This is a genomic window from Streptomyces sp. NPDC058401 (assembly GCF_042722885.1).
GTDB lineage: Bacteria > Actinomycetota > Actinomycetes > Streptomycetales > Streptomycetaceae > Streptomyces.
Map to the genome: position 1 here is coordinate 1 of NZ_JBHXKA010000006.1, position 113,246 is coordinate 113,246.

Genomic DNA, 113,246 nt, shown 5'->3' on the forward strand with positions numbered 1-113,246 from the left:
GGGGGCCCTATCTTTACCTCCAGCGGCCCCCCACTCCCTTTTTCGCTTTCTTTTTCGCTGTTCCGCGTCCCCGCTAGTTGGGGAGGGTGAGCTTCATTCCCGGGTGGATCATGTCGGGGTTCGAGCCGATGACGCCCTTGTTCATGGCGTAGAGCTCGCGCCAGCGGCCCTCGTTGCCGAGCTCGCGGCGGGCGATCGCGGAGAGCGAGTCGCCCGAGCGGACGGTGTACGTGCGCTGCGGCTTGGGCGCGGGCTTCGGCATCGGAGCCGCGGGCACCGCCTTGTGCGCGGCGGAGGCCGGCGTCGGCGTGTGCGGGGCGGGCTTCGCGGCGGGCGGAGCCGCGGGTGCGGCCTTGGGCGGCATCGGCGCGGCCTTGGGCGGCGCCGATGCCGCCATGCGTTCGGCGGCCGCCTTGGTCGCCGCTGCCGAGTCGGTGTACTTGATGCCCGTGTCGGCGGGCATCGCGGACGGCGCCGCCGGAGCGGCCGCGGCCTGCTGTTGCACCTGCTCAGCCGCCTTTTCGGCGGCCTTCTCGGCTTGTTCCTTCTTCTTGTCGGACCTCATGAAGTCGAACAGTCCCATGTGCGTACGCCTCCGGCATGGTGGTGCCCCCCTGGGCTGAGTGCCTCGTCCCACTGTCTGCCAGAAGGCGCGGGACGGCCCTGTGACGGGGCCATCCGGGGGATGCCTCGCTGTTACTGGCGGGCCCTGCGGGCCGGCCTCGGGCTCTCCGACGGGGTCTCCAGATCGCCCTTGACCAGCAGGTTCAGCACCCGCAGCAGGGCCTCGCGGTCCGCGTCCACGAGGGAGGCGAGCGCGTCGGCGTGCACCTGGTCGACGATGCGGCTGCTCTCCTTCGCCAGGGCCGCGCCCTTCTCCGTGACGACGATGACGCGGGCCCGGCGGTCGGTGCCGGACTGCCGGCGCTCGGCCAGTCCGGCCTTCTCCAGGGCGTCGACGGTGACGACCATCGTCGTCTTGTCCATGCCCCCGATCTCGGCGAGCTGGATCTGCGTCCGCTCCTCGCCGATCGCGTGCACGAGCACGCAGTGCATCCGTGCCGTGAGCCCGATCCGGTCGAGGGCCGCTGCCATCCGGGTGCGCAGGACGTGGCTGCTGTGGTCCAGGAGGAAGGAGAGGTCGGGCTCGTTCTGTGCGGGTGCCATGGCTGTCATGTCCACCAGTCTAGCAATTCGATCCCCAATAGATCGTCTGCAACGGAACTATCTGATACGGTCTTACCAAGTCAGCCCGCCGAGCCCGCCGGGCCCGCCGATCACCAACTGGGGACACAGATGCCTGCCACCTCCGCTCCCACCGCTCCCGCCCCCGCTCCCACCACAGCCGCCCCGGCCGCCGCACCGCGCGGGCTGCGCTCCCGCTGGACCGCCCTCGGGGTGCTGTCCACCGGGGTCCTGATGACCGTCCTCGACGGCAGCATCGTCACCGTCGCGATGCCGGCCATCCAGAAGGACCTGGGCTTCACCCCCGCCGGCCTCAGCTGGGTCGTCAACGCCTACCTGATCGCCTTCGGCAGCCTGCTGCTGCTCGCCGGCCGGCTCGGCGACCTCATCGGCCGCAAGCGGATGTTCCTGGCCGGGACGGGCATCTTCACCGGAGCCTCCCTGCTCGCCGGATTCGCCGGTTCGCCCGAGGTGCTGATCGCCGCCCGGTTCCTGCAGGGACTCGGCAGCGCCGTGGCCGCCGCCGTCAGCCTGGGCATCCTGATCACGCTGTTCACCGAACCGCGCGAGCGGGCCAAGGCCATCGCCGTCTTCTCCTTCACCGGAGCGGCCGGAGCCTCCCTGGGTCAGGTGCTCGGCGGGGTCCTGACCGATGCCCTCGACTGGCACTGGATCTTCTTCATCAACCTGCCCATAGGACTGGCCGCCCTCGCCCTCGCCCTGCCCGCGCTCCCCGCGGATCGCGGACTGGGCCTGCGCGCCGGGGCCGACGTCATCGGCGCCCTCCTGGTCACCGCGGGCCTGATGCTCGGCATCTTCACCGTCGTCGAAGTGGAGCGCTACGGCTGGGTCTCCGTGCACACCCTCGGCCTGGGCGCGCTCTCGGTCGCCCTGCTCGCCGCCTTCACCGTCCGCCAGGCCCGGACCCGCACCCCGCTGGTACCGCTGCGGATCTTCCGCTCGCGGACCGTGGTCGGCGCGAACCTGGTCCAGATGCTGATGGTGGCCGCCCTGTTCTCCTTCCAGGTCCTGGTCGCGCTGTACCTGCAGAACGTGCTCGGCTACGGAGCCGCCGAGACCGGCCTGGCGATGCTCCCGGCGGCCGTGGTCATCGGCGGGGTCTCCCTCTTCGCCTCGGCCCCGCTGAACGCCCGCTTCGGCGAGCGGACCGTCCTGCTCGCCGGCCTCGGACTGCTCGTCGCCGCCCTGGGGCTGCTGACCCGGCTCCCGGTCCACGCCGACTACGTCACCGACCTGCTCCCCGTGATGCTGCTGGCCGCCGGCTTCGGCCTGGCCCTGCCCGCCCTCACCGCGCTCGGGATGTCCGGCGCCGACGAGCAGGACGCAGGCCTCGCCTCGGGTCTGTTCAACACCACCCAGCAGATCGGCATGGCCCTCGGCGTCGCCGTCCTCTCCACCCTGGCGGCCGCCCGCACCGACTCCCTGCTCGGCACGGGCCTCGACCGGTCCGCGGCCCTGACCTCCGGCTACCACCTGGCCTTCGGGATCGGCGCCGGGCTGATGCTCACGGCGCTCGTGGTGGCGGCGACCCTGCTGCGGACCGGCCGCCGCCGGTGAAGCCCGCCCGATGTTTCACGTGAAACATCGGGGCCGACGAGACCGACCGATACGACCGTCTCCCCGACTGTTCCCCGACTGTTCCCCGACCGTGGGCCGCTCCGCACACCGGAGCGGCCCACAGCCGTTTCACCGCTTCACCGCTTCACGAAGAGCCCGTTGAGCGTGCCGTAGTCGACCGCCCCTTCGAGCGCCCCGTACGTCCCCTGCTCCAGCACCTCCACCGCCGCGGCGCGGGCCGCCGTGTACGCCGCCTGCGCCACGCCGGTACCGACGCTGACCCGGCGCACCCCCGCCTTCGCCAGCTCCGCGACGGACGGACCGCCCGGCCCGGCCATGGCGTTGACCGGCAGCGGGCCCCGCGCGATCTCACACAGGGCGTCCAGGTCCAGCAGCCCCGGCACGAAGATCCCGTCGGCCCCGGCGGCCGCGTACGCCTCCACCCGCGCCAGTACGTCGGCGAGACGGCCGGCCTCCTCGCCGATCCCGAACAGGAAGACGTCGGTACGGGCGTTGATCACCAGCTCCGGCAGCCCGGCCGCGGTGGCCGCCGCGCGAGCGGCGCGGATCCGTTCCGCCTGCTCCGCGGCGGTGTGGAGCGTCCCGTCGGCCGCCTTGGAGTCCTCCAGGTTGATCCCGACGGCGCCCACCGCCACCACCTCGCGCACGGTGGCCGCGACGTCCTCGTAGCCGCCCTCGATGTCCACGGTGACCGGGACGTCCACGGCCGCCACGATCCGCGCGGCGGCCGCCAGCATCTCCGCCTTCGTCGCGTGCTGCCCGTCCCCGCGGCCGATCGACCAGGCCACGCCCCCGCTGGTGGTGGCGATGGCCGCCGCACCGGCGGACTCGATCACCGCCGCGCTGCCCGCGTCCCAGGCGTTGGGGAGGACGATCAGCGACGCACCCAACTCCCTCAGCCGCAGGGCCTTCCCGGTGGTCTTCGCATCCACGGTCATCCGAACTCTCCTCAGCCGTAGCGTTGCCGAGTGATCGTCACATCGGCTCACAGCCCGAGGACCTTAACCGCAGAACGCCCTCGTCATCCGGCAGTTTTCCGACCGGTTCGCTGTTACGCAGCCAGGACAGGAATCCCACGTTCCGGCCGATCAAGATCCGTAGATTTCTCATCAGCAGCCCCGCAGACCTGACCGGACGAAACCCCGACAGAGACACCGCGGCATGCGACTCTCCGCCCCTTCGTCGACCATGCTCCAAGGAGTCGTTATGCGTACCGCCCTCCGCACCTCGATCGTCACCGCCGCCCTCGCCGGAGCCCTCCTGGCCCCCGCCGCGACGGCCATTGCCGCGCCCTCCCAGGCCGCGACCTCGGTGTCGGCGGTGTCGGCAGTGGCCGCGGCGTCGGCGGACCCCTCGGGCGACGAGCGCTACGGCGGCGAGATCGTCGACCTGGGCGAGGGCAAGATCGGGGTGCTGCGCAACAAGTCCGAGGGCCCCGAGGTCTGGATCCGCGCCGGCGCCCCCGGCCACGGCTGGGCCGGCCGCGTGCTGGCGATGCTCGACACCACCCACAAGCGCGCCGTCATCGAGGGCGTCCAGTACGACCTCAAGAAGATCGAGGACGGACCGGACAAGGGCCGCTACGTGTTCAACGTCTACGTCCTGGGCGAGGGCGCCTTGAGGGCCTGGTACCTGCTCCCCAAGGCCGAGCCCGTCGCCAAGCCCTCCACCAAGCCGGCCGTGAAGCCCTCGGCCAAGCCGCCCGTGAAGCCCGCCGTGAAGCCCGCCACCGTGCCCGCCGCGAAGCCGGCCGCCACCCCCGCCGCCAAGCCGCAGACCGCCGTCGTCCCCAAGGGCCCCGTCGCCGCGGGCGCCGAACTCGCCGAGACCGCCCCGACCGCCGCCTCGGACACCGACCGCACCACCACCGCGGCCACCGGCGCCGCCCTCATCGCGATACTCGCCGGCCTCGGCACCGCCTTCGCCGTCCGCACCCGCAGGGCCCGCGCCCGCGCCTGATCCCGCACCGGGACTCCCGTAGCCCCCGAGAGCCCCCTCGATCCCGCCTCCGCGCGGGGCCGAGGGGGCTCTTCCCGTGCCGTCGCGGACCGGCCCGGGAGGCGTCCGGGACCGGCCATGGCCGGGCGCGGAAGGCCGGAATCCATTGTCCGGAAGTCCACCGCAGGGAAATCTCCTCTCTTGTGAACCGCGCCAAGCTTGGAGAGACCATGCAGTCCCCGTCCCCGCTCATACGTTCCTTCTCGCAGCTCGACGCCCTGGACCCGAACCGTCCCGTCGTCACCCTGTTCAGCGGTGGCCTCGACAGCTCGTACCTGCTGCTGCGGCTGCGCCGCATGGGCGTCCGCGACGTGCACGCCGTCAGCGTCGACATCGGCGAGGACGAGTCGAGCCAGTACAAGCGACAGGTGGCGGAGGCGCTCGGCGCGACCATCCACATCCTCGACCGGCGCGAGGAGTTCGCCGGCCAGTACGTCGCCCCCGCCATCGCCGCCCAGGCCGTCTACCTCGGCATCCACCCGGTCAGCTCCACCCTGAGCCGCCCGCTCATCGCCCGCAGCGCGGTCGACCTGGCACGCGCCCTCGGCGCCCAGACCCTCCTGCACACCGCGAACCGCTCGCAGAACACCCTGCGCCGGCTCAACGGCGCCCTGACCCTGCTCGGCTGGGAAGGCAGCTTCGGCAGCCCGTACGACCTCGACCCGGTCACCCGCGAGGAGAAGCTCGTCGAGCTGCGGTCCGCGGGGATCGACCTGCTGGCCGGCCGGATCGTCAGCGGTGACTCCAACCTGTGGTGCCGCGAGTTCGAGTCCGGGATCCTCGACGACCCGGAGCGCCACGCGGTCCCGGAGGACATGTACACCTGGAGCCGGCCCACCGCGCTGCCCGGCGACTCCGAGACCCTGACCGTCTCCATCGAGCGCGGGCTCCCGGTCGCCGTCGACGGGGTGCCGATGCCGCTCACCGACCTGATCGACCAGCTCAACCACCGCGTGGGCGCATACGGTCTCGGCCGCTACTCCGGCCTGGAGCACCTCGACCACGGCGAGAAGGTGCTGGAGATCCGCGAGATGCCCGGCGCCTACCTGCTGCTCAGCAGCTACCGGCACGTCGAGAGCGCCTGCCTGGACGCCGAACTCATCCGGGAGAAGCGCCACCTGGAGCAGGTCTGGGTGCGCGAGGCGCTGGAGGGCCGCTGGTTCGGCGACCTGCGGCTCACCGTCCAGGCCTTCATGGACACCTGCGCCGCCCGCACCACCGGCTCGGTGACCTGGCGGCTGCGGACCGGCGGGGCCGACACCAGGGCCATCAACGCCCTCAAGCCGCTCTACCTGCGGGACCGCGAGGCCTGGGAGGAGCGGGCGATCGAAGCCGAGTCCGCGCCGTTCGCCCGCGCCGACTCCCTGCTCACGGCCGTCTGAGCACGTCCCGTACCGACGGCTCTTCCCGTTCTTCTCGTCATCCACGGAGTAATTCCATGAGCGCCACCACCTCCACCGCCGCCTCCACCACGCATCCCGTCGCCCTCGACGCCACCATCGCCCTCGCCGGATCCGGCGGGCACCTGATGCCCTCCCGGGCCCTCTCCGACCTGGTCGACGCCGATGCCTCCGACTGGGCCCGGTTCGCCGCCCACTGGGACGAGCTGACGCTCGACACGCACATGGCCGACGGCGGTACCTACCGCTTCCGCCGCTACGGCCAGTTCGAGCTCGACGCGGACTCCGGCGAGCTGAGCCTGCTCCCCCACGGGCCCTACCGCCAGGAAACGGACGTCAACCCCCTCAACGGCGGTGTGGAGCGCGTCTTCGACCCGCTGACCGGCACTTTCGTGGGCGACCAGCTCCTGCGCTCGGTCCTGGTCGAACTGGGCCGCATCTTCACGGCGGTCGACGGTACGAAGACCTGGAACATCAAGCTCCACCCGTACCGGATCATCGCCTCCGCCGACCAGGAGGGGCAGCCGGCCCCCGAGGGCCGCCACCGTGACGGGGTCACCTTCATCACCTCGCTGATGATCGGCCGGACCAACGTCACCGGCGGCGAGAGCGGGGTCTACACCGACGCCGGCGAGCACCTGCTCACCACCACCCTGACCGAGCCCGGCGACCTCCTGCTCGGCGACGACCGCCGGACCCTGCACTCGGTGACCGGCCTGCAGCCCGTGGACCCGCAGGCCGCGGCCCACCGCGACGTCCTGGTGATCGCCTACTCCGCCCGCTGAGCCCGGGCTCAACCAGCCCGAGCAGACCCAGCCCGAGCAGACCCAGCCCGAGCAGACCCAGCCCGAGCACGCCCAGCCCGAGCACGCCCGGACCGCCCCGCGCTCCGCCCCTCCCCCACACCCGTAGGAGTAGTACCGATGACCGCCACCGCCACCGTCGCGGCCCGCCGCGCCTGGCTGACCGATCTGCCCGTCCTGCTGGTCGCCGTGGTGTGGGGATCGAGCTACCTGGCCGCCAAGGGCGTCACCACCACCCAGACCGTGCTGGCGGTGCTGGTGCTGCGGTTCGCGGTGGCCCTGCCCGTGCTGGTCATCGCCGGGTGGCGCAGGCTCCGCGCCCTCGGCCCGGCGCAGGTGCGCGGCGCGGGCGTCCTCGGGCTGATCCTCGCCGGCATCTTCCTGCTGGAGACCTACGGGGTGGTGCACACCTCGGCGACCAACGCCGGACTCATCATCAGCCTGACGATGATCTTCACCCCGATCGCGGAGAGCCGGATCCGCGGGACCGCGCTGCCGCGCCCGTTCATGGCGGCGGCCGGGCTGTCGGTGGCGGGCGTCCTGCTGCTCACCCAGGGGGCCGGCTTCACCGCGCCCTCCCTCGGCGACCTGCTGATGCTGGGCGCGGCCCTGGCCCGTACCGTCCACGTCCTCGCGATGTCGCGGATGAAGTCGGTCCAGGGCGCGGACTCGATGTCGATGACCACGCTCCAACTCGGCGGCGCGGTCACGGTGTTCGCCCTGCTGTCCTTCGCGCCGGGCACCGGCGCAGCCCCGTGGGCGGCCGCCGCCGCCTTCGACGTCTCCGACTGGCTCTGGCTGGTCTACCTGTCCGTGTTCTGCACGCTCTTCGCCTTCTTCACCCAGATGTGGGCCGTCCGCAGGACCTCGCCCTCGCGGGTCAGCCTCCTGCTGGGCACCGAGCCCGTGTGGGCCGCCGTGTTCGGCATCGCCCTGGCCGGGGACCGGCCCGGACTGCTCGGCCTGGCGGGCGCGCTGCTGGTCCTCGCGGGCACCGCCTGGGGCCGCACGGCCGCCGCGGTCCCGGCTCCCGAGGAGCCCGCCGCACCCGCGAAGCCCGAGGAGCCCGCTGTCACCGGGGCCTCAGTCGTCGAGCCAGCCGAGCCGGACCGCGCACACACCAGCCTGGAACCGGCTGGCCGCGCCTAGCCGTTCGGTCAGCTCGGAGACGAGACGGCGGACCGTGCGCTCGGAGACCCCGAGCTTGCGGGCCATCGTCTCGTCCGTCAGTCCGCCCTCCAGCATCCGCAGCAGCTCGCGGTGACGCCCGGTGGGCTGCCAGTCGCCCCCGCCCCCCGGGACCGCCGTGCCCTCCGCGGTGCCCGCCTCGCTCAGCACGCTCGCGGCCGCCCAGCAGTGCTCGAAGATCCCGCGCAGGACACCGACCAGCGTCGCCCCGCGCAGCACGACGGCGGCGATGTCCCCGTCCACCGGTTCGGGGGCGGGGACGATCGCCAGGGAGCGGTCCACCACGATCAGCCGCAGGGGCAGGGTGTGCGAGGTGCGCACCTGGGCCCCGGCGGCGTTCAGCCTGCGCAGGTAGGTGCTCATGTGCGGCACGGCCGCCGCGGAGCCGAGGTGGATGGTGCGGATCTGCACCCCGCGGCCGAGCGCCAGCCGGTCCCGCTCCAGGCCCGCTTCGATCATCTCCGCGGGCAGTGCCCGCCCCGGGTGCAGGGAGAGCACCTCGCGTTCGACCCGCTGCGAGGCGTCCTCCAGGGCCGCCGAGACGTTGGCGGCGCCGGTGACCACCTCCATCTGCACGGAGGACAGTTCCCGGGCGTGCACCGGCTGGAAGTCCGTGACGACCTGGGCGAGCGCGGCCCGGGTCTGCTGCACGGCCGACAGCAGGGCCCCCGTGTGCTGTTCCTCCTCCAGCAGGAGGTTGCGCAGCGCCGTGTCCGGGGCCAGCGCCGTCCACCCGTTGAGGGTCTCGGGCGAGGGGACGAACAGTCCCAGCCGGTTGAGCAGGCGCAGCGACTCGGCGAACTCCGGGTCCGTCCAGCCGCGTTCGGCGGTGACGAGCTCCGGCCGCCAGGACGCGTCGTCCAGTGCGATCCGGTACAGCTCCTGAGCCTTGGCCCGTACGTAGTCCACACCGCCCCCTCGGCTTGGCGAACCACCCCCCGCGGTTCGCACCCGCGATCCTAAGAAGGGGTCCGCACTACGGCCAGCGAGGTCCGCCATGCGGACATCCGCAGAGGTGGGAGCGGCTGCCGGACCGCCCGCCGTGTCCGCCCCTGGCCATGGCCGGTCCCGGAACTTCGCATCCGTAGCCACCGCCGAAGCCCCCGCAGCATGCTGGTTCCACACCACACCACACGTCTTCCGGGGGTTCTCCATGTCTCGTGTCCGCACCGCTCTGCTCGCCGTGATCGCCGCCGCCTTCGTCCTCGGCGGAGCCCCCGCGGCCCTCGCCGCGGAGCAGCCGGCGGCTGCCTCGACCGACTCCTTCATCTGGGGCTGACCATGACGAGGCGACCCGAAGTCGCGGTCGTCGCCCCGCTCACCGGCCCGCGGGCCGCCTGGGGGGCGGCGCTGCTCGGCGGGATCGAACGGGCGAAGGCCGAGCACCCCACGGCGGCCGACTGGCGCGTGCACGACGAAACCGCGGGGGTCGTGGACGACGTCGTGGCAGGGGATTACGCGGCGGTGGTCGGACACAGCGACCCGGCCCGCGGCAAGTCCGCGGCGGCGGCCTACGGGGCGGCGGGGCTGACCTGCCTGCTGCCCTTCCTGCCGCCCGGGGCCACCGCGCTCAGCTGGACCCCCGACCAGGACTCCCTGCCGGGCCTGATCGTCGAGGGAGCGGCCGCACTGGGGGCGGCCTCTCTCTCGACCCTGCACGACGGCAGTGCGCAGTGGGCGGACCTGGCCCGCCGGATCCGCGCGGAGGCCGCCGCGGCCGGCCTGGCCGCGGCCCCGTCCGCGGGCGCCGCCGCCCGGGACGTCCTCGCGGTACTGGCCCCCCAGGAGCTCTGCCTGCGCCTCGCCCGTGCGGTGGCGCCCAGGGGTCCGGTGCTGATCCCCGCCGACTGCGGGCTCGGCACCTTCGGCTCGCTCGTCCCGTACGCGGCGGGGCTCGAAGTGTGGGCCGTCCACGCGCACTCGTGCGCGGTGCAGCGGGCCGACAGCGCGGTCACGGCCCTCGCCCGGACCCTCACGGCCTCCCCGGAACTGCGCGGCCCGGCACTGACCGAAGCGGTACGGGCGAACTCGGGCGTCCTGCTGACCCCGCGGGGCGTACCCCTCGGCGAAGGCTGGCGCATCTCGCGCCTCCACGAACTGTGCCGCCGCCCGGTCCCCCGCTGACCCCCGACGGCCCCCTCCCACCCGCGCGGAACCTGCACGAAAAAACCCTGCCTGACCAGCGTTTCCGCTGGTCAGGCAGGGTTTTTGGATGTGGAGCCTAGGAGATTCGAACTCCTGACATCTGCCTTGCAAAGGCAGCGCTCTACCAACTGAGCTAAGGCCCCCGGTGCGGGCATGCCGGTCCCCCGCGAGCGAGTGACCGTTCCGTAGGACAGAGTACCGGGTGTACCCCCTCATCCCGCAAAATGATAGGGACTCCCGCCCCGCGACCACTCTCCGTAAGATGCTCGCGAGGTTCGCACCAGCGAAGGGGAGTAGTAAGAGTGGACGCAGTACAGCAAGAGGCGACCGCCAGAGCCAGGGAACTCCAGCGGAGTTGGTACGGGGAGCCGCTCGGCGCGCTCTTCCGCCGGCTCATAGATGACCTCGGTTTGAACCAGGCCCGCCTCGCTGCCGTCCTCGGGCTGTCGGCTCCGATGCTGTCCCAGCTGATGAGCGGTCAGCGGGCCAAGATCGGCAACCCCGCGGTGGTCCAGCGGGTCCAGGCTCTCCAGGACCTCGCCGGCCAGGTGGCCGACGGGAGCGTCAGCGCGGGAGAGGCGACCGACCGGATGGACGAGATCAAGAAGACCCAGGGAGGTTCCGTCCTCAGCAACAGCACCAGCCAGGCCGCCACCGGTTCCGGCGCACCCACCGTCAAGCGCGTCGTGCGCGAGATCCAGTCGCTGCTGCGCTCGGTCTCCGCGGCGGGCGACATCATCGACGCGGCGGACACCCTCGCCCCCACCCACCCGGAACTGGCAGAGTTCCTCCGGGTGTACGGAGCGGGCCGCACCTCCGACGCCGTCGCGCACTACGAGGCGCACCAGAACTGACACGCGACGCATGCGGCTGACGACGGGGGACGGGCGCAGCAATGGGTGAGATCTTCGCCGGCCGGTACGAACTGATCGACCCGATCGGGCGTGGCGGCGCTGGCGCCGTATGGCGTGCCTGGGACCACCGGCGCCGCCGGTACGTCGCAGCGAAGGTCCTCCTGCAGAGCGATGCCCACACCCTGCTGCGGTTCGTCCGCGAGCAGGCGCTGCGGATCGATCACCCGCACGTACTGGCCCCGGCCAGCTGGGCGGCGGACGACGACAAGGTCCTCTTCACCATGGACCTCGTCGCCGGCGGCTCCCTCGCCCATGTGATCGGGGACTACGGGGCCCTGCCGCCCCGGTTCGTGTGCACGCTGCTCGACCAGCTCCTGTCGGGGCTGGCGGCGGTGCATGCGGAGGGCGTCGTGCACCGCGACATCAAACCGGCCAACATCCTGATGGAGGCCACTGGAACCGGGCGGCCGCACCTGCGGCTGTCCGACTTCGGCATCGCCATGCGCAAGGGCGAGCCCCGGCTGACCGAGACCGCCTTCGTGGTCGGTACGCCGGGCTATCTGGCGCCCGAACAACTCCTCGGCTCCGAGCCGGACTTCACCGCCGACCTGTTCGCCGTGGGCCTCGTCGGCCTCTACCTCCTCCAGGGCGCCAAGCCCGACTCCCAGGCCCTCGTGGCGCAGTTCTTCGACCACGGCACCCCCGATGCCCCCGAGGGCGTTCCCGCGCCGCTGTGGGACGTCCTGGCCGCTCTGCTCCAGCCGGACCCCCGGAGCAGGTTCCAGACGGCCACCGGGGCGCGCAGGGCCCTCGCCGAGGCCGTGGAACTGCTGCCGCCGCCCGGCCCGGACGCGGACCCGGTCGAGGTGTTCGACCAACTGGGCCCGGTGCCGCCCGGTTTCACCCCCCGGACCCTCCGGGAACCCGCGTACGAGACCCCGCCGACGCCCTCGCCCGCCGTGCCCGCGCAGCCCGCCGCGGCGCCCACGCCCGTGACCGCTCCCGCCACCGCTCCCCTCGGCGTTCCTCTCGGCGTTCCTCTCGGCGTGTTCGGCCCCTCGGAGACGGGCAGCTTCCACCTCCCGCCGCCCCTGGCCGCCGCCACCCCCGCGCCGCAGACCGCGCAGACGGTACCGACGGCCCCGCATCCGCATCCGCAGCCGCATCCGTACGGGCAGCCGCAGCCCCAACCGCAGCCGGTCCCCCCGGCCGCACCCCGTACGACCGCCCTCGCGCCCCCGCCCGCGAAGGTCACCGCCGGGATCCTGCTCGCCGCGGTGCTGTGCTTCGCCGTCGGGATCTGGGCCCTGACCCAGCTCTAAGGGGTGCGCCGCCGGGCCAGCAGGATCCAGCCGCCCAGCACGAGCAGCAGCAGGGTCCCCGTACCGAAGCCGGCGCCCGCGACCACCCGCATCACCGACCGGGTCTCCGCGGCGGCATCGGCCTCCACCACCGTGGTGCCCTCCTTGGCGGCGGTGCGGTCCTCGGCCCCCACCCCGAACCCGGCGGCGGCGAGGTCCTCGGCGTAGGCCGGCGCCTTGACCGGGGTCCCGATGATCTGGGTGCGCAGGGTCAGCGGGACGGGTACCGCGTCCTGGACGAACTCCCCGACCTTGCCCGGCATGGTGACCGCGACGTAGTACCAGCCGGCCACCCGGACCGCCCCGACCTTCCGGTCGGAGGCGAAGCGGTTCTCGTAGGCCACCGGCGGTGTCCGCGGCAGGGTGAGCCCCGCCTGCTTCCCGTCGTACGAGGCGTCCTCCCCGTCGATCAGCGAGCGGTAGGGGCTGTAGAGCGAGACGGAGAGCCCGGGCGAGGCGTACCCGGAGTCCTTCGTCAGGGTGGCGGCGGAGAGTTCGGCCGCGAGCCCGAGCTGCTGCCCCCAGTCGAGCGGCACCCGGTAGAACCGGGTCTGCCCGGGCCGCAGCTCGTCGCTCCAGACCCCGCTGCCCAGGGCCCGCGCGTCGTTGAAGCCGGTCCCGCCGGCCCGCGGGGCCGCGTCGCTGCCCGGCAGGGTCGGGGAGGCCGAGGGCCAGACGCTGGGGGCGGTGGTGGGCGCGCCGGCGGCGCCGAGCTTCGGCTCGCGCTGGACCCGCAGTTCCAGCGGCCAGGCCGCCGGGTCCCCGTCCTTGGCCGCCTCGCGCGTGACCTTCGCGTAGTAGGGGGTGCCGCCCCCCTGGCACTCGGCGTCCTCCTTGATGATCCGGGCGCCCACGGCGCTGAGGGGGACCGGGTCGTAGCCGAAGGCCGCGCGCCCCGGGCTGCCCAGGCAGGCGCGGTTCTCGATGGTGAGGACCTCCACCTCCAGGCCGTCGCTGTAGCTGACCTTGGCGCCGCGCGGGGGCTGGAGCACCGCGGAGACGTACACGTTCGAGCGGTCGTCGAGGTTGAGGCGGTAGTAGCGCTCCCCCGGCGCGATCGAGTCCTTGTAGACGGACCCGGCCTTGATCTCCGGGGCGCCGGCCGTGGAGGGTTGGCCCGTCACCGCCACCGCACCGTCCGCACCCCGGTAGGACGGCACCGGCTGCGGGGCCACCGCCGCGCCCGCGGCCCCCGGCAGGACCGCGACCAGCCCGAGGGCGGCCAGCGTCACCGCGGCCGTCCGTACCCGACGTAGCCCACCCATCACACGCACCCACCCCGAGTTTGCCAACGCAAGCAAGTTCTTTGCATATTGCAACAATTCGTCACAGAGCAGCACAAAGCCCCGACCGCAGCGGCAGTCGGGGCTCTGGGATCAACCTCGGGTCTCACACACCGGAACCAGAAGGCACGGAGTCGGTTGCCTCCGTCCACAGGTCCTGCTCTGCGCGGTCCGCCTGGATCTGGCGGTACACGAGGAGCCCGCCGATGGCGGCCAGTGCGACCAGGAGCAGCTTCTTCACCGCGCGACCTCGTCTTTCGTTGACGTAGGGGACTTCTGGCGCCCAACAATACACACCGACCGATACCGATCGGTGACCTACCGGCCCATCAACCAGACCACCAACTGGCCCAACGACAAAGACCCCCAGGCCATGGGCCTGAGGGTCTTCGACACTGTGGGGCTAACAGGATTTGAACCTGTGGCCTCATCCTTATCAGGGATGCGCTCTAACCAACTGAGCTATAGCCCCATCCGCGCTGCGCGCTGACTTCTGAAGGTTAGCGCACAGACCCGGTGACTCCAAAATCGGTTCCCGTGACCCGTCTGCGCAGGTCACCAGCCCCGTTTCCGGAAGCTCTACTCGTCCTCGGCGAGCGTCAGCTCCACACCGCCGACGAAGCCCGCCGACAGGTTGTAGATGAACGCGCCCAGGGTCGCCAGCGCCGTCATGAGCACCACGTCGATGACCGAGATCACCGTCGTGAAGATCAGAACGCGCGGCAGCGACAGGAAGGTCTGGAGGTCGAAGCCGTTGCTCTCGTTCGAGCCGGTCGCCTCACTGATCGTGCCGCCGACGCTGGAGAAGATGCCCATGGCGTCCATGACCATCCACAGCACCACCGACGCGACGATCGTGCACACGCCCAGCGCGATCGACAGCAGGAAGCTGACCTTCATCACCGACCACGGGTCGGCCTTGGCCACCCGGAGCCGCGCCTTGCGCGTCCTGGGTGCCGTACGGGCCCCCGTGCGCGGCTTGCGCTGCGCTCCGGGGTCGCCCGCCCCCCGCGGCGCCCCGGGGCCCTGGGGCACCGAGTACGCCTGCGGCGGGTGGTAGGGCTGCTGAGGGCCGGCCCCCGCCTGAGTCTGAGGCGACTGAGGCGGCTGCGGTCCTCGGGTGTCCGTCACGGTTCCCCCCTGGGAGTCCGCGGCGGGGCCACGGGCACCGTTCGCTCCAGTGTTGGCCGGTCCGGCGCCCGTGGCTCCGCTCACGCTTACTCCTCGTGCTCCCCAGCCGAGGGCTCCGTGCCCTCGGCGGCCTCCACGGCCTGTCCTTCGACAGCCGTGTCGGTCCCGATCTCGTTCTCGCTGTCGTCGGCCTCGTCAGTTTCCTGACCGGCCTCCGCGTTGCGGGCGATGCCGACGACGGCATCGCGCTTACCCAGGTTGATCAGCTGGACGCCCATGGTGTCACGGCCGGTCTCCCGTACTTCGTTGACGCGCGTACGAATCACACCACCGCTGAGCGTGATGGCGAGGATTTCGTCCGTTTCGTCGACCACGAGCGCCCCGACGAGCGAGCCGCGGTCCTCCACGATCTTCGCCGCCTTGATGCCCAGGCCACCACGGCCCTGGACGCGGTACTCCTCCACCGGCGTCCGCTTGGCGTAGCCGCCGTCGGTCGCGGTGAAGACGAACGTACCGGGCCGGACCACGCTCATGGAGAGCAGTTCGTCCCCTCCGCGGAAACTCATGCCCTTCACGCCCGAGGTGGCGCGGCCCATCGGGCGCAGCGAGTCGTCGGTCGCCGTGAAGCGGATCGACTGCGCCTTCTTGCTGATGAGCAGCAGGTCGTCATCGGCGGACACCAGCTCGGCGCCGATCAGCTCGTCGTCGCTGCCGTCCTCCGTCTCCCGGAGGTTGATCGCGATGACGCCACCCGAACGGGGCGAGTCGTAGTCCTTGAGCGCCGTCTTCTTCACCAGGCCGCCCTTGGTGGCCAGGATCAGGTACGGGGCGGCCTCGTAGTCGCGGATCGCGAGGATCTGGGCGATCTTCTCGTCCGGCTGGAAGGCCAGCAGGTTCGCCACGTGCTGCCCGCGGGCGTCACGGCCTGCGTCCGGCAGCTCGTACGCCTTGGAGCGGTAGACGCGGCCCTTGTTCGTGAAGAACAGCAGCCAGTGGTGCGTGGTGGACACGAAGAAGTGGTCGACGAGGTCGTCCTGCTTCAGCTTCGTGCCGCGCACGCCCTTGCCGCCGCGCTTCTGCGAGCGGTAGTCCTCGGTCTTGGTGCGCTTGACGTACCCGCCGTGGGTGATCGTGACGACGATGTCCTCTTCGGCGATCAGGTCCTCCATGGACATGTCGCCGTCGAAGGGGACCAGCTTGGAACGCCGGTCGTCGCCGAACTTCTCGACGATCGCGGCCAGTTCCTCGCTGACGATCTGACGCTGGCGCTCCTCGGAGGCCAGGATCGCGTTGTACTCGTTGATCTTGGCCTGGAGCTCGTCGTGCTCGGCGACGATCTTCTGCCGCTCCAGGGCCGCCAGGCGGCGGAGCTGCATCTCCAGGATCGCGTTCGCCTGGATCTCGTCGATCGACAGCAGGCCCATCAGGCCCTCGCGGGCGATCTCGACCGTGTTGCTGCGCCGGATCAGCGCGATGACCTCGTCGATCGCGTCCAGCGCCTTGAGCAGACCGCGCAGGATGTGGGCGCGCTCCTCCGCCTTGCGCAGGCGGAACTTCGTGCGCCGGACGATGACCTCGATCTGGTGCGTCACCCAGTGGCGGATGAACGCGTCGATCGACAGCGTGCGCGGCACGCCGTCCACGAGCGCCAGCATGTTCGCGCCGAAGTTCGTCTGCAGGTCGGTGTGCTTGTACAGGTTGTTCAGCACGACCTTGGCGACGGCGTCGCGCTTGAGGACGATCACCAGGCGCTGGCCGGTACGGGACGAGGTCTCGTCGCGGACGTCGGCGATGCCGCCGACCTTTCCGTCCTTCACCAGGTCGGCGATCTTCTGCGCCAGGTTGTCGGGGTTGGTCTGGTACGGGAGCTCCGTGACCACCAGGCACTGGCGGTTCTGGATCTCCTCGACCTCGACCACCGCGCGCATCGTGATGGAGCCGCGACCGGTCCGGTACGCCTCCTCGATGCCCTTGCGGCCCACGACCAGGGCGCCCGACGGGAAGTCCGGGCCCTTGATCCGCTCGATGAGCGCGTCCTGGAGCTCCTCGTGCGAGGCCTCCGGGTGCTCCAGCGCCCACTGGGCGCCGGCCGCGACCTCGCGCAGGTTGTGCGGCGGGATGTTGGTGGCCATGCCGACCGCGATGCCGGCGGAGCCGTTGATCAGCAGGTTCGGGAAGCGCGCCGGCAGGACCGTCGGCTCCTGGTTGCGGCCGTCGTAGTTGTCCTTGAAGTCGACGGTCTCCTCGTCGATGTCCCGGAGCATCTCCATGGCCAGCGGCATGAGCTTGCACTCGGTGTAGCGCATCGCGGCCGCCGGGTCGTTGCCCGGGGAGCCGAAGTTGCCGTTGGAGTCCACCAGCGGCATGCGCAGCGACCACGGCTGGGCCAGGCGGACCAGGGCGTCGTAGATCGAGGAGTCACCGTGCGGGTGGTACGTGCCCATGACGTCGCCGACGACGCGGGCGCACTTGTAGAAGCCCTTCTCGGGCCGGTAGCCGCCGTCGTACATCGCGTACAGCACACGGCGGTGGACCGGCTTGAGGCCGTCCCGTACGTCGGGCAGGGCGCGGGAGACGATGACGGACATCGCGTAGTCGAGGTAGGAGCGCTGCATCTCCGTCTCGAGCCCGACGGGCTCGATGCGTACGACGGGCTGCTCCTCCGCGGATTCCGCGGCGGTGGGCGTGGTTTCGTCGGCCATTGCTGGTCAAAGGTCCTTTCAGGCGGTCAGCTGAGCCGACTCAGATGTCGAGGAAGCGAACGTCCTTGGCGTTGCGCTGGATGAAGGAGCGCCGGGCTTCGACGTCCTCACCCATCAGCACCGAGAACAGGTCGTCGGCCTGCGCGGCGTCGTCCAGGGTGACCTGGCCGAGCACGCGGTGGTCCACGTCCATCGTGGTGATGCGCAGTTCCTCGGCGTTCATCTCGCCCAGACCCTTGAAGCGCTGGATCGAGTCTTCCCTGATCCGCTTGCCGTTCTGCTTGCCGAGCTCCACCAGGGCGTCGCGCTCGCGGTCCGAGTACGCGTACTCGAAGTCCTCGCGGCCCCACTTGATCTTGTAGAGCGGCGGACGCGACAGGTACACGTGACCGGCCTCGACCAGCGGGCGCATGAAGCGGAACAGGAAGGTCAGCAGCAGGGTGTTGATGTGCTGGCCGTCGACGTCGGCGTCCGCCATCAGGATGATCTTGTGATAGCGGAGCTTCTCGATGTCGAAGTCCTCGTGCACACCCGTGCCGAAGGCGCTGATCAGCGCCTGGACCTCGGTGTTCTGGAGGATCTTGTCGATGCGGGCCTTCTCGACGTTCAGGATCTTGCCGCGGATCGGCAGGATGGCCTGGTACATCGGGTTGCGGCCGGACTTCGCCGAGCCGCCGGCCGAGTCGCCCTCGACGATGAAGATCTCGCACTTGGTCGGGTCGTTCGACTGGCAGTCCGACAGCTTGCCCGGCAGCGAGGCGCTCTCCAGCAGACCCTTGCGACGGGTGAGGTCACGGGCCTTGCGGGCCGCGACGCGCGCCGTGGCCGCCTGGATCGACTTGCGGATGATGTCCGCGGCCTCGTTCGGGTTCCGGTCGAACCAGTCGTTGAGGTGCTCGTGCACGACCTTCTGCACGAAGGTCTTCGCCTCCGTGTTGCCCAGCTTGGTCTTCGTCTGGCCCTCGAACTGCGGCTCGCCCAGCTTCACCGAGATGATCGCCGTCAGACCCTCGCGGATGTCCTCGCCGGCGAGGTTGTCGTCCTTCTCGCGGAGGAACTTCTTCTCGCGCGCGTAGCGGTTGACCAGGCCGGTCAGGGCCGCACGGAAGCCCTCCTCGTGCGTACCGCCCTCGTGCGTGTGGATCGTGTTCGCGAAGGAGTAGACCCCCTCCGTGTACTGCGAGTTCCACTGCATCGCGATCTCGACCGAGAGCATGCGCTCCTTGTCCTCGGCCTCGACGTCGATGACCGTCGGGTGGATCAGCTCGCCCTTGCGCGCGTTCAGGTGGTTCACGAAGTCGACGATGCCGCCTTCGTAGTAGTACTTGACCGTGCGCGCCTGCTGGTCGTCGGTCTCCTCGGCGGTGTCCGCGCCCATCGTGGCCTTCGCCGACTCGCGCTCGTCCGTCAGCGAGAGGGTCAGGCCCTTGTTGAGGAAGGCCATCTCCTGGAAGCGGCGCGACAGCGTCTCGAAGGAGTACTCGGTGGTCTCGAAGATGTCGCCGTCGGCCCAGAAGGTGACCGAGGTGCCCGTCTCGGACGTCTCCTCGTTCTTCAGGAGGGCCGCCGTCGGGACACCGAGCTTGTAGTCCTGGGTCCAGCGGAAGCCGTCGGTCCGCACCTCGACCGCGACCTTGGTCGACAGGGCGTTCACGACCGAGACGCCGACGCCGTGCAGACCGCCGGAGACGGCGTAACCGCCGCCGCCGAACTTGCCGCCCGCGTGCAGGACCGTCAGCACGACCTCGACGGCCGGCTTCCCCTCGGACGGCACGATGCCGACCGGGATGCCGCGGCCGTTGTCGATCACGCGCACGCCGCCGTCGGCGAGGATCGTCACGTCGATGGTGTCCGCGTGGCCGGCCAGGGCCTCGTCGACCGAGTTGTCGACGACCTCGTAGACGAGGTGGTGGAGCCCGCGCTCACCGGTCGAGCCGATGTACATGCCGGGACGCTTGCGGACCGCGTCCAGACCCTCGAGGACCTGGATGGCACTGGCGTCGTACGAGGACGTGACCTCGCCGTTCTGGCCGACTGTGGACTGGTTGTCGTTGGGGTTGCCGGAATCGGCCACGAAGCGCCCTTTCTGGCACAGCACAGGCCGTACTCCGGGCCGGCATGCATGCAAGCGGGAGCGGCTGCGTCGATCTGCGTTGTCAGCGGTGGTCAGCTTTACTCGACTGGATCCCGCGCATGCGCGGGATTCTCGTTCAGTCTACCGGTATCACCCCCGTGAATGGGCGTTTGCCGGTACCTGAGTCCGCATGTGCCGCCCGGAAACTCCTCTCTCCGACTCCCCATATCCAGGGAGGGGCTCAAAGAGGCTCACACGGGCATTGAGCGCTTCGGGCTGTCAACCTCCCGCTACCGTGAGGGACACCACCCGCGGAGCCGTCCGTACGGGTGGCCGCCGGACCCCTACTCACCCGTACGGGTGAGTAGGCGGGAGGGCGCGCGAAACCGCCCGCGCACGGTCGGACCGCGCCGGGTCGGGATCTGCCGATCACCCGTAGGTGTCCCCCGGGCCGGTGCTCCCCGGCGCCCGCAGGGGCCCGTACCGCTTCGGCCCGCCACCCGGACCGTGCACCTTGATCAGCCGTACGGTGCCCTGCCCCAGGTCCGCGTTGAGCCGCGCCACCAGCTGCGGGGCCAGCAGCTTCAGCTGCGCCGCCCACGCCGAGGAATCGCAGCGCACCACCAGCTCGCGGTCCTCGTACCGGTCCGGCACACAGTGCGCGGCGATGTCCTGGCCGACGATCTCGGGCCAGCGCTCCATCACGCCCGCCACCGCCATCGGCATCTCCCAGCCGCGCTCCGTGCGCAGCCGGTCCAGGGCCGCCATCAGCGGCATCGGGTCCCGGCCGTCGGCGCGGGCGCCCGAGCGCAGGCCCGGCCGGTAGCTGCCCTTCTTGTTCTGCGCCGCGTTGCCGCGGGCCCGCGCCTGCTCGCGCGCGGCCGCCAGCGCCTGGCGCGCCAGGTCCACGCCCGAGGGCTCGGCCGCCTTGCGCGGCACATCCTGGGGTTCCTGCGGCGAGCCCTGCTCCTTGCCGCTCACAGCCGGGTCACCTCCCCGCCGGACACCGCGAACCGGGTCCCGACCAGCACCCCGGGCACGTCGTCGTCGACCGCCGCCGTCACCAGCACCTGCTCGCCCGGCGCCACCAGCTCCGCCAGCCGCTCCCGGCGCCGGGAGTCCAGCTCCGCGAACACGTCGTCGAGGATCAGCACCGGCTCACTGCCCTCGGAACGCAGCAGCTCGTAGGAGGCCAGCCGCAGGGCCAGCGCGTAGGACCAGGACTCGCCGTGGCTCGCGTACCCCTTGGCCGGCAGCTCCCCGAGGCGCAGCACCACGTCGTCGCGGTGCGGGCCGACCAGGGTCACCCCGCGCTCGATCTCCTGCTTGCGCACCTCCGCCAGCGAGCCGAGGAGGACCTCGTACAGGGCCTCGCGGGTGCGGGCCCCGCCGCTGTCCACCTGCTCGCCCGCGGAGGACTTGTAGGCCGCGCCGAGCGGGCCGCCGCCGGGCGCGAGCTGCTCGTACGCCTTGTCCGCCAGCGGCAGCAGGGTCGCGATCAGGTCGAGCCGGTGGGCGAGCAGTTCCGCGCCCGTGCGCGCCAGGTGCTGGTCCCACACGTCGAGCGTGGACATGTCCATGGAGCGGCCGCCGTGCCGGCGGGCCATCGCCGCCGACTTCAGCAGGGTGTTGCGCTGCTTGAGCACCCGCTCGTAGTCCGAGCGGACGGCCGACATGCGCGGCGAGCGGGCCGTGACGAGCTCGTCGAGGAAGCGGCGCCGCTCCCCGGGGTCGCCCTTGACCAGGGCCAGGTCCTCGGGGGCGAACAGCACCGTGCGCACGATGCCCAGCACGTCCCGCGGCCTGACCTGCGAGGACCGGTTGATGCGGGCCCGGTTGGCGCGGCCCGGGTTCAGCTCCAGCTCCACGAGCTGCTGCCGCTCGCCCTGGATGACCGCGGCCCGGATGACGGCGCGCTCGGCGCCCATCCGCACGAGCGGGGCGTCCGCGGAGACGCGGTGGCTGCCGAGGGTCGCGAGGTAGCCGATCGCCTCGACGAGATTGGTCTTGCCCTGCCCGTTGGGGCCGACGAAAGCGGTGACGCCCGGGTCGAGAGGAACCTCGGCCCGGGCGTACGAGCGGAAGTCGGCCAACGAGAGATGCGAAACGTGCATACGGCGCCGACCTCCCCCGGCTTCCTGCTGCTCTGCCGTGCTCCGCTCCACAGGCTGTGCACCGGACTGTGCACTTCGGGACTGTGCACATGTGCACGGTGGACCTGTGGAGCGGTTGTGGATTACTTCTTCTCGACCGCGTGGCCGCCGAACTGGTTGCGCAGCGCGGCGATCATCTTCATCTGCGGGGAGTCGTCCTGGCGGGACGCGAAGCGCGCGAAGAGCGAGGCCGTGATCGCGGGCAGCGGCACGGCGTTGTCGATCGCGGCCTCGACCGTCCAGCGGCCCTCGCCGGAGTCCTGCGCGAAGCCGCGCAGCTGCTGCAGGTGCTCGTCCTCGTCCAGCGCGTTCACGGCCAGGTCCAGCAGCCAGGAACGGATGACCGTGCCCTCCTGCCAGGACCGGAACACCTCGCGGACGTCGGTGACCGAGTCGACCTTCTCCAGGAGCTCCCAGCCCTCGGCGTAGGCCTGCATCATGGCGTACTCGATGCCGTTGTGGACCATCTTCGCGAAGTGGCCGGCGCCGATCTTGCCGGCGTGCACGGCGCCGAACTCGCCCTCGGGCTTGAGGGCGTCGAAGATCGGCTGGACGGTCGCGACGTGGTCCTTGTCGCCGCCGTACATCAGCGCGTAGCCGTTCTCCAGGCCCCACACGCCGCCCGAGACTCCGCAGTCCACGAAGCCGATGCCCTTGGCGGCCAGCTCGGCGCCGTGCTTCTCGTCGTCGGTCCAGCGGGAGTTGCCGCCGTCCACGACGATGTCGCCGGGCGAGAGCAGGCCGGCGAGCTCGTCCACGGTGGACTGCGTCGCCGCACCCGCCGGGACCATGACCCACACCACGCGGGGGGCCTGCAGGCTGTCCACAAGTTCCGACAGGCTGTGGACATCGGCGAGGTCCGGGTTGCGGTCGTATCCGATGACGGTGTGGCCGGCGCGGCGGATGCGCTCGCGCATGTTGCCGCCCATCTTGCCGAGACCGACGAGACCAAGCTCCATCAGGTGGTTCCTTAACCGTTGTGGCCGTCTGTGCCGGGGTGCGCCCCGCCCGGGGACATCCCCCGTGCCGAGCCTACGCCGGGCCGTGCCGCCCGGCGCCACGGGCACTCCGGGTGTCGGCGCCGAGCGCCGGGGCGGGCCGCGCACGAGGCTCCGTACGGGCTCCCGCACGGCCCCCGAGGGGCCTCTGCCGGGCTGCTACGGGGCTGCGCCGGCGGGGAGGCGGAACGCCCTCGGGCCCGGTCCCGCGGGAAGCGGGGCCGGGCCCGAGGGGGCTTGCCGCGTCGTTTCCTGGGTCAGCCGGAGAGGCGGACCGGCATGATCAGGTACTTGTACGCCTCGTCGGCCTCGGCGTCGACCGCCGGGCGGCCGCTGAGCAGCGCCGGCTTGGTGGACGTGGTGAAGCTCAGCTGCGCGGCGGGCGAGTCGATCGCGCTCAGGCCGTCCAGCAGGAAGGTCGGGTTGAAGGCGATCGAGATGTCGTCGCCCTCCAGCTTCGCGTCGACGCGCTCCACAGCCTGTGCATCGTCGGAGGAGCCGGCCTCCAGGATCAGCACGCCCTGCTCGAAGCTGAGGCGGACCGGGGTGTTGCGCTCGGCGACGAGGGCCACGCGCTTGACGGCCTCGACGAACGGGGCGGTCTCGATCACGGCGACCGAGTTGAACTCCGTCGGGAAGAGCGTGCGGTACTTCGGCAGGTCGCCCTCGAGAAGGCGGGTCGTGGTGCGGCGGCCGGCGCCCTCGAAGCCGATGAGGCCCTCGCCCTGGCCGGAGCCCGACAGCGCGATGGTGACCGTGTCGCCGCTGGTGAGCGACTTGGCGGTGTCCAGGAGGGTCTTGGCGGGCACCAGGGCCACGGCCGAGGCCTCGGGGTCCTCGGGCTTCCACAGGAACTCGCGGACCGCGAAGCGGTAGCGGTCGGTGGAGGCCAGGGTGACCTTGTCGCCCTCGATCTCGATGCGGACACCGGTCAGCACGGGCAGCGTGTCGTCGCGGCCCGCGGCGATGGCGACCTGGGCGGCGGCGGAGGCGAAGACCTCGCCGGGCACGGTGCCGGTCGCGGTGGGCATCGTCGGCAGCGCCGGGTATTCCTCCACGGGCAGGGTGTGGAGTGTGAACCGCGAGGAGCCGCAGACCACGGTCGCCCGTACACCGTCTGTGGAAATCTCCACCGGTCGGTTGGGCAGGGCGCGGCAGATGTCGGCGAGCAGCCGGCCGGAGACCAGGACCGTGCCGTCCTCCTCGACGTCCGCCTCGACGGAGACGCGGGCCGAGACCTCGTAGTCGAAGCCGGAGAGGGACAGCTTGCCCTCCTCGGCCTTCAGCAGCAGGCCCGCGAGAACGGGCACCGGCGGCCGGGCCGGGAGGCTACGGGCAGCCCAGGCCACCGCCTCCGCGAGTACGTCGCGCTCCACCCGGATCTTCACCGGAAACCGCCTCCTGCTGTTGCTCGCTCGTCTGCCGGCCTTCGTCGTCGGCTCGTCGATGCCTCGACCGATGCCGGGGACCAGTCTGACGTACGGCGCCGACAGTCGTCGCTGCTGGCGGTCAAGTCGGGAGCGAGGTGTCGGGGAGGGCGATCCACCGAGTTGTGCACAGGACCTGCTTGAAAACCGAAACCGGGCTAACTCTCTATGGGGGTAGTAGTAGGGCCTGTGGAAACGGTGGATAACAGTGTTTCCACAGGTCAACCCCGGTTTTTTATGCACACACCCTGTGGGCGACACCGGTGGACAACCACGTGTCTCTGTGGAGAACGAAAACTTCTGCACAGGCCATCCCCAGATGACCCCGAGTACTCCACAGGTGCGTCCCCAGGTTTTCCCGAGTACTCCACAACCCAAACGTCGACTTCGGTGTGACCGCTTTCACTCGGGGCGGTGACGGGGGGTTCCCGGTTGCCGAACAGTGGACAACGGTGTGGGGAACTCGTCTGATCCTGTGCACAGCACCCGGGAAGCTGTGGACCGCCGGTGGACAACGCGGTGGACAGACCTGTGGATGAATATTTCGTCCACAGCCTGTGGATAGTCGTTGCGCACAATTCCACAGGGGTCTGACCAGCCCTGATGGTGCCTCACACCTGGGCCCTGTGGACAGTCTTGTGGGTTGTGGAACCCGTCCCCAGGCTGTGGACGGAAGAAAGTCGCCCAATCTGTGGATGAGTTGCCCCCGAGGGGGCGTATTCGAACAGGCAAGGGGCGCACGCATGAAGAAGGGCGCCCCCGAAGTGACCCGGAAGCGCCCTCTCACAGCGTTTGAAGGGGCCTCGGCGGCGCCCGAACGGCACGTACACAGAGCCCGCGTCAGCCGTTCTTGATGCGGTTGGTGAGCTCGGTCACCTGGTTGTAGATGGAGCGGCGCTCCGCCATCAGGGCGCGGATCTTGCGGTCCGCGTGCATGACGGTCGTGTGGTCGCGGCCGCCGAACTGCGCCCCGATCTTGGGCAGCGACAGGTCCGTGAGCTCCCGGCACAGGTACATGGAGATCTGCCGGGCGGTGACCAGGACCCGGCTGCGCGAGGAGCCGCACAGGTCGTCCACGGTCAGCCCGAAGTAGTCGGCGGTGGCCGCCATGATGTCGGTGGCGGTGATCTCGGGCGAGCTGTCCTCGCCGCCCGGGATCAGGTTCTTCAGGACGTCCTCGGTCAGGCCCAGGTCGACCGGCTGCCGGTTCAGGCTCGCGAAGGCCGTGACCCGGATCAGCGCCCCCTCCAGCTCGCGGATGTTGCGCGAGATGCGGGAGGCGATGAACTCCAGGACCTCCGGCGGGGCGTTGAGCTGCTCCTGGACGGCCTTCTTGCGCAGGATCGCGATGCGGGTCTCCAGCTCGGGCGGCTGGACGTCGGTGATCAGGCCCCACTCGAAGCGGTTGCGGAGCCGGTCCTCCAGGGTGGCGAGCTGCTTGGGCGGCCGGTCGGAGGAGAGCACGATCTGCTTGTTGGCGTTGTGGAGCGTGTTGAAGGTGTGGAAGAACTCCTCCTGCGTCGACTCCTTGCTCGCGAGGAACTGGATGTCGTCGACGAGCAGGATGTCCATCTCGCGGTAGCGCTTGCGGAACGCGTCGCCCTTGCCGTCGCGGATCGAGTTGATGAACTCGTTGGTGAACTCCTCGGAGCTCACGTACCGCACGCGGGTGCCGGGGTAGAGGCTCCGCGCGTAGTGCCCGATGGCGTGCAGGAGGTGCGTCTTGCCGAGGCCCGACTCCCCGTAGATGAAGAGGGGGTTGTACGCCTTCGCCGGCGCCTCGGCGACGGCCACCGCGGCGGCGTGCGCGAAGCGGTTGGAGGCGCCGATGACGAAGGTGTCGAAGAGGTACTTGGGGTTCAGCCGGGCGGTCGGCTCGAGCGGTCCCGAGGTGGAACCGCCGGACGGCGCCGAGGGCGCGGGCCGGCTGGGGGCCGGACGCGGGGCCGACTGCTGCTCGTACTGCTGCTGCTCGTACTGGCGGGAGGAGCGCTGCTGCTGCCCCTCGTACTGCTGCTGCTCGTACTTCTGCTGTTCGTAGGAGCCCTGGTCGTAGGAGGAGGGCTCGGACTGCTGCATGTAGCCCGGCTGCGGGGAGGCGTACGGGTCGCGCTCGGGGAAGCCGCCGAGGCGCGGCTGCTGCCAGCCGTAGTCGTCCTGCTGGCCGCCGCGGGGCCAGGCGCCGGGCTCGGAGCGCTGCTGCTGGTAGTCCGGGTAGGCGGGGCGGGCGTTGGGCAGCTGGTCGTCGGCGGGACCGGTGTGGCCGCCGGGGCCGGTGTGGCCCATCGGTCCGGTGTGCCCGCCGGGGCGCTGGCCGCCGTACGGTTCGTAGCCCTCGTGGGAGGAGGAAGCGGCCGGGGCCGGGGGCGAGGGCTCGCCGGCCGAGTCGTCGACGGTGATCGCGATCCGGATCGGGCGGCCGCACTCACGGCTGAGGGCGTCGCTGATCAGCGGGGCGAGCCGGCCTTCGAGGACGCGCTTGCCGTACTCGTTGGGGACGGCGAGCAGGGCGGTGTCCGCGACCAGGGCCAGGGGCTGACAGCGCTCGACCCACTGCTTGTCCTTGGGTTCGATGCTGTTCTGTCCCTCCCCGAGGAGCTTTTCGAGCACCCTTGGCCACACTGCGGCAAGATCGGCAGGTACGTCAGCCACAGAGCACGCTCTCTCAGAGGGGGTCCCACGAATGTGTGGTTCTTTGGGACGGTCGGGACAAAAAATCCAGGGTCAGGCAACGGTAGTCAGGCCAGCGGGTACGGTTCAAGTCGTTGTCCACAGCCTGTGCACAGTGTGGGGCACCGTCGGCTCGGTTTGACCGGATGGCGTAGCCGCGCGTACCGTAACGAGGTCGAGTTGTCGATGGCTGCTGCCGCCTGCCTACCGATGGGCGAAGATCACTGATCGTGATCGTTTTGCGGTGCCACTCGGGCGTACACGCGAGAGTTCTCCTCGTGGGCGCACGGTGACAGCCAGGCGAGCGATGTCCCGCCATAACGATTTATTCTCTGGAGCCCCCGAGTGAGCAAGCGCACCTTCCAGCCGAACAACCGCCGTCGTGCCAAGACCCACGGCTTCCGTCTCCGGATGCGTACCCGTGCCGGCCGCGCCATCCTCGCGAACCGTCGTGGCAAGGGCCGCGCCGAACTCTCCGCGTAACTGACGGGCGGATCGTGACGTCGTGCTGTCTCCCGAACATCGGCTGAGGCGGCGCGAGGACTTCGCGAGCGCGGTACGCCGAGGTCGCCGGGCTGGTCGCCCGCTCCTCGTCGTCCACCTACGTACAAGCGGTGCAACGGACCCGCACGCGTCGGGGGAGATCGATCCCTCGACGCGTGCGGGTTTCGTCGTCAGCAAGGCTGTCGGCATCGCTGTCGTACGCAACCGGGTCAAGCGCCGTTTGCGCCATCTCGTCCGCGAGCGGCTGTCTCAGCTGCCCGAAGGTAGCCTGATGGTGGTACGGGCTCTGCCCGGAGCGGGTGATGCCGGTCTCGACGAGCTGGCCCGGGACCTCGATGCCGCACTGCTGCGGCTCTTGGGAGGCGTGGCTCGATGAAGTACCCGCTGCTCGCATTGATCAAGCTGTACCAGTGGACGATCAGTCCGCTGCTCGGGCCGGTGTGCCGCTACTACCCCTCGTGTTCGCACTACGGGTACACGGCCATCGACCGGCATGGTGCGGTGAAGGGGACGGCTCTGACCGCCTGGCGGATCCTGCGGTGCAATCCGTGGTCCCCGGGTGGTGTGGACCACGTCCCACCCCGGAAACGCCCGCGTTGGCACGAGCAGCTGCGCAGTGCGTTGCGTAGATCTCGCAATGCTCAAGGAGCCTGATTAGTGGACACGATTGCCAGTCTGTTCAGCTTTATTACCACGCCTGTCTCGTGGATCATCGTCCAGTTCCACAAGGTGTACGGCGCCATGTTCGGCGCCGACAGTGGCTGGGCCTGGGGCCTGTCCATCGTCTCCCTGGTGATCTTGATCCGTATCTGCCTGATCCCGCTCTTCGTGAAGCAGATCAAGGCGACGCGCGGCATGCAGGCGATCCAGCCGAAGATGAAGGCGATCCAGGAGCGCTACAAGAACGACAAGCAGCGCCAGTCCGAAGAGATGATGAAGCTGTACAAGGAGACGGGTACCAACCCGCTCTCCTCGTGCCTTCCCATCCTGGCGCAGTCCCCGTTCTTCTTTGCGCTCTACCACGTGCTCGCCGGCATCGCCAACGGCAAGCCGATCGGCGAGATCGACGGCCCGCTGCTGGAGAGCGCGCGTAACGCGCACATCTTCGGCGCCCCGCTGGCGTCCAAGTTCACGGACAGCGCCGACAAGGTCGCCGCTCTGGGCGCCTCGATCACGGACGTGCGGATCGTCACCGCCATCATGATCGTGATGATGTCGCTGTCGCAGTTCTACACGCAGCGCCAGCTGATGCAGAAGAACGTCGACCTCTCGGTCAAGACGCCGTTCATGCAGCAGCAGAAGATGCTGATGTACGTCTTCCCCCTGATCTTCGCCTTCATGGGTATCAACTTCCCCGTCGGCGTCCTCGTCTACTGGCTGACCACGAACCTGTGGACCATGGGCCAGCAGATGTTCGTGATCAACCGGAACCCCACCCCCGGCAGCCTGGCCCAGGACCAGTACCTGACGCGCCTGCTGAAGCAGATCACCGCGCACGGCGAGCTCAAGGCCCGGGGCAAGAAGAAGATCGTCGCGGCGATCGTGGCCAAGGGCCCGGACCGCAACGACAACGAGCGCAAGTTCATCACCGGTCTGACCAAGCAGGGCCTGGCCGCGGAAGCGGACGGCTCCGTGGCGAAGAGCGTCGAGGCGACCGTCGACTCCGACGCGGCCGGCGGTGGTGGCCAGAAGCGGCAGCAGCCCAAGCGGCAGTCGAAGTCGCAGCGTCAGACGCCCCCCAGCAAGCCCTCTCCCAAGAAGTAAGAAGGAGTCCCTCCCGTGACGGAAGGCACCACCACCGCCGCCGCTGAGAGTGGCGACACCCTGACCCGCCTCGAGCAGGAGGGTGAGATCGCGGCCGACTACCTTGAGGGTCTGCTGGACATCGCCGACCTGGACGGCGACATCGACATGGACGTCGAGGCGGACCGCGCCTCGGTCTCCATCGTCAGCGAGTCCGCGCGCGACCTGCAGAAGCTCGTGGGCCGCGACGGCGAGGTGCTGGAGGCTCTGCAGGAGCTGACCCGCCTCGCCGTGCACCGCGAGACCGGGGACCGCAGCCGGCTGATGCTGGACATCGGCGGCTTCCGGGCGAAGAAGCGCGAGGAGCTGACTGCCCTCGGCATCAAGGCCGCGGAAGACGTGAAGTCGTCCGGAGAGCCCCTCAAGCTGGACCCGATGACCCCCTTCGAGCGGAAGGTCGTCCACGACGCCGTGGCCGCCGCCGGTCTGCGGAGCGAGTCCGAGGGCGAGGAGCCGCAGCGCTTCGTCGTCGTGCTTCCGGCCTGACCGGAAGCCTGTGTGTCCGGCCCCGCCTGTTTCGCAGGCGGGGCCGATCTTTGTCAGCCTGGCAGTGACGACAGTGACGATGTGGGTTCACCACCATGCGGTACGGAAGGACGGTCCCCGTGACGGAGGCAGCTGAGCTTCCCCCGATGCCCGAAGAAGCGCCCCAGGCACCCGAAGAGGCGCGTGCGGTGTTCGGCGAGCATTACCCGGAAGCTGTGCGGTACGCGGAGCTGCTGGCGGACGCGGGTGTCAAGCGGGGCCTGATCGGGCCGCGCGAGGTGCCGCGGCTCTGGGAGAGGCACCTGCTGAACTGCGCCGTGCTCTCGGAAGTGGTGCCCGAGGGCGTCACCGTGTGCGACGTGGGCTCGGGTGCCGGGCTCCCCGGTATTCCGCTGGCCCTGGTCCGCCGGGACCTGAAGATCACCCTGCTGGAGCCGCTGCTGCGCCGCACGAACTTCCTCCAGGAGGTCGTGGAGCTGCTGGGGCTCGACCACGTGACGGTGGTGCGCGGGCGGGCCGAGGAAGTCCTCGGCAAGCTCCAGCCGGTGCACGTGGTGACGGCCCGGGCGGTGGCCCCGCTCGACCGGCTCGCGGGATGGGGCGTGCCCTTGCTGCGCCCGTACGGCGAGATGCTGGCGCTGAAGGGCGACACCGCCGAGGAGGAGCTGGTGGCGGCGAAGGCCGCGCTGACCAAGCTCGGTGTGGTGAAGACCTCGGTGCTGCACGTGGGCGAGGGGATCGTGGACCCGCTGTCCACCGTGGTGCGGGTCGAGGTCGGGGAGAGCCCCGGCGGGGTGCGGTTCGCGGCGAAGCGGGCCAAGGCCGCCCGTACGAGCCGTACGCGCCGGCGTCGCTGAGCCCCCTGCGGGCAGCGCTCGCAGGCGTACCGCAGGGGTGTTGAGCCCTATAGGTATGGATTTCGGAGTGTCGTAGCGGCCGGATGACTCCGTCCGGGCATCGTGTTTCACGTGAAACGTCGCTCTCTGCTGCACGGAATCATCAGCCGCGGTCGTGCGGCCACGTCCCCCCGTCTCCGCAAGGGCGAAGGGGGGACGGAGTTGTCCACATCGGTGGATTCATCCACAGGAGTACGGGCCCCGCTGGTTCGCGACCCCGGTGACATGGCAGGCTCTGTTCATCGCGAGCCTGATGCCGAGGAGAGTGACACCGTGCGGTCAGACGCCAACCTTGCGGGGCCGATGGCCGATCCGGTCCCTGGTCCCCGCTCTGAATCCCCGGGCGCCGATGTTTCACGTGAAACATCGGTCCCGCCCCTCGTGGACAACGAGGACACGCCCATCGGCCGAGCCGCCCAGATCGCGGTCGAGGCGCTGGGCCGTGCGGGTGAAGGCCTGCCCAGGCCCCCGAAGACCCGGATCATGGTGGTGGCCAACCAGAAGGGCGGCGTGGGCAAGACCACGTCGACCGTGAACCTGGCCGCATCCCTGGCCCTGCACGGTGCACGGGTCCTGGTGGTCGACCTCGACCCGCAGGGCAATGCCTCTACGGCGCTGGGCATCGACCACCACGCGGACGTGCCGTCCGTCTACGACGTGCTCGTGGACAGCCGCCCGCTGATGGAGGTCGTCCAGCCGGTGGCCGATGTGGAGGGCCTCTTCTGTGCGCCGGCCACCATCGACCTGGCGGGTGCGGAGATCGAGCTGGTGTCCCTCGTGGCACGGGAAAGCCGTCTCCAGCGGGCCATCCAGGCGTACGAGCAGCCGCTCGACTACATCCTGATCGACTGCCCGCCCTCGCTGGGCCTGCTGACGGTGAACGCCCTGGTCGCGGGCGCCGAGGTGCTGATCCCGATCCAGTGCGAGTACTACGCGCTGGAGGGGCTCGGTCAGCTGCTGCGCAACGTGGACCTGGTGCGGGCCCACCTGAACCCGACGCTGCACGTGTCCACCATCCTGCTGACGATGTACGACGGCAGGACCCGGCTGGCCTCGCAGGTGGCGGAGGAGGTGCGCACCCACTTCGGCAAGGAGGTGCTGCGCACGAGCATCCCGCGGTCGGTCCGCATCTCCGAGGCTCCGAGCTACGGGCAGACGGTGCTGACGTATGACCCGGGTTCCAGCGGTTCCCTCTCCTATCTGGAGGCGGCGCGGGAGATCGCGCTGCGCGGGGCCGGATTCCAGTACGACCCCCAGCACCCCCATCAAGGTGCGGGCATGAACAACACGCAGAGCATGGCGGAGGGGATCCAGTGAGTGAGCGACGTAGGGGGCTGGGGCGGGGGCTCGGCGCGCTGATTCCCGCGGCTCCCCAGGAGAAGGTGCCGCCGGTGATCGGCTCCGGGTCGACGTCTCCGTCGGCGCTGCCGGTGCTGACCTCGGAGCGGGGCATCGCGGCGGCGAAGCTGGCTTCGCTGGCGCAGGCCGATGTTTCACGTGAAACATCGGCAGTGGGCGCGTCCGTGAGCGAGCCGGAGCCGGTCGCGGCTCCCGAGTCCGGTGAGGTGGCGGGGGCCACGTTCGCGGAGCTCCCGATGGACTCCATCACGCCGAACCCGCGGCAGCCGCGCGAGGTGTTCGACGAGGACGCGCTGGCCGAGCTGGTGACCTCCATTCAGGAGGTGGGTCTGCTCCAGCCGGTGGTGGTGCGCCAGTCCGGACCGGGCCGCTATGAGCTGATCATGGGCGAGCGTCGCTGGCGGGCGTGCCGGGAGGCCGGCCTGAACCGGATTCCGGCGATCATCCGGGCCACGGACGACGAGAAGCTGCTGCTGGACGCTCTCCTGGAGAACCTGCACCGGGCGCAGCTGAACCCCTTGGAGGAGGCGGCCGCGTACGACCAGCTGCTCCAGGACTTCAAGTGCACGCACGACCAGCTGGCGGACCGGATCGGGCGTTCCCGCCCGCAGGTTTCGAACACGCTGCGTCTGCTGAAGCTCTCCCCGCCCGTGCAGCGCCGGGTGGCGGCGGGCGTGCTCTCGGCGGGGCACGCGCGGGCCCTGCTGGCGGTGGACAACTCCGAGGAGCAGGACCGGCTGGCGCACCGGATCGTGGCCGAGGGGCTGTCGGTGCGTGCGATCGAGGAGATCGTGGCGCTGATGGGCTCGGAGTCGCCGAGTGCGGTGAAGCCGAAGGGCCCGCGGGCGGGTGCCCGGGTCGCTCCCGCGCTCAACGAGCTGGCGACGCGGCTGTCGGACCGGTTCGAGACGCGGGTGAAGGTGGATCTGGGCCAGAAGAAGGGCAAGATCACCGTCGAGTTCGCGTCGATGGAGGACCTGGAGCGGATTCTGGGGACCTTGGCGCCGGGCGAGGGCCGGGTGCTGGACCAGGGCGCCGGCGGGGAGTAACCCACCGCCTGGGGGCGGGTCGTGCCGGTGGGAGCCGGTGCGGTCCGCCCCTTTGCCTTGTTGCGGTTTCGGGTGATTCGAGCTGTGGATACGATGCGGTCATGGGTCGTCGGCTGGTACCGCTCACGCTGGACAACCTTCAAGACCTGCCCCGGCGTTGCCGGTCCTGCGTCTTCTGGGAGCTGGACCCCGTCAGCGGCGAGGCGGCCGTGAAGGCGGGGAACCCTGCCGAGGAGAAGGAGGCGTGGATCTCCGCCGTCCTGCTGGAGTGGGGCTCGTGCGGCCGGGTGGTCTACGTGGACGAGGTTCCCGTGGGCTTCGTCCTGTACGCGCCGCCGGCCTACGTGCCGCGTGCGACCGCGTTCCCGACCAGCCCGGTGTCACCGGACGCCGTGCAGCTCATCACCTCGTGGATCATGCCGGGGTATCAGGGCCAGGGGCTGGGGCGGGTGATGGTCCAGACGGTGGCGAAGGATCTGCTGGGCAGGGGGTTCCGGGCGATCGAGGCCTTCGGTGACGCCCGCTGGGACGGTCCGGCCTGTCTGCTGCCCGCGGACCATCTGCTGGCCGTGGGCTTCAAGACGGTGCGCCCGCATCCGACGCGTCCCCGGCTGCGGTTGGAGCTGCGGTCCACGCTGTCGTGGAAGGAAGACGTGGAGCTGGCCCTGGACCGGCTGCTGGGTGCGGCCCGTAAGGAACCGGCGCTGCGTCCGCTGTGAGACGGGAGCACCCTGCTCTCGGGCCGGCGGCCCGGCATGCGGACGGGGCCGCCCCTGGCAGGGGGCGGCCCCGTGTCACAACGTTCGCGTCCGGTCCCGGACGCCGGTGCGTCAGGCCTTGATGGTGACGAAGCCGTCCAGGTCGCGCAGGATGGCGGCCTTCGGCTTGGCGCCGACGATGGTCTTGACGACCTCGCCGCCCTGGTAGACGTTCAGGGTCGGGATGGACATGACGCCGTACTTGGCGGCCGTCTCCGGGTTCTCGTCGATGTTGAGCTTGACGATCTCGATCTCGTCGCCGTACTCGGAGGCGATGGCCTCGAGGGACGGGGCGATCTGGCGGCACGGACCGCACCAGGCGGCCCAGAAGTCCACCAGGACGGGCTTGTCGCTCTTGAGGACGTCGTCATCGAAGCTTGCGTCGGTGACGGTCTTGAGGGTGCCGGCCACAGCGGCCTCCTTCTTTTCCTGCGGGGAGTGGGGTGTGGTGCTGCTTGAGGGTGTCAGACCGCCGCGTGCGCCTTCTCGGCGTCCGCGAGGGCGGCGAGGAAGCGCTCGGCGTCGAGGGCCGCGGAGCAACCCGTGCCCGCGGCGGTGATGGCCTGACGGTAGGTGTGGTCGACCACGTCGCCCGCGCCGAACACACCGGTGACGCTGGTGCGGGTGGAGGGGGCGTCGACCTTGAGGTAGCCCTCGTCGTCGAGGTCGAGCTGGTCCTTGAACAGTTCCGTGCGGGGGTCGTGGCCGACGGCGATGAAGAGGCCGGTCACGGGCAGCGCGGAGGTCTCACCGGTCTTGGTGTTGCGCAGGGTGAGGCCGGTGAGCTTCTGCTCGCCGTGGATCTCGGCGACCTCGCTGTCCCAGGCGAACTTGATCTTCGGGTCGGCGAAGGCGCGGTCCTGCATGGCCTTGGAGGCGCGCAGGGAGTCGCGGCGGTGGACGATCGTGACGGACTTGGCGAACCGGGAGAGGAAGGTCGCTTCCTCGATCGCGGTGTCACCGCCGCCGATCACGGCGATGTCGTGGTCCTTGAAGAAGAATCCGTCGCAGGTCGCGCACCAGGAGACGCCGCGGCCCGAGAGGGCGTCCTCGTTGGGAAGGCCGAGCTTGCGGTGCTGCGAACCGGTGGTCACGATCACGGCCTTGGCGCGGTGCACGTTGCCGGCGGTGTCGGTGACGGTCTTGATGTCACCGGTGAGGTCCACGGCCACGACGTCGTCCGGAACCAGCTCGGCGCCGAAGCGCTCGGCCTGGCCACGCATGTTGTCCATGAGGTCCGGCCCCATGATGCCGTCCTGGAAACCGGGGAAGTTTTCGACCTCGGTGGTGTTCATCAGTGCGCCACCGGCGGTGACGGCGCCTTCGAAGACCAGGGGCTTGAGCGAAGCGCGTGCGGTGTACAGGGCGGCGGTGTAACCGGCCGGCCCGGAGCCGATGATGATCACGTTTCGTACGTCGCTCACGGGTTGATTCCTCGTCTCTGCGGACTGCCTGCTGCCTACCGGGGGGCCGGTGTGGACTCTCACCCCACCCAACGGATCCTACGGCGCCCGCATTCCCGAGTTGTCCCCCCGGGCTTTCCGGTCTTTCAGCTCCGCGGATAGGTCTGCGTGAGCAGCGGCTTTCCGGGGGCGGCCGAGGGGTCGCTGACGCACGCGGAGCCGATGAGATAGGCGTCCACGGAGGTGGGGTCGCCGGGGTGGGGCAGGACGAGGAGGAAGACGTCCTTGCCCTCGTAGGTGCCGGACTCGAAGCCCAGGGGGGTCTCGGTGCGGCCGGTGGCTTGCTGCACGCAGGCGGGTGCCGCGGGTGTCAGCCCGTCGGCCGGGGCGGCGCTCGGTGCGGTCGGGGGGGTGTTCTCCACGCCGAAGGTGTTGTTCCCCTCCCCCGTCGCCTTGTCTCCGGGGGCGGCGGACGCGAGGAGCTCGCGCACCGTGCCGGGGAGCCCTTGAGCGGTGTACTCGGGCGTGCCGGATCCGGACCGTGCGGCGGAGGCGTCGCTGCGCGCGGACATGTCCTGCGCGGGGTGGTCCCCGGACGTCAGGCCGAACACCAGGACGCCTGCGGCGCACGCCGCGAGCAGTCCGCCGGCGAGGGCGATCCGGCGGCGTGCGCGACGCCGTCCGGGGCCGGTTGCGCCGGTCGGGTGACCGGAGGGCCGCGGGGCGCCCGTCTCACCGAGCGGGGCGGGGCGTGTTTCACGTGAAACATCGGGACCGGAGGCCCCGTCGGCCACCGGGGCGGGCCGCTCGGCTCCGGGCTCCCCGTGCGGGGCGGTGGCGTCGAGGAGTGCTTCGGCGGCGAGGGCCGCGTCGATCCGGCCGGAGATGTCGGCGGGCATCCGGGCGGGCCCGGGCAGGGTGCCGAGCAGGGCCCGGATCTCCTCCAGGGAGGCACGGACGTCCGCGCACAGGAGGCAGCCGTCGAGATGACTGCGGACCTCCGCGGTGCGGGACGGGGAGAGGAGGCCTTCCGCCAGCTCGGAGATCTCCGAGACGTCGGGGTGCCCGATCGTGCCGGTCGCGCCGGTCGTGCCGGTTGTGGGGCTCACGCTCGTCCACCTCCGCCCTTCACTGCCTTGGGGTCCGGGGCCGGGTCCCCGCGGTCTGCCGCCGGTGGGACGGTTGTCCCCGGTGTCCGGTTCCTTCCCCGCTCGGTATCGGTGTTATCCCCGGTATGCGTGCGCAGATGAGTGAGGAGCGGGACGAGTTTGGCCCGTCCGCGGGCGCAGCGGCTCTTCACGGTGCCGGTGGGGACGTCGAGGATGCGGGCGGCCTCGGCGACGGGGTAGCCCTGCATGTCGACGAGGACCAGAGCGGCCCGCTGATCGGCCGGGAGGGTGCTCAGGGCGGCCAGTAGCTGCCGGTGGAGGTCCTGGCGCTCCGCGGGGGCCTCGGCGGACTCGTGGGGCTCCAGAAGGCGCTCCAAGCGGTCCGTGTCGTCGAGGGGGGAGGTCCTGCGGGAGGCGGCCTTGCGGGCCCGGTCCAGGCAGGCGTTCACGGTGATGCGGTGCAGCCAGGTCGTGACGGCGGATTCACCGCGGAAGGTGTGGGCGGCCCGGTAGGCGGAGACGAGGGCGTCCTGCACGGCGTCGGCGGCTTCCTCCCGGTCGCCGAGGGTGCGCAGGGCCACGGCCCACAGCCGGTCGCGGTGCCGGCGTACGAGCTCGCCGAAGGCGTCCGGGTCTCCGGCGGCGTGCAGCGACAGGAGCTCCTGGTCGCTGCGGCCACCGGGTGTGGCTTCGTCCAATGCCGGCCCCCTCCCCTGCTGTCCGTCAGCCCGTGCCCGTGAACTTCACGTCCGTGATGGCCTGCTTGTACCCGGCTCCGGTGTAGGTGTCGGCGGGTGCCCACGGCATCGCGGTGATCCAGAGGAGGACGTACCGGGTCTTGACCGGCTTCTCCGCGGTCAGGTTGAAGCTGGTGTCCGTGGTCTTGGCCGTGGCGATCCTCGGCATGCCGGAGATCTTGCCGGACGGGTTCAGGGAATCGACCTTGTAGAGCGTGGTGGTGGTGTGGTCCCCCGCGAACCGGAGCGCTATGGAGGCGCTGCTGACCTCGTGTTCGGCGCCGAGGTCGTAGACGATGCCGACTCCGGCCTTGTATTCCGTCTTCAGGTCGGGGCCGTCGAGGTAGAACCGGGTGCGCCAGTACGTCGAGGAGTCCCCGTCGAAGGTGTACTTGACGCCTCCGGGGTCCTGTTGCTTGTCGTCCACGGAGAACTCGCGGGCACCGGCGATGGCCAGGGGAACGGGTACCGGCTTCTCCGTGGTCTCCTCGGTCTTCTCGTGGCTGGTCTGGCTTCCGCTGGTGCTGCCCTGGTTGCTCCGGTTGAGCAGGGTGTCGGCGAGCTGCCAGCTGCCCAGACCGAGGGCGGCGATCAGCAGGGCGGCCACGCCCCACTTGAGGACGCGCCCGGTACGGCTCTGCAGGGGCGGCGGCGGGGGGACGACGGTGACCTGGGTGGTGGGCATGCCGGGGCCCTGGGGCCTGCCGTAGCTGCCCTGCTGGTACGTGGTGTGCTGGTACTCCGGAGGTGCGGTGAACGTGGGCTCCGGCGGCCGGATGCGGGGCATCGCGGCCACGGCCTTGGAGAGCTCTTCCGGGGTGGTGCAGGCGGGTTCCTGCCGCGAGGCGGTGGCCCCGTCGTTGGCGAGGGCGCGCATGGCCAGCTCGCCCAGACCCCGGTGCACGCCCGCGCGGACCTGGTCGGGGGCGATCAGGCCGACGCCCTTGGGCAGGCCGGTGAGGCCGTAGGCGTCGTTCTCGTACGGCCAGCGCTGGGTCAGGGAGGCGTACAGGAGGGCGCCGATGGCCTCGGTGTCCGAGCGCTGCGGGGTTTCGCTGGTGATGCCGCGCAGGGCGGCGTTCACGGCGAGGCCGCGGATGCGGTACTGGCCGGTGGAGGTGCGCAGTATCGCGCTGGGGGTCAGTCGCAGGTGCGCCAGGCCCTCGCGGTGTGCGGCGGCCATGGCCTGGGAGACCTGGCTGACGAGCTGGTAGGCCTCGTGCGGCTCCATGGGGCCCGCCGCGAGGACCGCGGTGAGCTCCGTGGCGTCGGGGAGCCACTCGTGGACGACGTAGACGAGGTCGTTCTCCTCCACGGCGTCGAGGACCTGGACGAACCGGGGGTCGCCGAGCAGGGCGGAGGAGCGGGCGGCGGCCAGGACGGCGCGGGCCCGCGCGTGGTCGGCGGGCAGCAGGTGGACGCCCACGGCCCGGCGCAGCTTCTCGTCCATCGCGCGCCAGCTGCTGAATCCGTCCAGACGGGTGACGCATTCTTCGAGCCGGTAGCGTCTGGCCAGCTTGTGGCCGCTGTGCAGTTCGGGCGCGGCAGCGGGTGCCGGGTTCCTGCGTTCGCCGTCCTTCTCGGGCATGGTTCCGTCCGCGGCTTGTCCGTTCTGGGTGTCCACCCCGTCGGCCGTGGCCTGGGCCGTCTCCGCGGCCAGCGGCTCGTCGCCGCTGTTGTCGGCCACGTCGACGGCAGCCGTGCTACGTTCCGCCACCGTCGTCCCCGCCTCCCCATCCGTTGCGCGCTGTCGGCCAGTCTGCGAAGCCATGCCAATTGTGCCCACAGTCCACCGATCTGCACGACACGCCAGAGGGCAGGAAGGTTGTACGCATCAGCGTCCCAGGCGTCCGCGGACCATCCCGACCATGGCGTTGAGTTCTTCGACCCGCATCCGCTTGGCGGCGATGAGGAACACCGCCGCCAGGGCGATGCCGCCGGCCACCAGGGCGGTGAGGGAACCGAGGGCCCCGCTGCCGATGAAGTGCAGGACGGCGAAGGCGACGGCGCCGGCCACGGCGGCGGCGGGGACGCAGGCGCCGATGAGCCGGGTGTAGGTGCGCATCACGTGCGCCCCGTCGAGGTCGCCGCCGAGGCGGGTGCGCAGTCGGCGCCAGGCGACACCGACGCCCACCGCGTAGCCGAGGCCGTAGGCGGCGGCCATGCCGACGACGGCCCAGCGGGCGGGGAGCACCAGGAAGGCGACGACGGACATGCCCGCGTTGACGGCGGCCACGATGACCGTGTTGTAGAAGGGCGTCCGGGTGTCCTCGTAGGCGTAGAAGCCGCGCAGGACGACGTACTGGACGGAGTAGGGGATCAGTCCGAGGCCGAAGGCCATCAGGATGAAGCCGATGTTCTGGGCGCTCTGGGTGCCGGAACCGGCGTACAGCAGGCCGGCCATGGGGACGCCGAGGGCGAGGAACGCGAAGGCGCAGGGCACGATCGCGACGGCCGAGGTGCGCAGTCCGTAGGAGATGTCGTCGCGGACGGCGGCGGCGTCGCCGTCGTGGGCGGACCGGGAGATGCGCGGCAGGACGGCGGTCATGACGGAGACGGTGATGATGGCCTGCGGCATCTGCCAGAGCAGCAGGGCGTAGTTGTAGCCGGTGATGCCGGTACCGCCGTGGCCCTGCTTGTCGGCCACCTCGCCCGCCCAGGTGGCGAGCTGGGTGACGACGATGAGGCCGAGCTGGTTGGCGAGGACGAAGAAGAACGTCCACTTGGCCAGGCCGGCGGCCTTTCCGAGGCCGTGGCCCTTCCAGTCGAACCGCAGGCGCGGCTTGAAGCCGGCGTCGCGCAGGTACGGGAGCATCGCCAGGGACTGGACGACGAGGCCGAGCAGGGTGCCCAGGCCCAGGAGCCGGACGCCTTCGGGGGTGATGCCGGCCTCGGTGACGCCCGTGGTGGTGAAGCCGCCGAAGGCCCAGATGAAGGCGCCGAAGGTGGCGATGACGACGATGTTGTTGAGGACCGGGGTCCACATCATCGCGCCGAACCGGCCGCGGGCGTTGAGGATCTGACCGAGGACCACGTGCACGCCCATGAAGAACATGGTGGGCAGGCAGTAGTGGGCGAAGGCGACGGCGACGTCCAGGCGCTGCGGGTTGTCGGCGATTCCCTGCGACATCATGCCGATGAACAGCGGGGCGGCGAGCACGCAGACCACGGTGACGGCGCCGAGCAGGACCATGACGAGGGTCAGCAGCCGGTTGGCGTACGCCTCTCCCCCGTCCTCGTCGTTCTTCATCGCGCGCACCAGCTGCGGGATGAAGACGGCGTTGAGGGCGCCGCCGCCGACCAGGACGTAGATCATCGTCGGCAGGGTGTTGGCGACCTGGTAGCTGTCGTTGAGGGTGGCGACGCCGATCGCCCCGGCGATCACCAGGGTCCGCATGAAGCCGGTGATGCGGGAGACGATCGTGCCGGCGGCCATCAGGGCGCTGGACTTGAGCAGGCTGGAGGCGCGTCCGGCGGGCTTGCTCGGCGCCGGGGCGGCCACGGGCGCGTCCTCGGCGGGCGTGCGGGGCGCCGCGTCCTGGTCCCGGTAGAGGTGCGCGAAGGCGTCGGGGCGGGGGTCCTGGTCGGCGGCCTTGGTCACGAGGGAGTCCACGCCGACGAACTGGGTGGTCGTGGCGTGGTCGCCGTAGGGAAGGTGCCGGGAGGGGCCGTCCGGCTCGGGCGGCGGGGTCTGCGCCCACACCCGCGGGTCCGGGGCGTAGGAGGGGGTCGGCGGGGCCGCGTAGAGCGGACCGGGCTCCTGGAAGGTGCCGGGCGGGGGCGGCGGGTGCGAGGCCCGGTCGTAGAGGACCTCCGCCACCGGGTCCTGGGCTGAGAGGTCCTGTGCCCGGTACGGATCGTAGGCGTAGGCGTCCTGGACATAGGGGTCGTGGTCCGGCGCTTGCGCGGGCGCGGGAACCTGACCCGGCACCGGGGCACCGGGGGCAGTGCCCTGGGAGGGCGCGGGCCCGCCAGTGCCCTGCGCGCGGTCACCTTCGTACGGCGCGTTCATCGAAACCCCACCTCATCGTCCCCAGGCCGACCGGCCACGGCATCGCTCAACGGTCCACTGTCTCACCCGTGCCGGACGGGTCCGCGCTTTGCGGTCCGGTGTCCGGGGACTCGTCACTCTGCTGCGTGCTCTCCTCACCGGCGGCGCGTGCCGCGACGCGCTTGCGGCTGGCGTACATCTTGATGCCGGCCAGCACGAGGAGGAGGACACCGCCCGCGATGACGAGCATGACGGTCGGGGTCACCTCGGTGGCTTCGACGGTGAACTTGCGGGCCTTCCCGTAGGGCACGCCGTCGGTGGTGAAGAGCTGCGCCGTCACCGAGACCGGGCCGCTCGCGGTGGCGTTGGCGGGGAACTTCACGGTCTGGCTGTGCCCGCCCTGGATCGCGACTTCCTGCTGGGCCTCGCCGCTGTCGCCGAACATCAGCCGGGTCGGGTTGGCGGACTGGAGCCGCAGGACCAGGTTGTGGGTGTCCTGGACGAGGCTGTTCTGGACGGTGACCGGGATGGTCGCGCTGTGCCCGGAGAGCGTCGCGTCGGACTTGGGGATGATCTTGACCTTCTCGGTGAGCCGGATCAGGTACTGCTGCACCTGGTCCCGGTAGGCCCGGGCCTCGTCGGGCCGGCCGCGCCAAGAGGAGGACATCTCCCGGTTGGTGGTGTTGCCGAAGGGGATCTCCACGCGGTCGGGCGCGGTCAGGATCACCTTGAAGTGGTCGAGGGTGTTCTCGGTGGTGCGGATCTTCTCGAAGGCGGAGACCGGCAGTTCCTGCTTGCTCAGCGCCGCGGGGTACTGGCCGGCTCCCGGGACCTGGGTGGCGGCGCGCGGGTCGGGCGTCGCGGCGGCGGCCGCCTCCAGGTCCACGCCCTGGCTCCAGCGGCCCGACTGCAGACCGCGGATGGCGGCGGCCATCGTCTGGGCCTGGCTGGCGCTGGGCGTCCGCTGCGGAGCGACGACGAAGCTGCGCTGGTTGCCGGTCTTCTGCAGGTTCAGGGCGAGGGTCTGGGCGAGGAACTGCTGCACGGCGAGCGTGGAGTTCCCGGCGTGGAGCATGTCGCCCTGGAAGGCGGTGGAGAGATCGGCGTCGGCGACGACGGCCGTGGTGCCCGCGCCGATGGGCCGCGCGGCCGACGGGGTGTAGCCGAGGGCGCCGGTCTCCTGGAGGCTGTCGCTGCGGGTGAGGACGTTGTGGGCACCGGCCGAGGTGGCGACGTTGACGATGGACGGGTCGATCGCGCCGTCCACGGGCCAGGAGAAGTCGGTGCTCGCGGGGACGTGCAGGACGGTCTCGACGGCCTGCTTCGCCTTGTCCGTGGCCGGCCTCAGCTGTCCCAGGGTGCCGGAGACGTCCTTGCCGCGGTGGGCGAGCGAGGCGATGTCCGGATCGGCGAAGGGAAGTGCGACGACCTTCTTGCCCTGGACGGCGGCTTCCAGCGAGTTCAGCCACTGCTCGGCGATGGCCTTGTTCTTGCCCGGGACGGTGCGGCCCTCGGGGGTGCGGACCCGGTAGCCCTTGGTCATGGCGTCGACGGTGTAGAGCAGGTCCGGGTCGATGACCCAGGTGATGGGAAGGTCCTTGCCGAGGGTGACCATCTGTTCCAGGCGGCCGCCGGTCCGCAGCTCGTCGGCGAGGCTGTCGTCGAGGAAGACGGGGGTCTGCAGCTCGTCGGAGCCGGTTTCCGAGGTCAGGTGCGTGGTGGAGATCAACGGCCACACGTACGCGAGCTGGGAGCGCTTGGCGGCCGGCTCGGGCTGCCAGGGCAGGAAGGTCCGCTTGATGCCGAGGACCTGCTCGTACTGGCGGCTCTCGGTCTCCCCGGAGACGGAGACGCCGAGCTGGTAGACGCCGTCCTCGTCCAGGTCCAGCTTGTTCACCGGGACCTTGAGGGTGAAGGGCTGGCTGACCTTCGAGGGCAGCGAATCGATCTTCACGGCGAACTCGGGGCCGACCTCCGCCGGGTCGGTGCCCGCCCGGAACCCGCCGCGCTCGGCGGCCTCGTCGATGGAGCTGCGGTCACCCAGCGCCGGTCCGACCCGCAGACCCACGTGTGCGTCGGTGATCTTCTCGGAGCCCTTGTTGATCACGGTGCCCGAGATGGTGAGGGTGTCGCCCTTGACCGGCGCGCTCGGCATCAGGCCGTCGAGCTGGATGTCGACCGCGGTGGCCGCCGTGTCGGCGGCCTGGGCTTCGGGAGCGTGCGAGTAGACCAGGCCGGCGAGTACCGGCGTCCCGGCGAGCAGGACGACTGCGCGGCGCAGCCAGCGTCGCCGGGCAGGAGCGAGGGGCGCCCCCTGGATGTCTGCCGCCTCGGCCAACGCGCTCGCCCGTCCCTCGGAGTGTCAGTGGTCGTCGTTTGTGCGTCCACGCATGGTAACGAGGCCCGCTGTGCGCGAGTGCCGCGCCTTGCTCCACATGATCGGGCCCGCCCCGGAGCGGCCGTGGGCCGGGGTGGCCGCAAAACACGGGAGCTCGCGGCGGGCCGGGCACGTACCCTTTTCTGTTGTGCCGAACGCCAACGAAGACAACCCCAGTGTCCTGAATCACGGGCAGGCCCGCGCAGTGAGCGAACTGCTGCGGATCGCCCCTGTCGCCGACGAGCTCGGCCGCCGTTTCCAGGAGGCGGGTTTCCGCCTCGCCCTGGTCGGCGGGTCCGTCCGCGACGCGCTGCTCGGGCGCCTCGGCAACGATCTCGACTTCACCACCGATGCCCGGCCCGAGGACGTTCTCAAGATCGTCAGGCCCTGGGCCGACTCGGTCTGGGACGTCGGCATCGCCTTCGGCACGGTCGGTGCGCAGAAGGAGGCCCGCGTCGGAGACGCTGACAGAAGCTTCCAGATCGAGGTGACCACGTACCGTTCGGAGTCCTACGACCGGACCTCGCGCAAGCCGGAGGTCTCCTACGGCGATTCCATCGAGGAAGACCTCGTCCGTCGCGACTTCACGGTGAACGCGATGGCCGTCGCGCTGCCCGAGAAGGTGTTCGTGGACCCGCACGGCGGTCTGGAGGACCTCCGGGCGGGCGTGCTGCGCACCCCGGGCACTGCCGAGGACTCCTTCTCCGACGACCCGCTGCGGATGCTGCGGGCGGCGCGGTTCGCCGCTCAGCTCGACTTCGAGGTCGCCCCGGACGTGGTGGCGGCGATGACGGAGATGTCCGGTCGCATCGAGATCGTCTCGGCCGAGCGGATCCAGGGCGAGCTGAACAAGCTGCTGCTGTCCGCGCACCCGCGCAAGGGCCTGGGCCTCCTCGTGGACACGGGGCTGGCCGAGTACGTGCTGCCCGAGCTGCCGGCGCTGCGGCTGGAGAGCGACGAGCACCACCGGCACAAGGACGTCTACGACCACTCCCTGATCGTGCTGGAACAGGCGATCGCGCTGGAGGAGAACGGCCCGGACCTGGTGCTGCGGCTCGCGGCCCTGCTGCACGACATCGGCAAGCCCCGGACCCGCAAGTTCGAGAGCGACGGACGGGTCTCCTTCCACCACCACGAGATGGTGGGCGCGAAGATGACCAAGAAGCGCATGACCGCGCTCAAGTACTCCAACGACATGGTCAAGGACGTGTCCCGGCTGGTGGAGCTGCACCTGCGCTTCCACGGCTACGGGGACGGGGAGTGGACCGACTCGGCCGTGCGGCGCTACGTCCGCGACGCAGGGCCCCTGCTGGACCGCCTGCACAAGCTGACCCGTTCCGACTGCACGACGCGCAACAAGCGCAAGGCGAACGCGCTCTCCCGCACCTACGACGGGCTGGAGGAGCGCATCGCCCAGCTGCAGGAGAGGGAGGAGCTGGACGCGATCCGGCCCGACCTCGACGGCAACGAGATCATGCGGGTCCTCGATGTGGGCCCCGGCCCGGCGATCGGCAAGGCGTACGCGTTCCTGCTGGAGCTGCGGCTGGAGAACGGCCCCATGGAGCACGACGCCGCGGTGGCCGCCCTCAAGGAGTGGTGGGCCGCTCAGGCCTGAGGGTCCGGGCGGCTCGATGTTTCACGTGAAACATCGGGGCGGAGCGGCGGTGGTGGGGCGGTCAGGGCGATGTTTCACGTGAAACATCGCCCTGACGCACGAGGAGCGCCGCGGTCGCGGCGTAGAGCATCGCCACCCCGAGGATCAGGGGGACGGAGTGGCCGTCGAGGGGCAGCACGAGGGCGGCCACCCCGGCGGCACCGACGAAGGCGGCGTTGAAGAGCACGTCGTAGACGGAGAAGACGCGGCCGCGGAAGGTGTCGTCCACCTGGGACTGGACGATGGTGTCGGTGGAGATCTTGGCCCCCTGGGTGGCCAGACCCAGCACGAAGGCGGCCGCCAGCATCGGTCCCGGTGCGAAGAACAGGCCGAGCACCGGCACCAGCACGGCGGCGCCCGCCGCGCACAGGGTGATGGAGCCGAGGGCGCCCAGCCGGCCCACCAGCCAGGGCGTGACGACGGCGGCGGCGAAGAACCCTGCTCCCGAGACGCCGACCGTGATGCCCAGCAGGGCCAGTCCGTCGGCCTCGTTGTCCGACCAGGAGTAGCGGCAGAGCATGAGCAGCGTGACGAACAGGGCCCCGTAGCAGAACCGCATGACGGTCATGGCGGTGAGCGCCCGGGCCGCCTCGCGCCGGGAGGCCAGGTGGCGCAGGCCCTCGGCCAGGCCCCGCAGGGTGAGGGCGACCCCCTCGCGGACCGTCGGGTTGACCCGCCCGGGAGGGTGGTCAGGCCCGAGGAGCTCCAGGGCCAGCCGCAGGGAGACCAGGGCCGCGCACAGGTAGAGACCGGCTCCGAGGAGCACGACCAGGGCGTCGGAGTCGTCGGCCAGCACGCGGACGAGGAAGGCCAGGCCCCCGCCGGCGACGGCGGCGAGCGTTCCCGCGGTGGGTGAGAGTGCGTTCGCGGTGACCAGCTGGCCGGGCGCGACGACCCGCGGCAGGGCGGCGGCGAGCCCGGCCAGGACGAAGCGGTTGACCGCGGTCACGGACAGGGCCGAGGCGTAGAAGAGCCAGTCGGGAACGTGCGCGACGATCAGCATTCCGGTGACGCAGGCGAGGAAGGCCCGCAGCAGGTTGCCGTAGAGGAAGACCTGGCGGCGGCGCCAGCGGTCCAGCAGGACTCCCGCGAAGGGGCCGATCACCGAATAGGGCAGCAGGAGCACCGCCATGGCCGAGGCGATGGCCGCGGGCGAGGCCTGTTTCTCCGGGGAGAAGACGACATAGGCGGCCAGTGCGACCTGGTAGACCCCGTCGGCGGCCTGGGAGAGCAGCCGTACGGCGAGCAGGTTGCGGAAGTCCCGCAGACGCAGGAGTACGCGCAGATCACGTACGACAGCCATGAGGGAAAGGGTCACATACGCGGAGGGTCCCCGGGCACATTGCCCGGGGACCCTCCGCGGAAGAACTGCCGAAGTCCAGGTGTCCTTGCGGACGCCGGGTTCGACTAGCGCTCGACCTCACCCTTGATGAACTTCTCGACGTTCGCGTAGGCCTCGTCGTCGAAGTACTGCACCGGCGGGGACTTCATGAAGTAGCTCGAGGCCGACAGGATCGGGCCACCGATGCCGCGGTCCTTGGCGATCTTCGCAGCGCGCAGCGCGTCGATGATGACACCGGCGGAGTTCGGGGAGTCCCACACCTCGAGCTTGTACTCGAGGTTCAGCGGGACGTCGCCGAAGGCGCGGCCTTCGAGGCGGACGTAGGCCCACTTGCGGTCGTCGAGCCACGCCACGTAGTCGGACGGGCCGATGTGGACGTTCTTCTCGCCGAGCTCGCGGTCGGGGATCTGCGAGGTGACGGCCTGAGTCTTGGAGATCTTCTTCGACTCGAGGCGGTCGCGCTCCAGCATGTTCTTGAAGTCCATGTTGCCGCCGACGTTGAGCTGCATGGTGCGCTCAAGACGGACACCGCGGTCTTCGAACAGCTTCGCCATCACGCGGTGCGTGATGGTGGCGCCGACCTGCGACTTGATGTCGTCGCCGACGATCGGGACACCGGCCTCGGTGAACTTGTCCGCCCACTCCTTGGTGCCGGCGATGAAGACCGGGAGGGCGTTGACGAAGGCGACCTTGGCGTCGATGGCGCACTGGGCGTAGAACTTCGCCGCAGCCTCGGAACCGACCGGCAGGTAGCAGATCAGGACGTCGACCTGACGGTCCAGAAGGGTCTGGACGATGTCGACCGGGGTCTCGGCCGACTCCTCGATCGTCTCGCGGTAGTACTTGCCCAGACCGTCCAGGGTGTGGCCGCGCTGAACGGTCACGCCCGCACTCGGGACGTCACAGATCTTGATGGTGTTGTTCTCGCTGGCGCCGATGGCGTCCGAAAGGTCGAGGCCGACCTTCTTCGCGTCGACGTCGAACGCGGCGACGAACTCGATGTCGCTCACGTGGTAGTCGCCGAACTGGACGTGCATCAGACCGGGGACCTTGGCCGCCGGGTCGGCGTCCTTGTAGTACTCGACGCCCTGCACCAGCGAGGCGGCGCAGTTGCCTACGCCGACGATGGCTACGCGAACCGAACCCATTCCGGTTGCTCCCTGTTTGTTCTCGGACGAGGCCTGCGAGATGCAGACCTCACTTTGCAGTTTCGTCGGACGGACCGGGTCGTCTCTGATCCCGTCCCGCCCGCTCACTCTCGATGAGCTCGTTCAGCCAGCGCACTTCGCGCTCCACGGATTCCATGCCGTGGCGTTGCAGCTCGAGCGTGTAGTCGTCGAGCCGCTCGCGTGTGCGAGCCAGCGAGGCGCTCATCTTCTCCAGGCGCTCCTCAAGGCGGCTGCGACGGCCTTCCAGTACCCGCATCCGCACTTCTCTTTCGGTCTGGCCGAAAAAAGCGAAGCGGGCGGCGAAGGATTCGTCCTCCCAGGCATCGGGGCCCGTGTGGGAGAGGAGCTCCTCGAAGTGCTCCTTGCCTGCTGCCGTCAACCGGTAGACGATCTTGGCGCGGCGCCCTGCGAGTGAAGCGGCGAGAGCGTCTTCCGGGGCATTGCCCGGTTCTTCGATCAACCAGCCGTTGGTGACGAGCGTCTTGAGGCAGGGGTAGAGCGTCCCGTAGCTGAACGCTCTGAACACCCCCAGCGAGGTGTTGAGCCGCTTGCGCAGCTCGTAACCGTGCATGGGGGATTCGCGAAGGAGGCCGAGAACAGCGAACTCGAGGATGCCTGAGCGCCTGCTCATCCGCCTGCCCTTTCCCCCGCCTCGGAGTCTTTATGTCGAGCTGATGTATCGGCTCGATACATCCAGACGATAGAACGGGTGGCCCTCAGCTACAAGTGGTGACACGGTGACCGGCGTCACATCACCGATTTGCCTGAGGCAAGTTGCCTGATTTGGGGTGAACTTCGGCACTGATTGGCTTTTGCGCGTGCGTAGTCTGTGCGCCATGACACCGGGGGGACCGGAACTCACCTGCCGCTTCCAGGCCACTCGCCTGCCCGAGGAGTAGTCGTTCGATGAGCGAGCACCGCCGCAAACCGCAACAGCCCCAGGGCGGCGGCCGCGCCGCCGCCCGCAAGGCCGCCCAGCAGCGCCCCGCCAGGGGCGCCGGGTCCGGGCGTGACGTCCCCACCGCGTCATCCAGCGGGCCGTACGGACAGCAGCCGGGTCCCGGCAGCCGGTCGGACGCCCGGAGATCCGCCGGCCGCGCCCCGGCGGGACGGGGCAGGGGCGCCACGGGCGCCGGCCGCCCCAAGCGGTTCATCAACTACCCGCGCGGCGAGAAGACCGGCTGGAAGCGCTTCGTCCCCTCCTGGAAGCTCGTCTGCGGTACGACCCTGGGCTTCTTCGCGATCATCACGGCCGGCGCCGGCATCGGCATCGCCATGGTGAACAAGCCCGACGCGAACAAGACGGCCGATGCGCAGAACAACGTCTTCTACTGGTCCGACGACACCCAGATGGTCGCGACCGGCGGATCGGTGAACCGCCAGATCGTCCCCATCGGGAAGATCCCCCGCTCGATGCAGAACGCCGTGATCGCGGCGGAGAACGAGTCCTTCGATTCGGACAAGGGCGTCGACCCGATGGGCATCGCCCGCGCCGTGTGGAACATGGCCAAGGGCGGATCGACCCAGGGCGGCTCGACGATCACCCAGCAGTACGTGAAGAACACGTACCTGGACTCCGACCAGACGCTCAAGCGGAAGGTCACCGAGCTCTTCATCTCGATAAAGCTGGGTGTGAGCGAGGAGAAGAACACGATCCTCGCCGGCTATCTGAACACCGCCTACTACGGCCGTGACGCCTACGGGATCCAGGCTGCCGCACGCGCCTACTTCGGCAAGGACTGCGACCACCTGACCCCCTCCGAGAGCGCCTTCCTGGCCGCCGTGCTCAAGGGCCCGAACCTCTACAACCCCGACGGCGGCATCGGCTCCGCGGCCACGCCCGACGCGAACAAGGCGCGGGCCGAGGAGCGCTGGGCCTGGGTGCTGGACCGCGAGGTCAAGGTCGGCCGCATGGAGCAGGCCGAGCGGGACCAGTTCAAGAAGTTCCCCACCCTGATCGACGCTCCCGAGGCCGCCGGCATGTCCGGCCAGATCGGCTACCTGGTCGAGACGGCCAAGCTGTACATGCTGAAGACCAACGGCATCAAGGTCGAGGACCTGGCCAAGGGCGGCTACCGGATCCACACCACCTTCGACAAGACGAAGGTGGACGCGCTGGTCAAGGCCGTCGAGGGCACCCGCGACGGGCTGATCGACGAGAAGAAGCGGCCCGACACCGACACCTTCGTGCAGTTCGGCGCGGCCTCGGTGGACGTGAAGACCGGAGCCCTCGTCGCCCTGTACGGCGGTCCCGGCATCGACAAGAAGCACTTCAACAACAACGCCAACACCTCGGGCGTCCAGGTCGGCTCGACCTGGAAGCCCTTCGTGCTGGCGGCGGCCATGCAGTACGGCACCCAGAACTCCAAGGGCAAGGGGATCTCGGCCGAGAGCAAGTACCAGGCGAACGACCTCACGGTCATCAACAACCGTGCGGGCCAGCCGCTGCGCGACGGCTCCGGCAAGCCGTTCAAGCAGAAGAACGAGAACCCGGCCCCGTACGGCTACGTGACCCTGAACGAGGCGATGGAGAAGTCCATCAACGTCCCCTTCGCCCAGCTCGTGTTCGACGTGGGCCACGACAAGGTGAAGCAGGTCGCCGAGTCCACCGGCATCCTGAAGGAGTCCTTCGACCCGAACGACAACGCCTCCTTCGCGCTGGGCACCTCGACCCCCAGCGCCATCCGGATGGCCGACTCCTACGCCACCTTCGCCGCCTCCGGCACCCACCACGACCCGTACTCCGTGCGAAGCGTCCAGAAGAACGGCAAGGACGTCCCCGGCTTCGAGGCGCCCAAGGCCGAGCGGGCCATGGACAACTCCGTCGCGGACAACATCACCAAGGTCCTGCAGAACGTCGTCGAGAACGGCACCGGCACGAAGGCCAAGAAGCTCGGCCGGCCCGCCGCGGGCAAGACCGGTACCACCGACAAGAACATGTCGGCCTGGTTCGTCGGATACACACCCGAGCTGTCCACCTCCGTGGCGCTGTTCCGCTCGGACCCGAGCGCGGCGAAGAAGGAACTGATCTCCATGCGGGGCGTGGCGGGCATCCCCTCCCTCCACGGTGGTGACATCCCGGCCGAGATCTGGACCAAGTACATGAAGGAGGCGCTGAACGGCGTCCCGGAGTCGAAGTTCCCGGAGCCCGACGAGCTCGGTGTGGTCGCGGACGCCTCCGGCGCCCCCTCGCCCTCTCCCTCGCCGTCCCCCTCCCCCTCGCCGTCCCCTTCGCCGTCCCCGTCGAACTCCCCGTCCCCCAGCCCGAGTCCTTCGCGCAGCGGCGGCAAGCCGACCTGCAAGCCGTGGGCGATCTGCGACCCGGACCCGAGCCCGAGCGCGTCCCGCTCGCCCTCGCCCTCGGCCAGCAAGTCGGGCGGTGGCCGGCCGGGCGGCGTGACGAACGGCGGCAACGGCGGAGGCTTCCCGATAGGGGGCTCCACGGGCGGCTGACCGGGCGCCCCGGGACACCACAGGAGAGGGCCGTCGCACCGAGTGCGGCGGCCCTCTCCCGTGGGCGGCGCCGTACGGCAGGATGTGCGCATGACGAAGGTGCACGAGGACAGCCCCGTACTGCCCACTCAGCAGGACGAGGTGGCCGCCGCGGGGAGCGAGCTCATCGGCGGCCCGCTGGGCCGCTACGCCCGGCTGGGCGGCCACTGGCTGACCCCGGTGCGGGTCGTCGTGCTCGTCGCCCTGGGGATGTTCGCGCTCGGCATGGTGCAGAAGCTGCCCTGCTACGACTGGGCGTGGTTCCGCGGGGCCGGCTCCCAGTACACCCACGCCTGCTACTCGGACATCCCGCACCTCTACGTGGTCCGCGGCTTCGCCGACGGCCTCACCCCGTACTTCGACCGGATCCCGGGCGACATGCAGTTCCTGGAGTACCCGGTGCTCACCGGGCTCTTCATGGAGATCGCCTCCTGGATGACCCCCGGCAGCGGCTCCATGCATCACCGGGAGCAGATGTACTGGATGGTCAACGCGGGCATGCTGATGGTCTGCGCCGCCGTGATCGCGGTGTGCGTGGCCCGTACCCACCGCCGGCGGCCGTGGGACGCGCTGCTCTTCGCCCTCGCCCCCGCCTTCGCCCTCACCGCGACCATCAACTGGGACCTGCTGGCCATCGCCCTGACCGCCGCGGCGATGCTCATGTGGTCGCGGGGCCGGACGGTGTCCTTCGGCGTCCTGATCGGCCTGGCCACCGCGGCCAAGCTGTATCCCGTCCTGCTGCTCGGGGCCGTGTTCGTGCTCTGCTGGCGGGCCGGGAAGTGGCGGGCGTTCGGCGAGGCCGTCGGCGGCGCCGTGGTCGCCTGGCTCGTGGTGAACCTGCCCGTGATGCTCTTCGCCTGGGAGGGCTGGCAGAAGTTCTACACCTTCAGCCAGGAACGGCCCATCGACTTCGGATCCGTCTGGCTGCTGATCTCCCAGCGCTCCGGGAACCCCCTCGAAGGCGCCAACACCTACGCGACGGGCCTGACGCTGCTGCTGTGCGCGGGCGTCGCGCTGCTCACGCTCACCGCGCCCCGCCGCCCCCGCTTCGCCCAGCTGGCCTTCCTGCTGGTGGCCGCCTTCATCCTCGTCAACAAGGTCTACTCGCCCCAGTACGTGCTCTGGCTCATCCCGCTCGCCGCACTGGCCCGGCCGCGCTGGCGGGACTTCCTGATCTGGCAGGCCGGCGAGGTCGTCTACTTCCTGGGGATCTGGTTCTACCTCGCCTACACGACCAGCGGGGACAAGCACCAGGGCCTGCCGCTGGAGGGGTACCAGCTGGCGATCACGGCCCACCTGCTGTGCACGCTCTACCTGTGCGCGGTGGTCGTACGCGACATCCTGCTGCCCGAGCGGGACGTGGTGCGGCGCGACGGCTCGGACGACCCCTCCGGGGGCGTCCTGGACGGGGCCGAGGACGTCTTCACGCTCCCGCGGACGCCGGAGGCGCCGCAGGAAGCGGCGCCTTCGGAGGGTCAGCGGGTGGACTGGGGCGTACGCCCCGGGGAGTGACTCAGGCGTCGAGCACCCGGTCGAACTGCGTGGTGGTGTGGCGCAGGTGCGCCACCAGCTCGTCGCCGACCTTCGGCTCGGGAGAGTCGGACGGCACGAACAGGATGGACACCTGCATGTGCGGCGGCTCGGCGAACCAGCGCTGCTTGCCCGCCCACACGAACGGCGACAGGTTCCGGTTGACGGTGGCGAGTCCGGCGCGGGCGACGCCCTTGGCACGGGGCATCACCCCGTGCAGGGCCTTGGGGGCCTCCAGGCCGACTCCGTGGGACGTACCGCCGGCGACGACGACCAGCCAGCCGTCGGAGGCGGCCTTCTGCTGCCGGTAGCCGAACCGGTCGCCCTTGGAGACGTGGGTGACGTCGAGCACCGCGCCGCGGTACTCGGTCGCCTCGTGGTCGCCCAGCCACAGCCGGGTGCCGATGCGGGCCCGGAAGCGCGTCTGCGGGAACTGCTGCTGCAGCCGCGCCAGCTCCGAGGCCTTCAAGTGGCTGACGAACATGGTGTGCAGCGGCAGCCGGGCCGCGCGGAGCCGGTCCATCCAGCCGATGACCTCCTCGACGGCGTCCGAGCCGTCCGGCCGGTCCAGCGGCAGGTGCAGGGCGAAGCCCTCCAGCCGGACGTCCTCGATCGCCGCGTGCAGCTGGCCGAGCTCCTGCTCGGAGATGCCGTGGCGGCGCATCGAGCTCATGCACTCGATGACCACGCGGGCGCCGACCAGGCCGTGCACCCCGTCCAGCGAGGAGACCGAGCGGATGACCCGGTCCGGCAGCGGCACCGGGTCCTCGCCGCGCCGGAACGGGGTGAGGACGAGCAGGTCACCGCCGAACCAGTCCTTGATGCTGGCGGCCTCGTAGGTCGTGCCGACGGCGAGGACGTCGGCGCCCATCCGGGTCGCCTCCTCGCAGAGCCGCTCGTGACCGAAGCCGTAGCCGTTGCCCTTGCAGACGGGGATCATCCCCGGGAACTGGTCCTGGATCTGCTTCTGGTGCGCACGCCAGCGCGCGGTGTCGACGTAGAGCGTGAGCGCCATGCCCGTCCGGAGCCTCTCTCGAAAAGCTGCGTGGTGCAGCGGTGCGGTGTGTGTGGATGCGGTGGGGTCAGCGACGCGACATGTAGATGTCGAGCGCCTTGTGCAGCAGCTTGTTGAGCGGGAAGTCCCACTCGCCGACGTACTCGACGGCCTCGCCGCCCGTGCCGACCTTGAACTGGATCAGCCCGAACAGGTGGTCGTTCTCGTCCAGGGTGTCACTGATGCCGCGCAGGTCGTAGACGCTTGCACCGAGCGCGTAGGAATCGCGCAGCATGCGCCACTGCATCGCGTTCGAGGGACGGACCTCGCGCTTGTGGTTGGCGGAGGCGCCGTACGAGTACCAGACGTGCTGGCCGACGGTGAGCATCGTGGCCGCGGCCAGCGGCTCCCCCTCGTGCGTGGCGATGTAGAGCCGCATGCGATTGGGGTCCTCGGAGTTGAGGGCCGTCCACTGGCGCTGGAAGTAGCTGAGCGGGCGCGGGCGGAACTTGTCGCGCTCGGCCGTGACCTCGTACAGCTTCTGCCAGGTCGGCAGGTCCTCGTAGCCGCCCTGGACGACCTCGACGCCGGCCTTCTCGGCCTTCTTGATGTTGCGGCGCCACAGCTGGTTGAAGCCCTTGAGGACGTCGTCCAGCGAGCGGTTGGCCAGCGGTACCTGGAAGACGTACCGGGGCTGGACGTCGCCGAAGCCGGCGCCGCCGTCCTCGGCCTGCTGCCAGCCCATCCGGCGCAGCTTGTCGGAGACTTCGAAGGCGCGGGGCTCGATGACGGAGGCCTCCACGTCGCGCAGGCGCTTGACCTCCGGGTCCTGGATCCCGGCCTTGATGGCGGTCGAGTTCCAGCGGCGGATGACGACGGGCGGGCCCATCTTCACGGTGAAGGCGCCCTGCTGCTTGAGGTGCGCCAGCATCGGCTGGAGCCACTCTTCGAGGTTGGGGGCGTACCAGTTGATGACCGGGCCCTCGGGGAGGTACGCGAGGTACCGCTTCACCTTGGGCAGCTGTCGGTACAACACGAGTGCGGCGCCGACGAGTTCGCCGGACTGGTCGAACCATCCGAGGTTCTCGGAGCGCCACTCGTTCTTCACGTCGGCCCACGCCGGGACCTGGCAGTGGCTAGCCGAGGGCAGGCTCTGGAGGTAGCCCAAGTGCTGCTCTCGGCTGATGGTCCTCAGGGACAGGCTCATGCGGGGCGTCTCCTCGGCGGCTTCGCTGGCTATGGCGCGAAGCCTACTGCGACGGGGGCGCCACCCATCTGGGGGACAGGCCGTGCCTGGGCCGGTGGGAGGCCGGCGCCCCGTCGCGGAGACACCCGGTCAGCCCAGCCAGCCGCCGAAGAGACCGCCGTGCGCCATGCCGAGGAAGAACCCGATGGCCGAGGCCCCGAGGCCGATGATCAGCGCTGTGCGCTCGCGTGTCGTGACGGAGATGAACTGGCCGTAGAGCCCGGTGACGATCCCGATCAGCCCGGTCCACGAGCTGAGCAGGTGCAGGTGGTGGAAGAAGCCCGTGACGAACGCCACGGCGCCGAGGACCAGGGTGACGGCCACCAGGGTGTCCTGGAGCGGATGGGGCTTGCCGTCGGTAGCGAAGAGCGAGATGGAGGACTGAGGACGCATTGCCTGTGCCATCGGAAGGCACCTCCTGGCTGCAGCAGAGCGGTGCTGCGGGCTTCCCGCGGCAGGAGCCGAAGGCATAGCACCGAGCACACCCGATGCATACAGATTGTGGCCTCCTCCTGCCGGATTTCAACCGGAAGGAGTGGAGGAGGTAGTCTGTACAGCTGCGCGGTGTCTGCTCTGCAGATGCCGTGCGCACGCATCACGACCCTCCTGCCACGGAACGACCGTGGCCGCTGAGTCCAAAGGAGGTGGGTTCCACATGCGTCACTACGAAGTGATGGTCATCCTCGACCCCGATCTCGAGGAGCGCGCTGTCTCCCCGCTGATCGAGAACTTCCTTTCTGTCGTCCGTGAGGGCAACGGAAAGGTCGAGAAGGTCGACACCTGGGGCCGTCGTCGTCTCGCTTACGAGATCAAGAAGAAGCCCGAGGGCATCTACTCGGTCATCGACCTCCAGGCCGAGCCTGCGGTCGTCAAGGAGCTTGACCGACAGCTGAACCTGAACGAGTCGGTTCTCCGGACCAAGGTCCTTCGCCCCGAGACCCACTGAACTTCGGTTCAGCGGTAATCGGGACCGAGTAGCACAGCAGCCCAGCAGCAATCCCCGCCGAGAGGTTCATCCATGGCAGGCGAGACCGTCATCACGGTCGTCGGCAATCTCGTCGACGACCCCGAGCTGCGCTTCACCCCCTCGGGTGCGGCGGTCGCGAAGTTCCGTGTCGCGTCCACTCCCCGCACCTTCGACAAGCAGACCAATGAGTGGAAGGACGGCGAAAGCCTGTTCCTGACCTGCTCGGTCTGGCGCCAGGCGGCTGAGAACGTCGCCGAGTCCCTTCAGCGGGGCATGCGCGTCATCGTGCAGGGCCGGCTGAAGCAGCGGTCGTACGAGGACCGTGAGGGTGTCAAGCGCACGGTCTACGAGCTGGACGTCGAGGAAGTCGGCCCCAGCCTGAAGAACGCCACGTCCAAGGTCACCAAGACCACTGGTCGCGGTGGCCAGGGTGGATACGGCGGCGGCGGTGGCGGCGGTCAGCAGCAGGGCGGCGGCGGTGGCAACTGGGGCGGAGCCCCCAGTGGCGGCGCCCCCCAGGGCGGCGGAGCTCCCTCCGACGACCCCTGGGCGTCCAGTGCGCCGGCCGGCGGCCAGCAGCAGGGCGGCGGCGGTGGCGGTTGGGGCGGAAGCTCCGGCGGCTCCGGCGGTGGCTACTCGGACGAGCCGCCCTTCTAGGGCAGCTCGCACCCCCACTTCTTGATTTCACAGGAGAGACACAATGGCGAAGCCGCCTGTGCGCAAGCCTAAGAAGAAGGTCTGCGCGTTCTGCAAGGACAAGACCGTGTACGTGGACTACAAGGACACGAACATGCTGCGGAAGTTCATTTCCGACCGTGGCAAGATCCGTGCCCGCCGCGTCACCGGCAACTGCACGCAGCACCAGCGTGACGTCGCCACGGCTGTGAAGAACAGCCGTGAGATGGCACTGCTGCCCTACACGTCCACCGCGCGATAAGGAAAGGGTGACCGAATAATGAAGATCATCCTGACCCACGAGGTCTCTGGCCTCGGCACCGCCGGCGACGTCGTCGACGTCAAGGACGGCTACGCCCGCAACTACCTGGTCCCGCGTGGTTTCGCGATCCGCTGGACCAAGGGTGGCGAGAAGGACGTGGCGCAGATCCGCCGCGCCCGCAAGATCCACGAGATCGCGACGATCGAGCAGGCCAACGAGTTCAAGGCCAAGCTCGAGAACGTCAAGGTCCGTCTGGCCACCCGCGCGGGTGACGCCGGTCGTCTCTTCGGTTCCGTCACGCCCTCCGACATCGCCACGGCGATCGAGGCGTCCGGTGGCCCGAAGGTCGACAAGCGCCGCGTGGAGCTGGGCTCCCCGATCAAGACCCTCGGCTCGTACCAGGTCTCCGTGCGTCTGCACGCTGACGTGGCCGCGACCGTCGGCATCGAGGTCGTCGCCGCCTAAGGGCTGCGCATGAAGGGCCGCACCCCCTGTGGGGGTGCGGCCCTTCTTCGTTGGTGCGGCCGTTGTTCCGGCTGTCGTTCCAGCCGTTGTCTCGGCCGTTGTCCCGGCCGTTGTTTCACGTGAAACAACGCCCCCGGGTACGGCCCGGGGGCTGCTGCGTCCTACCGGGTGGCTCCGGCGACCAGCCAGCGGCCCGAGCGGGCCCGCAGCTGGAGGGTGACCATCCGGACCAGCATCATCAGGGTCATGGCGCACCAGAGGGCCGTCAGCCCGCCTCCCAGGGCCGGTACGAGCAGGGCGGCCGGGGTGAAGACGGCGAGGGTCAGCAGCATGGCCCAGGCCAGGTAGCGGCCGTCGCCCGCGCCCATCAGGACGCCGTCGAGGACGAAGACGATGCCGGAGACGGGCTGCGAGAGGGCCACCACGAGCAGGGCCGGCAGGAGGGCGTCTTCCACGGCCGGGTCGCTCGTGAAGAGCGGGACGAACACCGGACGGGCCGCGATCACCAGGAGGCCCAGGACGATGCCTGAGCCGATCCCCCACTGCACCATGCGGCGGCAGACGGCCTTGGCCCCGTCGGTGTCGCCCGAGCCGAGGTAGCGGCCGATGATGGCCTGCCCGGCGATCGCGATCGCGTCGAGCGCGAAGGCGAGCAGGCTCCACAGGGAGAGCAGGATCTGGTGGGCGGCGATATCGGCGTCCCCGAGCCGTGCGGCCACCGCGGTCGCGATCAGCAGGACGGCCCGCAGGGACAGGGTGCGGACCAGGAGGGGCGCGCCGGCCTGCGCGCAGGCCCGGATGCCCTCGGCGTCGGGCTTCAGGGAGGCGCCGTGCCTGCGGGCGCCCCGGACGACCACCACGAGGTAGGCGGCGGCCATGGCGCACTGGGCGATCACCGTGCCCCAGGCGGAGCCGGCGATGCCGAGGCCGGCCCCGTAGACGAGGGCGACGTTCAGGGCTCCGTTGAGGGCGAAGCCGCCGATCGCGACGTAGAGCGGGGTCCGGGTGTCCTGGAGGCCGCGGATGACGCCGGTGGCGGCGAGCACCATGAGCATCGCGGGGATGCCGAGGGCCGAGATCCGCAGGTAGGTGACCGCGTACGGGGCGACGGTGTCGGAGGCCCCGAAGAAGGAGATCAGGGTGGGCGCCGTGGGCAGTACGACGGCGACGACGACCGCGCCGAGGAGCAGGGCGAGCCAGATGCCGTCCATGCCCTGCCGGATGGCGGCCTGGAGGTCGCCCGCGCCGACGCGGCGGGCGACGGCCGCGGTGGTGGCGTAGGCGAGGAAGACGAAGATGCTCACGGCCGTGGTGAGGAGTGCGGCGGCGATGCCGAGACCGGCGAGCTGGGGTGTGCCGAGGTGGCCCACGATGGCGCTGTCGGCCATCACGAAGAGGGGTTCGGCGACGAGGGCGCCGAAGGCGGGGACGGCGAGTGCGAGGATCTCGCGGTCGTGTCGTCTCGGGGCAGCCTTCGGTGCGGTGGGGGCCAGTCTCATGTGCTCAATCTAATCTTCCACAGGTAATAGACGCAAGGTCTTTGGAGTCCTTACCGATACGCCGATTCGAGCGTTCGTCCCACCTCATTGGAGGCGATCTTGAGACAGTGGCGAAGAATTTTCTCCCCCACAGCCCGTGGAGGGAGAAAGGCCAGGTCAGATCGGGTAAGTGGGTAGGCCAGGTGATTTTGTCCACAGCGCCGTCCCCCGGTCCGTGCACAGCTTCCGGGGAGTTACCCACAGCATTGGCGCCGTCATCCACACCTCATCCACACAGCCTGTGGATAACAAGATTGGCTGACGTCGCTCCCGGCTCTACCGTGGTGCGTTGGTCCGACTCGCCGAGAGCCGATTCGGGTGCCCCAAATGTCAGAGCCGTGTCGTAGAAAGAGTGACACGGCAAGGTCCGCGTTGCGGACGGGAGGAGGCGGCCCGGTGAGCATGTCCGAGCCCATGGACGACCCCTGGGCCGACAGCGGTCCTGGTGACCGTCTGCCCGCCCGTCCGCGCCGGGGCGGCGAAGGCCGTGGCCGCGGGGACGAACAGAGCGACCGGGGCCGCGAGGGCGGCTCCTGGGACGGCGGGGGCGGCGGCTTCGAGCGCGTCCCGCCCCAGGACCTCGACGCCGAGCAGTCCGTCCTGGGCGGCATGCTGCTGTCCAAGGACGCCATTGCCGACGTGGTCGAGGTGCTGAAGGGGCACGACTTCTACCGTCCGTCGCACGAGACGATCTACCAGGCCATCCTCGACCTGTACGCCAAGGGAGAGCCGGCCGACCCGATCACCGTCAGCGCCGAGCTGACCCGGCGCGGTGAGATCAGCAAGGTCGGCGGAGCCCCCTACCTGCACACCCTGGTCCAGTCGGTCCCCACGGCGGCCAACGCCGAGTACTACGCGGAGATCGTCCACGAGCGGGCGGTCCTCCGGCGGCTGGTCGCCGCCGGTACGAAGATCACGCAGATGGGCTACGCCGCCGACGGGGACGTCGACGAGATCGTCAACAGCGCCCAGGCCGAGATCTACGCCGTCACCGAGCAGCGGACCTCCGAGGACTACCTGCCGCTCGGCGACATCATGGAAGGCGCCCTCGACGAGATCGAGGCGATCGGTTCGCGCAGCGGCCAGATGTCGGGAGTCCCGACCGGCTTCACGGACCTCGACTCGCTGACCAACGGCCTGCACCCGGGCCAGATGATCGTCATCGCGGCCCGCCCGGCCATGGGAAAGTCCACCCTCGCGCTGGACTTCGCCCGTGCCTGTTCCATCAAGGCCAACCTGCCCAGCGTCATCTTCTCCCTCGAAATGGGGCGCAACGAGATCGCGATGCGCCTGCTCTCGGCGGAGGCCCGGGTGGCCCTGCACCACATGCGCTCCGGCACGATGACGGACGACGACTGGACCCGGCTGGCCCGCCGGATGCCGGACGTCTCCGCCGCCCCGCTCTACATCGACGACTCCCCGAACCTGTCGATGATGGAGATCCGGGCCAAGTGCCGCCGCCTCAAGCAGCGCAGCGACCTGTCGCTCGTCGTCATCGACTACCTCCAGCTGATGCAGTCGGGCGGCTCGCGCCGGCCCGAGAGCCGCCAGCAGGAGGTCTCGGACATGTCCCGAAACCTCAAGCTCCTGGCGAAGGAGCTGGAGGTCCCGGTGATCGCGCTGTCGCAGCTGAACCGTGGTCCCGAGCAGCGCACCGACAAGAAGCCGATGGTCTCCGACCTGCGTGAGTCCGGCTCGATCGAGCAGGACGCCGACATGGTGATCCTGCTGCACCGCGAGGACGCGTACGAGAAGGAGTCCCCCCGAGCGGGCGAGGCGGACCTGATCGTGGCGAAGCACCGTAACGGCCCGACGGCCACCATCACCGTGGCCTTCCAGGGCCACTATTCGCGGTTCGTGGACATGGCCAACACGTAGCATCCGCCCCATGGATGCCGTATCTGAAGATCTTGTCCTGCTGCCCGCGACCCGGCGTGCGCTGAGCCACCGGATCGCGGTCGCTCAGCGCGAAGGCCGTGCTCCCTCCCTGGTGGCCGCCGTGGTGCGGGGCGGAGAGGTGGTCTGGGAAGGGTCCCGGACCATGGTCGAGGGACACGGTCCCGACGGAAACGTGCAGTACCGGATCGGGTCGATCACCAAGACGTTCACCGCCGTGCTGGTGATGCGGCTGCGGGACGAGGGCCTGCTCGAACTGGGCGATCCGATCGAGAAGTTCCTCCCGGGAACGGGGGTCGGCGAGGTGACGGTGGGCCAACTGCTGGCCCACACCTCCGGACTGGCGGCGGAGACGCCCGGCGAGTGGTGGGAGCGCACGGCGGGCACGCTGCGGCCGGAGCTCGCGGACGTCCTGGGCGAGCGCCCCTTCCGCTTCGAGCCCGGCCGGCGCCACCACTACTCCAACCCCGGCTACACCCTGCTCGGTTCGCTCGTGGAGGCCGTCCGTGCAAGGCCGTGGGAGGAAGCGCTCCGGGCCGAGGTGCTGGAGCCGCTGGGGCTGGAGCGCACGACGGCGCAGCCGGTGGCCCCGCACGCGGGCGGCTGGGCGGTGCACCCCTGGGCGGACGTGATGATGCCGGAGCCCACGGAAGACCTCGGGCTGATGGCCCCGGCCGGCCAGCTGTGGTCCACCACCGGTGATCTGGCGAAGTTCGCCGCCTTCCTCGTACGGGGCGACGCGCGCGTGCTGAGCGCCGAGTCCGTACGGGAGATGCGGACGTCGGCCACTCCCCCGGAGCCCGGCTTCGCCGACCTCGGCTACGGGCTCGGGATGCAGCTGACGCCGAGCGGCGGGCGCCGGCTCGCCGGCCACAGCGGCTCGCTGCCCGGCTTCGTCGCCGGGCTGTGGCTGAGCGAAGCGGACGACGTGGCCGCGGTGGTGCTGGCCAACTGCACCTCGGGGCTGCCCGCTTCGACACTGGCGGCGGACCTCCTGGGCATCGTCGCGGACGCCGAACCGCGGATCCCCGAGCCGTGGCGGCCGCTGCGGGAGGCCGATCCGGTCGCGCTGGAGCTGTGCGGCCCCTGGTACTGGGGTACGTCGGCCCAAGCCGTGCGGCTGACCTACGACGGGTTCCTGGATCTCGGCCCGGTGGGCGGGAACGGCCGGTCGGCGCGCTTCCGGCCGGAGCCGGACGGCAGCTGGACCGGGCTGGGCGGCTACTACGCGGGTGAGTCGCTGCGGGTCGTACGGCGGCCGGACGGATCGGTGAGCCACCTCGACCTCGGCTCGTTCGTGTTCACCCGCGAGCCCTACGACCCGCAGGCGCCGGTACCCGGCGGGGTCGACCCGCAGGGCTGGCGGGGCATCGGCTGACGGACCGCCTCACCCCGCTACGAGTTGGCGCTCCAGCGGGGTGCGGAAGCGCGGGGTGACGCGGGCTTCTCCCAGCCAGCCGGCGAGCCGGACAGCCTCGGCGGCGACCGCTCTCTCGGCTTCGCCGCCCGGGTCGCCCAGCAGCCGGTGGACGATCTCCCCGTCGGCGCGCTGCGCCCAGCCGCCGACGATCTCGCCGTTCCACCACACGGTGGGGCCGATGTTGCCGGAGTGGTCGAAGAGCATCGGGCGGTGGGCGAGGTCGAGCTGGAACCCCCGGTCCGCCCAGCCCATCGCGCTCGGGTCGAGGGACGGCAGCAGGGCGGCCCATGGCTCCTGGTCGGGCTCGGGCCCGGTGTCCCCGGGGCAGACGAGCGCGGTGGCGCCGTCCCCGACCCGGACCTCGTCGGGGCCGACGGCCGCGAGGGCCTTGCGGACCTCGGTGAGGGTCCAGCCCGTCCACCACTTCAGGTCGGCCTCGGTGGCCGGGCCGTAGGCGTGGAGCCAGCGGCGGGCGATCTCGGCGCGGGCCTCGGCCGCGGGCACGGCGGGCCAGGGCTCGGTGTGGACCCATCGGTACTGGCTGGAGGTCCACGAGCCCCGGGGCCGGTCCCGGCGGATCCGGCCGTCGGCGGCCAGCAGGCGGATGACACGGGTGGCGACACCGGTCTCGGTCTCGTACTTCTTGCCGCGGCCGTAGACGAACTTCAGGCGCAGGGCGGGTACGGCCGTGGAGAGCTGGCTGCCGGTGGCGGGGCCGTGGGCGTCGAGCGCGTCGAGCACGGCACTCTCCACCTGGGCCAGCCAGCCGGCATCGAGGCCCTGACCGTCCTCGTCGAGGTGCTTGAGGAAGGTGCGGCGCTCCTTCGCGGCGATCCCGCGGGCGGTGGAGGCGTCGACGTACGGGGCGAGCTCGGTGGAGACCGCGAAGAGGGTGTTGCGCATGCTGAGCAGCCGTACGAGGCTCACGTCCTCGTACAGGGCCCGTTCGATCGTGGCGGGCGCGCCTTCGCTCAGCCGGGCTCGGGCGGAGAGGAAGACGGTCGCGGCATCGGTGGCGTGCAGGGCGACGACGGAGTCCGCGGCCCCGGACACGGTGGCGGCGTGCGCCGACGGGGCCAGGCGGTGCCGGCGGCCGAGTCGGCGGCGGCGCTCCGCGGTGGTGACGAGGGGAAGGCTGCTCATCCTCCCGATCGTAGGCCGGGCCGCCGACGGCGACCCGGCCCACGCGGGGGCTCAGAGCTGGAGCTTGAACCCGACGTGGGAAGCGGTGAAGCCGAGCCGCTCGTAGAAGCGGTGGGCGTCGGTGCGGGTCACGTCCGAGGTGAGCTGGACGAGCGCGCAGTTCTCCGTACGGGACTTCTCGATCGCCCATTCGATGAACCGGGTTCCCAGTCCGCTGCCGCGCTCTTCGGCGTGGACGCGTACACCCTCGATGATCGAACGGGTGGTCCCCTTGCGGGAGAGGCCGGGGACGATCGTCAGCTGGAGGGTGCCGACGACCCGACCGGCGCGGACGGCGACGACCACGTGCTGGTGCGGGTCCTCCGTCAGCCGCTTGAGGGCCGCTGCGTACGGGGTGAGGTCGTCGGGGGACTCCCGGGTGGCGCCGAGGGGGTCGTCCGCGAGCATGGCGACGATCGCGGGCAGGTCCTCCTCGGTGGCCGGACGGATGAGCAGGTCGGAGCTGGTGTCGGTCATGGGCGGATCCTCCTGGCTCAGCCGGCCGCCACGGTGAGCGGGGCCCACCGGCGGGTCCAGTCACCGGGCAGACCGGGGATGTCCCGGGTCATGACGGTGTTGAAGGCCACGGAGCCGAGACCGCGCTCCTGGAGCCAGCCGAGCAGCTCCTCGTGGCGGACGTCGACATCGGTGCGCAGGGGCCGGTCGGTGGCCGCCGCGAGGGCGGTGACCAGGGCGCGGGCCGCGCCGGTGTCGCGGGCCACCAGCGGTCCGATGACATGGGTCTCCATGTTCGGCCAGATGGCTCCGTAGCCGATCAGCTCGCCGGAGGCGTCCTCGGCGACGAGCAGCCGGTCCGTGAAGGCGGGCAGCCGGGTGACCACATGGGTCCGGTCGGCGCCGAAGACCTCGGTGTCCAGCAGCAGGATCCGTGGGATGTCCTCGCCGCCGGCGGGCCGGACGCGGACGGTGTCCTGCGCGGGACCGGTGGCATCCGGGCTGAAGGAGCCCCGGAGCATCTCGGCGCGGCCGGTGGTCTCGAAGCCGAGTTCCTCGTAGAGGGGGCGCCCGTACGGGGTGGCGTGCAGGGTGAGCGGAACGCCTTTGAGCACGTCGTCGCAGATGTACGTCATCAGACGCCGGCCCAGACCCTGGCGGGCGTAGCGCTCGGCGACCAGGACCATGCCGATGGCGGCGAGTTCGGGATCGGCCAGCGGAGGTCCGTAGCGGGTGACCACGCAGGCCGTGGCGAGACCCGCGCCGTCCGGGGCGTCGATGCCGTAGCCGTGCCCGGCGGCGAGCAGCAGCCCCCACTTGTGGTCCTCGCGGGGCCAGCCGCGGTCTTCGGAGAGATCGGCGCAGTGGCGGAGGTCGTCCACGGTCAGTGCGCGGATGGGGAGGGCGGTGAGATGGGGTGGTGTCACGGGCTCAGAGTGGTTCATCGGACCGGGCGTGGTCCAGAGGATTTGGGTGGATGTTTCACGTGAAACATGGCGGCGGAGGCAACTCACTGTTTCACGTGAAACCAAGGCATTAACCTCGATGGTTATGACACGCCTCCACCTGTTCGACCTTGACGGGACGCTGATGTACGGCTCGGCCTCCCCGGTCGAGATCTCCCGGCAGCTCGGGCTGTCCAACGAGATCGCCCTGCTGGAGCGGGCCTTCGTCGCGCGGGAGCTTCAGCCGCACCAGTTCGCCCTGGCGGTGCAGGAGCTCTGGGCGGAACTGACTCCGGCACACGTCCGGGCGGCCTTCGACGGGGCTCCGTGGCTGGCGGGGATCCGGGAGGTCTGGCAGGAGATCCGGGAGCTCGGGGACTACTGCGCGGTGATCTCGCTGTCGCCGTCGTTCTTCGTGGAGCTCCTGCTGGAGTGGGGCGCGCACGCCGCGCACGGCTCGGTCTTCCCGGAAGTGCCCTTCACCCGGCTGGTGGACGTGGCCGGGATCCTGACGCCGGCGGCGAAGGTCACGGTCGCCGACCGGCTGTGTGCGCAGTTCGGTGTCACGCGGGCCGACTGTGTCGCGTACGGCGACTCCAGTACCGACGTGGAGCTCTTCAAGGTGGTCCCGCTCTCGGTCGCGGTGAACGCCCGGCCCTACCTGCTGGAGCAGGCGACGCACGTCTACGAGGGCCGGGACCTGCGCGAGGCATACCAGCTGACAGGGGTGGCACGCACGGGAGTTGAGGCATCTTAAGGGGAAAGTGGGTTCGAAACGCGGATTTCCCGCATTTCCCCGCAGGCTCTGGGGCGGACTGGCACGCTGTGAAACCCGGAACCACGGATTCGAAGGCCGTGGCGCGTGCAGACCTACCGAGATGCTCGAAGCGAGGCACCGCATGGACGCTCCGCCCACCAGATCGGCAAGACCGGGGCCGTCCCGGATACCGTCCGGGGACGGTGCGCCCGAGCCCTCCCCCGATGCCGTTCTCATCCGCCGGACCCTCGCGGAGATCGCACCCGTCGCCGACAGGGTGACCTCCTACTTCTACGCCGTCGTGTTCACGGGATACCCCGATCTCCGGGGGCTGTTCCCCGCCGCGATGGACGTGCAGCGCGACAGGCTGCTGAAGGCGCTGCTGACGGCCGCCGAGCACATGGACAACCCCGAGGTGCTCACCGCCTACCTGCGCCGGCTGGGCACGGGGCACCGCAAGTACGGCACCCGGCCCGAGCACTATCCGCCGGTGGGCGAGGCTCTGATCGGGGCGCTGGCCAAGTACGCGCAGGACACCTGGGGGCCGGAGACCGAGGCCGCCTGGGTGCGGGCGTACACCGCGATCTCCCAGATCATGATCGACGCGGCGGCCGAGGACGAGCCCAAGGCGCCGCCCTGGTGGCACGCGGAGGTGGTCTCCCACGATCTGCGCACCTCCGACATCGCGGTGATCACCGTCCGCCCCGACCAGCCCTACCCCTTCCTCGCGGGCCAGTACACGACTCTGGAGACCCCGTGGTGGCCGCGGATCTGGCGGCACTACTCCTTCGCCTCGGCGCCGCGTGGGGACGGACTGCTGTCCTTCCACGTCAAGGCCGTACCGGCGGGCTGGGTCTCCAACGCGCTCGTGCGGCACGCCCGGCCCGGCGACGTGCTGCGGCTCGGCCCCCCGGCGGGATCGATGGTCGTCGACCACAGCACCGACAACGGAATGCTGTGCCTGGGCGGCGGCACGGGCATCGCCCCGATCAAGGCACTGATCGAGGACGTGGCCGAACACGGAGAGCGGCGCCCGGTGGAGGTGTTCTTCGGGGCCCGCAGCGACGACGACCTGTACGACAAGGACACGCTGCTGGGGCTGCAGCGCTCGCACCCCTGGCTGTCGGTGCGCCCGGTGGTCTGCGACGAGGGGCTCGCCGGACAACTGCCGCAGGCCGTCGGCACCCACGGGCCCTGGAGCTCGTACGACGCGTTCGTCTCGGGACCGGCCGCGATGATCCGCAGCGGGGTGGACGCGCTGAAGAGGATCGGGATCCCCGGTGAGCGGATCCGGCACGACGAGGTGGAGGAGCTGGCGGGCGTCGCCGGCTGATTCCGGCGGCGGCGCCCGCGTGCGGTGGGTCAGCCCAGGTCGGGGGCGTGCATCGCGCGCACGCCCTCGATGTTGCCGTCGAGGTAGTGGCGCAGGGACAGCGGGACGAGGTGCACCGCGGCGATGCCGACGCGGCTGAAGGGCACGCGGACGATCTCGTACTCGCCCTCCGGCTCGTCGATCTCGGGGCCGTGCCGCTGGCTGGGGTCCATGGATTCGAGGTGGCAGACGAAGAAGTGCTGCACCTTGACGCCGGTCACTCCCCCGTCGGCGATGTGCTCGATGGTGTCGACGAAGCAGGGCACGACATCGGTGATTTTCGCGCCGAGTTCCTCGTGGAGCTCTCGGTGGAGGGCGTCGACGACGGTCAGGTCCGAGGACTCCACGCCCCCGCCGGGGGTGAGCCAGTACGGGTCGACGCCGGGCTTGGTCCGCTTGATGAGGATCAGGTCGCCACCGTCGAGCAGGATCGCGCGGGCGGTGCGTTTGACCACTGGACGTTCGGTCATGGGAGAAGAGTGGCCCAGACTTCCGCTTCTGAAACGCGTCCCGGTGAAACCCGCCGGGCGGGGACCCGGGCGGTCCGAGCCGCCGGACGGCGTGCTCGGACCGTCTCCGGACGGCCGGTCAGCTCTTCGCGGCAGCCAGGTCGAGTGCCCGCAGCACGTCCGTGACCAGGTCCTCGGTGTCCTCGGCCCCCGCGGAGAAGCGGATGAAGCCGTCCGGAACGGCGTCGCCGCCCCACCGCCGGCGCCGCTCCGCGGTGGACCGCACGCCGCCGAAACTGGTGGCGTCCTCGACGAGCCGCAGCGCGGCCATGAAGCGTTCCGCGTGCGCGCGGTCGGCCAGGGTGAAGGAGACCACGGAGCCGAAGCCGCGCATCTGACGCGCGGCCGTCTTGTGGGACGGGTCCGAGGGCAGGCCCGGGTAGCGCAGCCCGGTGACGTCACCGCGGTCGGCGAGGGCCTCGGCGACGGCGAGCGCGTTGGCCCACTGGCGCTGGGCGCGCAACTGGATGGTGGACAGGGACCGGTGGGCGAGCCAGGCTTCCATGGGACCGGGGATCGCGCCGACCACCTTGCGCCAGCGGCGGATTCCCGCGGCGAGTTCGGCGTTGCGGCAGACGACGTAGCCGAGCAGCAGGTCGCCGTGGCCGGTCAGCCCCTTGGTGCCGCTGGCCACCGAGAAGTCGGCGCCCAGTTCGAGGGGGCGCTGGCCGAGCGGGGTCGCGAGCGTGTTGTCGACGGCGACGAGGGTTCCGCCGGCGTGCGCCGCGTCCACGAGGCGGCGTACGTCGCAGACGTCGAGCCCCGGGTTGGACGGGGTTTCCAGCCACAGCAGGCGGGCCCCGTCGAGCATCGTGAGCTGGGCGTCTTCGCCGGTGGGCGCGGTGCGTACGTGGACTCCGTACGCCTCCAGCTGTTCCCGCACGAGGGGCAGGACCTGGTAGCCGTCGTCGGGCAGGACGACGGTCTCGCCGGCGCGTGCCTGGGAGAGCAGGACGGCGGAGACCGCGGCCATGCCGGAGGCGAAGACGACCGTGTCGGCCCCGTCCAGGCCGGGGGCCTCCAGCTCACCGATGGCCCGCTCCAGCAGGGTCCAGGTGGGGTTGGTGTCCCGGCCGTAGGTGTACGGGCCCTCGACGTCGCCGGGAAGGTGGAAGTGGGCGGCGAAGACGGGACCGGGCAGCGGGGGCTCGTTCTTGACGGGCTCCGGCAGACCGGCACGGACGGCGACGGTGCCGTCGCCGAGCCGCTGCGCCTTCGGCGGCACGGGTTCGGGGGCGCTCATGGGGTGTGCTCCTTCACGGCTTCGCTGACGGCGGCCAGCAGGCCGGGGCTCGCCGCCTCGACCAGCTGCAGGCACTCCTCGAATCCGTCGAGGGGGCCGTAGTAGGGATCCGGTACGTCGGTCCGATCGGCGGAGGCTGCCGGGTCGTAGGACCGCAGCAGCCGCACCTTGGCCGCGTCCTCGGGGGTGGGGGCGAGCGCCCTCAGGTCCCGCAGGTGACCGGAGTCGAGGGCGATGACGAGGTCGAGTCCGGCGAACCAGGAGGCCCGGAACCGGCGGGCCCGGTGGCCGGGCTCGTACCCGGCGGCCTCCAGGACCGCCATGGTGCGCGGGTCGGCCCCGTCCCCCTCGTGCCAGCCGCCGGTGCCGGCGCTGTCGACCTCGACCAGGCCCGAGAGCCCGGCGTCGGCCACGTGGGAACGGAAGACCGACTCGGCCATGGGCGAGCGGCAGATGTTGCCGGTGCAGACGAAGCACACGCGGTACATGGGCGCCCGGCTTCAGTTCTTGTCGGGCAGGACCATGTTCAGGGCCCAGGAGACGATGGAGATGATCAGGGCCCCGACGATCGCCGACCAGAAGAAGTCGTCGACGTGGAAGCTGAGGTCGAACTGCTTCGCCAGCCACGAGGTCAGCAGCAGCATCGCCGCGTTCACCACGATGGTGAAGAGACCGAGGGTGAGGACGAACAGCGGCAGCGAGAGCAGCTTCACCACGGGCTTGACGATGAGGTTGACCAGGCCGAAGATCAGCGCGACCAGGATCAGGGAGAGCACGCGGTGGCCCATGCTGCTGCCGTCGTTCAGCGTGATGCCCGCGACGAGCCAGATGGCGACGCCCAGGGCTGCCGCGTTGGCGAGGGTCTTGACTACGAAATTCGTCATGTGTCTGATCGTTGCAGAGATGGTCGCGGTGGAACATCAGCTGATCTGCGGATGCTCGCCGGACGCAAGAGCACAAGGGGTACAAAGACGATGAAGGCCTTCCGGCTGGACGAGCTCGAGGCCGAGCGGGCCGCGAACCAGGGCGCCTACCTGCAGTTCCTGCGCGAGCGGAACATGTCGGTGGGGCTGTACGCGCTGGACGCCGGGCAGACCGATCCCCAACAGCCGCACGGCCAGGACGAGGTGTACTTCGTGGTGAGCGGCCGGGCCTCGATCACCGTCGGGGAGGAGACCTCGACGGTGGCCAACGGGAGCGTGGTCTACGTGCCGGCAGGGGTGCCGCACAAGTTCCACCACATCACCGAGAACCTGAAGGTCATGGTCGTCTTCTCTCCGCCGGAAGGGTGAACGGACCCCGGTTCTGAGGGTCCGGAGCCCCGTCCCCCTAGGGGTCGGATCAGGGGACTACGGGGGCTCGCGGGCCCCCGCCGGGAGCCGCGGCCTCCTAGCATCGAGAGCAGGAAGTCACGGACAGACGGACGAGGAAGAAGAGGTCGAGGACATGGAAGGCATCCGAGGGATATTCGAGGGCATGCCCTGGTGGGTCAAGTGGGTCGCGGTCCCGCTGCTGGTGCTGTTCGTCTTCGGTGGTGCGATCACCAGCGTCATCGGTGCGCTGATCGGCTTCCTCTTCAAGGCGCTGCTCCTCGCGGCCCTCGTCGGCGGCCTGATCTTCGTCGTCAGGAAGTTCAGGGGCACCGCGTCGAAGTCCTCCGCCGGAGAGTGGTAGAACTGGCGCAACCTGGGCACACCGGGATTAACCCAGCTGAGGGAACGTGAAGCGCTAAACCGCTCACAGCCCGGGAATCGGCGGATAGAGTGGCAATCTGTGCCGTTTCCTGGGCACCGAACGCCGGTACCACCGCTCTGACCTGCGGTTCTCTGATACAGACACCGAGCACGACCCCCAGGAGTCACGGCACACGCGGGGGCGGCCCCCGCAGGGCGGGCCCCCCCAAGGCCCGCCGCCACGCCTGGGGGTGAGCTTTGTCTTCGGTTCACAACGCCGGTGTGCCGACTCTGATCGGTTCGGTGCAGCGGGCGCTGAGGCTGCTCGAAGCGGTGGGTTCCCATAGTGAGGGAGCCCCGGCGAAACAACTGGCGCGCGAGGCCGGGCTCCCGCTTCCCACCGCGTACCACCTGCTGCGCACCCTGACGCACGAGGGCTATCTGCGCCGGGAGAGCGGGGTCTTCGTCCTGGGGGACGCCGCGGGCCGACTGGCCGGTGGCGGGCTTCAGCAGAAACGTCGCAGCATGATCCTCGACTCCCTCGCGCACTTCCGCGATGCCGTCGGGGCCCCCGTCTACTTCGCCGTCTACCGCGAGGGTGAAATCGAGGTCGTGGGTGTCTCGGACACCCCGGCCAGCCCGGCCTGCGAGGAGTGGGCCGATTTCCGCGAGACCGGCCACGCGCACGCCATCGGGCAGTGCCTGCTCGGCCAGCTCGACGAGAAGACGCGCAAGGACTACTACGACCGTCACCCGGTCGAGGCCATCACCGCCCACACCGTGCGGGATCTACGGACTCTGGAGCAGCGGATCGGCTCCATGGAGCGGATGCAGCCGGTGACGGAGCGGCAGGAATACGCCCTCGGCACGGTGTGCGCGGCCATCCCCATCACGGCCGGCGACACCGCCGCGACGATGGCGATTTCTCTCCCTCTGCACCAGGAAAGTCGATTGCTGTATGCGGTCGATCGGCTACGGAGTGAAGTAGGCGCGCTGTTGAGCACCCTCTCGTTCTCTATCAGTATCTGAAAACTCACTCCTTGTGATCTGCTAGCGCTTCCACCACTCTTGTCAAGAGGGCCTTGGGGGATCATTCCTGGCCACTTCCACTACAGCGGGGTAGGCAATGCGCGAGTCGGTACAGGCAGAGGTCATGATGAGTTTCCTCGTTTCCGAGGAGCTCTCGTTCCGGATTCCGGTGGAACTCCGGTACGACGCTCGTGACCCCTACGCAGTCCGCCTGACCTTCCACCTTCCCGGAGATGCGCCCGTGACCTGGGCGTTCGGCCGGGAGCTCCTTCTGGACGGCATCAACAAGCCGTGCGGTGACGGCGATGTCCACATCGCCCCGACCGATCCGGAGGAACTGTCCGATGTCCACATCCGGCTGCAAGTGGGTGCAGACCGGGCTCTCTTCCGCGCGAGCGCGGCGCCACTCGTGGCATTCCTCGACCGCACCGACCGGATCGTTCCGCTCGGCCAGGAGCGCAACCTCGGGGACTTCGAGGAGAACCTCGACGAGGCGCTCGACAAGATCCTCGCGGAGTCGCAGCAGAACGAGCAGAACGCGGGCTGACGCCGGCCCGGCCGGACGCCCGCTGACCAGGGTGAGCCGGCGAACGCCAACGCACCATCCGGATCAACCTGCATGACGGATCAACCTGTATGACGGCACGACCTGTATGACGGCACGACCTGCATGACTGGCATGACGGCACCACCTGCATGACGGCACCACCCGCACCACCGAAGCTACGCACCACGGCTCAGCGTGCCGACGCGCTGAGCGCTCCACCTTGCCCTTCCTCACGACCGGCCGTGTGCGCGAACTGACCCGTCACGCCCGCCGGTCCGCATATTTCAGCGCTTGCGCCGCCGACCCCGGCCGCCGCGGAGCGGCCCCGAGGCCGCTGTGGCCGCCGGGGATTCCGCGCGGTCCGCGGACACCACCAGTGCGGCCAGGGCCGTCGTCACGGGGACCGAGGCGACCAGTCCGATCGAGCCCACGAGGGTCCGTACGATCTCCTCCGCGACCAGCTCGCTGTTGGCCACCGACCCCATGCTGCTGTTCGCGATGGAGAACAGCAGGAGCAGCGGCAACGCCGCGCCCGCGTACGCCAGTACCAGGGTGTTCACCACCGAGGCGATGTGGTCGCGCCCGATCCGGATGCCCGCCCGGTAGAGCCCGCGCGGGCCCATCGACGGGTCGGCCTGGTGGAGTTCCCAGACCGCGGAGGTCTGGGTGACGGTCACGTCGTCGAGCACGCCGAGCGATCCGATGATGACACCAGCAAGCAGCAAACCGCTCATGTCGATGTTCGGGTAGAGCCCGTGGATCAGCCCGGTGTTGTCGTCCGTGTTGCCGCTGAGGAACGCCCAGTCGATGAACAGCGAGCCCAGCAGGCCGATCAGCAGCAGCGAGATGATGGTGCCGAGGACCGCCACCGAGGTCCGGGCCGTCAGTCCGTGGCACATGTAGAGCGCGATCAGCATGATCGCGCTGGCTCCGACCACGGCCACGACCAGCGGATTCGACCCCTGCAGGATCGCCGGGAGGATGAAGAGGGTCAGCACCGCGAAGCTGACGACGAGGGCGATGAGCGCGAACAGTCCGCGCATCCGCCCGACGATGACGACCGAGAGGGCGAAGATGCCGGCGAGCAGGGCCATCGGCAGCTTGCGGTTCACGTCGATCACGGAGTACTGGAGGTCCCGGGGCGCGTCCGGCGCGTAGGCGACCACCACGTCCTGGCCGTCCGTCAACTGCCGTGGTGCGCCCGGCTGGATGATCTCGATGAACTCGCGGCCCTTGTCGGGGCCGCTGCCGACCTTGACCGTGGCCTTCTTGCACTCGCCGTTCTGCGCGGCGATGGCCTCGCGCCCCTCGGGAGTGGAGGCGTCGCCGGTCGGCGGTACCTGTGCGGCGTTCACGGATTTGCAGTCGACGTGCTGGAGCGCGACGACCGTGCCCTGCTGGGTCTGCCGGTCGAAGCCGACGCCGGTGCGCTCGTGACCCGGCGCACCACCGGGCCAGAGCACCACCATGCCGATCACGACGGCCGTGGCGAAGGGGATCAGCACGGCCGCGATCACCTTGCGCAGGTGCTTCGAGACGGGGGCCGCCGGGCCGTGGCTGTGCGCATGGCCGTGGGAGTGGCCGGAAGGGGCGGCGGGCGAGTGACCGGGGTCCGCGTGCGCGTGGTCAGCGTGGCTGGAGTGACCTGCGTGACCAGCGGGATCCGTGGGTTCGGTGGGGGGCTGCGGCGAGGACGTCACTGGCTGATCATCGCAACAGATGAGGGGGCCCACTGTTCAGCACGCCACACATGACGCTAGCGTGGGGGCTACTTTGCACAACGCGGGAGCTCGGAGCACCGGGCTGAGAGGGCGCTGATCACCGTTCGCATTCGAATATGCGTACGGGAAGAGGCTGCGTCGACCGCCGAACCTGTTACCGGGTAATGCCGGCGTAGGGAGATTAGGTCTCATGACCATTCAGGACGCACGCACGCCTGCCGTCAGCCAGGACGCCGACGGCCAGACCGAGCGCCAGCCCGGCTGGCACAAGGGGTACGTGGCGGGCTCCCGCCCCGACATCCGGGTGCCGGTTCGTCAGGTCCACCTCACCAACGGCAAGGACGTGACGCTCTACGACACGTCCGGGCCGTACACCGACCCGCAGATCGAGACGGACGTGCGCCGGGGCCTGCCGCCGCTGCGCGAGAACTGGATCATCAGCCGCGGCGACACCGAGGAGTACTCGGGCCGCCCCGTGCGCCCCGAGGACGACGGCATCAAGCACACCTCGCCGCGCGGTGGCCTCAAGAACCTCGACGCGGTCTTCCCGGGCCGTCCGCGCCAGCCCCGCCGGGGCCGTGGCGGCGCCGCGGTCACGCAGCTCGCGTACGCCCGCCGGGGCGAGATCACCCCGGAGATGGAGTACGTCGCGATCCGCGAGAACGTCTCCCCCGAGGTCGTCCGCGAGGAGATCGCCGCAGGCCGCGCGGTCATGCCGGTCAACGTGAACCACCCCGAGATCGAGCCGATGATCATCGGCAAGCGGTTCCTGGTGAAGGTCAACGCCAACATCGGCAACTCCGCGGTCACCTCCTCGATCGAGGAGGAGGTGGACAAGATGACCTGGGCGACCAAGTGGGGCGCCGACACGGTCATGGACCTCTCCACCGGCCGCAACATCCACACCACCCGCGAGTGGGTGCTGCGCAATTCTCCCGTGCCGATCGGCACCGTGCCGCTGTACCAGGCGCTGGAGAAGGTCGACGGCCGCGCCGAGGACCTGACCTGGGAGATCTACAAGGACACGGTCATCGAGCAGGCCGAGCAGGGCGTCGACTACATGACGGTCCACGCCGGCGTGCTGCTGTCGTACGTGCCGCTCACCGCGCGCCGCAAGACCGGCATCGTCTCGCGCGGCGGCTCGATCATGGCCGCCTGGTGCCTGGCGCACCACAAGGAGAACTTCCTCTACACGAACTTCGAGGAGCTCTGCGAGATCCTCGCGGCGTACGACGTCACGTACTCCCTGGGTGACGGCCTGCGCCCCGGTTCCATCGCGGACGCCAACGACGCGGCGCAGTTCGCGGAGCTGAAGACGCTGGGCGAGCTCAACACCATCGCCAAGCGCCACAACGTGCAGACGATGATCGAGGGCCCCGGGCACGTCCCGATGCACAAGATCAAGGAGAACATCGACCTTCAGCAGGAGATCTGCGAAGAGGCGCCGTTCTACACGCTCGGCCCGCTGACCACCGACGTCGCGCCCGCGTACGACCACATCACCTCGGGCATCGGCGCCGCGATGATCGCCTGGTGGGGCACCGCGATGCTCTGCTACGTCACGCCCAAGGAGCACCTGGGCCTGCCGAACCGCGATGACGTGAAGACCGGTGTCATCACGTACAAGATCGCGGCCCACGCGGCGGACCTGGCCAAGGGCCACCCGGGCGCCCAGGAGTGGGACGACGCCCTGTCGGACGCGCGGTTCGAGTTCCGCTGGGAGGACCAGTTCAACCTGGCCCTCGACCCGGTCACGGCCCGTGAGTTCCACGACGAGACCCTCCCGGCCGAGCCGGCCAAGACCGCGCACTTCTGCTCCATGTGCGGTCCGAAGTTCTGCTCGATGAAGATCTCCCAGGACATCCGCCGCCAGCACGGCGGCGACCTGGGCGCCGAGGAGATCGAGGCGGGCATGGCGGAGAAGTCCGCCGAGTTCGCGGCCGCGGGCAACCGCGTGTACCTGCCGCTGGCGGACTGACCTCCCGCTGAGGCACATACGGACGGCCCGCGACACCGAGGGGGGAGTCGCGGGCCGCCGTTGCGTACGTCAGGCGAAGGCCGGGGAGCCCACGCCCAGCTTGCGCCGCGCGAACTCGAGGTTGGCGAGGACCCGGTCCTGCTGGTCGGCGGGCAGTTTGCCGCCCTGGAGCAGGAGTTGGCAGCAGTCCAACGACTCCTCGTACTCCCCGGTCCAGTAGGCGGCCACCGCGAGTTCGTCGAGTGCGCGCCAGTCGTGCCAGGCGAACTCGACGAAGAGGATGTCCTCCGGGTGGGGCACCCGAACCGCCTGCCGGGCGAACAGGTAGGCGAGGGGCCAGCGGCTTTCGAGGCGGCAGAGCCGGGCGAGGTCGCCGAGGGCCTCGGCGCGCGAGGGGCGGCTCTCGTGCGCCCGCAGGTAGCGGTCCGTCACCTCGGCCGGCGGCCTCTCGAGGGTGACCGCGAGCCGTGCGGCGTAGAGCTGCGCGCAGTAGGTCTCCTCGGCCCAGCCGCCCATGGCCACCCGGTGGTCGTAGGCGGCGAGCGCCTTCTCGGGCTCTCCGGCGTCGCGCCAGCTCTGGGCCAGGTAGAAGGCGTACCGGGAGTTGTCGGGCTCCTTCGCGAGGCCTTCGGTGAGTACCTCCGCATCGCGCAGGTACTTCGCCCGCTGCCCTTCTTCGCGGAAGCGGGCCCCGCCGCCGACGGAGAGGATGTTGAAGCCCTCGATCACGTCGCGGCCGTACTCGGCGCCGCAGTCGATGTACTCGTGGAGCACGCCGACGTACCTCCAGGGCAGCCGGGTGGAGACCAGCGCCGGCCGCCAGTGGACGATCGGGCCGTCGTGCAGCGCCACCTGGTACGCGTCGAGGGTCAGCTCCGGCATGCGGAATCCGGACTGGATCTGCATCTCGTCGTCGCCGTCGATGAAGAGCAGGTAGTCGGCGCTGGAGCGCGCGAGCTCGATCGCCTCGGTGCGGCTGCCGTCGAAGCCCTTCCACGGCCGCTCGTGGAGCGCGCCGGGCAGGTCGGCGAAGCAGTCCCGGATGACGTCCTGGGTGCCGTCGGTGGAGCCCGTGTCCACGATCACCCAGGTGTCGATCAGGGGGCGCACCGACTCCAGGCACTTCCGGATCGTCGGCGCCTCGTTCTTGACGATCATGTTCAGACAGATGGTCGGCCTCACCGCAGCACCCTCTCGTCGGACGGATCGCGGGCGACGTTAGGGAGTGGGGCCGCCGATGGGTCGGCGGCACGCCGGTGGCGCGGTGGCGCTACCACCCGGTGGGCGTCGACGCATCCGTTCGGGGGCGGCCGATAAGCCGTTCTGCTGATAAACGCCCCGCCGGCTCAAGATCCGGGCGGCGCGGTCCGTAAGTCCCAGGGACGTTCGAACCCGCAGCCGGGGCGCCACCCGTTCCGGCTCGCATTCCGTTCCGAAGGAGCGCCGCAGATGAGTCGTGAGCACCAGACCAAGCTTCGCCTTGGTCCCGTCCCCCGCAACCGTGCCTGGATCGCGGGAGGTGCCCTGGCCTCCCTTTCCCTCGTACTCGTGGGCATGGCCACCCCCGTCGTCGCGGTGGCCAGACCGGCGGTCACCGCGGTGAGAGCCACCGCCCCGTCGGCCGGCGGCGGAGGCGAGGACTGCGAGCCGCACGGCGGACCGCCGCAGGACAGGTACCGGGGCGGCGGCGGGGACGACGACGGTCACGGCAACTGGGGCGACGACGAGGGACGCGAGCACCACGACGGACACGACCACGGATGCCCCCCTGTAGGCCCTACGGGTCCGACCGGGCCTACGGGGCCTACGGGGCCTACGGGTCCTAGCGGCGCGACGGGTGCGACGGGTGCGACGGGCGCGACCGGTGCGACCGGTGCCGGCGGTGCCACGGGCGCGACCGGCCAGACGGGGCCGATCGGGGCTACGGGTCCCACCGGCGCGACGGGTGCGACGGGTGCGACGGGTGCGACGGGTGCGACTGGTCCCGACGGCGCGACGGGACCGACGGGCCCGACGGGTGCTGACGGTGCGACCGGTGCCACGGGTGCGACTGGTCCCGACGGTGCGACGGGCCCGACGGGTCCCACGGGTGCTGACGGTGCGACCGGTGCCACGGGGGCGACCGGTCCCGATGGCGCGACGGGCCCGACGGGTCCGACGGGCCCGACGGGTCCGACCGGTGCTCTGGGCGCCACAGGTGCGACCGGTGCCACGGGTGCGACCGGTGCCACGGGTGCGACCGGTGCTACCGGCGCTTGTTCCGACATCGACGCCTACACGCCCTCGAACACCGAGGACTTCCAGGCCGTACTCACCGGCGGCAGGACGTACGTGGGGAAGGCCTCCACCGTGGGCGGGGCGATCGCCTGGCAGGACCTCACCAACTCGACCGCGACGATGACCGATCCCGCGAACCCCGGCTACCCGGCCAACGTCTGCGGCGTCGCGATCGAGTCCCGGGGCAACAACGCGTTCGTCAAGGTGGTGACGGCGACCGGGACCGTGTGGCAGACGCATGGCGACATCAATGGCAACACCTTCGTCTGGAACGAGCCGTGGCTCCAGCAGACGACGCCCACACCGGCCGTGCTCGTCAGAGGCGCGTTCAAGGGCGAGTTCAAGGCCGGTCCCGCCCGCCCGGCCAAGCCGCGCAAGTGATCCGGCATGCCTGACCTGACGTAGTACAGACAGCACCGACGCGGCCCGGGCCGCCCCGGACATCTTCCGGAGGCGGTCCGGGCCGTCGTGGTCCCGTGCGGTCGCGGGGGCTTGCGCTGGAGCGCGCTCCAACTTTTACAGTGCGGCCCATGAGCATGCGATACCGAATTCTGGGTGGGACCGGCATCGAGGTCAGCACGCACTGCCTCGGCACGATGATGTTCGGCGCGGTGGGAAATCCGGATCACGAGGAGTGCGTGCGGATCATCCACGCCGCGCTCGACCACGGGATCAACTTCGTGGACACCGCGGACATGTACTCCGCCGGGGAGTCCGAGACGATCGTGGGCAAGGCCCTCAAGGGCCGGCGGGACGAGGTCGTGCTCGCGACCAAGGTGCACTTCCAGATGGGCGAGGGCCGCAACCGCAGCGGGAACTCCCGCCGCTGGATCGTGCGTGCCGTCGAGGACAGCCTGCGCCGGCTGGACACGGACTGGATCGACCTCTACCAGGTGCACCGTCCCGACCACGGTACGGACGTCGAGGAGACCCTCTCCGTCCTCGGCGACCTGGTCCGGGCCGGCAAGATACGAGCCTTCGGCTGCTCCACCTTCCCGGCCGAGGAGATCGTCGAGGCGCACCACGTCGCCGAACGGTGGGCCCTGCCGAGGTTCCGGACCGAGCAGCCGCCGTACTCGATCCTCGCGCGCGGCATCGAGAGCAGCGTGCTGCCGGTGGCCCGGAGGTACGGGATGGGCGTCCTGACCTGGAGCCCGCTCGCGTCCGGTTTCCTGAGCGGGAAGTACCGGCTCGGCAGGACCATCGACATGACCTCGGGGCGCGCCGCGCTGACCCCGGCCCGCTTCGACCCCGCGGTTCCGGGAAATATCGCGAAGCTGGAGGCCGTGGAGCAGCTGGTGGAGCTCGCCGACTCCATCGGCTGCACGCTGCCCGAGCTGGCAGTGGCCTTCCCGCTGGCCCATCCCGCCGTCACCTCGGTGATCACCGGGCCGCGGACCATGGAGCAGCTGGAAGCGCTGCTGAAGGGCGCCGGCCTGGTCCTCGACGACGCGACCCTCGACCGGATCGACGAGATCGTGGAGCCGGGCCGGAACCTGTACCACCCGGACGGTGCCTGGCGCTCCCCGGCCCTGACGGATGTCGGGCAACGGCGACGGGTGCTGGGAGACCGGTCCGCCGACTAGGGGGCGAGTGCTCCGATGTTTCACGTGAAACAGAGCCGGCTGTTTCACGTGAAACATGGCGCATGCGCAGACCCGTGTGGCCGTGCTCCAGGCCGCCAAGTGGCCGTGCGCACTGCACCGTTCCGCTGACGGATGGGCGTGCCGATCGGACGGGAAGGGGCTGGGTCCCCAGGATGGCCCGCGGAGACCGGTCGTACGTCCGGACTTCGCAGGTCGATTCGATCCGGTGTGTGCGAGGAGCGGTACATGAGTTCTGAGAACAAGACCCGTACCTACTTGGGGCCGTTGCCCCGACGGGCCGGCTGGCTGACGGGCAGCACGCTCGCCTCGGTGGCGCTGGTGCTGGCGGGCCTGGCGACTCCGGCGGTCGCGCTGGCGGAGGCGTCGGGCGGTCCGGACCACTGCAAGGCGCAGCAACACAGAGCGGGTGCGCCGGCGGCGGCTCACGGTGACGACTGCAAGGTGGGCCCGCGGGGCCCGCGCGGACCGAAGGGGCAGAAGGGCGCGACGGGTCCCACCGGGCCCAGGGGCGTCACTGGCGCGACGGGCCCGACCGGGCCGCGCGGCTACCCCGGGGCGACGGGCGCCACCGGGGCGACGGGCGCCACCGGTCCGACGGGTGCGACCGGCGCCTCGGGTACCAACGGTGCGACGGGTGCGACCGGTCCTACCGGCCCCACCGGTGCCACGGGCTCCACCGGTGCCACGGGCGCCACCGGCCCCTGCAACGACATCGACAGTTACTCGCCCTCGAACACCGAGGACTTCCACGCCGCCCTCTCGGGCGGGATCGCCTACGCGGGACGGGCGTCCACGCCGGGCGGCGTGCCGGTCTGGCAGAACATCAGCGACGCCGACGACAACCCGGGCTTCCCCGTGGGTATCGCCTGCGGCATCTCCATCGCGTCCCGGGGCAATGACGCGTTCATCAAGGTGCTGACCACGACCGGCCAGGTGTTCCAGACCCACGGCGACGTGAACGGCATGAACTTCATCTGGGACGAGGCCTGGACCCAGCTCCTGCCGGCTCCGAACCCCGCGATCGGACTCCGCGGCAAGGGCATCGAGTGGAAGGGTGACCTGGCCCACTCCGGCTCGCCGAACGGCCAGTAGCGCTCACTGCGGCTCGGACTCCGGGCCTCCGAAGTCCGGACTGGTGAAGTCCGGAGACGAGTATCCGGGACGGGGCCCCTCAGCCGGGGCTCCCGGACTGGTGAAGTCGGGCCGGGTGTATCCCAGGTTGGGGATGCGCCCGGTTCCCGGTTTCCGGGGTGCCGGGAAGCCGGCCCCCGCGCTGGGATCGGCCAGCGCGTCCCGGAGGAACGGCACGATGCCCCGCTCCAGCAGGGCGTTGCGCCAGGCCTCCCGCGCCCGCGCCACCTCGTCGGGTACGGCCTCGGTCTCGTCCTCCGCCACCTCGGTGGAACTGTTGCGGACGGCCGTCACGAGCAGCCCGATCACGGCGAAGAGCAGGGCGGCGGCGGTGAGCCCGCCGAAGAGCCAACCCGCCGTCAGCATCGTGTCGGCGAAGGCCGGTTCGGGTTCGATCATCTTCAGGATGTAGCCCACCAGCAGGAAGATCAGCATGGCGGTGCCGGCCAGGACCGGTGCGAGGACCGCGACCACGGCGCTGACGCCCGCGCCGCCGCCCTGCCCGTCGCCCTCCTCCCCCGTCGTGCCGGGGGTGGACAGGATCTCGTCCTGACGTTCTTTGCGGACCTTCACGTAGTGGTCGTACTCGGCTGCGGCCGCGGCCGTCAGCAGCCCGGTGGCCCCCATGGCCATGGTGCGCAGCTGTTCGGCGTTCAGCCGTTCGCCCAGGGCGGCGAGCTCGGGCCTGGCGTTCGCCGTGCGCAACACCTCGTCGAGGAGCCGATCGAACTCCGGTCGGTCTTCGGTGAGCAGGTGCGGAGCGCTGGTCATGTGCATCCCCCGATGCTCCGTGGGGACCGGTATGTCCGTGTAGAACGGGGCGCCGGCACAAACGGAGGAGAGCCTGCTACGGATAGAGCGATGGTAGAGCGCCCACGCCGTACGTCGACAGGGGCTTTCCGGAAATACCCAGCTCCGGGAAGCCTCAGTCGTTCAGCGGGAGTTGCACGACGAGCAGTTTGCCCGCCATCGTCACGCCACCGTCCATCGCGATGGCCAGGCCTTCCGCATAAACGTGCGGGCCGACCACGGCCTCGGGGCCGTGGGCACCGTCACCGTCCTCGGTGCCCACCTCGCCCAGCAGGTAGGGGATGGGGCTGTGCCCGTGCACGACGCGGCTGCCGCCGTAGGTGCCGATGAGCTCGCGCACGGCCTGGGGGCCGGTCTCCTCGTCGCGGAAGGCGAAGCGCTTGGTGAACTTGCGGAACAGGTCCCAGGTGATGTCGGCGTCGTTGCGGTTGAGCAGCTCGTGGATGGTGTCGTTGACGTCCTCGACCGAGTCGCCGTAGTCGAGGTAGGCGGTGGTGTCCGAGTGGAGGAGCAGGTGGTCGTCCACCAGGACCGCGGCGTCCAGCCGGGACATCCACTGGATGTGGACGTCCTGCAGGCGGTCCATGTCGGTGCGCTGGCCGCCGTTGAGGAGCCAGGCGGCCTGGAAGGTGGCGGTGCCGGCGCCGGAGACGACGGGGGTGTCCCCGAACCGCTTGGCGCCGATGAGCAGCAGCTCGTGGTTGCCCATGAGGGCCTTGCAGTAGCCGCCCGCGGCGGCGGCCTCGGCGGAGAGCCGCATGACGAGGTCGATGACCCCGATGCCGTCGGGTCCGCGGTCGGTGAAGTCGCCGAGGAACCAGAGCCGTGCGTTGCCGGCGGACCAGTTGCGTTCGGCGTCGATGAGTCCCTGGAACTGCAGTTCCGCGACGAGTTCGTCGATGTACCCGTGGACGTCGCCGACTACGTAGAGAGGGCCGGGGCCCTCGCCCGGGGTCTCCTGGGGGACGTACTGGATCTGCACGGTGTCGCCGGGGCCGCCGAGGGCGCCGCGCCCGATGACGGGGAGGTCGCGCTGCGTCGGGGTGTACCCGTCGGGGTCGCTCTCCTCGGCGGCGTGGCCCATCGGCCCACCGACGGGCTCGTCGGGGCCGAGGCCGAGCCCGAGCCCGAGATCGAGGGTGGCGGCGTACGGGGCTTCGTGGCCGTACCCGTGCTGCGCGGGCACGGGAGCCGGGCCCGCGTCGTAGTACGCGGGGTACTCGCCGTAGACCGGGGCGTCCGCCCCGAACCCCGTGGAGCCGCCCGATCCGGCTGCTGCGGCCCCCGGGTGAACGGGATGCGAGGCGGGTTCGGCGACCGGCAACCGGAACTCCCGCTCGGTGTCCGTCCGCACCGCGGGTCCCTGACCGGCCCCCTGAGTCATCGACCCCTCCACCACCGTCGCGCTGCCGTACACCTGCGGACCTCCCGCCCGGGGGCGGAGGGTCCGTGATGTCGTGCGCCCATCATAGGAATGCAGCTCGCGCTCTGTGACGCACCAGGGGTGGTGAATCCTGGTCGGAGCTGGACCTTCCTACCGGTTTATCCCGATATGGGTGTTGCTGAAATCCTCGGCGGGGCCGGCGGCCCCGCCGTTGGGTGGAGTGGTGGTCAGTCCTGTGCCGGGGATCGGGGCGGACTGACGGTCGTACGGGGCTGCCTGCGCTGCGACGAGGTACGGATGATCAGCTCGGTCGGGATGACCTGTTCGACGGGTCCGCCCGTGTCGACGCCCTCGATGGCGTCGATGAGCAGCTGGACGACGGCGGTGCCGATGCGGCGCGGTTTGAGGGACAGGGTGGTGATGGGCGGTTCGGTGTTGGCGTACACGGTGGATTCGCTGCAGCACACGAGCAGCAGATCCTCGGGAACGCGCAGGCCGTAGCGCCGGGCGGCGGCGAGCAGGTCGGTGCCGTTGGGGTCGAACAGACCGTAGACGGCGTCGGGCCGGTCGGGCCGGGCGAGCAGCCGGTCGGCGGCGACGGCGCCGGCGCACGGATCGTGGGCGGGGTAGGACTCGTAGACGGGATCTTGGCCCACGCGCTCGCACCAGCGCAGGTAGGCGGTGGTGGAGAGCCGGGTGTAGGTGTCGGTGGTGGTGCCGGTCAGGAGTCCGATGCGACGGGCTCCGGCGGCGGCGAGGTGGTCGAGGAGGCCCAGGACGGCGGCCTCGTGGTCGTTGTCGACCCAGGCGGTGACGGGGAGTGAGCCGGCCGGGCGTCCGTCGGAGACGACGGGCAGACCCTGGCGGACCAGTTCGGTGACGACGGGATCGTGGTCGGAGGGATCGATGACGACGGTGCCGTCGAGGGCCACGTTGGACCAGACGTCGTGTCGGGAGGTGGCGGGGAGGATGACGAGGGCGTAGCCGCGAGCGAGCGCGGCGGAGGTGGCGGCCCTGGCCATCTCGGCGAAGTACGCGAATTCGGTGAAGGTGAAAGGTTCATCCCCGTACGTCGTCACGGTCAGGCCGATGAGGCCCGACTTGCCGGTACGGAGGGTGCGGGCCGCCGCGGAAGGGCGGTAGCCCAGCCGGTCTGCGACCTCGCGAACGTGGCGGCGGGTGGCGTCCGGCAGCCGTCCCTTCCCGTTGAGGGCGTCGGAGACGGTCGTGATCGAGACGCCCGCCGCGGCGGCCACGTCCCTGATGCCGGCCCGGCCTTGTCGGCCGGCGGCCCGCCGGGTGGTCTCGGTCCGGCTCACCTGATGCTTCCCTGCTGCTGTCATGGCGAGCCGATAGTAGGGCTCGGTGGGCAGGGCGGTCCGGATGCATATGCACGCGTTGACAGGCACGATTCTGCATGGTTCGCCACCCCCAATGACCTTGGAAATGAAGGCGTTTGGTCACGAAGAGTGTCTGGTGCCCTTGCCGACGGGACCGTGCATGCCAAAACGGAGCGCTCTCGTGCTCTGCTCAACTCACCTGTACGAGGGACGCGCGCCACGGCGCAGGCCACCGGCGCACGCATATATGCGTGCGCTCTCCCGCATTCCAGGCGCCTGCCGTTCTCGGATGGACGGAATCCTCATAAGGTGAGGAGTATTGAGTCGACGGCGACGTCGTACGGGACGGTCGAGGAGGACCTGCGGTGAGCGAGAAGAGCCCGAAGCTGCGCGCCGAGCTGGACGGCATTCCCACCTACAAGCCCGGAAAGCCCGCGGCCGCGGGCGGTCCGGTCGCGTTCAAGCTGTCCTCGAACGAGAACCCGTACCCGCCCCTGCCTGGGGTGCTGGAGAGTGCGGTCGCGGCGGCCGGCCACTTCAACCGGTACCCGGACATGGCGTGCACGGGCCTGGTGAACGAGCTCGCCGAGCGCTTCGGGGTTCCGGTCGAGCACATCGCCACCGGTACCGGCTCGGTCGGGGTCGCCCAGTCGCTGATCCAGTCGACGGCGGGTCCGGGCGACGAGGTCATCTACGCCTGGCGGTCTTTCGAGGCTTATCCGATCATCGTTCAGATCTCGGGTGCGACCTCGGTCCAGGTACCGCTTGCCGAGGGGGACGTGCACGACCTGGACGCGATGTTCGAGGCGATCACCGAACGGACCCGCCTGATCTTCGTCTGCAACCCCAACAACCCCACCGGCACCGCCGTGCGCCGTGCCGAGCTGGAGCGGTTCCTGGACCGGGTGCCCTCCGACGTCCTCGTCGTCCTCGACGAGGCGTACAAGGAGTTCGTCCGCGACGTCGAGGTCCCGGACGGCATCGAGCTCTACCGCAGCCGCCCCAACGTGGCCGTGCTGCGCACGTTCTCCAAGGCGTACGGCCTCGCCGGCCTGCGCGTCGGCTTCGCGGTCGCGCACGAGCCGGTGGCCGCGGCGCTGCGCAAGACCGCGGTGCCCTTCGGTGTCAGCCAGCTCGCCCAGGACGCGGCGGTCGCCTCGCTGCGCGCCGAGGACGAGCTGATGGGCCGGGTCGGGTCGCTGGTGAGCGAGCGCGCCCGGGTCTACGGGACGCTGCTGGCCCAGGGCTGGACCGTGGTGCCCGAGACGCAGGCCAACTTCGTGTGGATGCGGCTCGGTGAGCGCACGGCCGACTTCGCGGCGGCCTGCGAGAAGGCCGGCGTGGTGGTCCGGCCCTTCGCGGGCGAGGGCCTGCGGGTCACGATCGGTGAGCCCGAGGCGAACGATCTCTTCCTGCACACGGCGGAGGCGTTCTTCAAGGAGCTGTAAGGCTTCAAGGAGCCGTAGGGCTTTCCGGAGCCGTAGGGCTCCCGGACTGGCGTCAGGCCAGTTCCACGCGGATGGGGTCGCCGTCGCGGACGGTGGCCAGCAGGCGGGGGTCGCCGTCGAACGAGCCGAGGACGTTGCACGGGCTCGCCAGGCGGCTCTCGCCCCCGCGGGAGATCGGGGTGGGGCCGTAGGGCAGCGCGAGCGCGTCGCCCTCGGTCCAGAACGCGACCGTGCCGGGCTCGACGACCTGCCGGGCGTCGTGCTCCAGCGCCACGGAGACGCCGGTGTCGAAGTAGACCTCCTCGCCCCAGGTGTTGGCGGAGGCGGAAATGGGGAGCGCGTCGGCGAGCGCCTTGGCGGTGGGGGTCTCGTCGAGCGTTGCGGTGAGCTGGCCGGCGGGCCAGAGGAATCGAATCTTCATGGTTCGCATTCAACAATCTGTTGAATTTATTCGCTAGGGGGGACCCCCCTCAAAGATGCCGACAGCAGTACGACATAATGCTTGTGAATGTGAACGCGTTCACAAGCGTGTCCTGCTTCCTCCCGGATTGAGTGGGATACACGAGGCAAACTGCGGCTGTGACCACGGCGAAACGAAGGAGACGACGACGTGGACCTAGCTTTGGCGCCAGAGACCCTGGCGCGATGGCAGTTCGGTATTACCACCGTCTATCACTTCCTCTTCGTTCCCTTGACGATCTCCCTGGCCGCGCTCGTCGCGATCTTGCAGACCGCCTGGGTGCGTTCGGAAAAGGAGAAGTACCTCAAGGCCACCAAGTTCTGGGGCAAGCTCTTCCTGATCAACATCGCGATGGGCGTCGTCACCGGCATCGTCCAGGAGTTCCAGTTCGGCATGAACTGGTCCGACTACTCGCGGTTCGTCGGTGACATCTTCGGAGCCCCGCTGGCCTTCGAGGCGCTCATCGCCTTCTTCTTCGAGTCCACCTTCATCGGCCTGTGGATCTTCGGCTGGGACAAGCTGCCGAAGAAGATCCACCTGGCCTGCATCTGGATGGTCTCGATCGGCACCATCCTGTCCGCGTACTTCATCCTCGCGGCCAACTCCTGGATGCAGCACCCGGTCGGCTACCGGATCAACGCCGAGCGCGGCCGGGCCGAGCTCACGGACTTCTGGCTGGTGCTCACGCAGAACACCGCGCTGACCCAGTTCTTCCACACGATGACGGCGGCCTTCCTGGTCGGCGGCGCGTTCATGGTCGGCATCGCGGCCTTCCACCTGGCCCGCAAGAGGCACATCCCCGTCATGCGGACCTCGCTGCGGCTCGGCCTGGTCGTCATGATCATCGCCGGTCTGGGGACCGCCATCAGCGGAGACCTCCTCGGCAAGGTGATGTTCAAGCAGCAGCCGATGAAGATGGCCGCCGCCGAGGCGCTCTGGGACGGCGAGGCGCCGGCGCCCTTCTCCGTCTTCGCCTACGGCGACGTCGAAAAGGGCCACAACACGGTGGCCATAGAGATCCCGGGCCTGCTGTCCTTCCTGGCCAACGACGACTTCACCTCCTTCGTCCCGGGCATCAACGACGTCAACAAGTCCGAGCAGGAGAAGTACGGGCCCGGCGACTACCGGCCCAACATCCCCGTCGCCTACTGGGGCTTCCGCTGGATGATCGGCTTCGGCATGGCCTCGCTCGGCGTCGGCATGCTGGGGCTCTGGCTGACCCGCAAGAAGTTCATGCTGCCGCCGGGGCTGCGCACCGGTGAGGAAGAGGTGCCGCACCTGGTCCTCTTCAAGAAGGCACTGAGCCCGAAGTTCACGAACTGGTACTGGATCATCGCGCTCTGGACCATGGGCTTCCCGCTGATCGCCAACTCCTGGGGCTGGATCTTCACCGAGATGGGCCGTCAGCCCTGGGTGGTCTACGGGGTCCTGCGCACCAGGGACGCGGTCTCGCCGCACGTCTCCCAGGGTGAGGTGCTCACCTCGATGATCGGCTTCACGAGCCTCTACGCCGTGCTCGCCGTGATCGAGGTCAAGCTCCTCGTGAAGTACGTCAAGGCCGGCCCGCCCGAGCTCACCGAGGCCGACCTCAACCCGCCGACCAAGATCGGCGGGGACGACAAGAACCCCGACCGGCCGATGGCCTTCTCGTACTGAGGCTGAGGAGACCACACCATGCAACTCCACGACGTCTGGTTCGTGCTCATCGCCGTTCTGTGGATCGGCTACTTCTTCCTGGAGGGCTTCGACTTCGGGGTCGGCGTCCTCACCAAGCTGCTGGCCCGCAACCGCACGGAGAAGCGGGTCCTGATCAACACGATCGGGCCCGTGTGGGACGGCAACGAGGTCTGGCTGCTCACGGCCGGCGGTGCGACCTTCGCCGCCTTCCCCGAGTGGTACGCCACCCTCTTCTCCGGGTTCTACCTGCCGCTCCTGATCATCCTGATCTGCCTGATCATCCGCGGGGTCGCCTTCGAGTACCGGCACAAGCGGCCCGAGGACAAGTGGCAGACCAACTGGGAACACGCGATCTTCTGGACCTCGCTGATCCCCGCGTTCCTGTGGGGCGTGGCCTTCGCCAACATCGTGCGCGGCGTGAAGATCGACCAGGACATGGAGTACGTCGGCAACTTCTTCGACCTGCTCAACGTCTACTCGATCCTCGGCGGCCTGGTCACCCTGACCCTGTTCACCTTCCACGGCGCGGTGTTCACCTCGCTCAAGACGGTCGGTGACATCCGGGACCGCTCGCGCAAGCTGGCCACGCGGCTCGGGGCGGTGACCGCCGTCCTGGCGCTCGCCTTCCTGATCTGGACCCAGGTCTCGCGCGGTGACGGCTGGAGCCTGATCGCCATGATCGTGGCGGTAGTGGCCCTGGTAGGGGCGCTCGGCTTCAACCTCGCGGGCCGGGAGGGCTGGTCGTTCGGCCTGTCGGGGGTCACCATCGCGGCGGCCGTCGCGATGCTCTTCCTGACGCTGTTCCCGAACGTCATGCCGTCCTCGCTGAACGACGCCTGGAGCCTCACGGTCACCAACGCCTCGTCCAGCCCGTACACCCTGAAGATCATGACCTGGTGCGCCGGCGTGGCGACCCCGGTCGTCCTGCTCTACCAGGCGTGGACGTACTGGGTGTTCCGCAAGCGCATCGGCACGCAGCACATCGTCGACGTGCACTGAACCGTGCACTGAGTCCGCTCCGCTCCGCTCCGCCTGCTCCTGCCTGGGGGATGTTTCACGTGAAACCGATCGACCCGCGCCTGCTCCGGTACGCCCGGTCCACCCGCCTCTTCCTGGGGGCGGTGGTGGCCCTCGGGCTCGCCGGGGCGGGGCTGGTCGTCGGCCAGGCGATGCTCATCGCCGAGATCGTGGTCGGCGCCTTCGAGGACGGACTGGACGGCGCAGCCCTGCGGACGCCGCTGCTGCTGCTCGCGGCGGTGGCGCTCGGCCGGGGCCTGGTCGCCTGGCTGACCGAACTGGCCGCACACCGGGCGAGCGCAGCGGTCAAGTCCGAACTGCGCGGCAGGCTGCTGGAGCGCGCGGCGGACCTCGGACCCGGCTGGCTGAGCGGGCAGCGCACGGGCTCCCTGGTGGCCCTGGCCACCCGGGGAGTGGACGCCCTCGACGACTACTTCTCGAAGTACCTGCCCCAGCTGGGGCTCGCGATCGTCGTCCCCGTGGCGGTGCTCGCGCGGATCGTCACCGAGGACTGGGTGTCGGCGGCGATCATCGTGGTCACGCTCCCGCTGATCCCCCTGTTCATGATCCTGATCGGCATGGCCACCCAGTCCCGGATGGACCGCCAGTGGCGGATGCTGTCCCGGCTCTCGGGGCACTTCCTTGACGTGGTGGCCGGCCTGCCGACCCTCAAGGTCTTCGGTCGCGCGAAGGCGCAGGCGGAGTCCATCCGCAAGATCACCGATGACTACCGGCAGGCGACGATGCGCACGCTGCGCATCGCGTTCCTGTCCTCGCTCGCCCTCGAACTGCTGGCGACCCTGTCGGTGGCTCTGGTCGCCGTGACCATCGGCATGCGCCTCGTCCACGGGGAGCTGGACCTCTACACCGGCCTGGTCATCCTGGTCCTGGCGCCCGAGGCGTACCTGCCCCTGCGTCAGGTCGGGGCGCAGTACCACGCGGCGGCGGAAGGCCTGGCCGCCGCGGAAGAGATCTTCGAGGTGCTGGAGACCCCGGTCCCCGCATCGCCGGGGACGGCCTCCGTTCCGGCCGCGGATCTGCGGATCGAGCTAGACGGGGTGGCCGTCCGGTACGAGGGCCGGGGCGAGGACTCCCCCGGACCCGTCTCGCTGACAGTGGAACCGGGCGAATGCGTGGCCCTCACCGGGCCGAGCGGCGCGGGCAAGTCCACGCTGCTCCAGGTGCTGCTGGGCTTCGTGACGCCGACCGCGGGCCGGGTCCTGGTCGGGGGCACGGACCTGGCGGGTCTGGCGCCCGAGCAGTGGCGGGAGCGGATCGCGTGGGTTCCGCAGCGTCCGCACCTGTTCGCGGGGACGATCGCGGAGAACGTACGGCTGGCGCGGCCCGGTGCCGCCGATGCCGAGGTGACCGCCGCGCTGGTGGACGCCGGGGCGTGGGAGTTCGTACGGGCCCTGCCGCGGGGGGCGGACACCCTCCTCGGCGAGGGCGGGGTCGGACTGTCCGCCGGCCAGCGCCAGCGCCTCGCGCTGGCCCGGGCCTTCCTGGCCGACCGGCCGGTGCTCCTGCTCGACGAGCCGACGGCGGCCCTGGACGGCGAGACCGAGGCGGCCGTCGTGGAAGCGGTACGCCGCCTCGCGGTCGGCCGGACCGTCCTGCTGGTGGTGCACCGGCCGGCGCTGCTGGCGCTGGCCGACCGGGTCGTGCGGGTGGGGACGGGCCCCGCCGGCTCCTCCTCGGCCGGCCCCTCCACCGCCGCACTGCTTCCCGCCGTGCGGGCGGGGCAGCCGGAGCCGGGACGGGCGCCGCGCGATCCCGGCGAGTGGATCCTCGGGGACGCCCCGGACCGGGCGGCCCGCACGGGCGGCAGCGATGCCGGCGGGGGCGATCCGCTCCGCCGGGTACGGGGCGTGGCCAAGGCCTGGCAGGGACGGTTCAGGCTCGGGCTGTTCCTCGGGGCACTGGCCGTCGGGTGCAGCGTCGGGCTGATGGCCACCTCCGGATGGCTGATCTCGCGCGCCTCCGAACAGCCGCCCGTGCTGTACCTGATGGTGGCCGTCACCGCGACGCGGGCCTTCGGCATGGGACGGGCCGTCTTCCGCTACGCGGAGCGGCTCGTGTCCCACGACGCGGTCCTGCGGATGCTCGCCGACCTGCGCGTTTCGGTGTTCCAGCGGCTGGAGCGCATCGCGCCCGCGGGGCTGCGCACCCAGCGCCGCGGGGATCTGCTGACCCGGCTGGTGGCCGACGCCGACGCCCTGCAGGACTACTGGCTGCGCTGGCTGCTGCCCGTCGGCACCGCCCTGCTCGTGGGCACGGGCTCGGTGGCGTTCACCGCCTGGCTGCTGCCCGGGGCCGGGGTGGTGCTCGCCGTCGGGCTGCTGGCCGCCGGAGTCGGCGTACCGCTCGTCAGCGCGGTCTGCGCCCGCCGGACGGAGCGCCGGCTCGCGCCCGCCCGGGGGGAGCTCGCCACCCGTGTGGCGGATCTGCTCACCGGAACCGCGGAGCTCACCGTCGCCGGAGCGCTCGGCGGGCGCAAGGCCGCCGCGAAGGAGAGCGACCGCACCCTGACCGGGATCGCGGCCCGCGCGGCCGCCGTCACCGGGCTCGGCAGCGGGCTGTCGGCCCTCGTGTGCGGGCTGACCGTCGTGTGTGCGGCCGCAGTCGGGGCGGACGCCGTCGCCGGGGGCCGGCTGTCCGGGGTGGCCATGGCCGTGGTCGTGCTGACCCCGCTGGCCGCCTTCGAGGCCGTCAGCGGGCTTCCCCAGGCCGTCCAGTACCGCCAGCGGGTCCGGCGCAGCGCCGAGCGCGTCTACGAGGTCATCGACGCGCCCGTCCCGGTCGCCGAGCCGGAGCGGCCCGAAGCCCTGCCCGCCTCGCCCTTCCCGCTGCGGCTGAGCGGGCTCGCCGCCCGCCACCCCGGTCAGGAGAGGGACGCGCTGAGCGGGCTCGACCTGACCCTGGAAGCGGGCCGCCGGATCGCGGTCGTCGGGCCCTCGGGAGCAGGCAAGACCACGCTGGCTCAGGTCCTGCTGCGCTTCCTGGACCAGCACGAAGGCTCGTACACCCTGGGCGGGACCGACGTGCGCGCCCTCGACGGGGACGACGTGCGCCGCGTCGTGGGCCTGTGCGCCCAGGACGCGCACATCTTCGACAGCTCCGTACGGGAGAACCTGCGCCTGGCCGCCCCGGGGGCCGGCGAGGAGCGGCTGCGCGAGGCCCTCGCCGCGGCCCGGCTGCTGGAGTGGGCCGAGGGGCTCCCGGACGGGCTGGACACGCTGGTCGGCGAGCACGGCGAGCGGATCTCCGGCGGTCAGCGCCAGCGCCTCGCCCTGGCGCGGGCGCTGCTCGCGGACTTCCCGGTCCTCGTCCTGGACGAGCCGGCCGAGCACCTGGACCTGGCCACCGCCGACGCACTGACCGCGGACCTGCTGGCCGCGACCGAGGGCCGTGCCACCGTGCTGATCACGCACCGGCTGGCCGGTCTGGAAGAGGTCGACGAGGTCCTCGTCCTGGACGGCGGCGCCGTGGTCCAGCGCGGTGCGTACGCGGAGCTGGCGGCGGTCCCCGGTCCGCTGCGCGGGCTGGTGGAGCGGGAGCGGGAAGCGGACGGGACGGGCGTCACCGTACAGGCTCGACTTTCCTCACCAAACGGGACTAACTAGTCTCAAGGGTATGTCAGCGCAGGAGTCCCAGGAATCACCCGAGTACCCGCCGGAGTCCTCACCGGAATCGCCCGACCCGCTGGAGGCCGCGACCGCCGCCACCCGGAGTCTGCAGGGGCTGTCCACCGAGCTCACGGCCCGGGTACCGCAGTTGCTGGAGGCCATGCGGTCGGTCGGCACCGGCCTTGAACTGCACTCCACGCTGGACCGGATCTGCGAGACGGCCGCCGAGCTCGCGGACGCCCGCTACGCCGCCATCGGCGTGGTCGACACCGAGGGCCGGGGGCTCTCGGACTTCGTGACCTTCGGGATCAGCGACGCGGTGGCGAAGAAGATCGGGCACCGCCCCGACGGGAAGCGCGGCCTGCTCGGCGCGCTCATCTCGCACCCCGACACGGTGCAGCTCGCCGACCTGACCAAGGACCCGCGCTCCGCGGGCTTCCCCGCCCATCACCCGCCGATGAAGACCTTCCTCGGGGTTCCGATCCGGGTCCAGGGAGAGATCTTCGGGAACCTCTACCTCGCGGAGAAGAACGGCGGGGGCGCCTTCAACGACTACGACGTCCACATGGTCCGGGTGCTGGCCACCGAGGCGGGCATCGCCATCGGCAACGCCCGGCTCTACGAGGCCGCCACCCAGCGCGAGCGCTGGATCGACGGCTCGGTGGCCGTCACCACGGCCCTGCTGTCGGGCGGGGACGCGGACGACGCGCTCGCCGTCGTCGCCGAACAGGCCCGCAGGCTCGCCGATTCGGCCGCCGGGATCGTGATGCTGCCGGCCGAGGAGGGCGGCATGGAGATCGTCGCCGTCTCCGCGGAGAACCCGGCGACCTCGCTCGGCATCGTCATCCCCGCCGAGAGCCCGGTGGTGGCCAGGCTGCTGGAGGGCGAGCCGGTCTTCGTGGACGACGCCGCCTCCGACCCGCGCATGATCAGCCGCCTGACCAGCCAGTACGGGGCCTGCATGATGCTTCCGCTGCAGAGTGGGGGCCGGGTGCTGGGGGCCCTCGTCACACCGCGGGCGCGCGGAAAGCGGCCGTTCACCGAGGCGGAGCGGACCCTGGCCACGCAGTTCGCCTCGCAGGCGGCGCTGGCACTGATGATGGCGGAGGCGCAGCGGGACCGGGAGCGCCTCGCGGTGTTCGAAGACCGCGACCGGATCGCCCGCGACCTGCACGACCTGGTCATCCAGCGGCTCTTCGCCACCGGGATGATGCTGGAGGGCGCCCAGCGCCGCTCCATCGTCCCGGAGGTCCGCGAGGGCGTCGGCAAGGCCGTGGACGAGCTCGACGTGACGATCCAGGAGATCCGCACCGCGATCTTCGCGCTCCAGCAGGGACCCGCGGAGGCCCCCTCGGGCCTGCGCACGCGGGTGCTGCGGGAGATCAACATGGCTGCCGTGCCGCTGGGCTTCAAGCCCGCGCACCGCTTCCTCGGACCGATCGACGCGGTCGTGGGCGAGCTCGTCGGCAAGAACCTGATCGCGGCACTGCGCGAGGCGCTGTCGAACGCGTTCCGGCACTCCGAGGCGTCCCGGATCGAAGTGGTACTGGATTCCACGGTCAGCCTGCCCGACGGGCGGCCCGGGGTCCGGCTGGAAGTGTCCGACGACGGGGTGGGCATCCCGGAGGGCGGGCGGCGCAGCGGGCTGCGGAACCTGCGCCGGCGGGCCGAATCGCTCGGCGGCTCCAGCTCGTACGGCCCCGGCCTCGGTGAGGACGGCGGCGGGACCACCCTGGTGTGGGAGGCCCCGCTCTAGCCACGCCTCGTAGCCACGCCTCGTAGCCGCGCCTCGTAGCCGCGCCTCGTAGCCGCGCTTCGTAGGCGTGCCGCGTGGCTACGCCTCGGTGCGGGCGGTCCGTTCGGCCAGGATGCGCTCGATGACCAGGGCGACGCCGTCCTCGTTGTTGGCGACCGTACGGCCCGAGGCGGCCGCGATCACATCCGGATGGGCATTGCCCATCGCGTACGAGGTGCCGGCCCAGCCGAGCATCTCCACGTCGTTCGGCATGTCGCCGAAGGCGACCACCTCGGCCGGCGAGATGCCGCGCTCCTCGCAGCACAGCGCCAGGGTGCTCGCCTTGGAGACCCCCGGACCGCTGATCTCCAGCAGGGACGTCGGGCTGGAGCGGGTGATCGAGGCGTACGCACCGGCGGCGGAGCGGGCCAGGGCCAGGAACTCGTCCGGGGCCAGCTCGGAGTGGTGCGCGAGGACCTTGAGCACCGGCGCCGAATCGTCGTCCGTGGCCTCGTACAGCAGGGTCTCTGCGGTGGCCACATTGGCGCCCGGGTCCTGGAAGAACGGCGGGTACTGCGGTTCGTAGTTGATGCCGGTGGTCAGCTCGACGGCGAAGGAAGTGCCGGGGGCGGCGGCCCGCAAGGCCTCCACCACCTTGAGCGCGGTGATCCGGGGAAGCGGCCTGACCTGCACGAACTCCCGGCCGGAGGGCTGTAGGCCGGTCGCGTGCCCTTCGTCGGCGTGCCGGTCGATGGCATGCAGATCGACGACGGCGGCGCCGTTCGCGCAGATGGCCAGGCCGTGGCCCTGGACGTGGTCGCTGACCACCCCCATCCAGCGGGCCGGGCGCCCGGTCACGAAGAACACCGCGATGCCGGCCTCCTCGGCTGCGGCGAGTGCGGCGACGGTGCGCTCCGAGACGGATTTGTCGTCGCGCAGCAGGGTGCCGTCGAGGTCGGTGGCGATGAGCCGGGTCGCGGGGGTTGGCCCGTCCGGGCGCTGGGGAGCCGAGGTCACGGCTCCATCTTCGCCCATGCCGGAGGCCGCCGATGTTTCACGTGAAACATCGCCACATGGTTGTCAGTGCGTGGTGGAAGGATCTCCTCGCCGGTTGCGCTGCCGTTCGCGCCGCCGGCCCGGTGCCGGTTCGGACGACATCACACGGGGGCGACGTGCTCATCCCTTCATCCCGCGCGTCGCACTACGACGACACCCGCGGCGGCTGCCACGCCTGTGGTGGCCCGCGCGCCAGATGGGTCGTGAGCCTGGCGAGGGTCCTGTGCGCGGAGTGCGAACGGGCGAGCACCCACCACCCGGAGCGCGAACCCGTCCTGGTGGGCAAGGTCCTGGCCGACGCGGCCGACGCCCTGGCCCACACCACCCCCACCACGACTCCGGCCCACCCCTACTCCGCCGTCCTCCTCGCCCTGTGGCGAGCCAAGGCCCAGCGCGGGACATGACGCCGTCCGGGGTGGCGGTCGTAGGCTCTGGTCATGACTCTTCGCCTGAGCACCGTGATCCTTCCTGTCCACCGGTGGCACGAAGGGGGCCGCGAACGCTGGCAGCGGGCCGAGGAGCTGGGGTTCCACGCGGCCTACACCTACGACCACCTGTCCTGGCGGACCTTCCGGAACGGGCCCTGGTTCGGCGCTCTGCCGACGCTCACGGCCGCCGCGACGGCGACCGAGCGGCTGCGCCTCGGGACGCTCGTCACCTCGCCGAACTTCCGTCACCCGGTGACGCTCGCCAAGGAACTGATCTCCCTCGACGACATCTCGGGCGGGCGGATCACGCTCGGCATCGGCGCCGGCGGCAACGGGTTCGACGCCACCGTTCTCGGGCAGGGGCAGCCGTGGACCCCCAAGGAGCGCGCCGACCGGTTCGGGGAGTTCCTGCCGCTGCTCGACCGGCTGCTCACCGAGGACTCCGTCTCGCAGCGGGGCACGTTCTACTCGGCGGAGGAGGCCTTCAACATTCCCGGGTGCGTCCAGCGGCCCCGGCTGCCCTTCGCCGTCGCCGCGACCGGCCCGCGCGGCCTGAAGCTCGCCGCGCGGTACGGGCAGGCATGGGTCACGACCGGTGACCCGAAGATCTTCGACGAGGGCACCCCGGAGCAGTCGGTACAGGCCCTGCGCGGCCAGGTCGAGAAGCTCGGCAAGGCGTGTGCGGAGAGCGGCCGGGACGTGGCCGAGCTGGACAAGATCCTGCTCACGGGCTTCACCCCGGACCGGGGGCGACCGCTGGAGTCGGTGGCGGCCTTCGTCGACTTCGCGGGCCGCCACCAGGAGCTCGGCTTCACCGAGCTCGTGATCCACTGGCCGATCCCCGACTCCGACTTCACCGCCGACCAGGGCGTCTTCGAGCAGATCGCCACCGAGGCGCTCGCCCAGCTGAGCTGAGCCGAGCGGACCGGAGCGGACCGTACCGGACCGGACCGGAGCGGACCCGAGCTGGACCGCTGCCGTCTCCCCGGGCTTCCGGGGGGACGGCAGCGTGCCGCCTCAGGACGAGGTGCGCAGCAGGTGCTCCGTTGTCCGTTCGGCGCTTTCCAGGAGCCACTCCGGGGCCACGCCCTCGGGCAGCGTGCGCACCTCGTCCGCCAGTGCCGAGACCCGGGCGGCGCCGGCTTCGGGGCGGCCCAGCTCGTGCTCGGTCCAGGCGGCGTTGTTCACGCACTGGAACCGGGCCTGCAGATGGTCCGGGCCGAGCTCCGCATGGAGGGCCGCGGCCCGTTCCCAGAGCCGGATCTCCTCCAGCCGCAGCGCCTCCAGCTCCGCCGCGCCCAGCGGTTCCGCGGCCCCCGAGCCCCGGCCCCCTTCTTCCTGCTCGTCTTCCTCGTGCGCCTCCTCGTCGGCGCGGACCCGGCGGTCGAGGACCTGGGCGAGCTGGTTCCAGGTCTCGGCCAGCTCGGCCCGTGCTTCGCGGTCATCGGGGGCGTCCGCCAGCGCGGCGGTCAGCACTGCGGCCGCCTCGTCCATCCGGGCCCGGGCCCGCGCCACCGCCGCGTCGGTGACCTCGTCGCGCAGCCCCAGCCAGGCCAGCGACCGCAGGATCCGTACCTCGGCGACCGGTGCGTCCTTCGACCGCCTGCGCAGTTCGAGAGCCCGCTCGTACGCGGCGACCGCCTCCGGCACCAGCCGCGCCTCGGAGAGCTGATCGGCGGCGGCCTGGGCGAAGTTGGCCTGCGGACGCGGGTCCTCCCAGTCCTCGGCGAGCTCCGCCGCCAGCAGGTACTGCTCGGCCGCGCCCCGGGGGTCGTGCAGTTCGCGCAGCAGGTCGCCCAGGAACTCCCGTACGGACACGGCCTGGCCCGCACCGTGCTCCAGCAGGTCCGGCAGCGTCGACTGCAGCACCTCGGCCGCCTCGGCGGTGTGGCCCTCGCGGGCGTGGCACCGGGCGAGCAGCAGCCGTGCCTGTGCCCCGCCGTCGGCACTGAGCCCCGCCTGGTCGAACCAGTGCGCCGCCTCCAGGGCGAGCCGCGCGGCCTCCGCGTCGGCCTCGCCGCGCCCCAGCAGGATGTCGGCGAGGGTGAGCCGTACGACGCCCTGCGCCTCGGTGTCGGTCACCTCGGCGGCATGGGCCAGACCGGCTCGGGCCGACTCCTCCGCCTCCTCCGTGCGGTCCAGCGATACGAGCACTCCGGCCCGCAGCACGAGCGGGTCCACGGCGAGCCACGGCCGCCCGGCGGCCACCGAACGCTCGGCGGAGTCGGCGAGCAGGGCCACGGCACGTTCCGGGTCGCCCTGCGAGAGGGCGAGCCGGCCCAGCATCTCCTCGGCCTCCGCCACCACGTCGGGCAGGGCCGCGGCGTAGGCATCGGCGAAGGCGGCGAGTTCGGCGGCCAGCTCGCCGTGCCCCTGCCCGTGCTCCTGGCCGTGGTCATGCCCGTGGCCGGCGCCGTGGTCGTGCCCGTCGCCGTGCCCGTGTCCGGGGTCCTCGGTGGCCTCGACCGAGCGCAGGTACGACTCCACCCGGATCCCGGTCAGTTCCGCGAGGGCGATCCGCCGGGTGCGCAGCGGCTCGTCCGCGTCCAGCGCCTCGGCGGCGCGCAGGGCGACGGCCAGCAGCGCGCGCAGCTCCCCCGGCTCGGTGCCCGACTGCGCGGCCACGGTCGCCAGCCGCAGCTCGGACAGGGCGGCCCGCTCCGCGTTCCCCAGCTCCCGGTAGCGCTCGCGTACGCCGGTCAGCCGGTCCACGGCGTCCGCGGAGCCGGCCCGCGCGGCCGTCAGGGCCCGGTGGTCCGCCACATCGGCGGCGGTCAGCGGATCGGATCCGGCCGCCGCTTCGGGGTGCAGGGCCACCTGCTCCCAGAGGGCGTCCGAACCGGGGTGCCCGAGGTCGCGTGCCTCGCGGGCCCGTTCCACGAGTTCCACGAGTTCCGCGAAGCCCCCGGCCGGCGCCGGCGCCGCCTTGGGCAGCGGCGCGGGGCCCGGCTGCGGGAGCGCCGCGAGCGCGGAGCTTCGTACGCCCAGCGGCAGGACCGCGGTCAGCGGGGCCGCACCGATCCGCGCGAGGAACCGCTCCGAGAACCGGGTGGAGCCGTTGCGGGCGTCGAACCGCCGGGTGATGTCGAGCGTGCCCGAGCGCAGGGCCTCGTACAGCTCGGACACGGTGCGCGGGCTGCCCTCGTAGGGGACGGCGGTGCTCTGTCCGTGGCCCAGTTCCGTCAGCCGGCGCAGCAGGACGAGGATGCCGCCGTGGAAGGCGAGCTGGTCGGAGAGGTTGGCGAGCGGGGCCACGTGCACCGCGTGCTCGGCCAGGATCTCCAGGCCCCGGGACTCGTTCCCGGTGAGCGCGCAGAACTCGATGTGCCGTCCCACCGAGGGCAGCAGGCTCTCCTTGTCCCGGGCCAGCCGGTAGCCGCGCAGATGGGCCGAGCGGGCCTCGTCGAACCGGCCGAGCCGCACCAGCGGCAACAGCGAGGTGGCCAGGATCCGGTGGGGCTCCTCCGCGCAGGTCTGCTCGCCGGACAGCACCGGCTGCCAGACCTCCAGGGCCTCGGCGTCGTCACCGCGCAGCATGGCGTACTGGCCCTGGCTGTTGAGTTCGCAGGCGTGGCAATCGCTCATGTCATCGCGGTCGGCGGCCTGCCAGCGCGAGTACGCGCGTCCGGCCCGCTCGTCGTCGCCGGTCGCGTCGGCGAGCCACAGCTCGGCCTCGCGCACGGGACGCTCGCTGTAGCCGGCGATCCGGTAGCGGCGCTCCATCTCGTCCAGCCAGCCGGCGGCCGACTCCAGCGGGATCTCGGGCGAGTGGCCGATGGCGCTCGCGATCCACTTGAACTGCCAGAACAGCGAGTGGGCGTCCCACTCGTCGAAGGCGCCGGGGTCCTTGTCGTACTCCTGGAGCAGCCGCGCGAAGGGCACGAGCATCTTCGGCGACTCGGAGCTGTAGAGGTAGGCGTTGATCAGATTGTCCAGTGCCGCACGGAACAGCGGGCGGTCCCCGGTCGCTTCGGCGGCGGCGGACAGGGCCTCGGCGTGCGCGTTGCGCGCGGCCCCGCCCGGGGCCTGGCGGTTCTCGGCCAGTCCGCGCTCGATCTCCTCGCGCGTCATCGTGCTCACTTCTGCTCCCCCTGGGTGTCGTTGCCGTCGTTGTCGTCCGTGCTGCCCGTGCTGCCCGTGCTGCCGACGGGATGGGTCGCCCATTCCAGGAGCCCTAGGAAGGCCCGGTTGAGCAGGGTGGTGTCGGCCGCCCGCAGGGGCCGCTGCGACCTCAGCAGGGCCTGGCCGTACAGCGATTCGACGGCCGTGGCGGTCAGGGCCTCGTCGGGGAGGGCGGCGATCCGGCGGATGAGCGGGTTGTTGTGGTTGAGCACGAGGCGGGCGCGCGGGGCGGAGCCGCGCAGCGAACCGAGGATGCCGCTCCACAGCGAGTCGGCGGTCTCGAGGGCGGCGGTGCGGTCGCGCTCCTGCCGGGCCTGGCGGTCGTCGAGGTAGAGCGCGGGGACGGCGGCGGGCTGGAAGGCGCGCAGGACGACGTCGCAGCTCTGGGGTTCCAGCCGGGTGCGGGCGGTGGCCAGGAAGGGGGCCAGCGCGAGTTCGGCGGAGGTCGGTACCGGATCGAGGCGTTCGGTGACGGCTCCCGCGTCGAGCTCGGTGACCTTGAGTTCCGGCCGTACGGACGGCAGCAGGGCCAGCAGGTCGGCGTCGTAGGTGTAGCCGGCGTTGACGACTCCGAGGCCGTGGGCCGCCGCGATCGGGGCGATCTGGCGGAACTCCTCCACGGTCCGGGTGAAGTGGATCTCGGTGTGCGCGGCGGCGAACTCCTCCAGGTTCATCGAACCGTCGCTGGTCTCGAACGGCAGCCAGGGCAGCATCAGCGCGAGCAGCTCGGCGTCGTGCCGGGCGAGCGACTTCACTCCGAGGTGGTGCACGCCCAGGAAGGCGGCCAGCCGCTCGGGTTCGCTGGTGGCGAGCTCGGCGAGCCAGGCGCGGACGCGGGCGCCGAGGGCCTCGCGCACGGCGGCCAGGGTTTCGTCGTCGTACAGGTTCTCGCGGGAGGCGGTGGGCCGCAGGGTGTCGGTGTCGAGGACGGCGCGGACGAAGAAGGCCCAGTCGGGCAGCAGGTTGTCGGCCTTGTCGGTCAGCAGCATGCCCTTGAGGTGGACCCGGTGTCCGGACCGGTGGGCGGGACTGGTCGGCTCGGGCAGGACGTACGCGACCCCGCGCACTCCGGCCACGGGAAGGTCCAGGTCGATGCTGTCGAGCGGGGTGAAACCGAAGAGCTGCGCGCAGTGCCCGGCGAGCGCGACGCGGCGGGCCGCGGGGGTGGGGAAGGGCCGGTCCCAGACGGCGGGCCGGTCGGTGACCGGGCGGGGTCCGGCGGCGGAGCCGTCGTCGAAGGTGATGTCGTAGGGCAGCAGGGAGCCGTAGTCGCGGGCCAGCTGCTCGACCCTGGCGGGGACGGTCCACTCCTCGGCGCCGGGCCGGGCCTCCAGGACGACGGTGGTTCCGGGCTCCAGGCGGGCATCGGCGGGCAGTTCGCGGACGGTGTACGAGCCGTCGTCCGTGGCCAGCCATTCGACGGGCGCCGCCAGCGGATCACGGGCGGAGCGGGTGACCACGCGGATCTCGCGGGCGACGACGAAGCAGGCGAGCAGCCCGATGCCGAACTGGCCGAGGAACTCCTGCCGGGTGGTCTCCAGGCCGTGCGGGCCGCCGCGCTTGGAGCTGCGTCCGATGGTGGCGAGGAGGGAGTGGGCCTCGTCGGCGGTCAGGCCGATGCCGCTGTCCTCGATGGTCACCCGGTTGCCCGTCGCCGACAGGCGGATGCGGATCTCGGCTTCCGGGTCCAGGGCATGGCGGGCGGTGACGGCGTCGACGGCGTTCTGGAGGAGCTCGCGGACGTATACGCGGGGGCTGGAGTAGAGGTGGTGGGAGAGCAGGTCGACCAGACCGCGGAGATCGACCTGGAAGGTGTTCGGATGGGGGTCTTCGGGGGTCATGGAGCGTCACCTCGCGCGCTGGTACGGGTTGTTCGGCGACCGCGAGGTACCCCCCTCACAGATCCCGGAGTGAGGAACAGAGTAGGGGGATGATCTGACAATCCCTCCGTGAATTCCTGGGCCTCCGGGGCTTCTAGGGGGCTTCTCCGGGGCTTCTCCTGGTGGTCCCCGGTTTATTGGAACCGCAGGAATTGCGGCGGCACGGAGTCCGCCAGCCACACCCCATTGGCGCTGATCCGAAACACGTGCCCCGCGGCGCGCATCGCCCCCGCGTCCACGGCGAGGACGACCGGCCGGCCGCGCCGTGCGCCGACGCGGGTCGCGGTCTCCCGGTCCGGGGAGAGGTGGACGTGGTGGCGGGCCATCGGGCGCAGTCCCTCGGCGCGGATCGCGTCCAGGGCGGGCGCGACGGTGCCGTGGTAGAGGTACGCGGGCGGTTCGGCCTCCGGCAGGTTCAGGTCCACGGGGACGGTGTGCCCCTGGCTGGCGCGGATCCGGCTGCCGTCGACGGCGAACCGCTGCTTGTCGTTGGCGGCGACCACGTGGTCGAGCTCGGCCCGGCTGATGGGGAAGCCGTGGGCGGCCGTGGCATTCAGAAGATCGTCGATCTCCACCCAGCCGTGCGGATCGAGCACCAGTCCGATGCGTTCCGGCTGATGGCGGAGGTGTTTCGAGACGTATTTGGACACCTTGACGGTGCGCTTGTCATCCATTCGCCCAGCGTGACGGCTCGGCAGGGTCCGGCGCAGCGATTTTTCGCCGCTCTCTCGAACCTGGACTCCCCCTATCGCGTTTCCAAGATACGGAATAGATTTTCCGCTGAACTGCCACTCAAGGGGAAGAAAAGTATGACAAATAGTGCGTCTCTGTCACGGCGTGCGACCGCCGAGCTCGTCGGCACCGCCGCCCTCCTCGTGGTCGTCATCGGATCCGGAATCCAGGCCGCAGCACTCACCTCCGATACGGGGGTGGCCCTGGTCGCCAACTCGCTCGCCTCGGCCATCGGGCTCGGGCTGATCATCACTCTCTTCGGGCCGCTCTCGGGCGCCCACCTCAACCCGGTCGTCACCCTCACGGCCTGGTGGGGGCGGCGCACCGGCGGCGAAGGGCTCGAAGGCCGGGAGGCCCTCGTCTACGTCGCGGCCCAGACCGCCGGCGCGATAGCCGGCGCCGTCCTCGCGGAAGCGATGTTCGGCCGCCTCCCCGGAGCCTTCTCCACCCAGGTCCGCGACGGCGGACACCTGCTCGTCGGCGAGGTGGTGGCCACCGCCGGACTGGTCCTGGTGATCCAGGGGCTCGGCCGCATCGGCCGGGCGAAGCTGATCCCGGCCGCGGTCGCCGCCTACATCGCCGCCGCGATCTGGTTCACCTCCTCCGGGTCCTTCGCGAACCCGGCCGGCACCATCGGGCGCAGCTTCAGCGACTCCTTCACCGGCATCGCCCCGCAGTCGCTGCCGGGGTTCGTCGCCGCCCAGCTCGTCGGCGGGATCCTCGGCCTGGTCCTCGCGGCCATCCTCTACGGGAACACCCGCCGGGCAGCCGCCGAAACGGCCGGGGCGACGGACGCCACCGGCCCGGCCACCACCACGGCCACCACCACCGCCACCCCCGTCACCGCCACCGCAGGCCCGGCCACCCTCACCGCCACTATCAGCCCGGTGGCCGAAACCACCACGCCCGGACCGGCCTACCAGGCCGTCGGCTGACCCTTCGGGACGGGTTCCCCACAGGTCGGCCTGAGTTGTCCACAGCCCTTTGCGCCGGTTTCGGCGGCAAAAGCGTGATCCGGCCTGTGGACTACTGAGCGAGCACTACCGGCCGCCGCGGGTGGCCAGATCGTTCATCGTCCGAGCCTGCAACTCCCGTTCCGTGGCGGCCCGGACGAACTCCGCCACATGGTCGGGCCCCACCAGCTCCTGCACCGCCCGCACGGTTTCCGCGGGCAGCGCCACCGGGGCCGGCCCGGACGGCTGAGGGGTCCCGACGGCCCCGAGGTGCCGTTGCAGGTGCCGGGTCGCGAAGAGCTGCATCGCCCGCGCCAGCTCCGCGTCCACCGTCTGCTGGGCCAGCGGCCGCAGCCTTCGTACCATCGTCGCCGCCTCGGCCGCGTCGGAGTCCGTCGGAGGTACGGCCCCCAGGTACCGGGCGAAGACGTGCTCCGTGGTGAACTCCAGGAAGCGCGAGGCGATCAGCTCCACCTGGCCGCGCAACTCCCGCAGATGACCGGTGATCGCGGGCAGCGGGACCCCGGCGGCGTACAGCTCGGCCGCCACGGACAGCTCCTGCGGAGACGGTACGAGGAACTGGTCCGGGCGCCCCGGGATCCGCTCCAGCACGCCCAGTTCGCAGGCCTCGCCGACCGCTTCGTCGTCCGGCTTGCCGCCGAACCGTTCGTTCAGCTCGTCCCGGCTTATCCGGGCCGCTTCCTCGTCCGTCCACGGCCCGTGCACCTCGGCCACCAGCCCGAGCACTCCGCCGAGCCCGCGTCCCGCGTCCCAGGCCTCCAGCAGTTCCTTGATGGAGGCCAGGGTGTACCCGCGGTCCAGCAGGTCGGCGATCTGGCGCAGCCGCGCCAGATGCGTGTCCCGGTAGACATTGGAACGGCCTCGCCGCTCCGGCTTCGGCAGCAGACCCCGGTCCTGGTACGCCCGGATCGTCCGGACGGTCGCACCGCTGTGGTGCGCCAGATCCTCGATCCGGTACTCGGCTACTGCCTGCTCGGACAATCCCGGCTCCCTACGACATGGCGGCTCGGCCGACCGCGCCCGCAGCTGACCGGGCGGCAGGTGAAGCCGCGAGGTACTCGACCGCCCTGCGCAGCGAGCCCTCCTGCGAGGGATGGTACGACCGCCGCAGGTAGCGGGGTATGGCCATGCCGAGCTCTCTCCAAGTGGGCAGCAGCCCCTTGGCCACGGCCCGGTTGTGCTCGCGCAGCGAATAGCGGGTGCGTCCGCGCAGTTCGGGATCGTTGCGCAGCAGGTACGAGGCCCCGGCGATCCACAGCCAGCCCAGGACCGGCGCGACCACGGCCATGCCCCCGATGCGGCGGACGTAGCGGGGCGGGCCCGCGCCGCCGCAGTGCTGGTACATGTCGAAGGCGACGGAGCGGTGCTCCACCTCCTCCGCGCCGTGCCAGCGCAGCAGGTCGAGCATGATCTCGTCCGCCCCGGCCGCGTCCAGTCCCTCGGCGCCGAGCACCCAGTCCCCGAGGACCGCCGTGAACTGCTCGATCGCGGCGACCAGCGAGAGCCGGAAGCGCAGCCACTCCTGCGCGGTGATCGGGGCCCCGAAGGGCGGGGTCTCCCCCAGCAGCTTCTCGAAGAGGAAGTCCACGTACTTCGTGTACGCCTCGGTGGGCAGCCGCTGTTCGGCGAGGTGGTCCAGGACGTAGGAGTGCTGCACGCTGCGCGTGGCCTCCTGGCCCATGAACCCCTTCACGTCGCTGCGCAGCTTCGGGTCCGTGACCAGGGGAAGGCCCTCCTTGAAGACCTTCACGAACCACCGCTCGCCCGCCGGCAGCAGCAGGTGCAGCACGTTGACGACGTGGGTGGCGGTGGGCTCGTCCGGTATCCAGTGCAGCGGGGTGGTCTTCCAGTCGAAGGCCACCCGGCGCGGTGCGATCGCGTACCGGGCGGCCCTGCCCGCGACCGCCCCGCTCACAGCTTGGGCTCCAGCTTCGCGAACCGCCGCAGCGTTCCCGGAGCGAACCGGGACATCCACAGGGCGCCCTTGGACTCGGGGGTCACCGGGACCACGGCCTGGTTCTTCACGACCGCGAGCAGGATCGCGTCGGCGACCTTCTCCGGGGGGAAGTTGCGCAGCCCGTAGAGGCGCGAGGACTTCTGCTGGCGCCGCTTCTCCTCGGCCTCGTCCACTCCGGCGAAACGGGAGGTGGCGGTGATGTTGGTGTTGACGATGCCGGGGCATATCGCCGACACCCCGATCGACTTCGACGCCAGCTCGGCCCGCAGGCACTCGCTGAGCATCAGCACCGCCGCCTTGGACGTGCTGTAGGCGGGCAGCGTCTTGGACGGCAGATAGGCGGCGGCGGAGGCGGTGTTGACGATGTGCCCGCCCTGGCCGCGCTCGGCCATCTGCTTCCCGAAGAGCCGGCAGCCGTGGATGACGCCCCACAGGTTGACGTCGAGGACCTTCTTCCAGTCCTCGGCGGTCGTGTCCAGGAACGGGCCCGACAGGCCGACCCCGGCGTTGTTGACCAGGACGTCCACGATCCCGTACTCGGTGGCGACCTTCTCGGCGAGCTTCTCCATGGCCTGCTCGTCGCTGACGTCGACGCACTCGCCCCAGGCCTGCGGCGCACCGACCAGGCGCGCCATGTCGGCGGTGCGGGCGGCTCCGTCGGCGTCCCGGTCCACGCACACCACACGGGCGCCGGCCTCGGCGAACGCGAAGGCGGTGGCCCGGCCGATGCCGCTGGCGGCTCCGGTGACCAGGACCAGCTGCCCCCCGAAGCGGTCCGCGTACCTGCCGGGGGCCTTCTGCCCGGGCGCCCGCGTGGCGGGCTCCTCCCGGGAGGTGACGAACTCGGTGATCCACGCGGCCAGCTGGTCGGGCCGGGTCCGCGGCACCCAGTGCTTGGCCGGCAGGGTGCGCCGCACCAGGTCCGGGGCCCACAGCTCCAGATCGTCGTAGAGCCGCTCGGAGAGGAAGGCGTCCCCGGTGGGGGTGATCAGCTGCACCGGTACGTGGGCGTACGCGTCGGCGCGCGGCCGGCGCATCCGGGGCCGGACGTTGTCCCGGTAGAGCCAGGCGCCGTGCGCGGCGTCGGAGGGCAGGGAGGCCGTCGGGTAGTCCCCGGCCGGGACCTGCTCCATCCGCTCCAGCATCTTCGGCCAGCGCTTGCCGAGCGGTCCGCGCCAGGCGAGCTCCGGCAGCACGGGGGTGTGCAGCATGTACACGTACCAGGACTTGGCGCCCTGGTTCAGCAGCTGGGCCGTCCGGCGCGGGGTGGGCCGGGCCATCCGCTTCTTGATCCAGTGCCCGAAGTGGTCCAGGGAGGGCCCCGACATCGAGGTGAAGGAGGCGATCCGGCCCTCGGTCCGGGCGACCGTCGCGAACTCCCAGCCCTGGACGGAGCCCCAGTCGTGGCCGACCAGGTGCACCGGGCGGTCCGGGCTGACCGCGTCCACGACCGCGAGGAAGTCGTCGGTCAGCTTCTCCAGGGTGAACCCGCCGCGCAGCGGCTGCGGGGCGGTGGAGCGCCCGTGTCCGCGCACGTCGTAGAGCACGACGTGGAAATGGGAGGCCAGCTGCTCGGCGACCTGCGACCAGACCTCCTTGCTGTCCGGGTACCCGTGCACCAGGACGACCGTCGGCCGCTGTACGTCGCCGAGTTCGACGACGCACAGCTCGATCCCGCCGGTGCTCACCCAGCGTTCGCGCCCGCCCGCCAGGCCCGCGTCCGTCATTGCGCTCATGCCGCCTTCTCCTCAGCCCAGCGCCGCACGTGCGGCAGATCGTCGTCCAGCCAGTACGCGCTCTCCTCGGGGTCCCGGGAGTCGGTGACGACCAGGATCTCCTCGAACTTCGCGCCGGTGCCCCGGAAACCCAGGTGCGGCTCCACCGCCCACAGGCCGGGCTGGGGCGGATGGTCGGAGAAGCGGTACGGGCTCCACAGCGGGGACCAGCCCTCGCGGTGGCCGCGCAGCGCGTCGGAGGCCAGCCCCTTCAGGGCCTGGGTGCCGAAACCGAACGCGGTCGGTGCCCAGCTCCGCTCCTTGACCCGGTCTATCTTGTGCGCGATGACGCCGAAGGGGTAGGCCCGGTGCCGGTTGGTGTACCCCTGGCCGATCATCAGCCGCTCCACCTCCTCGTAGATGTCGCGAAGGGAGCGGCGCTCGCGGACCTGGTCGAGGATCAGCGTGCGGTGCGCCTGCAGATCCGACATCAGCCGGTCCTGCACCGGATTGAGGCCGAGGCTGCCCGAGTACCCGATGTCCGCGGTGTGGCCCTTGTAGACCGGGGCCATGTCGAGGATGAACGGCATCCCCGGCTCCAGGGCCCGGTTCGTCGGGAAGAACTGCAGGGGGATCTTGAAGCCGGTGAAGGCGGTCCGGTCTCCGAACCACGCGAACGGCATGTGGAACCAGTCCCGCACCCCGCGCTCGCGCAGCCAGTCGCGCTGCATCCGCGCGGCTTCGCGCTCGGTCACGCCGGGGCGCAGCTGCGCCGCGACGGCCTCCGCGCACTCGTAGGAGAGGCGCTGCACTTCCTTGAACCCGCGCAGCTCGGCGGAGAGCTCCGTGGTGCGTCGCATCGTGCGTTGCCTGGTGTCCCCAGCCATGCCAGCCGTCCGTCCATGTAGCCGTACGCGCCCGTAACTTGACACTGATGAATGTGACAATGACCGGAGGTCACGTCAAGGCCCGTGCACGGACCTGTGGACAAACTTGTCCGGTACGCATCAGCCCTACGTCAGCCTTATGTCGGGGTCCGTAGTCCTGAAGGCGGAGAAAGGATCGAGCTCCAGGTCTGACGATCCCGGCCCGGCACGCCACTAACGTCGTTCACGTGACTGTCATCGCGACCGAAAGCCTGAGCAAGCGGTACCCCCGAGTGACCGCCCTCGACCGGCTCTCCTTGGACATCGGACCCGGAGTTACCGGGCTCGTGGGCGCCAACGGAGCCGGCAAGTCCACGCTGATCAAGATCCTGCTGGGACTGTCCCCCGCCACTGAGGGCACCGCCGCCGTGCTCGGACTCGACGTAGCCACCCATGGCAGCGCGATCCGCGAGCGCGTCGGCTACATGCCCGAACACGACTGCCTGCCCCCCGACGTCTCGGCCACCGAGTTCGTCGTGCACATGGCGCGCATGTCCGGGCTCCCGCCGACCGCCGCCCGTGAGCGCACCGCGGACACTCTGCGCCACGTGGGGCTGTACGAGGAGCGCTACCGCCCCATCGGCGGCTACTCCACGGGCATGAAGCAGCGCGTCAAACTCGCCCAGGCGCTGGTCCACGACCCGCAACTGGTGCTCCTCGACGAGCCCACCAACGGCCTCGACCCGGTCGGCCGCGACGAGATGCTGGGCCTGATCCGCCGCGTCTACACCGACTTCGGCATCTCGGTCCTCGTCACCTCCCACCTCCTCGGCGAGCTGGAGCGGACCTGCGACCACGTCGTGGTCGTCGACGGCGGCAAGCTGCTGCGCTCCAGCTCCACCAGCGACTTCACCCAGACCACCACGACCCTCGCGGTCGAGGTCACCGACTCCGACGACCACCCGGACGGCACCGCCGCCCTGCGCAAGGCGCTCGCCGAGGCGGGACTGACCCTGCACGCGGGCGAGGAGGAGGGCCTGCCCGGAGCCGGCCACATCCTCCTCGTCGAGGCCACCGGCGAGGCCACGTACGACACCGTCCGCGACACGGTGGCCGATCTCGGCATCGGGCTGGTCCGCATGGAACAGCGCCGCCACCACATCGCCGAGGTCTTCCGCGACAGCGACGCGGCCGCCGCCCGCGCCGAGCAGTCCGCAGCACAGTCCGCCCAGGCCGCCGCCTGGGCCGCCACCCAGCAGAAGGGAGCCGGTTCCGATGGCGCCTGACACCTCGACCCAGATCCACAACATCGGCTACCGGTCCTACGACGGCCCCCGGCTCGGCCGCTCCTACGCCCGCAAGTCGCTCTTCGCGCAGTCCCTGCGCGGCGCCTACGGACTCGGCCGCTCGGCCAAGTCCAAGGTGCTGCCGATGCTGCTCTTCGCGGTGATGTGCGTCCCCGCGCTGATCCTCGTCGCGGTCGCGATCACCGTGCCCGGCTCCACCTCCCTGCCGATCAAGTACACGACGTACGCGATGACCACCCAGGTGATCGTCTACCTCTACCTCGCTTCGCAGGCACCGCAGTCCGTCTCGCGGGACCTGCGCTTCAAGACGGTGCCGCTCTACTTCTCGCGGCCCATCGAGCGGGTCGACTACGTCGTGGCCAAGTTCGCGGCCATGGCCTCGGCCCTGTTCATCCTCACGGCGGCCCCGCTGCTGATCATGTGGATCGGCTCGCTCCTGGCGAAGTTCGACTTCGCCGACCAGACCAAGGGATTCGGACAGGCACTGGTGTCGGTACTGCTGCTGTCGCTGCTCTTCTCCGGCCTCGGCCTGGTCATGGCCGCGCTCACCCCGCGCCGCGGCTTCGGCGTCGCCGCCATCATCGCCGTGCTCCTGATCCCCTACGGCGCCGTGTCCGCCGTCCAGGCCATCGCCTACGAGACCGGCTCGACCGGTGGCATCGAGTGGCTGGGCCTGTTCTCCCCGATGAGCCTCATCGACGGCCTGCAGACCGCCTTCCTCGGCGCCGACTCGGGCTTCCCCGGCAGCGAGGGCCCCTCGGGCGCCGTCGGCTTCGTCTACCTGCTCGTCATCCTCGGCCTCATCGCCGGCTCCTACGCCGCCCTGATGGCCCGCTACCGGAAGGCCGGGCTGTGAGCATCATCGACATCGACCACACCTCCCGCTGGTTCGGGAACGTCGTCGCCGTCAACGACGTGACCATGCGCATCGGTCCCGGAGTCACCGGTCTGCTCGGCCCCAACGGCGCCGGCAAGTCCACCCTCATCAACATGATGGGCGGCTTCCTCGCCCCCTCCACGGGCACCGTCACCCTCGACGGCACCCCGATCTGGCAGAACGAGCAGGTCTACAAGCAGATCGGCGTCGTGCCCGAGCGCGAGGCCATGTACGACTTCCTCACCGGCAAGGAGTTCGTCGTCGCCAACGCCGAACTCCACGGCCTCGACGAGGCGGCCGCCCAGCGGGCCCTGGCCACGGTCGAGATGGAGTACGCGCAGGACCGCAAGATCTCCACGTACTCCAAGGGCATGCGCCAGCGCGTGAAGATGGCCTCCGCCCTGGTCCACGACCCGTCCGTGTTGCTGCTCGACGAGCCGTTCAACGGCATGGACCCGCGCCAGCGCATGCAGCTCATGGAGCTGCTGCGGCGGATGGGCGACGCCGGCCGCACCGTGCTGTTCTCCTCGCACATCCTGGAGGAGGTCGAACAGCTCGCCTCCCACATCGAGGTGGTCGTCGCCGGCCGGCACGCCGCCTCCGGCGACTTCCGCAAGATCCGCCGCCTGATGACGGACCGCCCGCACCGCTACCTCGTCCGCTCCTCCGACGACCGGGCCCTCGCCGCGGCCCTGATCGCCGACCCGTCCACCGCCGGGATCGAGGTGGACCTCAAGGAAGGCGCCCTGCGCATCCAGGCCGTCGACTTCGGGCGCTTCACCCAGCTGCTGCCGCGGGTCGCCCGCGAGCACGGCATCCGGCTGCTGACGGTCTCGCCTTCCGACGAGTCCCTCGAGTCGGTCTTCTCCTACCTCGTCGCGGCCTGAAGGAGCTGGCACCCATGTACAACCCCACCGTCGCCCGGCTCACCTACCGGGCCCTGCTCGGCCGCCGCCGCGCGCTGATCCTCTGCGCGCTGCCCGTCCTGCTCATCGCCATCTCCATCGCCGTGCGCGCCTTCGCGGGCCTCGACGACAAGGTCGCCGCAGATCTCCTCGGCGGCTTCGCCCTGGCCACGATGGTCCCGCTGATCGGCGTCATCGCCGGCACCGGCGCCATCGGCCCGGAGATCGACGACGGCTCGATCGTCTACCTGCTCTCGAAGCCGGTGAAGCGCCCGACGATCATCCTCACGAAGCTGACCGTCGCGATCGCCGTCACCATGGTCTTCTCCGCGATCCCCACCCTGATCGCCGGCTTCATCCTCAACGGCAACGGGCAGCAGATCGCCGTCGCCTACACCGTCGCCGCCCTCGTCGCCTCGGTCGCCTACAGCGCGCTGTTCCTGCTGCTGGGCACCGTCAGCCGGCACGCGGTCGTCTTCGGCCTGGTCTACGCCCTGATCTGGGAGTCGCTCTTCGGCAGCCTCGTCGACGGTGCGAAGACCCTCAGCGTCCAGCAGTGGTCGCTGGCCCTCGCCCAGAAGGTCGCGGGCGAGGGGTACGTGGACGCCACCGTCGGGCTGCCCACCGCGGTGATCCTGCTCGTCGCGGTCACCGTCGGCGCCACCTTCTACGCCGGCCAGAAGCTCCGCCGCCTGACCCTGGCGGGCGAGGAGTAGGACGTCCGCACCGGCGTCCCAGGGGCGACGGCCCCGGATGTTTCACGTGAAACAGTGCCCCGCCCGGCCCACCGGCCAGGCGGGGCACAGCTTTGCGCGAGATCATCGGTGCATGATCGAGTACACCGAGCCCGAGCCGTCCAGGCCAGTGCGGTCCTGGATACGCTCCGCGCCCGGCACCCACATCTGGCTGCTGATCATCGTGGTCACCAGCATCGTGGTCGTGATCGTGCCCGATCATCTCGAACACGTCCTGCTCCGCCGCAACAGCAGCAACATCCACGAGCTCGCCCGGCATCCCATACGGGCGCTGCTCAGCAGCGCGTTCTGGATCGAGGATCCGGCCTCGCTCCCGCTCTACTTCGTCCTCTTCGAGATCTTCCAGGCCAATGTCGAGCGCTGGCTCGGCACCCTGCGCTGGCTCTTCATCATCGCGACCGGCCACATCACGGCCACGCTGATCAGCCAGAAGCTGGTCCTGATGGCCATCCAGGACCACCGCGCCCCGCGCAGCATGGTCCACGTCGTCGACATCGGCGTCAGCTACGGACTCGCGAGCGCCATCGGGGTGCTGACGTACCGCCTGCCCGGCCCCTGGCGCTGGCTCTACCTGGCCGGGGTCCTGGCCTTCTTCGGACTCCCGCTCCTCAGCGACGGCACCTTCACCGACTTCGGCCATGCCATCGCACTCGGTGTCGGCCTCCTCGCCTGGCCCCTGACCCGGCACCCGAACCGGCACCGGATTCCCGGCTGACGCAGGGAAATTCACTGGTACGAGGCGTGCGGCGGGGGCAGAGTGAGCCGTGCGGGGAGAAACAAGAAGGTCCGGAACAGCCACTTCGAGCGCGCCTCGCGGCGCGGGCCGTTCCGGACCTTCCGTTCGTCTTCCGCCCCGTTACGCGGCGCCCAGCAGACGCTCCAGGACCACGGCGATGCCGTCCTCCTCGTTGGAGGTGGTGACCTCGTCCGCCACCGCCTTGAGCTCCGCGTGCGCGTTGGCCATCGCCACGCCGTGCGCGGCCCAGCCGAACATCGGTATGTCGTTGGGCATGTCGCCGAAGGCGATCGTCTCGGCCGCCTTCACCCCCAGCCGGCGCGCGGCCAGCGAGAGGCCGGTGGCCTTGCTCAGTCCCAGTGGCAGGATCTCCACGACACCGGGACCGGCCATGACGATGCCGACCAGGCTGCCCACGGTCTCCCGGGCCACCTGGACGAGGGCGTCCTCGTCCAGCTCGGGGTGCTGGATGTACAGCTTGTTCAGCGGAGCCGACCAGACCTCGGCGGTGTCCTCCAGGTAGAGCGCGGGAAGGCCCTCCTGGACCTGGTAGCCGGGGCCGAAGAGCACCTCGCCCTCGACTCCGTCCCGGCTGGCGGCGATCGCCAGCGGACCGACCTCGGCCTCGATCTTCTCCAGCGCCAGCGCGGCCAGCTTCCGGTCGAGGGTCACCGAGGTCAGCAGCCGGTGCGCGCCCGCGTCGTAGACCTGAGCGCCCTGTCCGCAGACGGCGATGCCCTGGTAGCCGAGGTCGTCGAGGACGTGGCGGGTCCACGGCACGGCGCGGCCGGTGACGATGATGTGCGCTGCGCCCGCGGCGGTGGCCGCGAGGAGCGCCTCACGGGTGCGCTCCGAGACGGTGTCGTCGCCGCGGAGCAGCGTCCCGTCGAGGTCGGTCGCGACGAGCTTGTACGGGAACG

The 113,246-nt window shown here is 70.6% G+C and carries 100 protein-coding genes, 2 tRNA genes, 1 pseudogene and 1 riboswitch (1 of these 104 running past the window's edge); of the genes and pseudogenes, 50 read left to right on the plus strand and 53 right to left on the minus strand.

Annotation, left to right across the window (positions count from 1 at the left end; all coding sequences use genetic code 11):
* Positions 1-73 precede the first annotated feature (73 nt).
* Together ACFWNV_RS03465 and ACFWNV_RS03470 are read right to left on the minus strand one after the other, a co-directional pair.
* The gene (locus ACFWNV_RS03465) at positions 74-583 is read right to left on the minus strand and encodes a LysM peptidoglycan-binding domain-containing protein (RefSeq protein ID WP_383939849.1); all 510 of its coding nucleotides are present in this window, start codon (positions 581-583) and stop codon (positions 74-76) included.
* Between the two features lie 113 nt (positions 584-696).
* Complete coding sequence (locus ACFWNV_RS03470; RefSeq protein WP_383939852.1) at positions 697-1,176, minus strand: MarR family winged helix-turn-helix transcriptional regulator; 480 nt, start codon at positions 1,174-1,176, stop codon at positions 697-699.
* 120 nt (positions 1,177-1,296) lie between these two features.
* Here ACFWNV_RS03470 and ACFWNV_RS03475 point away from each other — a divergent pair, with 120 nt between their 5' ends.
* Positions 1,297-2,763, plus strand: coding sequence for an MFS transporter (locus ACFWNV_RS03475; protein WP_383939854.1), 1,467 nt, complete (start codon positions 1,297-1,299; stop codon positions 2,761-2,763).
* Positions 2,764-2,900: 137 nt separating this feature from the next.
* Here ACFWNV_RS03475 and ACFWNV_RS03480 read toward each other — a convergent pair whose 3' ends face one another.
* Positions 2,901-3,722 carry an isocitrate lyase/phosphoenolpyruvate mutase family protein gene (locus ACFWNV_RS03480; RefSeq protein ID WP_383939856.1) on the minus strand — a complete coding sequence of 274 codons (822 nt, stop codon included), beginning with the start codon at positions 3,720-3,722 and terminating at the stop codon, positions 2,901-2,903.
* A 268-nt stretch (positions 3,723-3,990) separates the two neighbouring features.
* On the opposite strand from ACFWNV_RS03480, the gene ACFWNV_RS03485 reads away from it, so the two are divergent.
* The 4 genes from ACFWNV_RS03485 (at position 3,991) to ACFWNV_RS03500 (ending at position 8,134) form a co-directional block, all read left to right on the plus strand.
* Positions 3,991-4,743, plus strand: coding sequence for a hypothetical protein (locus ACFWNV_RS03485; protein ID WP_383939859.1), 753 nt, complete (start codon positions 3,991-3,993; stop codon positions 4,741-4,743).
* 209 nt (positions 4,744-4,952) lie between these two features.
* Positions 4,953-6,164 (plus strand): argininosuccinate synthase-related protein, encoded by a 1,212-nt coding sequence (locus ACFWNV_RS03490; protein WP_383939862.1) that lies wholly within the window; start codon positions 4,953-4,955, stop codon positions 6,162-6,164.
* A gap of 56 nt (positions 6,165-6,220) precedes the next feature.
* Complete coding sequence (locus ACFWNV_RS03495; protein ID WP_383939865.1) at positions 6,221-6,967, plus strand: 2OG-Fe dioxygenase family protein; 747 nt, start codon at positions 6,221-6,223, stop codon at positions 6,965-6,967.
* Positions 6,968-7,105: 138 nt separating this feature from the next.
* Positions 7,106-8,134, plus strand: coding sequence for a DMT family transporter (locus ACFWNV_RS03500; protein ID WP_383939867.1), 1,029 nt, complete (start codon positions 7,106-7,108; stop codon positions 8,132-8,134).
* Here ACFWNV_RS03500 and ACFWNV_RS03505 read toward each other — a convergent pair.
* Positions 8,069-9,082: a LuxR C-terminal-related transcriptional regulator gene (locus tag ACFWNV_RS03505; protein WP_383939869.1), complete on the minus strand. Its 1,014-nt coding sequence runs from the start codon at positions 9,080-9,082 to the stop codon at positions 8,069-8,071. The genes ACFWNV_RS03500 and ACFWNV_RS03505 overlap by 66 nt on opposite strands.
* A 244-nt stretch (positions 9,083-9,326) precedes the next feature.
* On the opposite strand from ACFWNV_RS03505, the gene ACFWNV_RS03510 reads away from it, so the two are divergent.
* Together ACFWNV_RS03510 and ACFWNV_RS03515 are read left to right on the plus strand one after the other, a co-directional pair.
* Positions 9,327-9,452, plus strand: a complete 126-nt coding sequence (locus tag ACFWNV_RS03510) for a hypothetical protein (protein ID WP_327305735.1) — start codon at positions 9,327-9,329, stop codon at positions 9,450-9,452.
* A gap of 2 nt (positions 9,453-9,454) precedes the next feature.
* Positions 9,455-10,297 (plus strand): hypothetical protein, encoded by an 843-nt coding sequence (locus ACFWNV_RS03515; RefSeq protein WP_383939872.1) that lies wholly within the window; start codon positions 9,455-9,457, stop codon positions 10,295-10,297.
* Positions 10,298-10,388: 91 nt separating this feature from the next.
* Here ACFWNV_RS03515 and ACFWNV_RS03520 read toward each other — a convergent pair.
* Positions 10,389-10,461: transfer RNA gene (locus ACFWNV_RS03520), tRNA-Ala, on the minus strand.
* A 159-nt stretch (positions 10,462-10,620) separates the two neighbouring features.
* Here ACFWNV_RS03520 and ACFWNV_RS03525 point away from each other — a divergent pair.
* Complete coding sequence (locus ACFWNV_RS03525; RefSeq protein WP_243331094.1) at positions 10,621-11,172, plus strand: DNA-binding protein; 552 nt, start codon at positions 10,621-10,623, stop codon at positions 11,170-11,172.
* A 41-nt stretch (positions 11,173-11,213) separates the two neighbouring features.
* Positions 11,214-12,494, plus strand: a complete 1,281-nt coding sequence (locus tag ACFWNV_RS03530; RefSeq protein WP_383939876.1) for a serine/threonine-protein kinase — start codon at positions 11,214-11,216, stop codon at positions 12,492-12,494.
* Here the strand turns inward: ACFWNV_RS03530 and ACFWNV_RS03535 are convergent.
* From ACFWNV_RS03535 to dnaA (ACFWNV_RS03590), 12 genes and pseudogenes are all read right to left on the minus strand, one after another.
* On the minus strand, positions 12,491-13,798 hold the full coding sequence (locus ACFWNV_RS03535; protein ID WP_383939879.1) for a hypothetical protein: 1,308 nt from the start codon (positions 13,796-13,798) through the stop codon (positions 12,491-12,493). The two genes, ACFWNV_RS03530 and ACFWNV_RS03535, sit on opposite strands and share 4 nt — an antisense overlap.
* 124 nt (positions 13,799-13,922) lie before the next feature.
* The gene (locus ACFWNV_RS03540) at positions 13,923-14,057 is read right to left on the minus strand and encodes a DLW-39 family protein (protein ID WP_208809277.1); all 135 of its coding nucleotides are present in this window, start codon (positions 14,055-14,057) and stop codon (positions 13,923-13,925) included.
* 157 nt (positions 14,058-14,214) lie between these two features.
* Positions 14,215-14,288, minus strand: a tRNA-Ile gene (locus ACFWNV_RS03545).
* A 107-nt stretch (positions 14,289-14,395) separates the two neighbouring features.
* The gene (locus ACFWNV_RS03550) at positions 14,396-15,031 is read right to left on the minus strand and encodes a DUF3566 domain-containing protein (protein WP_383939882.1); all 636 of its coding nucleotides are present in this window, start codon (positions 15,029-15,031) and stop codon (positions 14,396-14,398) included.
* Between the two features lie 2 nt (positions 15,032-15,033).
* On the minus strand, positions 15,034-17,649 hold the full coding sequence (gene gyrA / locus ACFWNV_RS03555) for a DNA gyrase subunit A (protein ID WP_383939885.1): 2,616 nt from the start codon (positions 17,647-17,649) through the stop codon (positions 15,034-15,036).
* A gap of 40 nt (positions 17,650-17,689) precedes the next feature.
* Positions 17,690-19,747 carry a DNA topoisomerase (ATP-hydrolyzing) subunit B gene (gene gyrB / locus ACFWNV_RS03560; protein ID WP_383939888.1) on the minus strand — a complete coding sequence of 686 codons (2,058 nt, stop codon included), beginning with the start codon at positions 19,745-19,747 and terminating at the stop codon, positions 17,690-17,692.
* Positions 19,748-20,152: 405 nt separating this feature from the next.
* Positions 20,153-20,704, minus strand: a complete 552-nt coding sequence (locus ACFWNV_RS03565; protein ID WP_383939891.1) for a DUF721 domain-containing protein — start codon at positions 20,702-20,704, stop codon at positions 20,153-20,155.
* Positions 20,701-21,837, minus strand: coding sequence for a DNA replication/repair protein RecF (gene recF / locus ACFWNV_RS03570; RefSeq protein WP_383939893.1), 1,137 nt, complete (start codon positions 21,835-21,837; stop codon positions 20,701-20,703). Before recF ends, ACFWNV_RS03565 begins: the two co-directional genes overlap by 4 nt.
* A gap of 122 nt (positions 21,838-21,959) precedes the next feature.
* Positions 21,960-22,835, minus strand: coding sequence for a phosphogluconate dehydrogenase (NAD(+)-dependent, decarboxylating) (gene gnd / locus ACFWNV_RS03575; protein ID WP_383939896.1), 876 nt, complete (start codon positions 22,833-22,835; stop codon positions 21,960-21,962).
* Positions 22,836-23,131: 296 nt separating this feature from the next.
* Complete coding sequence (dnaN, locus tag ACFWNV_RS03580; RefSeq protein ID WP_243331110.1) at positions 23,132-24,262, minus strand: DNA polymerase III subunit beta; 1,131 nt, start codon at positions 24,260-24,262, stop codon at positions 23,132-23,134.
* An 879-nt stretch (positions 24,263-25,141) separates the two neighbouring features.
* Positions 25,142-26,380 (minus strand): chromosomal replication initiator protein DnaA, encoded by a 1,239-nt coding sequence (gene dnaA / locus ACFWNV_RS03585; protein ID WP_383940111.1) that lies wholly within the window; start codon positions 26,378-26,380, stop codon positions 25,142-25,144.
* 11 nt (positions 26,381-26,391) lie between these two features.
* Positions 26,392-26,953 (minus strand): annotated as a pseudogene (gene dnaA, locus ACFWNV_RS03590) (chromosomal replication initiator protein DnaA); the annotation flags it as partial.
* A 363-nt stretch (positions 26,954-27,316) separates the two neighbouring features.
* On the opposite strand from dnaA (ACFWNV_RS03590), the gene rpmH reads away from it, so the two are divergent.
* From rpmH to ACFWNV_RS03635, 9 genes are all read left to right on the plus strand, one after another.
* The gene (rpmH, locus tag ACFWNV_RS03595; protein ID WP_100597229.1) at positions 27,317-27,454 is read left to right on the plus strand and encodes a 50S ribosomal protein L34; all 138 of its coding nucleotides are present in this window, start codon (positions 27,317-27,319) and stop codon (positions 27,452-27,454) included.
* Positions 27,455-27,476: 22 nt separating this feature from the next.
* Entirely contained in the window at positions 27,477-27,851 is a 375-nt protein-coding gene (gene rnpA / locus ACFWNV_RS03600) for a ribonuclease P protein component (protein WP_383939900.1), read from the plus strand.
* On the plus strand, positions 27,848-28,129 hold the full coding sequence (gene yidD, locus ACFWNV_RS03605; protein WP_076043740.1) for a membrane protein insertion efficiency factor YidD: 282 nt from the start codon (positions 27,848-27,850) through the stop codon (positions 28,127-28,129). The genes rnpA and yidD overlap by 4 nt, the downstream gene beginning before the upstream one ends.
* A gap of 3 nt (positions 28,130-28,132) precedes the next feature.
* On the plus strand, positions 28,133-29,239 hold the full coding sequence (yidC, locus tag ACFWNV_RS03610) for a membrane protein insertase YidC (protein ID WP_383939904.1): 1,107 nt from the start codon (positions 28,133-28,135) through the stop codon (positions 29,237-29,239).
* Between the two features lie 15 nt (positions 29,240-29,254).
* Positions 29,255-29,764, plus strand: coding sequence for a protein jag (locus ACFWNV_RS03615; RefSeq protein WP_383939907.1), 510 nt, complete (start codon positions 29,255-29,257; stop codon positions 29,762-29,764).
* Positions 29,765-29,910: 146 nt separating this feature from the next.
* Positions 29,911-30,621: a 16S rRNA (guanine(527)-N(7))-methyltransferase RsmG gene (gene rsmG, locus ACFWNV_RS03620; protein ID WP_383939909.1), complete on the plus strand. Its 711-nt coding sequence runs from the start codon at positions 29,911-29,913 to the stop codon at positions 30,619-30,621.
* 264 nt (positions 30,622-30,885) lie between these two features.
* The gene (locus ACFWNV_RS03625) at positions 30,886-31,977 is read left to right on the plus strand and encodes a ParA family protein (RefSeq protein ID WP_383939912.1); all 1,092 of its coding nucleotides are present in this window, start codon (positions 30,886-30,888) and stop codon (positions 31,975-31,977) included.
* Complete coding sequence (locus tag ACFWNV_RS03630; RefSeq protein ID WP_383939916.1) at positions 31,974-33,068, plus strand: ParB/RepB/Spo0J family partition protein; 1,095 nt, start codon at positions 31,974-31,976, stop codon at positions 33,066-33,068. The genes ACFWNV_RS03625 and ACFWNV_RS03630 overlap by 4 nt, the downstream gene beginning before the upstream one ends.
* A 101-nt stretch (positions 33,069-33,169) precedes the next feature.
* Positions 33,170-33,787, plus strand: coding sequence for a GNAT family N-acetyltransferase (locus ACFWNV_RS03635; protein WP_383939918.1), 618 nt, complete (start codon positions 33,170-33,172; stop codon positions 33,785-33,787).
* A 111-nt stretch (positions 33,788-33,898) separates the two neighbouring features.
* On the opposite strand, the gene trxA is transcribed toward ACFWNV_RS03635, so the two are convergent.
* From trxA to ACFWNV_RS03670, 7 genes are all read right to left on the minus strand, one after another.
* Positions 33,899-34,237, minus strand: coding sequence for a thioredoxin (gene trxA / locus ACFWNV_RS03640; protein ID WP_266906852.1), 339 nt, complete (start codon positions 34,235-34,237; stop codon positions 33,899-33,901).
* 53 nt (positions 34,238-34,290) lie between these two features.
* The gene (trxB, locus tag ACFWNV_RS03645; RefSeq protein WP_383939922.1) at positions 34,291-35,250 is read right to left on the minus strand and encodes a thioredoxin-disulfide reductase; all 960 of its coding nucleotides are present in this window, start codon (positions 35,248-35,250) and stop codon (positions 34,291-34,293) included.
* 125 nt (positions 35,251-35,375) lie between these two features.
* Positions 35,376-36,338: an anti-sigma factor family protein gene (locus tag ACFWNV_RS03650; RefSeq protein WP_383939925.1), complete on the minus strand. Its 963-nt coding sequence runs from the start codon at positions 36,336-36,338 to the stop codon at positions 35,376-35,378.
* Positions 36,335-37,036: an RNA polymerase sigma factor SigM gene (sigM, locus tag ACFWNV_RS03655; RefSeq protein ID WP_383939929.1), complete on the minus strand. Its 702-nt coding sequence runs from the start codon at positions 37,034-37,036 to the stop codon at positions 36,335-36,337. The genes ACFWNV_RS03650 and sigM overlap by 4 nt, the downstream gene beginning before the upstream one ends.
* 25 nt (positions 37,037-37,061) lie before the next feature.
* Positions 37,062-38,792 carry a protein kinase family protein gene (locus ACFWNV_RS03660; RefSeq protein ID WP_383939932.1) on the minus strand — a complete coding sequence of 577 codons (1,731 nt, stop codon included), beginning with the start codon at positions 38,790-38,792 and terminating at the stop codon, positions 37,062-37,064.
* Positions 38,793-38,909: 117 nt separating this feature from the next.
* Positions 38,910-41,087: a murein biosynthesis integral membrane protein MurJ gene (gene murJ / locus ACFWNV_RS03665; RefSeq protein ID WP_383939934.1), complete on the minus strand. Its 2,178-nt coding sequence runs from the start codon at positions 41,085-41,087 to the stop codon at positions 38,910-38,912.
* Between the two features lie 46 nt (positions 41,088-41,133).
* Positions 41,134-43,404: a DUF6049 family protein gene (locus ACFWNV_RS03670; RefSeq protein ID WP_383939936.1), complete on the minus strand. Its 2,271-nt coding sequence runs from the start codon at positions 43,402-43,404 to the stop codon at positions 41,134-41,136.
* 187 nt (positions 43,405-43,591) lie between these two features.
* Here ACFWNV_RS03670 and ACFWNV_RS03675 point away from each other — a divergent pair, with 187 nt between their 5' ends.
* On the plus strand, positions 43,592-45,058 hold the full coding sequence (locus ACFWNV_RS03675) for a CCA tRNA nucleotidyltransferase (RefSeq protein ID WP_383939939.1): 1,467 nt from the start codon (positions 43,592-43,594) through the stop codon (positions 45,056-45,058).
* A 61-nt stretch (positions 45,059-45,119) separates the two neighbouring features.
* On the opposite strand, the gene ACFWNV_RS03680 is transcribed toward ACFWNV_RS03675, so the two are convergent.
* The 3 genes from ACFWNV_RS03680 to ACFWNV_RS03690 all read right to left on the minus strand — a co-directional run bounded on the left by ACFWNV_RS03680 (position 45,120) and on the right by ACFWNV_RS03690 (position 48,239).
* Positions 45,120-46,400: an MFS transporter gene (locus ACFWNV_RS03680; RefSeq protein ID WP_383939942.1), complete on the minus strand. Its 1,281-nt coding sequence runs from the start codon at positions 46,398-46,400 to the stop codon at positions 45,120-45,122.
* A 104-nt stretch (positions 46,401-46,504) separates the two neighbouring features.
* On the minus strand, positions 46,505-47,587 hold the full coding sequence (locus ACFWNV_RS03685; protein ID WP_250738618.1) for an inositol-3-phosphate synthase: 1,083 nt from the start codon (positions 47,585-47,587) through the stop codon (positions 46,505-46,507).
* Positions 47,588-47,636: 49 nt separating this feature from the next.
* On the minus strand, positions 47,637-48,239 hold the full coding sequence (locus ACFWNV_RS03690) for a PadR family transcriptional regulator (protein WP_327253820.1): 603 nt from the start codon (positions 48,237-48,239) through the stop codon (positions 47,637-47,639).
* A gap of 275 nt (positions 48,240-48,514) precedes the next feature.
* Here ACFWNV_RS03690 and ACFWNV_RS03695 point away from each other — a divergent pair, with 275 nt between their 5' ends.
* Together ACFWNV_RS03695 and ACFWNV_RS03700 are read left to right on the plus strand one after the other, a co-directional pair.
* Positions 48,515-51,061 (plus strand): transglycosylase domain-containing protein, encoded by a 2,547-nt coding sequence (locus ACFWNV_RS03695; protein WP_383939946.1) that lies wholly within the window; start codon positions 48,515-48,517, stop codon positions 51,059-51,061.
* Positions 51,062-51,151: 90 nt separating this feature from the next.
* The gene (locus tag ACFWNV_RS03700; protein WP_383939948.1) at positions 51,152-52,612 is read left to right on the plus strand and encodes a glycosyltransferase family 87 protein; all 1,461 of its coding nucleotides are present in this window, start codon (positions 51,152-51,154) and stop codon (positions 52,610-52,612) included.
* A gap of 1 nt (position 52,613) precedes the next feature.
* Here the strand turns inward: ACFWNV_RS03700 and ACFWNV_RS03705 are convergent, their stop codons facing one another.
* From ACFWNV_RS03705 to ACFWNV_RS03715, 3 genes are all read right to left on the minus strand, one after another.
* Positions 52,614-53,645 carry an alanine racemase gene (locus ACFWNV_RS03705; RefSeq protein WP_383939951.1) on the minus strand — a complete coding sequence of 344 codons (1,032 nt, stop codon included), beginning with the start codon at positions 53,643-53,645 and terminating at the stop codon, positions 52,614-52,616.
* Positions 53,646-53,712: 67 nt separating this feature from the next.
* On the minus strand, positions 53,713-54,831 hold the full coding sequence (locus ACFWNV_RS03710) for a peptidoglycan bridge formation glycyltransferase FemA/FemB family protein (RefSeq protein WP_243331146.1): 1,119 nt from the start codon (positions 54,829-54,831) through the stop codon (positions 53,713-53,715).
* A 129-nt stretch (positions 54,832-54,960) separates the two neighbouring features.
* Positions 54,961-55,275 carry a hypothetical protein gene (locus ACFWNV_RS03715; RefSeq protein WP_383939955.1) on the minus strand — a complete coding sequence of 105 codons (315 nt, stop codon included), beginning with the start codon at positions 55,273-55,275 and terminating at the stop codon, positions 54,961-54,963.
* Positions 55,276-55,525: 250 nt separating this feature from the next.
* On the opposite strand from ACFWNV_RS03715, the gene rpsF reads away from it, so the two are divergent.
* From rpsF to rplI, 4 genes are all read left to right on the plus strand, one after another.
* Positions 55,526-55,816 (plus strand): 30S ribosomal protein S6, encoded by a 291-nt coding sequence (gene rpsF, locus ACFWNV_RS03720; protein WP_015034882.1) that lies wholly within the window; start codon positions 55,526-55,528, stop codon positions 55,814-55,816.
* Between the two features lie 72 nt (positions 55,817-55,888).
* Positions 55,889-56,494: a single-stranded DNA-binding protein gene (locus ACFWNV_RS03725; protein ID WP_383939958.1), complete on the plus strand. Its 606-nt coding sequence runs from the start codon at positions 55,889-55,891 to the stop codon at positions 56,492-56,494.
* A gap of 43 nt (positions 56,495-56,537) precedes the next feature.
* A complete protein-coding gene (gene rpsR, locus ACFWNV_RS03730) occupies positions 56,538-56,774 on the plus strand; it encodes a 30S ribosomal protein S18 (RefSeq protein ID WP_003956534.1) in 237 nt (78 codons plus the stop codon).
* Positions 56,775-56,792: 18 nt separating this feature from the next.
* Positions 56,793-57,239, plus strand: a complete 447-nt coding sequence (gene rplI / locus ACFWNV_RS03735) for a 50S ribosomal protein L9 (protein WP_243331152.1) — start codon at positions 56,793-56,795, stop codon at positions 57,237-57,239.
* 161 nt (positions 57,240-57,400) lie between these two features.
* Here rplI and ACFWNV_RS03740 read toward each other — a convergent pair whose 3' ends face one another.
* A complete protein-coding gene (locus ACFWNV_RS03740) occupies positions 57,401-58,738 on the minus strand; it encodes an MATE family efflux transporter (protein WP_383939962.1) in 1,338 nt (445 codons plus the stop codon).
* 453 nt (positions 58,739-59,191) lie between these two features.
* Between ACFWNV_RS03740 and dnaB the strand changes: the two genes are divergently transcribed.
* Positions 59,192-60,655 (plus strand): replicative DNA helicase, encoded by a 1,464-nt coding sequence (gene dnaB / locus ACFWNV_RS03745; RefSeq protein WP_254382415.1) that lies wholly within the window; start codon positions 59,192-59,194, stop codon positions 60,653-60,655.
* A gap of 10 nt (positions 60,656-60,665) precedes the next feature.
* The gene (locus ACFWNV_RS03750; protein ID WP_383939964.1) at positions 60,666-62,051 is read left to right on the plus strand and encodes a serine hydrolase domain-containing protein; all 1,386 of its coding nucleotides are present in this window, start codon (positions 60,666-60,668) and stop codon (positions 62,049-62,051) included.
* A 9-nt stretch (positions 62,052-62,060) separates the two neighbouring features.
* On the opposite strand, the gene ACFWNV_RS03755 is transcribed toward ACFWNV_RS03750, so the two are convergent.
* Genes ACFWNV_RS03755 through ACFWNV_RS03765 form a run of 3 tightly spaced genes read right to left on the minus strand, consistent with a single transcriptional unit; the run spans position 62,061 to position 64,657 of the window.
* Complete coding sequence (locus ACFWNV_RS03755; protein WP_383939967.1) at positions 62,061-63,236, minus strand: winged helix DNA-binding domain-containing protein; 1,176 nt, start codon at positions 63,234-63,236, stop codon at positions 62,061-62,063.
* A 51-nt stretch (positions 63,237-63,287) separates the two neighbouring features.
* The gene (locus tag ACFWNV_RS03760; protein WP_383939970.1) at positions 63,288-63,752 is read right to left on the minus strand and encodes a GNAT family N-acetyltransferase; all 465 of its coding nucleotides are present in this window, start codon (positions 63,750-63,752) and stop codon (positions 63,288-63,290) included.
* Positions 63,753-63,769: 17 nt separating this feature from the next.
* Positions 63,770-64,657, minus strand: coding sequence for a GNAT family N-acetyltransferase (locus tag ACFWNV_RS03765; RefSeq protein ID WP_383939973.1), 888 nt, complete (start codon positions 64,655-64,657; stop codon positions 63,770-63,772).
* A 124-nt stretch (positions 64,658-64,781) separates the two neighbouring features.
* Here ACFWNV_RS03765 and ACFWNV_RS03770 point away from each other — a divergent pair, with 124 nt between their 5' ends.
* On the plus strand, positions 64,782-65,432 hold the full coding sequence (locus tag ACFWNV_RS03770) for an HAD family hydrolase (protein ID WP_383939976.1): 651 nt from the start codon (positions 64,782-64,784) through the stop codon (positions 65,430-65,432).
* Between the two features lie 121 nt (positions 65,433-65,553).
* Entirely contained in the window at positions 65,554-66,765 is a 1,212-nt protein-coding gene (locus tag ACFWNV_RS03775) for a globin domain-containing protein (protein ID WP_383939979.1), read from the plus strand.
* Between the two features lie 29 nt (positions 66,766-66,794).
* Here the strand turns inward: ACFWNV_RS03775 and ACFWNV_RS03780 are convergent, their stop codons facing one another.
* From ACFWNV_RS03780 to ACFWNV_RS03795, 4 genes are all read right to left on the minus strand, one after another.
* Entirely contained in the window at positions 66,795-67,274 is a 480-nt protein-coding gene (locus tag ACFWNV_RS03780; RefSeq protein ID WP_383939982.1) for an NUDIX domain-containing protein, read from the minus strand.
* 118 nt (positions 67,275-67,392) lie between these two features.
* A complete protein-coding gene (locus ACFWNV_RS03785) occupies positions 67,393-68,556 on the minus strand; it encodes a cystathionine gamma-lyase (RefSeq protein WP_383939985.1) in 1,164 nt (387 codons plus the stop codon).
* Positions 68,553-69,044 (minus strand): low molecular weight protein-tyrosine-phosphatase, encoded by a 492-nt coding sequence (locus ACFWNV_RS03790; RefSeq protein ID WP_383939988.1) that lies wholly within the window; start codon positions 69,042-69,044, stop codon positions 68,553-68,555. Before ACFWNV_RS03790 ends, ACFWNV_RS03785 begins: the two co-directional genes overlap by 4 nt.
* A 12-nt stretch (positions 69,045-69,056) precedes the next feature.
* Entirely contained in the window at positions 69,057-69,440 is a 384-nt protein-coding gene (locus tag ACFWNV_RS03795; protein ID WP_383939991.1) for a phage holin family protein, read from the minus strand.
* A 90-nt stretch (positions 69,441-69,530) separates the two neighbouring features.
* Here ACFWNV_RS03795 and ACFWNV_RS03800 point away from each other — a divergent pair, with 90 nt between their 5' ends.
* The 4 genes from ACFWNV_RS03800 to ACFWNV_RS03815 all read left to right on the plus strand — a co-directional run bounded on the left by ACFWNV_RS03800 (position 69,531) and on the right by ACFWNV_RS03815 (position 71,805).
* Positions 69,531-69,848: a cupin domain-containing protein gene (locus ACFWNV_RS03800; RefSeq protein WP_383939994.1), complete on the plus strand. Its 318-nt coding sequence runs from the start codon at positions 69,531-69,533 to the stop codon at positions 69,846-69,848.
* A 154-nt stretch (positions 69,849-70,002) separates the two neighbouring features.
* Entirely contained in the window at positions 70,003-70,230 is a 228-nt protein-coding gene (locus ACFWNV_RS03805) for a DUF5326 family protein (RefSeq protein ID WP_383939997.1), read from the plus strand.
* 290 nt (positions 70,231-70,520) lie between these two features.
* The gene (locus ACFWNV_RS03810; protein WP_383940114.1) at positions 70,521-71,258 is read left to right on the plus strand and encodes an IclR family transcriptional regulator; all 738 of its coding nucleotides are present in this window, start codon (positions 70,521-70,523) and stop codon (positions 71,256-71,258) included.
* A gap of 97 nt (positions 71,259-71,355) precedes the next feature.
* The gene (locus tag ACFWNV_RS03815) at positions 71,356-71,805 is read left to right on the plus strand and encodes an SsgA family sporulation/cell division regulator (protein WP_243331178.1); all 450 of its coding nucleotides are present in this window, start codon (positions 71,356-71,358) and stop codon (positions 71,803-71,805) included.
* Positions 71,806-72,089: 284 nt separating this feature from the next.
* Here ACFWNV_RS03815 and ACFWNV_RS03820 read toward each other — a convergent pair whose 3' ends face one another.
* On the minus strand, positions 72,090-73,505 hold the full coding sequence (locus ACFWNV_RS03820; RefSeq protein WP_383940000.1) for a YibE/F family protein: 1,416 nt from the start codon (positions 73,503-73,505) through the stop codon (positions 72,090-72,092).
* Positions 73,506-73,577: 72 nt separating this feature from the next.
* Positions 73,578-73,722, plus strand: a riboswitch (TPP riboswitch).
* On the opposite strand from ACFWNV_RS03820, the gene thiC reads away from it, so the two are divergent.
* Entirely contained in the window at positions 73,717-75,504 is a 1,788-nt protein-coding gene (gene thiC / locus ACFWNV_RS03825; RefSeq protein ID WP_383940003.1) for a phosphomethylpyrimidine synthase ThiC, read from the plus strand. Its footprint overlaps the riboswitch before it by 6 nt.
* A gap of 69 nt (positions 75,505-75,573) precedes the next feature.
* On the opposite strand, the gene ACFWNV_RS03830 is transcribed toward thiC, so the two are convergent.
* Positions 75,574-76,686 carry a glycosyltransferase gene (locus tag ACFWNV_RS03830; RefSeq protein WP_383940006.1) on the minus strand — a complete coding sequence of 371 codons (1,113 nt, stop codon included), beginning with the start codon at positions 76,684-76,686 and terminating at the stop codon, positions 75,574-75,576.
* Between the two features lie 1,149 nt (positions 76,687-77,835).
* On the opposite strand from ACFWNV_RS03830, the gene ACFWNV_RS03835 reads away from it, so the two are divergent.
* From ACFWNV_RS03835 to ACFWNV_RS03845, 3 genes are all read left to right on the plus strand, one after another.
* Positions 77,836-78,162: a hypothetical protein gene (locus ACFWNV_RS03835; RefSeq protein ID WP_383940008.1), complete on the plus strand. Its 327-nt coding sequence runs from the start codon at positions 77,836-77,838 to the stop codon at positions 78,160-78,162.
* Positions 78,163-78,317: 155 nt separating this feature from the next.
* On the plus strand, positions 78,318-79,367 hold the full coding sequence (locus tag ACFWNV_RS03840) for an aldo/keto reductase (RefSeq protein ID WP_383940117.1): 1,050 nt from the start codon (positions 78,318-78,320) through the stop codon (positions 79,365-79,367).
* A 246-nt stretch (positions 79,368-79,613) separates the two neighbouring features.
* Positions 79,614-80,480 carry a hypothetical protein gene (locus ACFWNV_RS03845; RefSeq protein WP_383940011.1) on the plus strand — a complete coding sequence of 289 codons (867 nt, stop codon included), beginning with the start codon at positions 79,614-79,616 and terminating at the stop codon, positions 80,478-80,480.
* A gap of 3 nt (positions 80,481-80,483) precedes the next feature.
* Here ACFWNV_RS03845 and ACFWNV_RS03850 read toward each other — a convergent pair whose 3' ends face one another.
* The 3 genes from ACFWNV_RS03850 to ACFWNV_RS03860 form a co-directional block, all read right to left on the minus strand.
* On the minus strand, positions 80,484-81,296 hold the full coding sequence (locus ACFWNV_RS03850) for a hypothetical protein (protein ID WP_383940014.1): 813 nt from the start codon (positions 81,294-81,296) through the stop codon (positions 80,484-80,486).
* Between the two features lie 148 nt (positions 81,297-81,444).
* Complete coding sequence (locus ACFWNV_RS03855) at positions 81,445-82,713, minus strand: metallophosphoesterase (protein WP_383940017.1); 1,269 nt, start codon at positions 82,711-82,713, stop codon at positions 81,445-81,447.
* 227 nt (positions 82,714-82,940) lie between these two features.
* On the minus strand, positions 82,941-84,056 hold the full coding sequence (locus ACFWNV_RS03860) for a LacI family DNA-binding transcriptional regulator (protein ID WP_214954921.1): 1,116 nt from the start codon (positions 84,054-84,056) through the stop codon (positions 82,941-82,943).
* 362 nt (positions 84,057-84,418) lie between these two features.
* Here ACFWNV_RS03860 and hisC point away from each other — a divergent pair, with 362 nt between their 5' ends.
* Positions 84,419-85,501 carry a histidinol-phosphate transaminase gene (gene hisC / locus ACFWNV_RS03865; protein WP_383940021.1) on the plus strand — a complete coding sequence of 361 codons (1,083 nt, stop codon included), beginning with the start codon at positions 84,419-84,421 and terminating at the stop codon, positions 85,499-85,501.
* Between the two features lie 52 nt (positions 85,502-85,553).
* On the opposite strand, the gene ACFWNV_RS03870 is transcribed toward hisC, so the two are convergent.
* Positions 85,554-85,922 (minus strand): cyclophilin-like fold protein, encoded by a 369-nt coding sequence (locus tag ACFWNV_RS03870; protein ID WP_383940023.1) that lies wholly within the window; start codon positions 85,920-85,922, stop codon positions 85,554-85,556.
* Between the two features lie 189 nt (positions 85,923-86,111).
* Between ACFWNV_RS03870 and ACFWNV_RS03875 the strand changes: the two genes are divergently transcribed.
* From ACFWNV_RS03875 to ACFWNV_RS03890, 4 genes are read left to right on the plus strand one after another with little or no spacing between them, the layout of a single operon-like run.
* Positions 86,112-87,617 carry a cytochrome ubiquinol oxidase subunit I gene (locus ACFWNV_RS03875; protein ID WP_383940027.1) on the plus strand — a complete coding sequence of 502 codons (1,506 nt, stop codon included), beginning with the start codon at positions 86,112-86,114 and terminating at the stop codon, positions 87,615-87,617.
* 18 nt (positions 87,618-87,635) lie between these two features.
* Positions 87,636-88,637 carry a cytochrome d ubiquinol oxidase subunit II gene (gene cydB / locus ACFWNV_RS03880; RefSeq protein ID WP_383940030.1) on the plus strand — a complete coding sequence of 334 codons (1,002 nt, stop codon included), beginning with the start codon at positions 87,636-87,638 and terminating at the stop codon, positions 88,635-88,637.
* 59 nt (positions 88,638-88,696) lie between these two features.
* Positions 88,697-92,278 (plus strand): thiol reductant ABC exporter subunit CydD, encoded by a 3,582-nt coding sequence (cydD, locus tag ACFWNV_RS03885; protein WP_383940033.1) that lies wholly within the window; start codon positions 88,697-88,699, stop codon positions 92,276-92,278.
* Positions 92,279-92,288: 10 nt separating this feature from the next.
* A complete protein-coding gene (locus tag ACFWNV_RS03890; protein ID WP_383940036.1) occupies positions 92,289-94,037 on the plus strand; it encodes a GAF domain-containing sensor histidine kinase in 1,749 nt (582 codons plus the stop codon).
* Positions 94,038-94,115: 78 nt separating this feature from the next.
* On the opposite strand, the gene ACFWNV_RS03895 is transcribed toward ACFWNV_RS03890, so the two are convergent.
* Positions 94,116-95,051: an HAD hydrolase family protein gene (locus ACFWNV_RS03895; RefSeq protein WP_383940039.1), complete on the minus strand. Its 936-nt coding sequence runs from the start codon at positions 95,049-95,051 to the stop codon at positions 94,116-94,118.
* Between the two features lie 137 nt (positions 95,052-95,188).
* Between ACFWNV_RS03895 and ACFWNV_RS03900 the strand changes: the two genes are divergently transcribed.
* Positions 95,189-95,476, plus strand: a complete 288-nt coding sequence (locus tag ACFWNV_RS03900; protein WP_383940042.1) for a hypothetical protein — start codon at positions 95,189-95,191, stop codon at positions 95,474-95,476.
* Positions 95,477-95,509: 33 nt separating this feature from the next.
* Positions 95,510-96,415 carry an LLM class flavin-dependent oxidoreductase gene (locus ACFWNV_RS03905; protein WP_383940046.1) on the plus strand — a complete coding sequence of 302 codons (906 nt, stop codon included), beginning with the start codon at positions 95,510-95,512 and terminating at the stop codon, positions 96,413-96,415.
* A 102-nt stretch (positions 96,416-96,517) separates the two neighbouring features.
* Here ACFWNV_RS03905 and ACFWNV_RS03910 read toward each other — a convergent pair whose 3' ends face one another.
* From ACFWNV_RS03910 to ACFWNV_RS03920, 3 genes are all read right to left on the minus strand, one after another.
* Positions 96,518-99,580 carry a tetratricopeptide repeat protein gene (locus ACFWNV_RS03910; RefSeq protein WP_383940049.1) on the minus strand — a complete coding sequence of 1,021 codons (3,063 nt, stop codon included), beginning with the start codon at positions 99,578-99,580 and terminating at the stop codon, positions 96,518-96,520.
* Positions 99,577-101,463 carry an HSP90 family protein gene (locus ACFWNV_RS03915; protein ID WP_383940052.1) on the minus strand — a complete coding sequence of 629 codons (1,887 nt, stop codon included), beginning with the start codon at positions 101,461-101,463 and terminating at the stop codon, positions 99,577-99,579. Before ACFWNV_RS03915 ends, ACFWNV_RS03910 begins: the two co-directional genes overlap by 4 nt.
* 173 nt (positions 101,464-101,636) lie before the next feature.
* The gene (locus tag ACFWNV_RS03920; protein ID WP_383940055.1) at positions 101,637-102,176 is read right to left on the minus strand and encodes an RNA 2'-phosphotransferase; all 540 of its coding nucleotides are present in this window, start codon (positions 102,174-102,176) and stop codon (positions 101,637-101,639) included.
* Between the two features lie 135 nt (positions 102,177-102,311).
* Between ACFWNV_RS03920 and ACFWNV_RS03925 the strand changes: the two genes are divergently transcribed.
* Entirely contained in the window at positions 102,312-103,169 is an 858-nt protein-coding gene (locus ACFWNV_RS03925) for an aquaporin (protein ID WP_383940058.1), read from the plus strand.
* Positions 103,170-103,274: 105 nt separating this feature from the next.
* Here the strand turns inward: ACFWNV_RS03925 and ACFWNV_RS03930 are convergent, their stop codons facing one another.
* Genes ACFWNV_RS03930 through ACFWNV_RS03945 form a run of 4 tightly spaced genes read right to left on the minus strand, consistent with a single transcriptional unit; the run spans position 103,275 to position 107,740 of the window.
* Positions 103,275-104,189, minus strand: coding sequence for a MerR family transcriptional regulator (locus ACFWNV_RS03930; protein WP_383940061.1), 915 nt, complete (start codon positions 104,187-104,189; stop codon positions 103,275-103,277).
* A 10-nt stretch (positions 104,190-104,199) separates the two neighbouring features.
* Positions 104,200-105,123, minus strand: a complete 924-nt coding sequence (locus ACFWNV_RS03935; RefSeq protein WP_383940062.1) for a metal-dependent hydrolase — start codon at positions 105,121-105,123, stop codon at positions 104,200-104,202.
* Entirely contained in the window at positions 105,120-106,892 is a 1,773-nt protein-coding gene (locus ACFWNV_RS03940; protein ID WP_383940120.1) for an SDR family oxidoreductase, read from the minus strand. Before ACFWNV_RS03940 ends, ACFWNV_RS03935 begins: the two co-directional genes overlap by 4 nt.
* A gap of 5 nt (positions 106,893-106,897) precedes the next feature.
* Positions 106,898-107,740 (minus strand): M24 family metallopeptidase, encoded by an 843-nt coding sequence (locus ACFWNV_RS03945; RefSeq protein ID WP_383940065.1) that lies wholly within the window; start codon positions 107,738-107,740, stop codon positions 106,898-106,900.
* Positions 107,741-107,994: 254 nt separating this feature from the next.
* Between ACFWNV_RS03945 and ACFWNV_RS03950 the strand changes: the two genes are divergently transcribed.
* The 5 genes from ACFWNV_RS03950 to ACFWNV_RS03970 all read left to right on the plus strand — a co-directional run bounded on the left by ACFWNV_RS03950 (position 107,995) and on the right by ACFWNV_RS03970 (position 112,305).
* A complete protein-coding gene (locus ACFWNV_RS03950; RefSeq protein ID WP_383940068.1) occupies positions 107,995-109,032 on the plus strand; it encodes an ABC transporter ATP-binding protein in 1,038 nt (345 codons plus the stop codon).
* A complete protein-coding gene (locus ACFWNV_RS03955) occupies positions 109,022-109,909 on the plus strand; it encodes an ABC transporter permease subunit (RefSeq protein WP_383940070.1) in 888 nt (295 codons plus the stop codon). The genes ACFWNV_RS03950 and ACFWNV_RS03955 overlap by 11 nt, the downstream gene beginning before the upstream one ends.
* Complete coding sequence (locus ACFWNV_RS03960; protein ID WP_383940073.1) at positions 109,906-110,817, plus strand: ABC transporter ATP-binding protein; 912 nt, start codon at positions 109,906-109,908, stop codon at positions 110,815-110,817. Before ACFWNV_RS03955 ends, ACFWNV_RS03960 begins: the two co-directional genes overlap by 4 nt.
* A 14-nt stretch (positions 110,818-110,831) precedes the next feature.
* Entirely contained in the window at positions 110,832-111,551 is a 720-nt protein-coding gene (locus tag ACFWNV_RS03965; protein WP_383940077.1) for an ABC transporter permease, read from the plus strand.
* 112 nt (positions 111,552-111,663) lie between these two features.
* Positions 111,664-112,305: a rhomboid-like protein gene (locus tag ACFWNV_RS03970; protein WP_383940080.1), complete on the plus strand. Its 642-nt coding sequence runs from the start codon at positions 111,664-111,666 to the stop codon at positions 112,303-112,305.
* 141 nt (positions 112,306-112,446) lie between these two features.
* Here the strand turns inward: ACFWNV_RS03970 and ACFWNV_RS03975 are convergent, their stop codons facing one another.
* Positions 112,447-113,246: the 3' portion of an HAD family hydrolase gene (locus tag ACFWNV_RS03975; protein WP_383940083.1), read on the minus strand. 13 nt of this gene lie beyond the right edge of the window; 800 of the gene's 813 nt are visible here — the last part of the coding sequence; the start codon falls outside the window, past its right edge; its stop codon occupies positions 112,447-112,449.

What these genes read in the sequence shown, in the direction of transcription:
- ACFWNV_RS03775 (WP_383939979.1), top strand. Translation starts at nt 65,554, where the DNA reads ATGCTCGAAGCGAGGCACCGCATGGACGCTCCGCCCACCAGATCGGCA.
- rpsR (WP_003956534.1), top strand. Translation starts at nt 56,538, where the DNA reads ATGGCGAAGCCGCCTGTGCGCAAGCCTAAGAAGAAGGTCTGCGCGTTC.
- thiC (WP_383940003.1), top strand. Translation starts at nt 73,717, where the DNA reads ATGACCATTCAGGACGCACGCACGCCTGCCGTCAGCCAGGACGCCGAC.
- ACFWNV_RS03510 (WP_327305735.1), top strand. Translation starts at nt 9,327, where the DNA reads ATGTCTCGTGTCCGCACCGCTCTGCTCGCCGTGATCGCCGCCGCCTTC.
- recF (WP_383939893.1), bottom strand. Translation starts at nt 21,837, where the DNA reads ATGCACGTTTCGCATCTCTCGTTGGCCGACTTCCGCTCGTACGCCCGG.
- ACFWNV_RS03870 (WP_383940023.1), bottom strand. Translation starts at nt 85,922, where the DNA reads ATGAAGATTCGATTCCTCTGGCCCGCCGGCCAGCTCACCGCAACGCTC.
- ACFWNV_RS03970 (WP_383940080.1), top strand. Translation starts at nt 111,664, where the DNA reads ATGATCGAGTACACCGAGCCCGAGCCGTCCAGGCCAGTGCGGTCCTGG.
- ACFWNV_RS03635 (WP_383939918.1), top strand. Translation starts at nt 33,170, where the DNA reads ATGGGTCGTCGGCTGGTACCGCTCACGCTGGACAACCTTCAAGACCTG.
- ACFWNV_RS03725 (WP_383939958.1), top strand. Translation starts at nt 55,889, where the DNA reads ATGGCAGGCGAGACCGTCATCACGGTCGTCGGCAATCTCGTCGACGAC.
- ACFWNV_RS03805 (WP_383939997.1), top strand. Translation starts at nt 70,003, where the DNA reads ATGGAAGGCATCCGAGGGATATTCGAGGGCATGCCCTGGTGGGTCAAG.
- ACFWNV_RS03470 (WP_383939852.1), bottom strand. Translation starts at nt 1,176, where the DNA reads ATGACAGCCATGGCACCCGCACAGAACGAGCCCGACCTCTCCTTCCTC.
- ACFWNV_RS03755 (WP_383939967.1), bottom strand. Translation starts at nt 63,236, where the DNA reads ATGAGCAGCCTTCCCCTCGTCACCACCGCGGAGCGCCGCCGCCGACTC.
- rplI (WP_243331152.1), top strand. Translation starts at nt 56,793, where the DNA reads ATGAAGATCATCCTGACCCACGAGGTCTCTGGCCTCGGCACCGCCGGC.
- ACFWNV_RS03495 (WP_383939865.1), top strand. Translation starts at nt 6,221, where the DNA reads ATGAGCGCCACCACCTCCACCGCCGCCTCCACCACGCATCCCGTCGCC.
- ACFWNV_RS03680 (WP_383939942.1), bottom strand. Translation starts at nt 46,400, where the DNA reads ATGGCTGTCGTACGTGATCTGCGCGTACTCCTGCGTCTGCGGGACTTC.
- ACFWNV_RS03785 (WP_383939985.1), bottom strand. Translation starts at nt 68,556, where the DNA reads ATGAGCGCCCCCGAACCCGTGCCGCCGAAGGCGCAGCGGCTCGGCGAC.
- rpsF (WP_015034882.1), top strand. Translation starts at nt 55,526, where the DNA reads ATGCGTCACTACGAAGTGATGGTCATCCTCGACCCCGATCTCGAGGAG.
- ACFWNV_RS03695 (WP_383939946.1), top strand. Translation starts at nt 48,515, where the DNA reads ATGAGCGAGCACCGCCGCAAACCGCAACAGCCCCAGGGCGGCGGCCGC.
- rsmG (WP_383939909.1), top strand. Translation starts at nt 29,911, where the DNA reads ATGCCCGAAGAAGCGCCCCAGGCACCCGAAGAGGCGCGTGCGGTGTTC.
- ACFWNV_RS03530 (WP_383939876.1), top strand. Translation starts at nt 11,214, where the DNA reads ATGGGTGAGATCTTCGCCGGCCGGTACGAACTGATCGACCCGATCGGG.
- ACFWNV_RS03780 (WP_383939982.1), bottom strand. Translation starts at nt 67,274, where the DNA reads ATGACCGAACGTCCAGTGGTCAAACGCACCGCCCGCGCGATCCTGCTC.
- ACFWNV_RS03925 (WP_383940058.1), top strand. Translation starts at nt 102,312, where the DNA reads ATGACAAATAGTGCGTCTCTGTCACGGCGTGCGACCGCCGAGCTCGTC.
- ACFWNV_RS03840 (WP_383940117.1), top strand. Translation starts at nt 78,318, where the DNA reads ATGCGATACCGAATTCTGGGTGGGACCGGCATCGAGGTCAGCACGCAC.
- ACFWNV_RS03705 (WP_383939951.1), bottom strand. Translation starts at nt 53,645, where the DNA reads ATGGCGCTCACGCTCTACGTCGACACCGCGCGCTGGCGTGCGCACCAG.
- ACFWNV_RS03790 (WP_383939988.1), bottom strand. Translation starts at nt 69,044, where the DNA reads ATGTACCGCGTGTGCTTCGTCTGCACCGGCAACATCTGCCGCTCGCCC.
- ACFWNV_RS03760 (WP_383939970.1), bottom strand. Translation starts at nt 63,752, where the DNA reads ATGACCGACACCAGCTCCGACCTGCTCATCCGTCCGGCCACCGAGGAG.
- dnaB (WP_254382415.1), top strand. Translation starts at nt 59,192, where the DNA reads ATGGACGACCCCTGGGCCGACAGCGGTCCTGGTGACCGTCTGCCCGCC.
- dnaA (WP_383940111.1), bottom strand. Translation starts at nt 26,380, where the DNA reads ATGCAGCAGTCCGAGCCCTCCTCCTACGACCAGGGCTCCTACGAACAG.
- ACFWNV_RS03515 (WP_383939872.1), top strand. Translation starts at nt 9,455, where the DNA reads ATGACGAGGCGACCCGAAGTCGCGGTCGTCGCCCCGCTCACCGGCCCG.
- ACFWNV_RS03895 (WP_383940039.1), bottom strand. Translation starts at nt 95,051, where the DNA reads ATGGGCGAAGATGGAGCCGTGACCTCGGCTCCCCAGCGCCCGGACGGG.
- ACFWNV_RS03740 (WP_383939962.1), bottom strand. Translation starts at nt 58,738, where the DNA reads ATGAGACTGGCCCCCACCGCACCGAAGGCTGCCCCGAGACGACACGAC.
- ACFWNV_RS03490 (WP_383939862.1), top strand. Translation starts at nt 4,953, where the DNA reads ATGCAGTCCCCGTCCCCGCTCATACGTTCCTTCTCGCAGCTCGACGCC.
- gyrA (WP_383939885.1), bottom strand. Translation starts at nt 17,649, where the DNA reads ATGGCCGACGAAACCACGCCCACCGCCGCGGAATCCGCGGAGGAGCAG.
- ACFWNV_RS03485 (WP_383939859.1), top strand. Translation starts at nt 3,991, where the DNA reads ATGCGTACCGCCCTCCGCACCTCGATCGTCACCGCCGCCCTCGCCGGA.
- ACFWNV_RS03625 (WP_383939912.1), top strand. Translation starts at nt 30,886, where the DNA reads ATGGCAGGCTCTGTTCATCGCGAGCCTGATGCCGAGGAGAGTGACACC.
- ACFWNV_RS03690 (WP_327253820.1), bottom strand. Translation starts at nt 48,239, where the DNA reads ATGAGCAGGCGCTCAGGCATCCTCGAGTTCGCTGTTCTCGGCCTCCTT.
- ACFWNV_RS03855 (WP_383940017.1), bottom strand. Translation starts at nt 82,713, where the DNA reads ATGACTCAGGGGGCCGGTCAGGGACCCGCGGTGCGGACGGACACCGAG.
- ACFWNV_RS03795 (WP_383939991.1), bottom strand. Translation starts at nt 69,440, where the DNA reads ATGACGAATTTCGTAGTCAAGACCCTCGCCAACGCGGCAGCCCTGGGC.
- ACFWNV_RS03710 (WP_243331146.1), bottom strand. Translation starts at nt 54,831, where the DNA reads ATGAGCCTGTCCCTGAGGACCATCAGCCGAGAGCAGCACTTGGGCTAC.
- ACFWNV_RS03940 (WP_383940120.1), bottom strand. Translation starts at nt 106,892, where the DNA reads ATGACGGACGCGGGCCTGGCGGGCGGGCGCGAACGCTGGGTGAGCACC.
- gnd (WP_383939896.1), bottom strand. Translation starts at nt 22,835, where the DNA reads ATGGAGCTTGGTCTCGTCGGTCTCGGCAAGATGGGCGGCAACATGCGC.
- ACFWNV_RS03535 (WP_383939879.1), bottom strand. Translation starts at nt 13,798, where the DNA reads ATGGGTGGGCTACGTCGGGTACGGACGGCCGCGGTGACGCTGGCCGCC.
- ACFWNV_RS03965 (WP_383940077.1), top strand. Translation starts at nt 110,832, where the DNA reads ATGTACAACCCCACCGTCGCCCGGCTCACCTACCGGGCCCTGCTCGGC.
- ACFWNV_RS03945 (WP_383940065.1), bottom strand. Translation starts at nt 107,740, where the DNA reads ATGCGACGCACCACGGAGCTCTCCGCCGAGCTGCGCGGGTTCAAGGAA.
- ACFWNV_RS03800 (WP_383939994.1), top strand. Translation starts at nt 69,531, where the DNA reads ATGAAGGCCTTCCGGCTGGACGAGCTCGAGGCCGAGCGGGCCGCGAAC.
- ACFWNV_RS03685 (WP_250738618.1), bottom strand. Translation starts at nt 47,587, where the DNA reads ATGGGTTCGGTTCGCGTAGCCATCGTCGGCGTAGGCAACTGCGCCGCC.
- murJ (WP_383939934.1), bottom strand. Translation starts at nt 41,087, where the DNA reads ATGAACGCGCCGTACGAAGGTGACCGCGCGCAGGGCACTGGCGGGCCC.
- ACFWNV_RS03715 (WP_383939955.1), bottom strand. Translation starts at nt 55,275, where the DNA reads ATGGCACAGGCAATGCGTCCTCAGTCCTCCATCTCGCTCTTCGCTACC.
- ACFWNV_RS03750 (WP_383939964.1), top strand. Translation starts at nt 60,666, where the DNA reads ATGGATGCCGTATCTGAAGATCTTGTCCTGCTGCCCGCGACCCGGCGT.
- ACFWNV_RS03815 (WP_243331178.1), top strand. Translation starts at nt 71,356, where the DNA reads ATGCGCGAGTCGGTACAGGCAGAGGTCATGATGAGTTTCCTCGTTTCC.
- ACFWNV_RS03465 (WP_383939849.1), bottom strand. Translation starts at nt 583, where the DNA reads ATGGGACTGTTCGACTTCATGAGGTCCGACAAGAAGAAGGAACAAGCC.
- ACFWNV_RS03500 (WP_383939867.1), top strand. Translation starts at nt 7,106, where the DNA reads ATGACCGCCACCGCCACCGTCGCGGCCCGCCGCGCCTGGCTGACCGAT.
- ACFWNV_RS03700 (WP_383939948.1), top strand. Translation starts at nt 51,152, where the DNA reads ATGACGAAGGTGCACGAGGACAGCCCCGTACTGCCCACTCAGCAGGAC.
- ACFWNV_RS03845 (WP_383940011.1), top strand. Translation starts at nt 79,614, where the DNA reads ATGAGTTCTGAGAACAAGACCCGTACCTACTTGGGGCCGTTGCCCCGA.
- ACFWNV_RS03915 (WP_383940052.1), bottom strand. Translation starts at nt 101,463, where the DNA reads ATGACCCCCGAAGACCCCCATCCGAACACCTTCCAGGTCGATCTCCGC.
- ACFWNV_RS03860 (WP_214954921.1), bottom strand. Translation starts at nt 84,056, where the DNA reads ATGACAGCAGCAGGGAAGCATCAGGTGAGCCGGACCGAGACCACCCGG.
- ACFWNV_RS03890 (WP_383940036.1), top strand. Translation starts at nt 92,289, where the DNA reads ATGTCAGCGCAGGAGTCCCAGGAATCACCCGAGTACCCGCCGGAGTCC.
- ACFWNV_RS03905 (WP_383940046.1), top strand. Translation starts at nt 95,510, where the DNA reads ATGACTCTTCGCCTGAGCACCGTGATCCTTCCTGTCCACCGGTGGCAC.
- ACFWNV_RS03770 (WP_383939976.1), top strand. Translation starts at nt 64,782, where the DNA reads ATGACACGCCTCCACCTGTTCGACCTTGACGGGACGCTGATGTACGGC.
- ACFWNV_RS03920 (WP_383940055.1), bottom strand. Translation starts at nt 102,176, where the DNA reads ATGGATGACAAGCGCACCGTCAAGGTGTCCAAATACGTCTCGAAACAC.
- ACFWNV_RS03475 (WP_383939854.1), top strand. Translation starts at nt 1,297, where the DNA reads ATGCCTGCCACCTCCGCTCCCACCGCTCCCGCCCCCGCTCCCACCACA.
- ACFWNV_RS03850 (WP_383940014.1), bottom strand. Translation starts at nt 81,296, where the DNA reads ATGCACATGACCAGCGCTCCGCACCTGCTCACCGAAGACCGACCGGAG.
- ACFWNV_RS03955 (WP_383940070.1), top strand. Translation starts at nt 109,022, where the DNA reads ATGGCGCCTGACACCTCGACCCAGATCCACAACATCGGCTACCGGTCC.
- cydB (WP_383940030.1), top strand. Translation starts at nt 87,636, where the DNA reads ATGCAACTCCACGACGTCTGGTTCGTGCTCATCGCCGTTCTGTGGATC.
- yidD (WP_076043740.1), top strand. Translation starts at nt 27,848, where the DNA reads ATGAAGTACCCGCTGCTCGCATTGATCAAGCTGTACCAGTGGACGATC.
- ACFWNV_RS03480 (WP_383939856.1), bottom strand. Translation starts at nt 3,722, where the DNA reads ATGACCGTGGATGCGAAGACCACCGGGAAGGCCCTGCGGCTGAGGGAG.